Annotated in this window: 109 protein-coding genes, 2 tRNA genes, 1 other RNA gene, 1 pseudogene and 1 riboswitch (1 of these 114 running past the window's edge); of the genes and pseudogenes, 60 read left to right on the forward strand and 53 right to left on the reverse strand. The window is 62.8% G+C overall.

The window, feature by feature from the left end:
* Positions 1 to 126: 126 nt before the first annotated feature.
* The 3 genes and pseudogenes from MU551_RS15205 to MU551_RS15215 all read right to left on the reverse strand — a co-directional run.
* Positions 127 to 1140, reverse strand: a pseudogene (locus MU551_RS15205) (EamA family transporter); the annotation flags it as partial.
* A 102-nt stretch (positions 1141 to 1242) separates the two neighbouring features.
* Positions 1243 to 1770 (reverse strand): SixA phosphatase family protein, encoded by a 528-nt coding sequence (locus MU551_RS15210; RefSeq protein WP_247046036.1) that lies wholly within the window; start codon positions 1768 to 1770, stop codon positions 1243 to 1245.
* A 229-nt stretch (positions 1771 to 1999) separates the two neighbouring features.
* Positions 2000 to 2872 carry a winged helix-turn-helix domain-containing protein gene (locus tag MU551_RS15215; protein WP_247046038.1) on the reverse strand — a complete coding sequence of 291 codons (873 nt, stop codon included), beginning with the start codon at positions 2870 to 2872 and terminating at the stop codon, positions 2000 to 2002.
* Between the two features lie 615 nt (positions 2873 to 3487).
* Between MU551_RS15215 and MU551_RS15220 the strand changes: the two genes are divergently transcribed.
* The 4 genes from MU551_RS15220 (at position 3488) to MU551_RS15235 (ending at position 7226) form a co-directional block, all read left to right on the forward strand.
* Positions 3488 to 4222, forward strand: coding sequence for a response regulator transcription factor (locus tag MU551_RS15220; protein WP_247046040.1), 735 nt, complete (start codon positions 3488 to 3490; stop codon positions 4220 to 4222).
* 83 nt (positions 4223 to 4305) lie between these two features.
* Complete coding sequence (locus tag MU551_RS15225; protein WP_247046043.1) at positions 4306 to 5727, forward strand: sensor histidine kinase; 1422 nt, start codon at positions 4306 to 4308, stop codon at positions 5725 to 5727.
* Positions 5728 to 5814: 87 nt separating this feature from the next.
* Positions 5815 to 5992, forward strand: a riboswitch (cyclic di-AMP (ydaO/yuaA leader).
* On the forward strand, positions 5992 to 6732 hold the full coding sequence (locus MU551_RS15230) for an aggregation-promoting factor C-terminal-like domain-containing protein (RefSeq protein ID WP_247046046.1): 741 nt from the start codon (positions 5992 to 5994) through the stop codon (positions 6730 to 6732). Its footprint overlaps the riboswitch before it by 1 nt.
* A gap of 50 nt (positions 6733 to 6782) precedes the next feature.
* Positions 6783 to 7226: a YdeI/OmpD-associated family protein gene (locus MU551_RS15235; protein ID WP_247046048.1), complete on the forward strand. Its 444-nt coding sequence runs from the start codon at positions 6783 to 6785 to the stop codon at positions 7224 to 7226.
* Here the strand turns inward: MU551_RS15235 and MU551_RS15240 are convergent.
* From MU551_RS15240 to MU551_RS15250, 3 genes are read right to left on the reverse strand one after another with little or no spacing between them, the layout of a single operon-like run.
* Positions 7207 to 7875 (reverse strand): HAD-IA family hydrolase, encoded by a 669-nt coding sequence (locus MU551_RS15240; protein ID WP_247046049.1) that lies wholly within the window; start codon positions 7873 to 7875, stop codon positions 7207 to 7209. The genes MU551_RS15235 and MU551_RS15240 overlap by 20 nt on opposite strands.
* 4 nt (positions 7876 to 7879) lie before the next feature.
* Complete coding sequence (upp, locus tag MU551_RS15245; protein WP_247046051.1) at positions 7880 to 8515, reverse strand: uracil phosphoribosyltransferase; 636 nt, start codon at positions 8513 to 8515, stop codon at positions 7880 to 7882.
* Positions 8516 to 8528: 13 nt separating this feature from the next.
* Positions 8529 to 9359 (reverse strand): phosphatase PAP2 family protein, encoded by an 831-nt coding sequence (locus MU551_RS15250; protein WP_247046053.1) that lies wholly within the window; start codon positions 9357 to 9359, stop codon positions 8529 to 8531.
* A 59-nt stretch (positions 9360 to 9418) separates the two neighbouring features.
* Here MU551_RS15250 and MU551_RS15255 point away from each other — a divergent pair, with 59 nt between their 5' ends.
* Positions 9419 to 9922, forward strand: a complete 504-nt coding sequence (locus MU551_RS15255) for a nucleoside deaminase (protein ID WP_247046055.1) — start codon at positions 9419 to 9421, stop codon at positions 9920 to 9922.
* A gap of 20 nt (positions 9923 to 9942) precedes the next feature.
* Here the strand turns inward: MU551_RS15255 and MU551_RS15260 are convergent, their stop codons facing one another.
* From MU551_RS15260 to MU551_RS15270, 3 genes are read right to left on the reverse strand one after another with little or no spacing between them, the layout of a single operon-like run.
* Positions 9943 to 11070 carry a glycosyltransferase family 4 protein gene (locus tag MU551_RS15260; RefSeq protein WP_247046057.1) on the reverse strand — a complete coding sequence of 376 codons (1128 nt, stop codon included), beginning with the start codon at positions 11068 to 11070 and terminating at the stop codon, positions 9943 to 9945.
* A gap of 5 nt (positions 11071 to 11075) precedes the next feature.
* Positions 11076 to 11474, reverse strand: coding sequence for a 6-pyruvoyl trahydropterin synthase family protein (locus tag MU551_RS15265; protein WP_247046059.1), 399 nt, complete (start codon positions 11472 to 11474; stop codon positions 11076 to 11078).
* Between the two features lie 2 nt (positions 11475 to 11476).
* Complete coding sequence (locus MU551_RS15270; RefSeq protein WP_247046061.1) at positions 11477 to 12505, reverse strand: zinc-dependent alcohol dehydrogenase; 1029 nt, start codon at positions 12503 to 12505, stop codon at positions 11477 to 11479.
* A gap of 107 nt (positions 12506 to 12612) precedes the next feature.
* On the opposite strand from MU551_RS15270, the gene MU551_RS15275 reads away from it, so the two are divergent.
* Positions 12613 to 12702: transfer RNA gene (locus MU551_RS15275), tRNA-Ser, on the forward strand.
* A gap of 256 nt (positions 12703 to 12958) precedes the next feature.
* Here MU551_RS15275 and MU551_RS15280 read toward each other — a convergent pair.
* Positions 12959 to 13432 (reverse strand): hypothetical protein, encoded by a 474-nt coding sequence (locus MU551_RS15280; RefSeq protein WP_247046064.1) that lies wholly within the window; start codon positions 13430 to 13432, stop codon positions 12959 to 12961.
* Positions 13433 to 14020: 588 nt separating this feature from the next.
* Here MU551_RS15280 and MU551_RS15285 point away from each other — a divergent pair.
* Complete coding sequence (locus MU551_RS15285; RefSeq protein ID WP_247046065.1) at positions 14021 to 14914, forward strand: exonuclease/endonuclease/phosphatase family protein; 894 nt, start codon at positions 14021 to 14023, stop codon at positions 14912 to 14914.
* Positions 14915 to 14968: 54 nt separating this feature from the next.
* Here MU551_RS15285 and MU551_RS15290 read toward each other — a convergent pair whose 3' ends face one another.
* The 5 genes from MU551_RS15290 to MU551_RS15310 form a co-directional block, all read right to left on the reverse strand.
* The gene (locus MU551_RS15290) at positions 14969 to 15466 is read right to left on the reverse strand and encodes a GNAT family N-acetyltransferase (protein ID WP_247046067.1); all 498 of its coding nucleotides are present in this window, start codon (positions 15464 to 15466) and stop codon (positions 14969 to 14971) included.
* Positions 15467 to 15470: 4 nt separating this feature from the next.
* A complete protein-coding gene (locus tag MU551_RS15295; protein WP_247046069.1) occupies positions 15471 to 15734 on the reverse strand; it encodes a helicase associated domain-containing protein in 264 nt (87 codons plus the stop codon).
* A gap of 402 nt (positions 15735 to 16136) precedes the next feature.
* Positions 16137 to 16817, reverse strand: coding sequence for a hypothetical protein (locus MU551_RS15300; RefSeq protein WP_247046071.1), 681 nt, complete (start codon positions 16815 to 16817; stop codon positions 16137 to 16139).
* A 90-nt stretch (positions 16818 to 16907) separates the two neighbouring features.
* Complete coding sequence (locus MU551_RS15305; protein WP_372489870.1) at positions 16908 to 17105, reverse strand: TOBE domain-containing protein; 198 nt, start codon at positions 17103 to 17105, stop codon at positions 16908 to 16910.
* Positions 17084 to 19456 carry a fibronectin type III domain-containing protein gene (locus tag MU551_RS15310; RefSeq protein WP_247046073.1) on the reverse strand — a complete coding sequence of 791 codons (2373 nt, stop codon included), beginning with the start codon at positions 19454 to 19456 and terminating at the stop codon, positions 17084 to 17086. Before MU551_RS15310 ends, MU551_RS15305 begins: the two co-directional genes overlap by 22 nt.
* Before the next feature lie 489 nt (positions 19457 to 19945).
* Between MU551_RS15310 and MU551_RS15315 the strand changes: the two genes are divergently transcribed.
* Positions 19946 to 20410, forward strand: a complete 465-nt coding sequence (locus MU551_RS15315) for a hypothetical protein (RefSeq protein ID WP_308198313.1) — start codon at positions 19946 to 19948, stop codon at positions 20408 to 20410.
* A 57-nt stretch (positions 20411 to 20467) separates the two neighbouring features.
* Here the strand turns inward: MU551_RS15315 and MU551_RS15320 are convergent, their stop codons facing one another.
* Together MU551_RS15320 and MU551_RS15325 are read right to left on the reverse strand one after the other, a co-directional pair.
* Positions 20468 to 20878, reverse strand: a complete 411-nt coding sequence (locus tag MU551_RS15320) for a hypothetical protein (protein ID WP_247046075.1) — start codon at positions 20876 to 20878, stop codon at positions 20468 to 20470.
* 102 nt (positions 20879 to 20980) lie between these two features.
* Positions 20981 to 21787: a helix-turn-helix domain-containing protein gene (locus tag MU551_RS15325; RefSeq protein ID WP_247046077.1), complete on the reverse strand. Its 807-nt coding sequence runs from the start codon at positions 21785 to 21787 to the stop codon at positions 20981 to 20983.
* Positions 21788 to 21849: 62 nt separating this feature from the next.
* Here MU551_RS15325 and MU551_RS15330 point away from each other — a divergent pair, with 62 nt between their 5' ends.
* A complete protein-coding gene (locus MU551_RS15330; RefSeq protein WP_247046079.1) occupies positions 21850 to 22392 on the forward strand; it encodes a VOC family protein in 543 nt (180 codons plus the stop codon).
* 33 nt (positions 22393 to 22425) lie between these two features.
* On the opposite strand, the gene MU551_RS15335 is transcribed toward MU551_RS15330, so the two are convergent.
* Together MU551_RS15335 and MU551_RS15340 are read right to left on the reverse strand one after the other, a co-directional pair.
* Entirely contained in the window at positions 22426 to 23502 is a 1077-nt protein-coding gene (locus tag MU551_RS15335; RefSeq protein ID WP_247046081.1) for a hypothetical protein, read from the reverse strand.
* 61 nt (positions 23503 to 23563) lie between these two features.
* Complete coding sequence (locus MU551_RS15340; RefSeq protein ID WP_247046084.1) at positions 23564 to 24049, reverse strand: NUDIX hydrolase; 486 nt, start codon at positions 24047 to 24049, stop codon at positions 23564 to 23566.
* Between the two features lie 266 nt (positions 24050 to 24315).
* Here MU551_RS15340 and MU551_RS23355 point away from each other — a divergent pair, with 266 nt between their 5' ends.
* The gene (locus MU551_RS23355; RefSeq protein ID WP_281507219.1) at positions 24316 to 24447 is read left to right on the forward strand and encodes a hypothetical protein; all 132 of its coding nucleotides are present in this window, start codon (positions 24316 to 24318) and stop codon (positions 24445 to 24447) included.
* A 22-nt stretch (positions 24448 to 24469) separates the two neighbouring features.
* Here the strand turns inward: MU551_RS23355 and MU551_RS15345 are convergent, their stop codons facing one another.
* The gene (locus MU551_RS15345) at positions 24470 to 24610 is read right to left on the reverse strand and encodes a hypothetical protein (protein WP_247046085.1); all 141 of its coding nucleotides are present in this window, start codon (positions 24608 to 24610) and stop codon (positions 24470 to 24472) included.
* A gap of 9 nt (positions 24611 to 24619) precedes the next feature.
* Entirely contained in the window at positions 24620 to 24970 is a 351-nt protein-coding gene (locus MU551_RS15350; RefSeq protein ID WP_247046088.1) for a hypothetical protein, read from the reverse strand.
* A 61-nt stretch (positions 24971 to 25031) separates the two neighbouring features.
* On the opposite strand from MU551_RS15350, the gene MU551_RS15355 reads away from it, so the two are divergent.
* The 4 genes from MU551_RS15355 (at position 25032) to MU551_RS15370 (ending at position 27973) form a co-directional block, all read left to right on the forward strand.
* On the forward strand, positions 25032 to 25598 hold the full coding sequence (locus tag MU551_RS15355) for an SRPBCC family protein (protein WP_247046090.1): 567 nt from the start codon (positions 25032 to 25034) through the stop codon (positions 25596 to 25598).
* Positions 25599 to 25714: 116 nt separating this feature from the next.
* The gene (locus MU551_RS15360; protein ID WP_247046092.1) at positions 25715 to 26368 is read left to right on the forward strand and encodes a hypothetical protein; all 654 of its coding nucleotides are present in this window, start codon (positions 25715 to 25717) and stop codon (positions 26366 to 26368) included.
* Positions 26369 to 26485: 117 nt separating this feature from the next.
* A complete protein-coding gene (locus MU551_RS15365) occupies positions 26486 to 27244 on the forward strand; it encodes a YcnI family protein (RefSeq protein ID WP_247046093.1) in 759 nt (252 codons plus the stop codon).
* Between the two features lie 99 nt (positions 27245 to 27343).
* On the forward strand, positions 27344 to 27973 hold the full coding sequence (locus MU551_RS15370; protein WP_247046095.1) for a DUF4232 domain-containing protein: 630 nt from the start codon (positions 27344 to 27346) through the stop codon (positions 27971 to 27973).
* Positions 27974 to 27984: 11 nt separating this feature from the next.
* Here the strand turns inward: MU551_RS15370 and MU551_RS15375 are convergent, their stop codons facing one another.
* Complete coding sequence (locus MU551_RS15375; protein ID WP_247046097.1) at positions 27985 to 28452, reverse strand: DUF4383 domain-containing protein; 468 nt, start codon at positions 28450 to 28452, stop codon at positions 27985 to 27987.
* Positions 28453 to 28573: 121 nt separating this feature from the next.
* On the opposite strand from MU551_RS15375, the gene MU551_RS15380 reads away from it, so the two are divergent.
* The 3 genes from MU551_RS15380 (at position 28574) to MU551_RS15390 (ending at position 36118) form a co-directional block, all read left to right on the forward strand.
* Complete coding sequence (locus MU551_RS15380) at positions 28574 to 30067, forward strand: FAD-dependent oxidoreductase (protein WP_247046099.1); 1494 nt, start codon at positions 28574 to 28576, stop codon at positions 30065 to 30067.
* Positions 30068 to 30169: 102 nt separating this feature from the next.
* Positions 30170 to 35218 carry an ATP-dependent helicase gene (locus MU551_RS15385; RefSeq protein ID WP_247046196.1) on the forward strand — a complete coding sequence of 1683 codons (5049 nt, stop codon included), beginning with the start codon at positions 30170 to 30172 and terminating at the stop codon, positions 35216 to 35218.
* A 48-nt stretch (positions 35219 to 35266) separates the two neighbouring features.
* Positions 35267 to 36118: an Fpg/Nei family DNA glycosylase gene (locus MU551_RS15390; protein ID WP_247046101.1), complete on the forward strand. Its 852-nt coding sequence runs from the start codon at positions 35267 to 35269 to the stop codon at positions 36116 to 36118.
* A gap of 94 nt (positions 36119 to 36212) precedes the next feature.
* Here the strand turns inward: MU551_RS15390 and yczE are convergent, their stop codons facing one another.
* The gene (gene yczE / locus MU551_RS15395) at positions 36213 to 36851 is read right to left on the reverse strand and encodes a membrane protein YczE (protein WP_247046103.1); all 639 of its coding nucleotides are present in this window, start codon (positions 36849 to 36851) and stop codon (positions 36213 to 36215) included.
* Positions 36852 to 36910: 59 nt separating this feature from the next.
* Here yczE and yczR point away from each other — a divergent pair, with 59 nt between their 5' ends.
* Complete coding sequence (gene yczR, locus MU551_RS15400; protein WP_247046105.1) at positions 36911 to 38389, forward strand: MocR-like transcription factor YczR; 1479 nt, start codon at positions 36911 to 36913, stop codon at positions 38387 to 38389.
* Positions 38390 to 38540: 151 nt separating this feature from the next.
* Here yczR and MU551_RS15405 read toward each other — a convergent pair whose 3' ends face one another.
* Positions 38541 to 39236, reverse strand: a complete 696-nt coding sequence (locus MU551_RS15405) for an SRPBCC family protein (RefSeq protein ID WP_247046107.1) — start codon at positions 39234 to 39236, stop codon at positions 38541 to 38543.
* Positions 39229 to 39858, reverse strand: a complete 630-nt coding sequence (locus MU551_RS15410; RefSeq protein WP_247046109.1) for a winged helix-turn-helix domain-containing protein — start codon at positions 39856 to 39858, stop codon at positions 39229 to 39231. The genes MU551_RS15405 and MU551_RS15410 overlap by 8 nt, the downstream gene beginning before the upstream one ends.
* Positions 39859 to 40042: 184 nt before the next feature.
* Here MU551_RS15410 and MU551_RS15415 point away from each other — a divergent pair, with 184 nt between their 5' ends.
* The gene (locus MU551_RS15415) at positions 40043 to 40996 is read left to right on the forward strand and encodes an RluA family pseudouridine synthase (RefSeq protein WP_247046198.1); all 954 of its coding nucleotides are present in this window, start codon (positions 40043 to 40045) and stop codon (positions 40994 to 40996) included.
* Here MU551_RS15415 and MU551_RS15420 read toward each other — a convergent pair.
* A complete protein-coding gene (locus MU551_RS15420; protein WP_247046110.1) occupies positions 40993 to 41514 on the reverse strand; it encodes an O-acetyl-ADP-ribose deacetylase in 522 nt (173 codons plus the stop codon). The genes MU551_RS15415 and MU551_RS15420 overlap by 4 nt on opposite strands.
* A gap of 130 nt (positions 41515 to 41644) precedes the next feature.
* Between MU551_RS15420 and MU551_RS15425 the strand changes: the two genes are divergently transcribed.
* Positions 41645 to 42301, forward strand: a complete 657-nt coding sequence (locus MU551_RS15425; RefSeq protein ID WP_247046111.1) for a hypothetical protein — start codon at positions 41645 to 41647, stop codon at positions 42299 to 42301.
* A gap of 57 nt (positions 42302 to 42358) precedes the next feature.
* The gene (locus MU551_RS15430) at positions 42359 to 42985 is read left to right on the forward strand and encodes a DedA family protein (protein WP_247046112.1); all 627 of its coding nucleotides are present in this window, start codon (positions 42359 to 42361) and stop codon (positions 42983 to 42985) included.
* A 9-nt stretch (positions 42986 to 42994) separates the two neighbouring features.
* Here MU551_RS15430 and MU551_RS15435 read toward each other — a convergent pair whose 3' ends face one another.
* Positions 42995 to 43300, reverse strand: a complete 306-nt coding sequence (locus MU551_RS15435; protein WP_247046114.1) for a hypothetical protein — start codon at positions 43298 to 43300, stop codon at positions 42995 to 42997.
* Between the two features lie 313 nt (positions 43301 to 43613).
* Positions 43614 to 46442 (reverse strand): phosphoenolpyruvate carboxylase, encoded by a 2829-nt coding sequence (gene ppc, locus MU551_RS15440; RefSeq protein ID WP_247046115.1) that lies wholly within the window; start codon positions 46440 to 46442, stop codon positions 43614 to 43616.
* Positions 46443 to 46750: 308 nt separating this feature from the next.
* Between ppc and MU551_RS15445 the strand changes: the two genes are divergently transcribed.
* Positions 46751 to 47596 (forward strand): DUF1684 domain-containing protein, encoded by an 846-nt coding sequence (locus tag MU551_RS15445; protein WP_247046116.1) that lies wholly within the window; start codon positions 46751 to 46753, stop codon positions 47594 to 47596.
* An 81-nt stretch (positions 47597 to 47677) separates the two neighbouring features.
* On the opposite strand, the gene MU551_RS15450 is transcribed toward MU551_RS15445, so the two are convergent.
* On the reverse strand, positions 47678 to 48904 hold the full coding sequence (locus tag MU551_RS15450) for an acyl-CoA dehydrogenase family protein (RefSeq protein ID WP_247046117.1): 1227 nt from the start codon (positions 48902 to 48904) through the stop codon (positions 47678 to 47680).
* Entirely contained in the window at positions 48901 to 49749 is an 849-nt protein-coding gene (locus MU551_RS15455; protein WP_247046118.1) for an SDR family NAD(P)-dependent oxidoreductase, read from the reverse strand. Before MU551_RS15455 ends, MU551_RS15450 begins: the two co-directional genes overlap by 4 nt.
* Before the next feature lie 118 nt (positions 49750 to 49867).
* Here MU551_RS15455 and MU551_RS15460 point away from each other — a divergent pair, with 118 nt between their 5' ends.
* The 4 genes from MU551_RS15460 (at position 49868) to MU551_RS15475 (ending at position 55086) form a co-directional block, all read left to right on the forward strand.
* Positions 49868 to 51103, forward strand: coding sequence for a glycoside hydrolase family 76 protein (locus MU551_RS15460; RefSeq protein ID WP_247046119.1), 1236 nt, complete (start codon positions 49868 to 49870; stop codon positions 51101 to 51103).
* Between the two features lie 161 nt (positions 51104 to 51264).
* The gene (locus MU551_RS15465) at positions 51265 to 52329 is read left to right on the forward strand and encodes an iron ABC transporter substrate-binding protein (protein ID WP_247046120.1); all 1065 of its coding nucleotides are present in this window, start codon (positions 51265 to 51267) and stop codon (positions 52327 to 52329) included.
* 58 nt (positions 52330 to 52387) lie between these two features.
* Positions 52388 to 53926: an ABC transporter permease gene (locus MU551_RS15470; RefSeq protein WP_247046200.1), complete on the forward strand. Its 1539-nt coding sequence runs from the start codon at positions 52388 to 52390 to the stop codon at positions 53924 to 53926.
* Entirely contained in the window at positions 53923 to 55086 is a 1164-nt protein-coding gene (locus MU551_RS15475) for an ABC transporter ATP-binding protein (protein WP_247046121.1), read from the forward strand. The genes MU551_RS15470 and MU551_RS15475 overlap by 4 nt, the downstream gene beginning before the upstream one ends.
* On the opposite strand, the gene nagB is transcribed toward MU551_RS15475, so the two are convergent.
* From nagB to MU551_RS15490, 3 genes are read right to left on the reverse strand one after another with little or no spacing between them, the layout of a single operon-like run.
* On the reverse strand, positions 55083 to 55862 hold the full coding sequence (nagB, locus tag MU551_RS15480; protein WP_247046202.1) for a glucosamine-6-phosphate deaminase: 780 nt from the start codon (positions 55860 to 55862) through the stop codon (positions 55083 to 55085). The two genes, MU551_RS15475 and nagB, sit on opposite strands and share 4 nt — an antisense overlap.
* A complete protein-coding gene (gene nagA, locus MU551_RS15485) occupies positions 55843 to 57120 on the reverse strand; it encodes an N-acetylglucosamine-6-phosphate deacetylase (RefSeq protein ID WP_247046123.1) in 1278 nt (425 codons plus the stop codon). The genes nagB and nagA overlap by 20 nt, the downstream gene beginning before the upstream one ends.
* A complete protein-coding gene (locus tag MU551_RS15490; protein WP_247046125.1) occupies positions 57110 to 58393 on the reverse strand; it encodes a PTS transporter subunit EIIC in 1284 nt (427 codons plus the stop codon). The genes nagA and MU551_RS15490 overlap by 11 nt, the downstream gene beginning before the upstream one ends.
* 185 nt (positions 58394 to 58578) lie before the next feature.
* Here MU551_RS15490 and MU551_RS15495 point away from each other — a divergent pair, with 185 nt between their 5' ends.
* Genes MU551_RS15495 through MU551_RS15505 form a run of 3 tightly spaced genes read left to right on the forward strand, consistent with a single transcriptional unit; the run spans position 58579 to position 60038 of the window.
* Entirely contained in the window at positions 58579 to 58833 is a 255-nt protein-coding gene (locus tag MU551_RS15495; protein ID WP_281507222.1) for a PTS sugar transporter subunit IIB, read from the forward strand.
* Positions 58830 to 59315 (forward strand): PTS sugar transporter subunit IIA, encoded by a 486-nt coding sequence (locus MU551_RS15500; RefSeq protein ID WP_247046129.1) that lies wholly within the window; start codon positions 58830 to 58832, stop codon positions 59313 to 59315. The genes MU551_RS15495 and MU551_RS15500 overlap by 4 nt, the downstream gene beginning before the upstream one ends.
* Before the next feature lie 36 nt (positions 59316 to 59351).
* Positions 59352 to 60038 carry a GntR family transcriptional regulator gene (locus tag MU551_RS15505; protein ID WP_247046130.1) on the forward strand — a complete coding sequence of 229 codons (687 nt, stop codon included), beginning with the start codon at positions 59352 to 59354 and terminating at the stop codon, positions 60036 to 60038.
* Between the two features lie 3 nt (positions 60039 to 60041).
* On the opposite strand, the gene MU551_RS15510 is transcribed toward MU551_RS15505, so the two are convergent.
* On the reverse strand, positions 60042 to 60680 hold the full coding sequence (locus MU551_RS15510; protein ID WP_247046131.1) for a YdeI/OmpD-associated family protein: 639 nt from the start codon (positions 60678 to 60680) through the stop codon (positions 60042 to 60044).
* Positions 60681 to 60742: 62 nt separating this feature from the next.
* On the opposite strand from MU551_RS15510, the gene MU551_RS15515 reads away from it, so the two are divergent.
* From MU551_RS15515 to MU551_RS15540, 6 genes are all read left to right on the forward strand, one after another.
* Positions 60743 to 61513, forward strand: coding sequence for a VOC family protein (locus tag MU551_RS15515; protein WP_247046132.1), 771 nt, complete (start codon positions 60743 to 60745; stop codon positions 61511 to 61513).
* Between the two features lie 67 nt (positions 61514 to 61580).
* Positions 61581 to 62120, forward strand: a complete 540-nt coding sequence (locus tag MU551_RS15520; RefSeq protein ID WP_247046133.1) for an NUDIX hydrolase family protein — start codon at positions 61581 to 61583, stop codon at positions 62118 to 62120.
* Positions 62121 to 62274: 154 nt separating this feature from the next.
* The gene (locus MU551_RS15525; RefSeq protein WP_247046134.1) at positions 62275 to 63327 is read left to right on the forward strand and encodes a DUF6707 family protein; all 1053 of its coding nucleotides are present in this window, start codon (positions 62275 to 62277) and stop codon (positions 63325 to 63327) included.
* A 65-nt stretch (positions 63328 to 63392) separates the two neighbouring features.
* Positions 63393 to 64118 (forward strand): SRPBCC family protein, encoded by a 726-nt coding sequence (locus tag MU551_RS15530; protein WP_247046135.1) that lies wholly within the window; start codon positions 63393 to 63395, stop codon positions 64116 to 64118.
* 63 nt (positions 64119 to 64181) lie between these two features.
* The gene (gene tgt / locus MU551_RS15535; RefSeq protein WP_372489874.1) at positions 64182 to 65516 is read left to right on the forward strand and encodes a tRNA guanosine(34) transglycosylase Tgt; all 1335 of its coding nucleotides are present in this window, start codon (positions 64182 to 64184) and stop codon (positions 65514 to 65516) included.
* Positions 65517 to 65666: 150 nt separating this feature from the next.
* Positions 65667 to 66605, forward strand: coding sequence for a type IV toxin-antitoxin system AbiEi family antitoxin domain-containing protein (locus tag MU551_RS15540; RefSeq protein WP_247046136.1), 939 nt, complete (start codon positions 65667 to 65669; stop codon positions 66603 to 66605).
* Positions 66606 to 66719: 114 nt separating this feature from the next.
* Here the strand turns inward: MU551_RS15540 and MU551_RS15545 are convergent, their stop codons facing one another.
* Positions 66720 to 67436 carry a queuosine precursor transporter gene (locus tag MU551_RS15545; RefSeq protein ID WP_247046137.1) on the reverse strand — a complete coding sequence of 239 codons (717 nt, stop codon included), beginning with the start codon at positions 67434 to 67436 and terminating at the stop codon, positions 66720 to 66722.
* A gap of 146 nt (positions 67437 to 67582) precedes the next feature.
* Positions 67583 to 68173 (reverse strand): TetR/AcrR family transcriptional regulator, encoded by a 591-nt coding sequence (locus tag MU551_RS15550; protein ID WP_247046138.1) that lies wholly within the window; start codon positions 68171 to 68173, stop codon positions 67583 to 67585.
* A gap of 103 nt (positions 68174 to 68276) precedes the next feature.
* Between MU551_RS15550 and MU551_RS15555 the strand changes: the two genes are divergently transcribed.
* Positions 68277 to 68585, forward strand: a complete 309-nt coding sequence (locus MU551_RS15555; protein WP_247046139.1) for a putative antibiotic biosynthesis monooxygenase — start codon at positions 68277 to 68279, stop codon at positions 68583 to 68585.
* Positions 68586 to 68617: 32 nt separating this feature from the next.
* Here the strand turns inward: MU551_RS15555 and MU551_RS15560 are convergent, their stop codons facing one another.
* On the reverse strand, positions 68618 to 69895 hold the full coding sequence (locus tag MU551_RS15560) for a serpin family protein (RefSeq protein ID WP_247046140.1): 1278 nt from the start codon (positions 69893 to 69895) through the stop codon (positions 68618 to 68620).
* Positions 69896 to 70145: 250 nt separating this feature from the next.
* Entirely contained in the window at positions 70146 to 71660 is a 1515-nt protein-coding gene (locus tag MU551_RS15565; RefSeq protein ID WP_247046141.1) for a helix-turn-helix transcriptional regulator, read from the reverse strand.
* 168 nt (positions 71661 to 71828) lie between these two features.
* Here MU551_RS15565 and aceA point away from each other — a divergent pair, with 168 nt between their 5' ends.
* Together aceA and aceB are read left to right on the forward strand one after the other, a co-directional pair.
* Entirely contained in the window at positions 71829 to 73172 is a 1344-nt protein-coding gene (gene aceA / locus MU551_RS15570; protein WP_247046142.1) for an isocitrate lyase, read from the forward strand.
* 93 nt (positions 73173 to 73265) lie between these two features.
* Complete coding sequence (gene aceB, locus MU551_RS15575) at positions 73266 to 74927, forward strand: malate synthase A (RefSeq protein WP_247046143.1); 1662 nt, start codon at positions 73266 to 73268, stop codon at positions 74925 to 74927.
* Between the two features lie 79 nt (positions 74928 to 75006).
* Here the strand turns inward: aceB and MU551_RS15580 are convergent, their stop codons facing one another.
* Positions 75007 to 76173: an MFS transporter gene (locus tag MU551_RS15580; RefSeq protein ID WP_247046144.1), complete on the reverse strand. Its 1167-nt coding sequence runs from the start codon at positions 76171 to 76173 to the stop codon at positions 75007 to 75009.
* 174 nt (positions 76174 to 76347) lie between these two features.
* A complete protein-coding gene (locus tag MU551_RS15585) occupies positions 76348 to 77559 on the reverse strand; it encodes an ROK family transcriptional regulator (RefSeq protein WP_247046146.1) in 1212 nt (403 codons plus the stop codon).
* Positions 77560 to 77698: 139 nt separating this feature from the next.
* Between MU551_RS15585 and MU551_RS15590 the strand changes: the two genes are divergently transcribed.
* The 6 genes from MU551_RS15590 (at position 77699) to MU551_RS15615 (ending at position 83238) form a co-directional block, all read left to right on the forward strand.
* On the forward strand, positions 77699 to 78448 hold the full coding sequence (locus tag MU551_RS15590) for a sugar phosphate isomerase/epimerase family protein (RefSeq protein WP_247046148.1): 750 nt from the start codon (positions 77699 to 77701) through the stop codon (positions 78446 to 78448).
* Entirely contained in the window at positions 78445 to 79617 is a 1173-nt protein-coding gene (locus MU551_RS15595) for a Gfo/Idh/MocA family protein (protein WP_247046149.1), read from the forward strand. The genes MU551_RS15590 and MU551_RS15595 overlap by 4 nt, the downstream gene beginning before the upstream one ends.
* Positions 79614 to 80840 carry a Gfo/Idh/MocA family protein gene (locus tag MU551_RS15600; protein ID WP_372489872.1) on the forward strand — a complete coding sequence of 409 codons (1227 nt, stop codon included), beginning with the start codon at positions 79614 to 79616 and terminating at the stop codon, positions 80838 to 80840. Before MU551_RS15595 ends, MU551_RS15600 begins: the two co-directional genes overlap by 4 nt.
* Before the next feature lies 1 nt (position 80841).
* Positions 80842 to 81843: a sugar phosphate isomerase/epimerase family protein gene (locus tag MU551_RS15605; RefSeq protein WP_247046150.1), complete on the forward strand. Its 1002-nt coding sequence runs from the start codon at positions 80842 to 80844 to the stop codon at positions 81841 to 81843.
* Positions 81844 to 81890: 47 nt separating this feature from the next.
* Positions 81891 to 82427, forward strand: a complete 537-nt coding sequence (locus MU551_RS15610; protein WP_247046151.1) for a GNAT family N-acetyltransferase — start codon at positions 81891 to 81893, stop codon at positions 82425 to 82427.
* Between the two features lie 79 nt (positions 82428 to 82506).
* Positions 82507 to 83238, forward strand: a complete 732-nt coding sequence (locus MU551_RS15615) for a DsbA family oxidoreductase (RefSeq protein ID WP_247046152.1) — start codon at positions 82507 to 82509, stop codon at positions 83236 to 83238.
* 115 nt (positions 83239 to 83353) lie between these two features.
* Here the strand turns inward: MU551_RS15615 and MU551_RS15620 are convergent, their stop codons facing one another.
* Positions 83354 to 83554: a hypothetical protein gene (locus tag MU551_RS15620; RefSeq protein WP_247046205.1), complete on the reverse strand. Its 201-nt coding sequence runs from the start codon at positions 83552 to 83554 to the stop codon at positions 83354 to 83356.
* A gap of 135 nt (positions 83555 to 83689) precedes the next feature.
* Here MU551_RS15620 and MU551_RS15625 point away from each other — a divergent pair, with 135 nt between their 5' ends.
* On the forward strand, positions 83690 to 84325 hold the full coding sequence (locus MU551_RS15625) for a TetR/AcrR family transcriptional regulator (RefSeq protein WP_247046153.1): 636 nt from the start codon (positions 83690 to 83692) through the stop codon (positions 84323 to 84325).
* A 97-nt stretch (positions 84326 to 84422) separates the two neighbouring features.
* On the opposite strand, the gene MU551_RS15630 is transcribed toward MU551_RS15625, so the two are convergent.
* Together MU551_RS15630 and MU551_RS15635 are read right to left on the reverse strand one after the other, a co-directional pair.
* Complete coding sequence (locus MU551_RS15630) at positions 84423 to 85088, reverse strand: LytR C-terminal domain-containing protein (RefSeq protein ID WP_247046154.1); 666 nt, start codon at positions 85086 to 85088, stop codon at positions 84423 to 84425.
* Positions 85081 to 85380, reverse strand: coding sequence for a type II toxin-antitoxin system VapB family antitoxin (locus tag MU551_RS15635; protein ID WP_247046156.1), 300 nt, complete (start codon positions 85378 to 85380; stop codon positions 85081 to 85083). The genes MU551_RS15630 and MU551_RS15635 overlap by 8 nt, the downstream gene beginning before the upstream one ends.
* A 147-nt stretch (positions 85381 to 85527) precedes the next feature.
* Here MU551_RS15635 and MU551_RS15640 point away from each other — a divergent pair, with 147 nt between their 5' ends.
* Together MU551_RS15640 and MU551_RS15645 are read left to right on the forward strand one after the other, a co-directional pair.
* Entirely contained in the window at positions 85528 to 86445 is a 918-nt protein-coding gene (locus MU551_RS15640; protein WP_247046158.1) for a Cof-type HAD-IIB family hydrolase, read from the forward strand.
* 278 nt (positions 86446 to 86723) lie between these two features.
* Entirely contained in the window at positions 86724 to 88139 is a 1416-nt protein-coding gene (locus tag MU551_RS15645) for a stealth family protein (RefSeq protein WP_247046159.1), read from the forward strand.
* A 114-nt stretch (positions 88140 to 88253) separates the two neighbouring features.
* Here MU551_RS15645 and MU551_RS15650 read toward each other — a convergent pair whose 3' ends face one another.
* Positions 88254 to 89183: a phosphodiesterase gene (locus MU551_RS15650; RefSeq protein WP_247046160.1), complete on the reverse strand. Its 930-nt coding sequence runs from the start codon at positions 89181 to 89183 to the stop codon at positions 88254 to 88256.
* Positions 89184 to 89340: 157 nt separating this feature from the next.
* Positions 89341 to 90714 carry a M23 family metallopeptidase gene (locus MU551_RS15655; RefSeq protein WP_247046161.1) on the reverse strand — a complete coding sequence of 458 codons (1374 nt, stop codon included), beginning with the start codon at positions 90712 to 90714 and terminating at the stop codon, positions 89341 to 89343.
* A 188-nt stretch (positions 90715 to 90902) separates the two neighbouring features.
* Between MU551_RS15655 and MU551_RS15660 the strand changes: the two genes are divergently transcribed.
* Positions 90903 to 91814 (forward strand): oxygenase MpaB family protein, encoded by a 912-nt coding sequence (locus MU551_RS15660; RefSeq protein WP_247046162.1) that lies wholly within the window; start codon positions 90903 to 90905, stop codon positions 91812 to 91814.
* 99 nt (positions 91815 to 91913) lie between these two features.
* Here MU551_RS15660 and MU551_RS15665 read toward each other — a convergent pair.
* A tRNA-Ser gene (locus MU551_RS15665) sits at positions 91914 to 91998 on the reverse strand.
* A gap of 356 nt (positions 91999 to 92354) precedes the next feature.
* On the opposite strand from MU551_RS15665, the gene MU551_RS15670 reads away from it, so the two are divergent.
* From MU551_RS15670 to recR, 4 genes are all read left to right on the forward strand, one after another.
* A complete protein-coding gene (locus MU551_RS15670; RefSeq protein WP_247046163.1) occupies positions 92355 to 92681 on the forward strand; it encodes a YqfO family protein in 327 nt (108 codons plus the stop codon).
* Positions 92682 to 92790: 109 nt separating this feature from the next.
* An RNA gene (gene ffs / locus MU551_RS15675) (signal recognition particle sRNA small type) lies at positions 92791 to 92887 on the forward strand.
* Positions 92886 to 96008, forward strand: coding sequence for a DNA polymerase III subunit gamma and tau (locus tag MU551_RS15680; RefSeq protein ID WP_247046164.1), 3123 nt, complete (start codon positions 92886 to 92888; stop codon positions 96006 to 96008). The genes ffs and MU551_RS15680 overlap by 2 nt, the downstream gene beginning before the upstream one ends.
* Before the next feature lie 121 nt (positions 96009 to 96129).
* Complete coding sequence (recR, locus tag MU551_RS15685; protein WP_247046165.1) at positions 96130 to 96729, forward strand: recombination mediator RecR; 600 nt, start codon at positions 96130 to 96132, stop codon at positions 96727 to 96729.
* Positions 96730 to 96824: 95 nt separating this feature from the next.
* Here recR and MU551_RS15690 read toward each other — a convergent pair whose 3' ends face one another.
* The 3 genes from MU551_RS15690 to MU551_RS15700 form a co-directional block, all read right to left on the reverse strand.
* Positions 96825 to 97925, reverse strand: coding sequence for a hypothetical protein (locus MU551_RS15690; RefSeq protein WP_247046166.1), 1101 nt, complete (start codon positions 97923 to 97925; stop codon positions 96825 to 96827).
* A 66-nt stretch (positions 97926 to 97991) separates the two neighbouring features.
* Positions 97992 to 99134: an ABC transporter permease gene (locus MU551_RS15695; protein ID WP_247046167.1), complete on the reverse strand. Its 1143-nt coding sequence runs from the start codon at positions 99132 to 99134 to the stop codon at positions 97992 to 97994.
* Positions 99131 to 100198, reverse strand: a complete 1068-nt coding sequence (locus MU551_RS15700; RefSeq protein ID WP_308198315.1) for an ABC transporter ATP-binding protein — start codon at positions 100196 to 100198, stop codon at positions 99131 to 99133. Before MU551_RS15700 ends, MU551_RS15695 begins: the two co-directional genes overlap by 4 nt.
* A 191-nt stretch (positions 100199 to 100389) precedes the next feature.
* Between MU551_RS15700 and MU551_RS15705 the strand changes: the two genes are divergently transcribed.
* Positions 100390 to 101748, forward strand: a complete 1359-nt coding sequence (locus tag MU551_RS15705; protein ID WP_247046168.1) for an aspartate kinase — start codon at positions 100390 to 100392, stop codon at positions 101746 to 101748.
* A gap of 102 nt (positions 101749 to 101850) precedes the next feature.
* On the opposite strand, the gene MU551_RS15710 is transcribed toward MU551_RS15705, so the two are convergent.
* Both MU551_RS15710 and MU551_RS15715 read right to left on the reverse strand, forming a co-directional pair.
* A complete protein-coding gene (locus MU551_RS15710; RefSeq protein ID WP_247046169.1) occupies positions 101851 to 102054 on the reverse strand; it encodes a hypothetical protein in 204 nt (67 codons plus the stop codon).
* A 131-nt stretch (positions 102055 to 102185) separates the two neighbouring features.
* Positions 102186 to 102413: a hypothetical protein gene (locus MU551_RS15715; protein WP_247046170.1), complete on the reverse strand. Its 228-nt coding sequence runs from the start codon at positions 102411 to 102413 to the stop codon at positions 102186 to 102188.
* 192 nt (positions 102414 to 102605) lie between these two features.
* Between MU551_RS15715 and MU551_RS15720 the strand changes: the two genes are divergently transcribed.
* The 4 genes from MU551_RS15720 (at position 102606) to MU551_RS15735 (ending at position 105078) form a co-directional block, all read left to right on the forward strand.
* On the forward strand, positions 102606 to 103070 hold the full coding sequence (locus MU551_RS15720) for a MarR family winged helix-turn-helix transcriptional regulator (RefSeq protein ID WP_247046207.1): 465 nt from the start codon (positions 102606 to 102608) through the stop codon (positions 103068 to 103070).
* Positions 103071 to 103138: 68 nt separating this feature from the next.
* Positions 103139 to 103720: an SSI family serine proteinase inhibitor gene (locus tag MU551_RS15725; protein ID WP_247046171.1), complete on the forward strand. Its 582-nt coding sequence runs from the start codon at positions 103139 to 103141 to the stop codon at positions 103718 to 103720.
* A gap of 4 nt (positions 103721 to 103724) precedes the next feature.
* Positions 103725 to 104723 (forward strand): 3-methyladenine DNA glycosylase, encoded by a 999-nt coding sequence (locus MU551_RS15730; RefSeq protein WP_372489873.1) that lies wholly within the window; start codon positions 103725 to 103727, stop codon positions 104721 to 104723.
* Positions 104707 to 105078, forward strand: coding sequence for a serine protease inhibitor (locus MU551_RS15735; RefSeq protein ID WP_247046172.1), 372 nt, complete (start codon positions 104707 to 104709; stop codon positions 105076 to 105078). Before MU551_RS15730 ends, MU551_RS15735 begins: the two co-directional genes overlap by 17 nt.
* 115 nt (positions 105079 to 105193) lie before the next feature.
* On the opposite strand, the gene MU551_RS15740 is transcribed toward MU551_RS15735, so the two are convergent.
* Positions 105194 to 108301 (reverse strand): S8 family serine peptidase, encoded by a 3108-nt coding sequence (locus MU551_RS15740; RefSeq protein WP_281507236.1) that lies wholly within the window; start codon positions 108299 to 108301, stop codon positions 105194 to 105196.
* A 513-nt stretch (positions 108302 to 108814) separates the two neighbouring features.
* On the reverse strand, positions 108815 to 109000 hold the full coding sequence (locus MU551_RS15745; RefSeq protein ID WP_247046175.1) for a hypothetical protein: 186 nt from the start codon (positions 108998 to 109000) through the stop codon (positions 108815 to 108817).
* Positions 109001 to 109320: 320 nt separating this feature from the next.
* On the opposite strand from MU551_RS15745, the gene purS reads away from it, so the two are divergent.
* The 3 genes in view from purS to purL are tightly spaced (at most 1 nt apart) and all read left to right on the forward strand, a layout consistent with a single transcriptional unit that may run on beyond the window.
* The gene (gene purS / locus MU551_RS15750) at positions 109321 to 109572 is read left to right on the forward strand and encodes a phosphoribosylformylglycinamidine synthase subunit PurS (RefSeq protein ID WP_247046177.1); all 252 of its coding nucleotides are present in this window, start codon (positions 109321 to 109323) and stop codon (positions 109570 to 109572) included.
* A 1-nt stretch (position 109573) separates the two neighbouring features.
* Positions 109574 to 110362 carry a phosphoribosylformylglycinamidine synthase subunit PurQ gene (purQ, locus tag MU551_RS15755; RefSeq protein ID WP_247046178.1) on the forward strand — a complete coding sequence of 263 codons (789 nt, stop codon included), beginning with the start codon at positions 109574 to 109576 and terminating at the stop codon, positions 110360 to 110362.
* Positions 110359 to 112180: the 5' portion of a phosphoribosylformylglycinamidine synthase subunit PurL gene (purL, locus tag MU551_RS15760; protein WP_247046179.1), read on the forward strand. It continues 497 nt past the right edge of the window; the window shows 1822 of its 2319 coding nt (coding positions 1-1822); the start codon lies at positions 110359 to 110361; its stop codon lies off the right edge, out of view. Before purQ ends, purL begins: the two co-directional genes overlap by 4 nt.

Consider the following 112180-nt stretch of genomic DNA (forward strand, 5'->3'; position numbering starts at 1 on the left):
AGCCGCGCGATCGCGTAGCTCCTCGGCTGCACCCAGGGCATCGGCAGTGCGCAAACCACCACCGCCCAAATCGTCCGCGCCGTCCAAAGCATCCGCAGCAACCCGATCGTCCGCAGCAACCCGATCGTCCGCGGCGGCCAAAGCGTCGGCGGCATCCAAGCGTGCACCAGCCGCGCCCAAACCCAAGCCTCCCGCCAAAGGCGTAGCACCTGCGAAGGCGACGTCCCGCCGCTGAGCATGCCATCGGCGCTGCCCAGGGGTGATCAAGGGTCCCACCGGTCCCAGCACCGCGGTAGCCACGCCTCCCAGCAGGAGCATTCCTCCAGCCACTTCCGGCAGCGACGGAACTTCGTTCAAGACCAGCCACGCAGTGCTCATGCCCACTACCGGGACAAGGAGCGTGAAGGGGACCACGGCCGAGGACGGGTACATACTGAGCAGCCGGTTCCAGATACCGAAGCCCACGAGGGAAGCAAACACTGCCGTGTAGATGGCGCTCAGCACCGTGGCGGGCTGGAGATTCATGAGTGTCCCCGTCACAGCGTCGGACCCGTCCACCAAAAGGGACAACCCCGCAAGGGGCAGCGGCGCCAGGGCTCCAGACCACACCACAAGTCCCAGCCCGGAGGTCGCCTTCGCCTTCCGCACAATGACATTACCAACAGCCCAGGACAGGGCAGCCGCGAGCACGACGATGAATGGCAGAACAGGCGCCACCATGCTGCGGCCCGCTGCCACGACGGCCAGCCCTGCCACTCCAAGGACGACGCCGGTCAGTTGCCGGCCGGTGGGCCGCTCCCCCAGGACTCCGGCGGCGATCAGCACTGTCAGCAGCACCTGGGCCTGCAGCACCAGCGATGCCAACCCTGCCGGCATGCCCAGCGCCATGCCCACATACAGGAGGGCGAATTGCCCCGTACTCATGAACAGCCCGACGCCGATGATTACCTTCCAGCTGACGTCGGGTTTGCGGATGAAGAAGATGCACGGGAGAACGACAAGAACAAAACGCATCGCCACGAACAGCAGCGGGGGCACGTCGTCGGTGCCCCCAGGGTGCAGGCCAAGGTCGATCGCAACGAAATTCACGCCCCACAGGACGGCAACGAAGACGGCCATTGCGCTATGACGTATGTTCACGCTCCCACTGTGCCAGTTGGAAGCGGATTTTCACGGCAGGTGAATCCGGACCCTCGGGCGATCCCTCACCAGGACAGGATCCAGGGGCAAACCCTTCTCCTTCTAGTGTGCCCGCGGCACCTTGAAGTGGGTGAGCCGGGCGTCCTGCCCATCCAGTTCGGCCCAGGACTTTTCGGTCTCCAGGACGGTCAGCCCGCTGGTGGGAAACCTGGTTGCGGCATCCATGTAGGCATCATGGTCAGAGTCACGGGACGCCAGATGCATCGCAAGGTCCTGCACGCCGGGCATGTGCGAAATGACCATGAGTGTGGTGACCGTGTCCGGCACATGGTTGATCACGGTGAGCATCCGCTGGGCCGACGCTGCGTACAGTCCGCCCTCAAGCTTGGGCGTGGGCGCTTTGTCACCGAGCTCACTGCACACCCACGTACAGGTCTGCCTGGTACGGAGGGCGCTGGAGCACAGAATGAAATCGGGAACCACATCATGTTTGAGCAGCCACTTACCGGCCAGCGGCGCCTCCCGGTGGCCCCGCTCTTCGAGGGGACGGTCGTGATCGGCAACCCCGCCAGGCCAATCGGCCTTGGCATGGCGCATGATCACCAGCCGCTTGATATGGTGCTCACTCATGCCCCCAAGCCTAGCGGGGACAACCCACCCCGCCGCCCAGACCCTTCAGCCGCGGAGGCACCTACTCACTAGTCACGCACGAAAGCGGCATTCTGCGTAGTGCCGCATCGCCGTGGGCCCACGCCGTCAGGGTTCCCTGGCCGAGCTTGCGAGGCTAGGGAGACGGTGGGGAGGTACGAGCGCAGGCGCAGAGGGATCGTGCCGCCTTCTGGCGGTGGTGAAGTGAGAGCTAGATCGAGTATTCCGGAGCGGCCCAGACAATGACCTCGGGGTGCTCGTAGAAGCGGTACCCCTGGCCACGGACGGTGCGCACAGTGTTGGCCAGGCGGCCCAGCTTTGAACGAAGGCGGCGGATGTGCACGTCGATGGTGCGCTCGTTCGGCACCTCTTCGGCATTCCGCCACAGGCCTTCAAGGAGTTCGTCGCGCCCGACGGTGCGGGTGCCGTTCTCCACCAGATAGTTCAGCAGTTCGAATTCCTTGAACGTCAGGTTCAGCGATTCGCCGTCGAGGTGGACTTCCCGGCGGGCCAGGTCGATCAACACGCCGGAGGGGCGGGGATCCTGGGCCTGGGGTGTGCGGGCTGTTTCGGGACGCTGCCGGGAGTTCACGGTGGGGTCACCGAAAGTGGAACGGACGACGTCGAGCGCGGAGCCGGGGGCGTTAGCCGGCGCTACCGCAACGGCGGCGTAGCTTTCGGCACCGGAAACGAGGGACTGGGCGTAGGCGCGGATTTCCTGGGCGAGCTTGGCGATGGAAGTCCCGGAGGCGGCGGCAGTTTCCTCGTCAATTCCCATGTACAGCACAAATCCGCGGGCAACGTTCTCATTCGGAACAGGGCGGACCGCGGAGCCGATGGCCGGAGCGATAACAGGGGTTGGGGCCGTGGCAGGCGCCGACTCAACCGGGGAAACGGCGCGGAGCTGGCCGTATGAGTTGGGGTTGTAACCCTGCGGGACGAAGCCGGGCGCGGCGTAACTGCTGCCGGGAGCCGCGGGAGCCAATGCAGGGCGGCCACCAAAACCTGGGCGGACACCGGCGGGCGGAGCGCTCTTGTTGGCGTTACGGACGGAGATGTGGACGTATCCAGATGCAACTGACATGAATGCTTACCTCAATGTGAATGGCCGTCATCGCGGCTCGAATGCTCGATTTCCCCCGCAATGAGAACTGGGGAGGGGCGCCCGACGCTGGGCTGGGGGCGAATGCCTAAACAACTGTTCGGGGTAGGAAAGTCAGGCGTGCATTCGACAACAGCGCATGTCAGAGCCAGCGGATGTGCTGGTCTGAAAAACTGCGGCTGCAGGTGCTGTTGAGTTCTTGTTCACAATGAGAGTGTGCAACGTAACAATGACAACTTGCAAGTAACAATGGACCGATTCGTCCGCATCGTGAGACAAAACGGCCATTTGTGATGTTAATCACCATTCTGCGACGAGGATAAAATAACACTTGTTTTTCTGTCTGAACGTTCGGGAAAGCAGCTTTTCCGAAGAAAATTCACTGTTTAGACCAAATTTTGCAGTTTTATTCAGTTGGTTTTGGAATACCGAAACACACTGCCTCTTACGGCTGTCAATGTCCAGCCCCTTTACATGGCCTCCTGAAGAGTTCGTTCGATTTGTATCTGCTAGGCAATGCGGGAAGCCGAACACGCTCACAGGCTGCCCACAGGAATCCACAGCACAGGCAATTCTCCAAGGCAAAAACTTGTAGGTATGCCAGCTCCTCACACCACAAATCTGCCGCAGCTCGCCCATCCCGATGGCTCGCCTATACGAGCCCTCGTGGTCGACGACGAACCAAGCCTTTCTGAACTGATGAGCATGGGTTTGAGAATGTCGGGCTGGTCTGTGGCGATAGCAGCGGACGGGCCGGCAGCGGTGAAACGCGCCAAGGACTTCCGTCCTGATGTCCTCATTCTGGATGTGATGCTCCCAGGCTTCGATGGTGTTGAGCTGTTGAAGCGCATACGCACCTTTGCGCCCGGAGTTCCGGCACTGTTCCTGACGGCCAAGGACGATGTGCAGGACCGTATTACGGGCTTGGCGGCAGGCGGGGACGACTACGTGACCAAGCCGTTCAGCATGGAGGAGGTCCTTTTGCGCCTTCACCGGCTGGTTCAGCGTTCAGGCGTTGCAGCCATGGACACTGCCGAGTTGGCCGTGGGTGATCTCCTGCTCAACCTGGACACCCGCGAAGTTACCCGGAGAGGCGAAGACCTGCAGTTGACCGCTACCGAATTCGAGGTGCTGCGCTACCTGATGGAAAACGCCAAACGTGTTGTCAGCAAGTCACAGATCCTGGACAACGTCTGGAACTACGATTTCGGCGGCCAAGCCAACATTGTGGAACTCTATATTTCCTACCTGCGGAAGAAAGTTGACGCCACACTGCCCCCAATGATCCACACAATGCGCGGTGCGGGTTACGTCATCAAGCCTGCGGTCTGACCAAGTTGCCGCCGGCCACCTTCCCCCGAAACTGGCGCCAGCCGTCAACGTGGCATCTGCGCACCCGGCTCGTCCTGCTTTCGATGGCTCTCCTCGTTGCTATTTGCGGGGCGACCGGACTTGTCAGCTACACCTCCATGAACTCGTTCCTCATTGGGCAGTTGGACGACAATCTCAAGCTCGCCTCGAAAAACGCTGTCAAAGTCGGCAGGGCGCCATTCGGTACCCCCAATGGGCCCGACCCCCTGGACCTCCCCGGACAAGGGGTGGGCACCGTCTTCGCGCGGATCCAGAATGGCCAGGTCAGCAGTGCCGGATTCCTTGCGTCGGACACCAGCAGGGCCGCGCTCTCTCCTGACGACAACCATGTTCTGCTCGACGTGCCAGCCGATGGCACTCCCGTTACCAGGACTTTGGCAGACGGGGACTATCGGCTGCTCGCGGTCCAGACGCGGTCCGGAGATGTCGCGATAACCGGCCTTCCCATAGCTGGAAAGGAGAGCACGCTAAATTCCCTGGTGTGGACCATGGGGGTGGGGTCGCTCGCCGGAATAGTGTTGATCGGCCTGGCAGGAACAGCCATGATCCGCCGTAACCTGAAGCCCCTTGAGCAGTTGTCCGATGTGGCCACCCAGGTCTCCCGGTTACCCCTCGACGCCGGCGAAGTGGCGCTCGCCGTGCGGGTCCCGCCGTCGAGCGCTCATCCCGGAACTGAAGTGGGCAGGGTTGGCCACGCTTTGAACCTCATGCTGGACAACGTCTCCCGGGCGCTTGAGTCCCGGCAACGGAGCGAGACCAAGGTCAGGCAGTTTGTGGCAGACGCGTCCCACGAACTGCGGACCCCTCTCACTGCAATCCGCGGCTACACCGAGCTGATGCGAATGACGGAAAACCTGACTCCCGACGGGACGAAATCTCTCTCAAGGGTGCAGAGTCAGTCCGAGCGGATGACTGCCCTGGTGGAGGACCTGCTCATGCTTGCCCGCATTGATGAAGGGCAGCAGCTGCGACTCGCGGACGTGGATCTTACCCAGCTGGTGGTCGAAACGGTCAGCGACGAGCGGGTGATGGCGCCCGACCGAAAGTGGAAGCTGGAACTGCCAGGAGATGCCGTCATGGTCCGCGGCGACGCCTCGGGATTGCGCCAGGTCCTGACGAACCTGCTTTCCAACGCCAGGAAGCACACACCGCCGGGAACCACTGTGGTGGCTGGTGTGGCGGAGCCCCAGGAAGGGATCGTCATTATTTCCGTTACCGACGATGGTCCCGGCATCGATCCGGGATTCATTGACAAGGTGTTCACCCGTTTTACCCGTGCGGATGCCTCGAGAGCCATTACCCACCCTGGAAGCAACCCTGAAAATGAGGGATCCAGCGGCCTCGGATTATCCATAGTCCAATCGATCATGGAGGTTCACGGAGGCAGCGTTGAGGTCACTTCCCGCCCGGGCTTCACCCGGTTCTTGCTCAGATTTCCAGCGCAACTCACCGCGCCGTCGTCGTGATCTCTGTTACCAAAATGTGACTTAATCCCTCAACTCCTGTAGCGTCGTTGGGGTGCGGCTACCGTTCTGGCCGCATTTCCGGTTGGACGCCAAACTCTGCCGCTTCCCGGATACCGCATGACCAGGCAGAGACGGGGGACCCAGAGTCTCCGGGCATTTGTTCAGCATTCCGCCCTTGGGGTGAAGCCGACACGTGATTTTCCGTGCGGCCGGATGACCTCATCCGAACCCGACAGCTAACTCCGTAGGCGTTGAGAGGCAATCATGACTGAACCCTTGGTACAAACGCGCCCTGATCACAATCCGGAGCCCAAGAATGCACCGGATCAGCCCTCGCAACACGGGATTTCAAGGCACCGCGCGGAAAGCTCGAAAACCCCCTTCTCCCTCTCCCGGGTCAGCTCAGCACTGGGTGGCAACGGCTATCGTCTGGCTGTCGTCGCTTCAGCCTGTGCCGTATTGATTGGCGTGGGCGCCGCCGGGCAGGCCTCCGAGCCGGCCATACCGGAAGCAGCTCCCACGGCCCAAGCTCCCACCACAGCCAACGCCGAGTCACGAATCGACTTCGAGAAGTCCCTGGTTAAGGCGCAGGCTGCTCCTTCGCAGGCACCGGTGGAACCACAGGCAGCTCCTGCCCCGCCACCTGCTCCGGCTCCTGCTCCGGCTCCCGAGCCCGCTCCGGCACCTGTTGCCGTTGACGATCCTGCGGCCGCCCAGGCTTATGCTGCGGGTCAGCTTGCCAGCTATGGTTGGGCCCCGGACCAGATGCAGTGCCTCATGACACTGTGGACCAAGGAATCGGAGTGGAAGACCACTGCCACCAACCCCAGCAGCGGCGCCTACGGAATCGTGCAGTCCCTTCCCGCTGAGAAGATGGCGACGGCGGGTGCTGACTACGTGACCAACTTCCGCACCCAGATCAACTGGGGCCTCAACTACATCAAGGAACGCTACGGCTCCCCCTGCGGCGCCTTGAACTTCCACTACGCGAACAACTGGTACTAAACCGACTTCGCCCTGGTGCGCCCGGGTGTTCCCCACGGCATACTGTGACCATGAAGTTCACCACCACCATCATGGGCAGCGGCAACACAGCCGGAATTGTGGTACCTGCCGAAATCGTGGAGGCGCTCGGGGCGGGCAAGCGTCCGCCAGTTCTGGTAACAGTCAACGGTAAGAGCTACCGCAGCAGCATCGCCGTCATGGGTGGGCAATTCATGGTCGGTCTGAGCGCCGCTAACCGCGAGTTGACCGGGGCTGCAGCCGGGGACACGGTGGAAGTCGGGCTGGAGCTCGATACCCAACCACGCGTCGTCGAGCTCCCCGATGATCTGGCTGCGGCGCTCGCCGCTGAACCTGAAGCGCAGGCTTTTTATGCGGCCCTGAACTACAGCGCGCAGCGTCGTTATGTGGAACCTGTCGCGAGCGCCAAGCCCGGGGACACACGCTCGCGCCGGGTTGCGAAAGCTGTGGAGAACCTTAAAGCCGGAAAGAAATAATGTTCTTTCCGCTGGGATCCTGAAGGACTCCGGCGGAAACCGCTGAGTAGTCCGTAATGTGCAGGACGCCGTCGGGAAGCTCTCCGGTGTTAGGACCTACAGCAACAGTGCGGATGCCCGCCGCTACACCGGCCGCAATCCCGGCGGGGGCATCTTCAAACACCAGGGCGTCGCTCGGGTGGACCCCGAGGAGCGATGCCGCCAGGAGATAACCCTCCGGGTCCGGCTTGCCCCGGGTTACGTCAGCGGCGAAGACGGCAGAGACGGGGATGGCGAGCCCTGCTGCAGCCATCCTCACCTCGGCGAGCCTGCGGAAAGCCGATGTCACCAGAGCCACGGATTCGGCGGGAAGACTCGCCAGCAGCTCCACCGCCCCCGGCACCGGGACGATCCCGCGCGTCTCCACCAGTTCCATCCGCCCGAGCTCCGCGGTGAGCGCTTCGATGTCGGATCCGGCCGGTGCGTAACGCCGTACGGTATCGATGGCCTGGACGCCGTGCGAGGTCCGCAGGATTTCGGCAAAGTCGAGGCCGTAGCGCCCGGCGAATTCGCCCCACACCCGTTCCACGATGCTGGTGGAATCAACGAGGGTGCCGTCCATGTCAAACAGGACACCCCGGGCGGTCAGAGTGTTGTTGGGCAGGCTCATCCGGTTATCCGGCGATCCCGTACAACCTGTCGCCAGCATCGCCCAGACCCGGCACGATGTAGGACTTGTCGTTGAGTTTTTCGTCGATGGAAGCCAGGACGATAGTGACATTGGCGTCCGAGAGTTCTTCCTCGAGCCGGGCCAGGCCTTCGGGGGCGGCAAGGAGGCAGATGCAGGTGACATCCGAAGCGCCGCGCTTGAAGAGGAACTTAATGGCCTCACGGAGTGTTCCACCGGTGGCCAGCATGGGGTCCAGCACGAAGATCTGCCGGTTCGTCAGGTTCTCCGGGAGCCGTTCCGCATAGGTGATGATGTCAAGGGTTTCCTCGTCCCGGGCCATTCCCAGGAAGCCGACCTCCGCCGTCGGAACCAGCTTGGTCATCCCTTCCAGCATGCCAAGACCGGCGCGGAGGATGGGGACCACCAGCGGCGTGGGCTTAGTGAAGGCGGTGCCCACCGCAGTGCTGACGGGTGTCTCGATGGTCACGGGCTGGGTGCGGACATCCCGCGTGGCTTCGTAAGCCAGAAGAGTTACCAGCTCCTCTGTGAGCTGCCGGAAAACCGGCGAAGGGGTCTTTTTGTCCCGCAGAACGGTGAGCTTGTGGGCGACCAGCGGGTGGTCCACGACGAGTGTGCGCATGGGGTCAAAACTATCACCCGGATGTCTTGTCCCCGCCCTGGCTGCGAACCACTCCATCAGACTCAGCAGGAGCGGAATCCGAGAGGTGAGCGGGATGGTCAAAAGTGGGTGCCGGACCCGCATGTTCGCGACGGCGCGTGAGATGGAAAAGCCTATGGGCCAAAACCACAAAGCCCAGCCAGGCCAGCCCCAGGAGCCAGGCGGCAATCACGTCTGTCAGCCAGTGATGGCCCAGGAACACCCGGCTCAGTCCCATCGCGCCAGCGAAGAGGATGCCTGCCACCACCACGGAAATCCGGATCCAGGCATGGGCCACCTCCAGGCACATCAAGTACACCAGGACACCGATCACCACTGTCGTATTCAGGGTGTGGCCGCTGGGGAAGGAAGGGGACGACTCGTAGGGGGCGACGGCGTCGACATGGTCCGGACGCGTCCGGCCAAACAGTCGCTTGCCCACGTTCGTGGCTGTAATGGAGACCGCTGCGGCGCCGGCGACGAGGATAATCGGACGCCAGGTCCTGGTGGTAAAAGTCAGCCAGGCCGTCAGGAAGCTGGCCAGAATCGGCATGCCGATACTTCCACCGATATTGGTGAAGGCTGTCATCGCCTCATTCATTGCGGGACTGCGGATCTGTTTAGCAAAGGCGAGCGCAGGCTGATCCAGGCCCGCCACACCGCTTTCATCCACGACGTCCTCGTACACTTCTGCCCCCAGGAGGGCCAGCGTTACGATCATGGCGCCGCCGATCAGGAGGGTGAGCCACAGAGCCGCATACGGAGCCACCCAGAGCCCATATCGATCGACCACTGTTTTCAGGACTCGGTCAGTCAAGGGTTTCATGATGCCTCCCCGTTTTTTCTGCTTACAAGGCTGCTTACCATCGAAACTATCATTGAGCCATGACTTCCCCGGAGCCGCGCCATGCTGAGTGGATGGGCCTTGCCCTGACTGAGGCCCGGCTGGCGCTGGCCACTGAGGACGTGCCGATCGGCGCCGTCGTCATCGGTCCTGACGGGACGGTTCTGGGTTCCGGCCGCAACGAGCGTGAGGCGCTCGGCGACCCCACTGCGCATGCCGAGATGGTGGCCATCAGGGAAGCAGCGGCGCGACTTCGCACGCTGCGGGCGCTGGATGGCGGGGTCGACGACGGCTGGCGGTTGGAGGATTGCACTCTGGTGGTGACGCTTGAGCCGTGTGCCATGTGCGCCGGAGCAATTGTGCTGTCCCGCATCCCCCGGGTGGTGTTCGGGGCCTGGGATGAAAAAGCGGGAGCCGCCGGTTCCGTGTTCGATGTCCTCCGCGAGCGCCGGCTCAACCATTGGGTGGAGGTCTACGCCGGCGTCCGGGAGCACGAATGTGCCGCACTGCTCCGTGGATTTTTCGCACAGCACCGGGGTGTCTGACTTTTTGGCGGCTGGGACGTTCATAGATCTGCGTTTCCGTACAGCGTCACCAGCACCGTCCGCGCGGTGTCCTCCCAACCGGGAAGCCGTTCCCTTACCGTCATCGCCGCCGTCCGCCATTGTGTGCGGAGGCCAGGATCCGTCAACCAGTTCCGGAGAACATCGGCCAGGGGCGCGGGATCGGTGTCGAGCTCGACGGCGGTGCCCGGGAGGGTTCCGTACTCTCCTTGGCCCCCGGATTCCTCGTAGCTCCGCTGCCCTGATCCGGCGTGCAGCGCCTCCACCGCGCCCGTCCCGGCCCGGACTATGACCGGGAGCCCGTGGGCGAGGGATTCAGGGACCACCAGTCCGTAAGCTTCCGCACGGGAGACCAGGAGGCTCAGGTCTGCGGCCTTCCATTCGGCGTCGAACTCCTCACCGCCCAACTCCCCCGCCAGCCGCACGCGTGAACCAAGGCCAAGGCGTTCGACGGCGGCACTCACCTCGCGCGCGTACGCTTCGTCCGCCGAATCCGAGCCGATCAGCGAGGCGGTCCACGGCAGGTCCATCACCCCGGCAAGGGCGCCCAGCAGTATCAACTGGTCCTTGTTGGGCAGCAAGGCGGCAACGGCAATGAAATGGGGCGGGGTGGAACCCACAGCCAGCGGGGCCGGATCCGTACCGGGCAGGGCTGGAGTCACGCCGTCGATCCCATGCCGTTCCTTCACCAGGGCGGCGACAGAAGAACTTGTGGACATCACTCCCGAAGCGGCCGCAAGGGCACGGCGTTCCAATGCGGGCCCCTCCCCTATGGGCGTCTCCAGCGGCATGTGCAGCAGTACCCATGCGGGCCGGCCCTCGGCTGCGGCCTGCTCCATTTCCTCCGGCGCTCCGGAGGCAACCAGGCCATCGACGATGGTTACCGCCGTCGGGTCCGTGCTGGCCAGTTCAGACAGCAGCGAGCCGAACCGCCGTCGGTCCTCCTCGCTGCCGATTGGCCACTCGCCGTCGGCCCGGTAGGTATTCACCTGTGCCCCCAGGGCGATCAGCTTTGTGGTGAGCGCTGCGTTGTAGACGTTGCCACCCGAGTTATGGAGCACGTTCCCGGGCACCACCAGCTGGATCCGTCTCGTGGACTTGGCAGAGACCGCGGGCTGGGGAGTGGACACAGGAGCTATTCCGCCTCGAAGTCCAGGGAGTACGTTGCCCACGCATCAGGCGTTTCTCGCAGGGTCACATCGATGCCGGCAAGTTCCCGGCCGTCCACACCGTCACGGACCCGGGCGGCCACGGCGTCGGCTATGTATTGGGCCAGTGCCTCGGTGGTGCTCAGTTCGCCGGCAAAGTCCGGGTGCTCGTCGAGGTTCCGGTAGTTCAGCCCGTCCAGTACCCCACCGACGACGTCGCCCGCCTCACCAATGTCCAGGACAATCGCATTTTCATTGAGCTTCCGACGGCGGAACGTCACCTCTGCGACGAAGGTGGCTCCGTGGAGCCCCTGCGCGGGCCCGAACACCTCTCCCGGGAGGCTGTGGGCGATCATGAAATGATTGCGGACGGTCAGGCTGAACACAGTTACCTCTTGCTTTCGGTGGTCTTGTTTTCGGTTGGCGCGTGCGAGTAGTCGATGACGTGACACAGGGCGTCCAGGGTTCCTTCTGAAAGCCTGTTCACCACCCCGGGAAGGTCTTCAAAGCCGGACGTTCCTGTCAGGAAATGATCAAAAACGGGGTCACTGAGCAGTGAGACGGCGAGCTCCAGACGGTCGGAGGTACTGCGACGGTGACGGCGGGAGCGGGCCACGACGCCTACCTGGCTGGCGCGGATGGACAAGCGTCGGGCGTGGAAGTCTTCGCCCAAGGGAACTGAAACTTTTCGGTCCGCGTACCAGGACATCTCGATGATTTCGCCCTCGTCGCCTGCCAACTTCAGGCAGTGCTCAAGTCCGTCCTGCGAGGCGGAACAGTGGAACACGATGTCGCAGTCTCCGAGGGCGTCGTCCGGAAGGCTGAAATCCACCTCGAGGGCGGCGGCGAACCCACGCTTGGAGGGGTCGACGTCGATGATCTGCAGCCGCTGGAGCGGAAAGTTCCGCAGGAGTATGGCCACCATGCCGCCCACGAGCCCGGCACCGACGACGGCGATCCGGTCCCCCAGCCTCGGCCCTGCCTCCCACAAAGCGTTGACCGCCGTTTCCACGGTGCCTGTCAGCACGGCCCTCTGCGGAGGGACGTTGTCCGGAACGACGGTGAGCTCGTGGGCGGGGACTACGTAGCGGTCCTGATGCGGATAGAGGCAAAAAACGGTCTGGCCTTCCAGCTCCGTCGGGCCCCTTTCCACCACGCCAACGGACAGGTAGCCGAATTTCACGGGTGAAGGAAAATGTCCTACCTGATGGGGTGCGGCCATCCGGTCTTCGATGCATTCCGGTACTCTCGCGGAGTGCACCACCATTTCCGTGCCCTTGCTGATGCCGGAATAAAGGGTCCGCACCAGAGCCTCTCCCTCTGCCAGGTTCGGAAGGTCCTCCGCCCGGAGTTCCCCCTTGCGCGGGCCGACGGTCCAATATGCGGTGGCTTTTTGCGGCTGCTCTGAATTGATCATCTTGCTTACGAATGTAGTCTCGCTGGCTCACCCGGGGAAGCACCTTGGCTCTTGCGCGTGCCGCCGTTTTGGGGATGGGCGCCCTGCTCCGGTAACCTGTATGGGTTGGTGACGTGTCCGAGCGGCCGAAGGTGCAACACTCGAAATGTTGTTTGGTGTCAAAGCCAACGTGGGTTCAAATCCCACCGTCACCGCCAACTGAAAAGGCCCCGGTTCCCTTGTAAACAAAGGGAACCGGGGCCTTTTCTTTTGTCTAGAAACGCCCAGCGGTAACGCAGCGGTAAGCGTACACATTCGAGGGAAGCACCAAGAGTCTGGACTTCACCGTCACCAAGACGGAGTGCGCAACTGTTTGATCAAGTACGTAGACAAGGGCCCGGCCGACGTGCTCTCGGCTTTGAGGCCCTGGTCATTGAGACGGTGTGAGTAGACCGTCCCTGTCGACAGCCGGCCTCACTGCCGTCCCGGCGTGTTTCCGAACCGCTCCCGCGCAGTTCGAGCGGACATGCCGAGGGCCGCACCGATAGCCTCCCAGGAGTCTCCGTTCGCACGGGCGGCGCTGACGGCGGCGTCGAGTTCGGCCTGGGCCTTCGCGGCAGCCGTCCGGGCAGCAGTGATCCGGCGGAAGTCCGCGGCGTCCCTATCAACGTGAGGCGCCGGGCTCAGGCGAAGGAGCGTACCATCCACCCGCAGCGGCGCGGCTAGGTGCTCGACGTGCAGGACGTAACCTTCATCGGGCTCGCGCTGGACGTAGACGGTGAGGACGGCCTTTCCCTCGCTGTCATCAAAGTCCACTTTCCCGTAGCTCTCACTCGGGCCAACAGGCCATGGCCGCGGCTTCAACCGCCCTCCAGTTTCGTACGGCGTCGGCTCGGGGACGGGCTTCCCGACCCGGAAGCCGGGGGCTTGCGCTTCGCGAGGGGTCATACTGACCGTTCTCCTTCAAGTTGTCTTCCCACTTCACCCCGATGCATAGGGCCACAGCAAGCGCTCTGAGATGGGTGATACTGCTTCATATTCGATTCCCCCATCCACTTGATCACTTGATGTTCGCAGCGGCACGCGGGCAGCGCTCTAGTACAAATACCAGTACAAGTCACTGCGGGTTGAAGCGCACGAGTACCCGGTACTCGATTCTCCCCGCCAAGAAGTAACCGACCATGAAACCGAACGAGCGTAAGAGATAGCGGACGTGCTGTGGCCAGAGGCCACGATGCGTACCCAGGACGCTTGGACGACGCTGAAGTTCCGCTTCTTCCAGCTGTTCTCGCGGCGCTAGAGCAGACTTACGTGGATCTGTCCCCCGAAGAACTGCGTGCGGCGTGCATGGCACTCGAAGGAAAACATCCCTTCTTCCCGTGGGCTCAATCGACGCGCCGAAATTGAATCAACCGACAGTACTGCCGGAGGCGTGATAATTCCATTCGTTGGATGTATCTTCAGTGGGGGCGTCTATCGCCTCTCATGGGGGAATTTCGTCGTCCCCGAAACATTCAACGAAAGGGATCGACAACGATGAGTTATCAATCTAAGGCCCTGCGTGCTCTCTTGGCGGCCGGCCTGACAGCGGTGCTCTGTGCCGGAGCGACCGTCACGGCGCTGCCGGCGCTCGCCGCAGAAACGGAACTGCAGGTCGTTCAGCACAACACGGATCAGGTTGACCAGCGCTGGACCGATGTCCTGAAGCGTGCGGGCGACAACGATGCAGTGCTCGCGGAAGAGGTCTGCGAGGCCTCGTACGAAAAAGCCAAGAAGGACAACCCCAACTGGACCTTCTCTTTCCACCGGCAGACATTGACTCCTGGCGCTACTGGTGCGGCTACATGCCCGGAGTCGGAGAAGGGCACGAAGTCAGCGGACGGCACAGAGCACAAGACCTGGAAGGGCCTTGTCGCCGTTCACCCCGGCAAAGGCGACACCAAGGACATTGATTTCTACGGCGCCGCAGTCAACGAGGAAAAGGTCAAGATCTTCGGGATGGCTTGTGTGGACTTTCGGAAGGCCGGCAAAAAGGTAATCGCCTGCGCGACGCACCTGCAGGTTGATTCGGATACAGCACGCACCGAGCAGACGCAAAAAATCAAGAAGATCACCAAAAAGTGGATCAATAACGACTTTTCCGTCGTCGTCGGGGGTGACTTCAACACGGGCCCGACCACACCCGCGATGACGAATATGTACAAGTTCCCTGACGGGGAGGGAAGGTTCGTGGAAGCGCATCAGCTCAAGACCGGAAAGGCTGCTCGCGCGGGTGCGGACACGGCGGTTGGGCCTGAGGGTGACGGTCGGAAGATCGACTATGTGTTCTTCGACGCTAAGCACACCCCGTTGAAGTCAGGGGGGACCTTTGAGGTGACTCCGGTAGCCGGCGGACACGCGATCCTTGAAGCGAAGGCCACCATCAAATAACCCGAAGAGCGGACGGTCAGTTCAGAGGCTGGAGCGCTGGACTGACCGTTCTGCTCACAGAGGCAGTGTCTCGCCGGTTATGGATCCAACTCGCGTCACCCTCGGGCTAACAAACAACGCTGGCTTTTCCCCGCCCTGGATGTGTTCGTACCGTTGCCATCCCAGGGACGTCCAGAAGCCTTCATCACCACCCGGGATGGCAACAATCGTTCGTCCCGGGAACCGGTTCTTCAATAGTTCAACTGCCCGGGACCCGTAGCCCTGGCGGCGATAGCCGGCGGCCACCTCCATAAAATCTATGAGGACCACATCTTCCGGGTCAGCTGCCACATCATAGCCGTCCAGAGAACCAGCAGGATCTTCGATCAGCATCCGGACGACTTCGTGCCCTTCCAGTAGGAAACTGAAGAAACAGTCGGCCGGTGACGCTGCGATGACTTCGCTGGCCTGCCAGCATTCCTGGGTGAAGTCTTCGGAGGCCTCAAACGGTGAAAGTACCGCGCCTCCATCCGACGTCGGCCAGACCCGCTCTATTTGAAGGTCCTGCTTCACAGGATCAATCTAGCCCCGGCCGACCCGGATCAGCCACGGGAATGCCCTGGGGCTTTCTGCCCCGGGTCCGCCCTGACGTCCAGCCTGGCAGCCGCTCATCCAGAGCAGCCGCTTTTGCCGGATCCAGTTCTCCGCGGCGGGTTTTGTAACGCTGGGTGTGCAGCCACACACCGAGCTCATGCTCCACTCCCCGATGTTGGCCTTGTGCCGTGGCCAGTCCTGCCCGGATCCCCGGTACTCGATCAGGGCTGTAAAGCGTTCCTGCCATCTCGCTTCATCGCTTGCGACCCGAGACAAACCCTGCCAATCAGGCAGGACACTGAGCCTGTCCTGAAAGGCCGGCTGCAACGTCCGCTCGCGGGCATGCCTACGGCGCCTTATCAGCCATTCCGCAAGGTTTCGTTCTTGTTTGTCCTCTGCATCCGGAGAGGGATAACTGGTGTTCTTCCGGACCCAGGCGAGCCGAAGCCGGGTATGACTTCCGCCTCGTCCTAGGCGAAGGCGGCCACAGCCCCAACCACGGCGGAGTCCTGCTTCCCGACGCGCTCAGATGGCGCTACCGCTGATCTGACCTGATCAGCCGTCGGTGGAGCCCTCAACGTACGTGAACACATCCCGACCCTTGTCATCCCGGTCGAGGTAAGCGGAAACACCGCAGGTGGACAGAAATTCATGGCTGGGTGGGCAAAGGGGTCTGCTCGATGTAATTGATCACCAGGAAATCGCCTGCCGGCACCAGCTCCACATACCAGCGGGTGGGGGTTTCCCAGCCCTCCCAGGAACCTCCGTCTGCGGTCCCGGTGGCCGGACGAGGCCTATAGACGGCGTCGAACTTCAGGAACGTTCCATTGTCCGTGGCACTGGAGTCAATCTCCTGGAGCAGCTCGAAGGTTCCGCGGCCGCCCTGGCCGGGTTCGGCCTTCGCAACGCTCCGCAGGTTCCGGGCATTCATGGCCTCCACCGCCCCGAAATACTGCTGCCACGCAACGTCAGAGTGCGAGGTGAAAACCGTGGCGGCATACGCCTCGGCATTCCGGGCCGCAAGCTGCTCCACGCATTTTTCCGGTACGGATCCGCCGGATGCCCACGAAGTCAGGGTCTCAGAGCCGGCGTTCAACCAGGCGCTGTATGTGTTGAGGACACCGCCGATGGCTTCCTTGGGAGTTCCCCGGGGAATCCGCACCGGTACGATGTCCTCCTTGTCCAGGAAGGGGCAGTTTGCGTCCACCAGCGATGTGGGGCTGGGCGGCAACGGCGGCGGTGGAGAAGGAAAAAGGCTGCATCCCGACACTCCCGCCGCCAGCGCAAGCAAGGCAGCCGCCGTCGTGATTTTCCTGCCAAGCATTTTCATTAGCGCTCCCCCAATTCGGCCGGCCCCGTTCAGCCAACGCTGACTAGCCTAGCCAGACCAGCGGCGTCCGGACTCGTCCTGCGGGATGATTCAGCCGGGATAGATGGACACCGCGCCGGCCTTAATGACAAAGAACGCCTTCATTCCGGGGGCCAGGCCGAGCTCAGCGGTCGCTTCGGGCGTGACGTCGGCACTGAGCTGGCCCCGTTCCCCCGCCCGGACCCGCCGACAGCCTCTAGACCATCGCCGCCTCATGGGTCTCCGGACTACGGGTCGGGCACCAGGCATAGGCTGGCCGCGCCCGAAGTGACCCGGAACCCGAAGCTGGGCCCGCCCGCGTCGACCCACGGCTTCACCGGCAACACGATGAACTGGTCCGTGTCATCCACGGAGCACTGGTCGTAGAACTGCGCCAGGTCAGTGCCTTGGTATGATCCCTCGGCCTTGGGTACTGGCTCCACGGAGGCGACAATGCCCGAGAGATCCACCGCCTGATTCGTGGACCAGAACGGGAACTCATCGCAGACTGTCACGGCCTTGATCCTGCCGGTGCAGGCGTTCGGCTGCCACTGAGGGTGTTTTCTTGGTCGGTCGTACCACTTGCGGTCGTAGCCTTTGTTTGTCGCGGCCTGGCCTTTCTTGCTGTACTCCGGGGCGAACCACTGCGCCCGCTGTGTGGGCTGCGGCCAGCCCGAGTTGTTGCCGCCCATGGCGGTCACGATGTGGTTTCCGGTCTGTGGCATGGGGTTGAATTTGTAGTTTGCGGCGCCGGGGACGTACACGGCGAAGTCGGCGCTGCATCCGGCGACAGCGGGGAGCGTGCCCTGCTGGGCGGAGCAGGCTCCGTCGATGGCCCGCTTGAGTGGCGCGTCATCGGTCGCGGCCCATGCAAAGGGTATGTTGTGCTTGCCGGCTATCTGGTCGGTGGTCTTGACCACCTCGGCGTACATCTTCAGGCTGTTGTACCACTCGCCCTCGTCCGCGCCCCAGTTGTCGAAGGCGTCGAAGTCCGTGTCGATGTTGATCGGGTATTCGAGGAGGCCATAAATGCCCAAATCCCCGGGCCAGAGAAGTACGAGAAGTGCACCCAGCGCGATCCCTATGCCGATTCCCGCGGGGCTGACGACGAGGAAAGCGGTCCGGGCGGTAGTCTTGCCCGCAACCTCCAGGACCTTAGCCGTTGCCGGTGAAGGCGCAAACAGCACCACGCAGGAGTCATCCTGACACCACGTGATCGGTTCGATCTGGATCTTCTGCCCGGGTGCCGGCGCACCGGCGACAACGTCATTGAATGACGAGATCACCGGTCCCCGGCCGGGAGGCGCCACGGCCAAGAGCAAGTCGGTGAGGTTGTCCACACAGTCGAGGATCTGTTCCCCGGACGGAGGCAGGAACGCGTCAATGCAGCTGCTGTTAGCGACGGTGTAGCAGCCCTCGAACACCTGCGTACTCCCCGCGGGTACCGGCACACCGGCGCGTGCGTCCGCCGCGACGTAGAAGTCCCCGCCCATTCCGGCGCATCGCGAGCTCTCGCTGGCCGTCAGCTGCGTGGTCGCGGGTGACACCACGTCTTCGCCTTTCGTGGTGGTGAACGAGCCGGACAGGCTCCGCGCCACCGTGCCGTCGGCGTGCAACGCGTCGACGCGGAACTCGTACTGGGTGCTCCCCTCCAGGGGCTCGATCAGATAGTTGATGGCGTCCTGCGGGGTGCACGGTTTCGCCGGCTTCCCGGTGTCGTCCAGGCAGTTCTCCGCCAGCGGGAACTCGTCGTACTCCTCATCGTCGAGGAAGACACGGTATGTGACGTCCGCGGGAAGATCGGGATGCCATGTGACGGTGGCGGCACCCTGCTCCGCGTCGAAGGCCAAGGCCAGGTCGCCTTCTGGTGGCGGCGGTGCCGCGTCCGTCGTGAAGGACGCCGTGGCGGGTGTCTTCGAGGTGTTGCCTGCAAGGTCGATTGCCACCACGGACACTGTGTGGGACGTAGACGGCGCAAGCCCGGTGATCTTGTAGGAGCGGGTGCCGACGGTGGTCCGCTGCGCGGCACCACCGTCGACCGTGACCTCGTACCCTGCAAGGCCATAATTGTCCGTGGCCTCGCCCCACGTCACAGTCGCAGTAGTCGCACCGATGCTGCCGATGGCCAAGCCGGGAACGTCGCTTGGTGGGATCAGATCGACCACCGTGAAAGAGCGCAGAATCCTCGCGGATCGCTTGGGTTCGCGCTCGGCACGGGCGCACACCTCGTTCGCCCCGAGGTGGGGAGGGCGCAGACTCGTAGACCACGATGCCGCCCACGCTGCCACGTCCTCCGGCGGTGGACCGAGCGTGAAGTCGGACGACGTCACCTTCTCGTCCGAGACGTCAACCATGGCTGCTTGCTTGTGCAGGATGCCGCCGATCGCGATCTTCCCGTGCTCGTCGACCGGGACCTGCGCCTCGCTCGCTGGCTCGTCGACCCGCAGGCGAATGGAAGCGTGGTTCTCCTCCGGCACGGTCATGTCGGCGCATCCAGCAGGCGAAGGCTGCACCTCCTCGGCCGCGTTGGCGGGCTGCGAGCCCACCAGGGCGCCGGGGACAAGGAGTGAGACCACGACGACGGTTGCCAGCAAGGTCCTGCCAAGGTATTGACTGCGCATCTGAAGCCCCCCATGGAATCAGTGATCGCCTGTCATGACATTAGATTTCAACATGCTTACCGTGTCTGTCATTTAAAGTCAACAAAGCTGTCACGTATGTGGGAGGTGCCAGAACGTCCGCCGTCAGGACGGCGCCCTTCTTCCATGTGGAAAGGATTGAAGTTCCCGAAAGACCTGGCTGCGAGTTATGCCGGGGCGTTTCGCAAGATGGCCCACTGAGTACTGTTCGCTCATACTCAGTCGGTCTTGTGTGCGTCTAGCCGCCTGCGCAGCATTACTGCAATCAGCTGCAGGTTCAGCGGGAACTGATAGTCCTCAATGAATAAGGCCTGGCTCTATATGTTCGTGCCGCGCACCGCTAGGATGCGTGCTAAATCCCACCGCCACCGCAGCCAGACATCTACGTAAGTCGGCTAATCTTGGGCTCTGAAGATCACCTGCGGGAATTTCCGTCACAGCGCCTACCCCTTCCCGGGTCAGCCGCGACACGTGCACCAGAACGGACAGATTATGGTCTACGACCGTGAGCGCGAGCGGCACAACGATGCCGTGTACGCGGAACACAAGAGGGCGGTGGCAGCAGGCGAGAAGCGTGTTCTCCGCACGACCAGCACCGGTGAGCTGCACAGCTACCCCGGAGATGAGATCGGCTTCAGCCCCGGCCGAGGCCAGGCCCAGGTCAGCACATGGTGGGGTATGGGGATCCTGATGGTCGTCTCAGGAGCCACTTTCATTGCCATGTGTTGGATGTTCCTGCTCCCCTTGTGGCAGGGACAAGGACCTGAATGGGGCGTGTTGTGGCCCATTGGCATCTCAGGGTTCTTCACTCCTTATGCCTATTTCCTTGCGCGGGATGAGTACCGGGCGACTCAGCTCCGCAAGCGGCGGGGCTCCCCGAAGCCTGGCACCGGCAACGTCGACATCAATCTCCTTGAGCTGGGGCAGAAGGACTGACGACCGGCGTCTTGCCCCATCGGTCAGGCAGCACCGCTCCGTAGCCCCGCCGAAACGTTATCTCAGCCCAGCTGCACTTTGTTTGTCACTCTGCCGTTTCCGCTGCCACTGCACGGCGTGCCAGAAAAGCAGGCCGATGATCCCCTGTAGACCGGCCAATACGGCGAAGGGGGTGAAGTTCCTCAGTACCTGTATCAGCGTTTCGTTCTCAGATCCAGAGACGCCAACAGGTCCCATTACGCCCCCTCCAGGCGACATCATGTCCATATGAACCCAAACACCGCCACTTATCATGATGCCTACAAGCACCCAGAGGATGATGACAAAGGGATTGGTGGAAAACCGTGTGGATTCCCTCCCTTCCCGTCCGGCCGAATCCATGGCCGAGGTGGCTGTTTCCGCGTCCAGGGGATTCCCGTTCTGGTCCAGTTCATGGAACGAAATCCGGTTAGCCTTTTCCTGCTCCACGTTGACCCCTGCCGATTCACGCTGTTTAAGCCTGCCGCTACGTAGACCCTAGTCTTTCCAGCGGTGCTTGTGGGGACAGGCAGGGAATTTTCGCGGCCAGGACTATTGAGTTGAGCGGCGCTGCTCCTCACCCCGCTCGCGGGTTTCACGTGGCGTTTCCCCGATCACTTTCTTGTAGCTCCGCGAGAAGTGCGGGTAGTCCGTGTAGCCAAGAGAGAATGCCAAATCAGCAAGTTGTGTGCTCGATTCCGCGAAAAGGAGTGTGGCTGCATGCTGGAGACGGCGGCAGTCGATCAGCCACTTGGGCGTTACCCCGATGTGGGCGTAGACCAATCTCTCCAGTGAACGGAGCGGGACGTTGACCCGTTCCGCGAGATCCGAGGACCGCAGGATGCTGTCATCGTCTTCGGCCAATTGGCACACGACGTTCACCATTGCGGCCCTCTCGTCGAGCTCCGACACGAACGGGAAGAGCCACGACCGCAGAATCCCCACCAGTGCAAGGCGCGCCGCGGGCACTGAAAGAGTTCCGTTCATAACGTCTGCGAGCGCCTGATGGGGAGCACTGCCAAGGTGCTCGCCGGTCGCGGGCAGATTCGCAGGTTCCGCAGCAGCCAGCAGCCGGCCGGCGGCGGGACGGAACAGCACTCCGACTGCCCAGGACGTACCCCTGAGTTCCTGTACCTGGACACGGGACTCCGGGCCGAACAGCCTGGCACTTCGGGTATCGATCACCGCGTTAAGTGCCGGATAGGTCAGGACGCGCTGGGACCGGACCTCGCCGTCGGGAATCTCCCAGCGGACCACCCAAACATGCCGCACCAGCTCAGCCAGACCCGGCCCCAGCTCAAACCGGTCAAAGGTGACGTCCGTGGCCCCGGGATTCAGGTGACCCTTGGAAACTGGCACGAGTGCTCCTTTTGTCGCAAAACTACAAGACGGCGTGACCGCCCGGCATTCAGCATTGGGGTATGGAAAAAACACAATCAGAGCAGGTCCTGCAAGCTACCGAACAGACTGAGGCAGTTAGCGGGAGGCACACAACGAACGGTATCCCCCACGGAAGCACATCGATCACTCCCCACCTGGCGGTGGAGCCGGCTGCCAAGGCGATGGAATTCTATCGTGACGTATTTGGCGCCAGGATTCTCGACGTGACCCGTTTTCCCGGCAGCGATTTGATTGCCCATGCCGTCCTGGATTTCGGATCAGGACTCCTGACCCTGAGTGATCCACTTGAGGAGTACGGGCTGGTAGCCCCCGTTGGCGACGCCGGGCACTCGTTTTCACTGGCAGTGTATGTGCCCAACACAGACAGGACGCTTGCCGCAGCGGAGGCCGCTCATGCCACCGTGCGCGAGCCGGCCATGACTTTCGTCAGTGGTGACAGGTTCGCCTCCATCGTGGACCCTTTTGGCGTCCGCTGGTCGGTCATGACCCGGGTGGTTGACCTCTCGCCAGAGGAAAGCAAACAACGCGTCCAGGAGTGGGCGGCCGGGCAGAGCTCCAGCTAAACGGCATCGCATGGCCCATGGCCTCACAGCTGATTAGGCCACCTGGATCCAAGGCTCGCCCTGGGAGGAGCGGTGCCATGCCTGGCGGCCACCCTCTGATTCGCGCGCGACGTCGGTGAGCCAGAGGGTGCTGTCGGGATCCCATCCGGCCATAACGGTTGCATTTTCGTCGTCGACTTGAAGCAGGCGCATTGCGCCGTTGAGGTAACCCAGGACTGTGAGGTGGACAGCGTCCCACTCTCCCGCAACCTGTTCCCAATCCGGGATAACCCATCGCCCATCGCGACCCGTCACGCGATACCAGTCATGTCGCCGGGATGCCGTGACCTCAAGCGGGAATTTCCGGCACAGCAACATCCAGTCAGCCGCGTCGCGGATTTCAAGAGTGCGGCCCGTTCCCCTGACGGGAATCACCGTTGCCTCTTCCCATCCCAGGGAGTCCTCCACAAGACTCAGCGCGGCCGGGACTTGTCCGACCGTTTGAACCAGACCGTGCGGAATGGACCACCATGATCCGGACCAGTTCGCCCGAGGGTCCCGGGGACGTTCCAGGGAAGCCTGTTCGTCCTCCGCACGTACATTGCGCACCCAATTTTGGAGGGTCAGTTGGGGATCATGCGGTAAGGGCGTTGGATCGTTTGGCGACCGCCAATCAATGGCCCACTGCTCCTCCCGACGCGCTTGCCACCACCACTCGCTGCCGGGTGCTGTCAGGAGCTGTTCGGCGACGGGGACGAGAGCAGCGGTGATGGCCGGGAGCAGCCCGAGCACATCCTCGCCGTCGGGTTCCTGCCAATACCTTGCACTATCGACGGACCGCTCAAGGGCAGCCTGTATCCGGTCACCGCTTAGATCAGAGAAGGCCAGGGAGCCTAGCCTTGCCGCCAACTGCTCTGGTGATGGAACGGCATGTTGGGCCTCGTTTTGAGCTGAGGCCTCACCAGAGGAGACGGCGGTCAGCATGACTCTTGAGGTCCCTGTTCCAGCATCGAGGTGGTACGCCAGCCCCAACGCCTGCTCCCTTACCCCTGGGTCCAGCAGCATCGCCAGTTCGAGACACAGACGACGCCCACGTGGTCCGCTCAGCAGTACATCAGTTTTTGACCCCATCAGGTCATCCTCGCACCGACAGGTGCTGGAAGAGCATCGCGAACCTCGACGGGAGTACCGGTTAACCGGCGACGCGAACCGCGATGGCAGCATCCAGGGCACTCATGTTCTCACCCGGGTTCCGCTCCCCGGCGGCGTCCGGCGACCACCAGAGGAAGGCTGAAGCCTCCTCGTTTATCCTGAGCTCGGGGAGGGCATCGAGTTGCGCGGAGTAAACTGCCGCGTACTCCAGCCGGTCGGGGTTTTTGAGTGAGAAGAGTGCCCGGGCTTCGAAGGAGAGGCTTTCAACAGTCACACCTGTCTCTTCAAGCAATTCCCGGAAGGCTGCCTGTCGGGGCGTCTCGCCGGCCTCAATCATTCCGCCGGGCAACTCCCATTCCTGCCGCCACCTGTTGAAGATCATCAGGACCTTTCCCTGGTACGTCACGACGACCAGCGACAGGGGAAGCACCGGCTCTGAGTGGACTATGTCCACCGCGCTCTCGTCGATAAAATCCAGGGCCAACAGTTGGTTGCCGTTGCGGTCAGTGACGGGAGAAGCGCGCATCAAAGATCCTTTCAAGGGAGTGGCTCACGGACGTCTCAGCGCGTACGCCACACGGCCGGGACGGGCAGCGCGTAGTTGGTGTATAGAGAAGCAAGTACCGGGGTCCCGACCTGCGCTGAGGGGACGTCAAAGTCGAGTACGTGTTACTCGTGTGGCACCTACCGCTCCGCAGTTCACTGGTAGTGGAAGCCAGCACCGCTGGCTTCCACCAGGATTAGTGAGAGAGCCACTTTCGCACCTGGTGCTACTCCGGGGGGAGTGCGGAAATGAGCAAAGCCGAGAAAGAAAAGCTACGTTACTGCGATTACTACTGGTGCATGTCGCTCAAGGACTTCACCGAGTGGGTAGAGGCTGAGGACGGCCCCGAACCCGGATTGTCGTATTCAGACAACGGTTGATACGAGCACGCGACCGGAAAGCTCAGTTTTCGGTCTTGATCAGGAGCAGTTCGTAGCCCTCAGGCACTTTGGCCTCGAGCTCTTCCCGACCTTCGTGAATGGAGTCAGCCTCCACCTCGACGGTGCTGGTTTCTTTGGAACGGATCACGCCAATTAGTTTCACCGCAACACTTTATACGTTCGGAGGCTCCGAGTCGGGCCTCTGGTCTCCTTTATGGCCGCGCAGGTTTTCCTGGACCTTGCCGAACAGGTCCTTGATGGTGGATTCAGTATTCGTCAGCATGTCCGGCTGCAGGTACACATTTTGCGAGGGCGGCAGGCTGTAGTGGGAGGGCAGTCCCCCGACGCCGTCGACCCCCTCCAAAGCAATGGTCACCCCGCCTTCCTTGCGGGCGATCGCTCCGATCCGGCCGAAAACCACTGTGAACTCGTCCGGCTGGAAGCTGACTGTCTGGCCAATATGAGTGCGGTTCAACTCCGCGGCCGGAAGGGCCTTTTCATTGCCGGTCCCGAGATAGTCCATGATTTTCTCCTAGAGCTAGGTAGCGGCTTATGCGTGCAGTCTAATGAAAGGAATGACTGCAATGGGTAGCAATGACTACGATTTTTTCACCGTGTGGCGTGTCCCCGGAACGGTGGACGAAGTCACGGCGATCCTGACTGATGCAGCCTCCTTGCCTGTTTGGTGGCCCTCCGTCTACCTCAGCGTCGTACCCGTGCCTTCAGATCGAGGCGATCCTGCGGAAGGAGACCCCGGGAAAGGAAACTCGGGGAGTTATCACCTGCATACCAAGGGCTGGCTCCCCTATACCCTCCGCTGGACGATGACTCCCCAAGGACCTGTAACCCGGGAAGGTTTTGCCCTCAGCGCCTCCGGTGACCTGACAGGAACCGGACAATGGTCCTTCACCCAGGACGGCCCGGAAACTGTGGTCACCTATCGCTGGCAGGTCAGCGCGGGAAAGCCGCTGCTTCGCCGGCTCGGCGGGCTGCTGAAACCAGTGTTCAGCGCTAACCATCGCTGGGCTATGGCGCGGGGCGAGGAAAGCCTGACCTTGGAATTGCGACGCCGCCGCCACGCCCTGGCCGGGACACTGGATGACGTTGCTCCTCCCCCGGCAGCAACTTTCCGCTTCAAGCGCTTACGGTGAAGCGGATGACGATTTAACGAACGACGGCGGGCTCGTCGCGAAATACCGGACCACTAACCATCCCGCTAGAATCGGAATCACGTGTCCAGCCAGTGATGAGCCGTGAGGAGGTCTCCGTGGCACCCGTGTCCGCCCGGATTCCCTTCCACTTGCTTCGCTCCACCGCCGTCGCTGCCACCGTGGTTTTGCTCGCCGCCCTTGCCCACATCCTGGGCGGCGGTTCGCTTCCCGGAGCCGGAATCATGGCGGCTATCCTGGCCATGACGAGTCTGTTTTCAACGCTCGCCACCAGAAGGCAACTCAGGCTTCCAGCAATGACTGCGGTCTTGGGTGCCGGGCAATTGGCCCTCCATGAGGTCTTCACCGCACTCAGCATTCCCGTACCAGAGACAGCTGCGGTCGCTGGGGCAGGTCACCACCTGGCTGGTCAGGCGGACGTCGTTGCCGACCGAGGGCTGCCATTTGCGCAGGTCGCCGAGGCGGCTGCCGGGCATGCACACCAGGTTGATTCCCCGCTGGCGGCCCTCATGCTAACGGGCCATGTTGTGGCCACCCTCCTCTGTGCCGGATTGCTCGCCAGGGGCGAGGCGGCACTTTGGTTCCTGGCAGCGTGGCTCCGCCCTCTCATTCAGCTACCGTCTCCGGTGAGGCTCGACGGCGCAACGGTACCCGCCGCTGTCAGGCCCCGTAAGGATTTCACTCCCCTTCCCTGGCGAAACCTCAGGCAAGACTGCCGACGGGGACCACCCGCCGTCGTCGTACTTTCCTGACTCAGCCCCGCACTGCCGACGCCCGCGTCCTTTCGATCGCCGCGGTCATGTGACGGGTCTCCACCCTCACTTCAGTGCGCCCCCCGGAGGGGAGAGCGCACCCCGAAAGGCATTTCCATGAACAAGTCCATCTTTCGCCGCGCCATTTCAGCGAGCGGCGCCATTGCCGGAACAGCTGCCCTGATGATGGCGGGAGCCGCGGGGGCCTCTGCCCACGTGAGCATCAGCCCGGATAAGACCACTGCCAACTCCTACGCCCTCCTCACATTTGGCGTTCCTCACGGCTGCGACACCTCAGGAACCACCAAGGTGACCATCACCCTGCCGGAGGAACTTAATGACGCGCAGCCCACCGTGAATCCAAGCTGGACCGTTGAAAGGGTTGAGGAGCAGCTGGCGTCACCGAAGAAGCTGGCCGACGGGGCCACCATCACCAAACGCACCAGCAAGATCGTTTACACCGCCAAGGCCCCGCTGGACCCGAAACTCCGGGACGCCTTGGTGCTGTCGGTGAAACTGCCTGACACCCCCGGCGCCACCCTCTACTTTCCGACACTTCAAAACTGCCAGGTGGGCCAGACCGATTGGGCCGAAATCCCCAAGGACGGCCAGGATGCCCATTCACTTGAGGCGCCCGCTCCCTCAGTAACGATCTCGGAAGGCTCCCCGCAAGCAAGTGGAGCCCATGGCGGCGAGCAGAATGCCAGTGCCGCCACCGTCGCAACCGAAACCGGTGCCGCGGATCAGGGTGCGGAAGCCAGAAGCTGGGCCGGTCTCGCAGCCGGCGCGGGAGGACTCGTGCTGGGCGGCATAGCATTTACGCGCAGCAGGGTGACCAAGAAGGATTCGCTCCAGTCTGCAGATCCTTCACGCTAGAGCATCAATCCGATGCCCGGAATTACAATCCGGGCGTCAATCCCCCGCCGTCGCCGTGGCATCGTTGACTCACACGGCCTCCACCGTAAAGGTGTAGCCATGAGGTCTCAGAGAATCAGCATTGTGTCCGCAATCGTGACGGCGGCGGGGGCCGCTCTCCTTCTGACGGCGTGCGGTCCCGGCCAACCGCAATCGCAGCAAACCACCCCGGCAGCTTCCCCCTCCAGCAGTTCCTCGTCGGCTGCTCCCAACGAAACGTCCGCTCCCAGCAGCAGCCCCCCGGCGCCGTCGACGCCCACGGCGGGGGGAACGCCGCTGTGCCAGGCCTCGAACCTCACGGCCAGCACTGACTCATCAGGCGGAGGGGCAGCCGGCAGCATCAATATGCAACTGGTGCTCACCAATTCAGGCTCAACCCCTTGCATGCTTCGGGGATTTCCCGGGGTCTCGCTGACGGCTGACGCGAATGGCGAGCCCATCGGGGCGCCGGCCACAAGGGACGAGTCCACGCCCGCAGCCGACGTCGTGCTGGCGCCGGGCGCGGCGGGAACGGCGCCTTTGCGCTATACCCAGGCAGGAAACTTCCAGGACTGCACACTGACGCCGGCGGCCGGCTACCGGATTTATCCTCCCGAAGACAAGGCCTCCCTTTTTATCCCGCAGCCCACAGATGCGTGCGGCAATGCCGCCGTCACGTTGCTGAGTGTGGGGGCCTTGCGGGCCCAGTAAGGCCCGTTCATTTACGGTGCCGTTTTCGGCGGGCTCACGGCGTCCCGGGCGAACGCAACACCCAAGGCGATCATGCCGAGGCCGAATGCAACGTGCAGCCAATTATCTGCGGTGTTAAGCGGGACCACGTTAAGCGGGGAGTCATGGGGAATGCACAGCCCGAAAATCCACAAAGCCAAATAAGCCACGCCCGCGCCGATGAGGAAGGTACGGGCCTGCATCGCCAGCCGCGCCATGAACAGACCCGCCAGTCCTGTGGCCAGGTGCAGCAGATTGTGCAGCACGGAAACGTGAAAGACGCTGAAGAGCATTGCGCCGGACTGATGCCCCCACAACGCCATTCCATCTGTGCCGCTGGTGATTCCCGGAACGAATCCGAACACTCCCACAAGGACAAATGCGAAGCCAGCCGCCAGAGCGGATTTCTGAAGAGCAGTCCGCTTGCCTGTGCTCCGACCGGAAACGTGGACTGCGTTCATGGTTGCGCTCCTGCTCCTTGGCGGCTGTTCCTTCACAGGTACATGGTAAGTATACTTATGAAATCTTCCGACGCCCCGCTGAAGGAAATCGGGGCACGAGCCGAAAGGCAGGCGTGACCCGATGACTTCACTGTGGCTGGACCGGCCGGACACTTTCACAAGCGACGAGTTCATGCCGGGAACCTCCTACGACACGGCGATTGCAGGCGCGGGGCTGACGGGCCTCGTCACTGCGCTCCTTTTGGCCCGGTCGGGGAAAAACGTTGTCGTCCTGGAGGCACGCACCCCGGGTGCAGTCACCACCGGGAACACGACGGCGAAAGTAACCCTCCTGCAAAGCACTGTGCTCTCCAAGCTTCGGGGCCAATACTCGCAAAAGCTGGTCAATGCCTACGTCGAAGCCAACCGCGAAGGCCAGGCCTGGCTCCTGCGCTATCTGGACTCCAACAACGTCGCCTATCAGACCAGGGACGCATACACGTACGCGGCAACCCTTGACGGGGTGGAGAAGCTGCGCGAGGAGTTCACGGTTGCTCTTGCTGCCGGTCTGGAAGTGGATTACACCAAGGATCCCGGCCTTCCCTATCCCGTCAGGGGCGCGGTTGCGTTGGCGAACCAGGCGCAGATTCACCCCATGGAAGTGTTGGACACTCTGATCGCCGACGTCCGGAGCCACGGGGGGAAAATTGTTTCCGGCGTCCGACTGACGGGCGCCCAGGGCACGGGGCCACTCGACATTGAAACCACCCGCGGGAAGATCCGGGCCGAGGAACTGGTCCTGGCAACGGGTACGCCCGTGCTGGACAGGGGGCTCTACTTCGCCAAGCTCAAGCCAGGGCGCTCGTATGCAGCGGCGCTCCGGCTGCCCGGTTCCATGACACCGCCAAATGGCATGTACATATCGGTCGAGCAGCCAACGCGTTCCCTGCGCGATTTCCCGCTCGACGGGGAGCGGCTCCTCCTCGTCGGCGGAAACGGCCATCCGGGAGGCCGCATGCAGTCCGCCAAGGCGCATCTGGACGGACTCGTTGAGTGGGCGCAGGGACACTACCCGGGAGCGGAAACAACTCATACGTGGTCCGCCCAGGACTATCAGCCGGTGAGCCTCATGCCCTTCTTCGGCAAGATGCCCCGTGGCGGCGGAAGAATTTTCCTTGGCACCGGCTACAACAAATGGGGAATGACGAATGCTGTTGCGGCGGCCTTGGGAATATCGGCGGATATCCTTGGCGGCCAGATCCCTTGGGCAGACACAATCCACCACAGGGTCGCTTCTCCCCCCGGTGCAGCATCAGCCGCCTCCCTTAACGCCGACGTCGCTGCGACCGTTTTCAAGGACTGGAGCAAAGTCGGGCTGAGGCGGCTCGACGAAACCGGCCCGGCACCTGCCGAAGGAATGGGCGTGGTCTCCCGCCAAGGCCGCAAGCCGGTCGCCACCTCCATGGTGAACGGCAATACCTGCAAGCTTTCCGCGGTGTGCACCCACCTCGGCGGAATCGTGCGCTGGAACGACGCCGAAAAATCCTGGGACTGCCCCTTGCACGGCTCCCGCTTTACCAATGACGGCGAGGTGCTGGAAGGGCCCGCCACCCATCCTCTGGCCAAGCTTGATTGACCGGGCATTTCTGTCAGTGCCTTAAGGCATGATGGAGAAATGGAGGGTCAGGAAGAGGGGCAGGAGATCCGGGAGATCCATGGGAACAGGCGGGGCGGAACCATGGAACAGTTCAGCCAGTCCACCCGCGAGTGGTTCCTGGGTGCATTTTCCACGCCCACCCCTGCCCAGGAGGGGGCCTGGAACGCCATTTCTTCAGGTTCCCACGCCCTGGTGGTGGCTCCCACTGGCTCCGGGAAGACTCTCGCCGCATTTCTTTGGGCCCTGGACCGGCTGCTGGCTGCTGACCGGCTCCTTGCTGCTACCTCCCCGGACGAGTCTGATGCGGCTGCCCCTGTTGCCGTCGGGCCTGGAGGAAAGGGCTCCGGGGGCAAAGGGCGAAGGAACAGGGCCCCCAAGCGGAAAACACGGGTGCTGTACATTTCCCCGCTCAAGGCGCTTGGCGTCGACGTCGAACGCAATCTCCGCGCTCCGCTGATCGGCATCACCCAGACAGCAAAAAGGCTGGGACTGCCTGCCCCGCTGATCACCGTGGGCGTCCGCTCGGGGGATACGACGACGGCGGACCGGCGCGCGCTGCTGAGCCATCCGCCGGACATCCTGATCACCACGCCGGAATCGCTCTTCCTCATGCTCACGTCCCGGGCGCGGGAAACCCTTGCGGAAGTGGACACCATCATCGTGGACGAAGTCCACGCGGTGGCCGGAACCAAACGCGGCGCCCACCTTGCTGTCTCCCTGGAGCGCCTTGATGCTCTTCTGCCCAAGCCCGCCCAGCGGATCGGTCTGTCCGCAACGGTGGAGCCCAGGGAGCTCGTGGCGCAGTTTCTTGCAGGCTCTGCGCCGTGCGAGATCGTGGCACCTCCGTCAAAAAAGAACTGGGACCTGACCGTTTCCGTTCCTGTGGAGGACATGTCAGATCTGCCCGGGGCCGCAGGAGCCTTTGACTCCGGCCCTGCTTCCGGCCTCCAGCCGCAGGCCTCCATCTGGCCGCACGTTGAAGAAAAAATCGTGGACCTTGTGCTGGCCAACCAGTCCACCATCGTCTTCGCCAACTCCCGGCGGCTGGCCGAACGGCTCACCGCCCGGTTGAACGAGATCCATGCTGAGCGCCAACTCGTAGCGGCGGGCGGAGGATGGGAGGGCGCACCCACAGTCTTCGACGCCCCGGCCTCGTCAGCGGGCCAGACGGCCGCGCCCACGGGCCAGGCGGGGGCGGCCGGACCTTCTTCAACGCCTACTTCCACAGCCACTCCCGCACATATGATGGCCCAGGCGGGCAGTACGTCCGGCGCCCACCCTGTCCTGGCCAGGGCCCACCACGGTTCCGTTTCCAAGGACCAGCGCGCCCTCATCGAAGACGACCTCAAATCCGGCCGCCTCCGGTGCGTGGTGGCCACGTCATCCCTGGAACTGGGCATTGACATGGGCGCCGTTGACCTGGTGGTTCAGGTGGAATCTCCGCCATCCGTCGCAAGCGGTCTGCAGCGTGTGGGCCGCGCCGGGCACCAGGTGGGTGAAATTTCGCAGGGCGTCCTGTTCCCCAAACATCGCGCCGATCTTGTCCACACGGCCATCACCGTGGAGCGGATGCTTGGGGGAAAGATTGAACGCCTCAGTGTGCCGGCCAACCCCTTGGATATCCTGGCCCAACAGACTGTTGCCGCCACTGCCTTGGGCAGCATCGACGTCGAGGAATGGTTTTCGACCGTCCGTCGCTCCGCTCCCTTCTCCAGCCTGCCCCGCTCAGCTTTTGAGGCCACCCTTGATCTGCTGGCTGGCCGGTATCCCTCCGATGAGTTCGCTGAACTTCGTCCTCGCATCATCTGGGACCGGAACGCCGGCACCATCGAGGGGCGGCCCGGGGCCCAACGTTTGGCCGTAACCTCAGGCGGGACCATTCCGGACCGGGGGCTGTTTGGCGTCTACATCATCGGCACTGAAGTGGAGGGGACTGGCTCGTCCGGTTCTTCTGCCTCTTCCGGCCCAGGGAGCCCGGCGCCAGCGGGCTCGGCCGCGAAGGGCGGCCGCCGCGTGGGTGAACTCGACGAGGAAATGGTCTACGAGTCCCGCGTCGGCGATATCTTCGCGCTCGGTGCCACCAGCTGGAAAATCGAGGACATCACCCACGACCGTGTCCTGGTTTCGCCTGCCTTCGGCCAGCCCGGCAAGCTTCCCTTCTGGAAAGGCGACTCCCTTGGCCGGCCGGTTGACCTGGGCCGCGCATTGGGCGCCTTTGTCCGCGAACTCTCCGCGTCCGACGTCGGGCCTGCCACCGAGCGGTGCAAAGCCAGCGGGCTGGACGACTTCGCTGCCAACAATCTCCTGCAGTACCTCGCGGAGCAGCGGCAGGCCACAGAAGTGGTACCCAGCGACACCACCCTGGTGGTGGAGCGGTTCCACGACGAACTGGGCGACTGGCGCGTCATCTTGCACAGCCCTTTCGGCATGCCCGTCCACGCACCCTGGGCGCTGGCCGTCGGGCAGCGGCTCCAGCAGCGCTACGGGCTGGATGGCTCCGCCATGGCGGCCGACGACGGGATCGTGCTCCGGGTTCCCATGATGGAAGACGAACCCCCCGGGGCCGAACTCTTCCTGTTTGATCCTGAGGAACTGGAACAGATCGTGACGGCCGAAGTAGGCGGCAGCGCCCTCTTTGCCTCCCGGTTCAGGGAATGCTCAGCCCGCGCGCTGCTGCTTCCCCGGCAGAATCCCGGCAAAAGGCAGCCGCTCTGGCAGCAACGGCAGAGATCGGCCCAGCTTCTGGACGTCGCCAGGAAATATCCGTCGTTCCCGATCGTGCTGGAGACCGTGCGCGAGTGCCTCCAGGACGTCTACGACCTCCCGGCGCTCAAGGACATCGCAGCGTCGGTCGAGCGCCGTGAACTCAGGATCGTCGAGACCACCACGCAGCAGCCGTCACCGTTCGCCAAGTCCCTGCTTTTTGGCTACGTCGCCCAGTTTCTGTATGAGGGTGATTCGCCCCTCGCCGAACGTCGCGCTGCCGCGCTCGCCCTGGACTCCACTCTGCTCAATGAGCTCCTGGGCAGGGTGGAACTTCGGGAACTCCTTGACGCCAAGGTTATCGAGGCAACCGAGCGGGAACTCCAGCGCCTTGCCCCAGATCGGCGGGTCCGGGGCATGGAGGGTGTGGCCGACCTGCTTCGGCTGCTCGGCCCGCTGACACCTGAAGAAGTATCCGTCCGCCTCGAGGCAGCCGGGACTGCAGAAGGAGCGCACGCCACTCCGGCCGACGCCTCCGTGCACCTGGCTGCCCTGCAACGGGCCAACCGGGCACTTAAGGTCAACATCGGAGGAGTGGAACGCTTTTCCGCCGTGGAGGACGCGGCCCGGTTGCGGGATGCTCTCGGCGTACCGCTCCCCATGGGCGTCCCTCTTGCGTTCATCGAACCCGTCGCCGATCCCCTGGGCGATCTGGTGTCCCGCTACGCCAGAACCCATGGGCCGTTCACCTCTGCCGAAGCGGCCAATCGGCTGGGACTTGGCGTCGCCGTCGTCAGTTCTGCACTGAAGCGTCTGGCGGCAGATGGAAGGGTGGTCGAAGGGGAGTTCCGTCCCCATGTTGCACCTGAGGAGACGCCGGCGGTTCCTCCAGAGGAAGCTTTCTCAGAAGAGCCCTCGCCTTTGTCGGCTTCCTCGGCTCCATCTACCTCGCCTCCTTCTATGCCCGCTGCGCTGGCCGGCACGAGTGAGTGGTGCGACGCCGAGGTCCTCCGCAAGCTCCGCCGCAGGTCTTTGGCTGCCCTCCGCGCGGAAGTGGAGCCCGTTGACGGGACAGCCTATGGCAGGTTCCTTCCTGCCTGGCAGAATGTGCTGACGCCGGGCGGCCGCCGCGGCCAGTCTGTGCTGCGCGGCCTTGACGGCATCATCACCGCCGTTGATCAGCTGTCCGGTGTGCCCGTTCCCGCCTCGGCCTGGGAGCCACTGGTTCTTGCCGGCCGAGTGGCCGATTACCAGCCGGCCATGCTTGACGAGCTCATGGCTGCAGGCGAGGTCCTCTGGTCCGGAGCCGGGGCGCTGCCCGGCAACGACGGCTGGGTGAGCCTGCATCTCGCAGATTCGGCGGAACTGACACTGAATCCGAACCCTGACTACCAGCCCGGCGACGCCCAGCTCCGTCTGCTCGAGCATCTCCAGAACAATGGTGGAGGCTATTTCTTCCGCCAGTTGACGGACATTGCAGGCGGGATGGATGCCGTTCTGAGCGATTCCGATGTAGTCACAGCACTGTGGGATCTGGCGTGGGCGGGCCGCGTCACCGGCGATACGTTCGCTCCGGTGCGCGCCTTGATTGCCGGTGGACACACCGCCCACAGGCAGGTAGCCCGCGCGCCCCGTGCTCGTGCTCCTAGGATGAGCCGTCTGGGCCGCTCCCACGGATCCGGGTTGCTTGGATCTCCGGGGCTGGCGGGCGGCCGGTACGGGTCGCTCGGCGGCACAGCACCCACTCCCCCGTTGGCCGCCGGGCGTTGGTCGGCGCTGCCGGCACCGGAACTGGACCCCACCATTCATGCTCGGGCCACCGCAGAGCTCCTGCTGGACAGGTACGGGGTAGTCACCCGCGGGTCGGTGATGGCCGAGAACATCCTGGGCGGCTTCGGACTGATGTACAAAGTCCTGGCGAGGCTTGAGGAGGCGGGACGTTGCCGTCGCGGCTACTTCATCGAGCACCTTGGGGCTGCGCAGTTCGCCGTGCCGGCCACAGTTGACCGGCTCCGTTCCTTCAGCGAGGACAGCCAGCTGGCCAAAGGGGAGCCCGTTGCCTTGGCCCTTGCGGCCACCGATCCTGCAAATCCGTATGGCGCTGCTCTGCCGTGGCCGGTACTTAGCGTTGACGCCGGCAGCGGCCACCGTCCCGGGAGGAAGGCTGGAGCCCTGGTGGTGATGGTCGACGGCGCCCTGGTGTTTTACGTGGAACGCGGTGGCAAGACCCTGCTCGCCTTCAGCGAGGACACCACGATCCTGGCCTCTGCCGCAGCAGCGTTGGTAGGAGTGGTACGACGCGGAGCGGTGGACAAGCTCGTGATGGAGAAGGTCAACGGCCACGACATTCCTGAGACCGCGGCCGCCGTTGCACTGACCCAGGCCGGCGCCTACACCACGCCTAAGGGACTGAGAATCCGTGCCTAAGGTGTGGAGCGTGCCTGAGGGGTGGACCCGTGCCTGATTGGTGGACCCGTGCCTGAGGGCGATTCAGTCTGGCGGGCGGCAGCTCAACTCCACTCCGCATTGGCGGGGCAGCAACTGCTGTCCTCGGACTTCCGGGTGCCGCGCTTCGCTACGCTCAAGCTCGACGGGTGGACGGTCACAGAAGTGGTGCCGCGTGGCAAACACTTGCTCATGAGGCTTCAGGGGCCCTCGCAGGAACAACTCACCATCCACTCCCATCTCAAAATGGAGGGCGCCTGGCAGGTCTACCCGCCGGGTGGCCGGTGGCGGAAACCGGGTTTCACGGCCAGGTGCGTCCTCAGGACCGCTGCGGCAGACGCCGTCGGGTTCTCCCTGGGCATACTGGAAGTGGTCAAAACCGCGGACGAGGACTCCATAGTGGGGCACTTGGGACCCGACCTCCTGGGGCCCGACTGGGACGCCGACGAGGCCCAGCGGCGCGTACTCACCCACCCCGAGGTACCTATCGGCGTGGCACTCCTTGACCAGCGGAACCTCGCCGGAATCGGCAACGTTTACCGCTGTGAGGTCTGCTTCCTATCGCGCATCCACCCGGCTGCGCCGGTCTCCGCCGCGGCCGACCTTCCCGCCCTGCTTGCGGACGCCAAGCAATTGCTGGAAGCCAACATCGGGTCTGCCCGCCGCACTACCGTCATGAGCCCTCTGGGAAAACCCGCAGGCCGCAGTGGAGGGCGTCCCGGATACTGGGTATACGGCCGGGAACACCAACCGTGCCTGCGTTGTGGGACGCCCATCCGCCGAGGTGTCCTCGGAAACGGTTTCCAAGTAAGGAACGGCGCCACCGAGGAACGGGACATCTACTTCTGCCCCAGCTGCCAGACGGATCCAGCAGCCTCCTGACCCCGCAGCCTCCTGACGATGGCGCTGCCGTTGCTTGGGGCGGCTGCTGTTGCCGGCGCAAGGGTGGTTGCCGATGCCGGCGCAGGGGCTGCTCTCAGGCAGCCTGGGCGGGCACCTGCTCCTCGTTGTCCACAGCGTCCAGGGCCATCGATGGAAGTTCAGGAACCATAAACTTCGGCAGGAGAAGCTGCACCAGGGGCCCGATCGCGAGCGCGTACACCACCGTACCCACGCCGATTGACCCACCCAGCAGCCACCCCACCGCCAGCACCACAACTTCGATCCCCGTCCTCGAAAGCCGAACCGACCAGCCTGTCCTGCGGGCCAAACCAGTCATCAGCCCATCCCTCGGACCGGGGCCCAGGCGCGCACCGATGTAGCAGGCAGTGGCGATACCGTTCAGCAGCACCGCGCCAACCAACAGCGCGATCTGCCCTCCGAGGTGGGAGAACTCCGGAATCAGGAACAGACCGACGTCGGCAAATACCCCGACAAGTACCGCATTGCTGAGCGTGCCGATTCCGGGCCGCTGGCGGAGGGGGATCCACAGGAGCAGCACCAGGAAGCTCACCACCACAACCACCGTGCCGATACTCCAGCCCACCTTGCCGGCAAGGCCCTGGTGGAAAACATCCCAAGGATCCAGGCCGAGCGCTGCCCGGATAAACATGGCCAGGGAGAATCCGTATAAGGCCAGACCAATAAAGAGCTGTGTCAATCGTCGTGTCATCACTGAACAATGCTCGCCACAACTGGCCTTGTAATCCATAGCCAGTTTGAGATACTGGCTCTATGGCCGGATCCTTGAACCCCACTGCATTTTCGCGTCTCCTGGGCGAGTGGAACGTTGGTGCCGCGCCCGCCTACCGCGAACTGGCCGACGTCGTCCGCCTCCTGATCCTTGACGGGAGGGTGCCACTCGACGTCGCCCTTCCGAGTGAACGCACCCTGGCGTCCACCCTGGACGTCAGCAGGACCACGGTCACCGCCGCCTACGGCAGCCTTCGGGAGCAGGGATTCCTCAGCAGCAGGCAAGGCAGCCGTGGCCGCACCTGCATCCCGCAGCGCACACTACGGGGGGAGAATCCGCCAGGGGGTCACCGGATCCTGACAGCCAGCCCGGGCCTTGCAGTACCTGAGGGTCTTCTTGACCTCGCCTACGCCTCTCTGCCCGCCAGCGGCGAGGTGGTCCACAGAGCGTTCGCCGCGGCCATCACTGAATTGCCTGCCCTGCTGCCGGGATTCGGATACGACGCCCTCGGGGTATCGGCTCTCCGCCAAGCGATAGCAGCCCACTACAGCAATGCCGGCGTTCCGACTGACGAAGAGCAGATTCTGGTCACATCCGGTGCCCAGCATGCCCTGAACATTGTGTTGCGCACGTTGGCAGGCCGGCAGGACCGTGTGCTCGTGGAGCAGCCCACATATCCCAACGCCCTTGATGCTATTCGTGCTGCCGGCTGCCGCCCCGTGCCTGTCCCGTTGCCTGTCAGCGGTTTGGGCTGGGACCTCGATTCCCTGAATTCCACCTTGATGCAGTTGCGCCCCAAGATGGCTTACGTCGTCCCTGATTTTCATAACCCCACAGGCAGGCTCATGCCGGATTCACAACGGCGCCAACTGGTGAAGGCAGCAGCCGCGTCCGGCACCATTCTGGTGGTGGACGAGACGTTGCGAGAATTGAATCTCGACGGCGTCGCCACCACCCCAGTGGCAGCGTTCAGCTCCGCCGTCGTTTCCATCGGATCGCTCAGCAAGTCCCACTGGGCCGGGCTGCGTTCGGGGTGGATCCGCGCAGACAGGGCCTTGATCCAGCGATTTGCCGCGGCAAGGAGCACCCTGGACCTGGGCGGCCCGGTGGTGGAACAACTGGCTTCCGCCCATCTGGTCCGTGCGCTCACTGAACCAATGCCCGCCCGACTCTCTGCTTTGCGAAACAACCGGTCTGTGCTGCTGGAACTTCTCCAGGAGCACCTCCCGCAGTGGCAGGTGGAGCGGCCGATGGGCGGACTCTCCGTCTGGTGCCGGCTGCCCACCCCGGTCAGCACCGCCCTGACAGTGATCGCACCGGACTTCGGCATCAGGCTGGCTGCCGGGCCACGGTTCGGCATCGGCGGAGCCTTCGAGCACTACCTGCGGGTTCCCTTTACGCTCCCTCCTGAACAGCTCGAGACTGCCGTCCATGCGCTGCGTTCAGCCCAGGACCGGCTCAATGCTCTTCCGCAACTCCGACGAACCATGAAGGAATCCAGGCAAGCAGCCATCGCCTAGCCCAAGCTCAGGACGCGCAAATGCCCATGGGACGCACACACGGCCTGAGGACACCCACACCGGCCTAAGGACACCCAGGGGATCCGGGTGTCCTTGGTCCATATGCGCGTCCCCGGACCAGATCTGTGTCCTTGAGGGGGTTCAGCCCCGGCTAGGCGTAGACCCTTTCGAGGAAGCCGCCCCAATCCGCTGCGATCTCTTCAGAGCTCGCCTTGCCGCTGAAATCGTGCACGGTCATTCCCACGGGGGCGCCGAACGAGTTGCGGCCGAAGAACCGGTACATGGCCTCGGATGTGCGAAGCCCAAGGAAGTGCTCATTCGAGAAGTCCACCTCCCCGGAAAGCCTGCCGACGCCGTCGAGCTCCAACTCCACAGACTGCCCCTGCGCCGAGTCCCCGACCCCAAGGGCCTCCTTGAGCCGCACAAATCCCTGCGGATTCTGCGAGGAGGCAGGGGCCTGGACGTCCGCAAACGCGACAGGTTTCCCATTGAAATACTTCAGGTACTGCCCGAGGGTATGGAGGTAGAACTCGGTGTGCTTGCTCGCGCCGTCGTACTGCTGGTCCCAGTCGTCGGTGAAGATGCCGCTGTGCACATAGTGAAGCTTGGCCCGTCCGCCCTCGACTGGTTCCAGAACGTGCTCCAACTGGTTGAACCAGCCGTCCGGACCGTCCATCCGGGTGACCAGGTGGCGGGGATAGTCGTCCACTGTCCTGACGGCCGGCCACTGGTCCGTGGGGAACATCCAGGCGGGCGTGTCCTTGGTGACCGCTTCCCAGACCTGCTCCGGCGTTCCGGGCAGCTCGGTATCGACGACGATCTCGAATTCACGGTTGTTGTCAGTCATTGTTCTGCTCCTTGGCTGAATTCTGGGTTTTCGATGGTTTGAGCGCGGGGTGAAGGGCGACGACGAGCCTATGCTTGCGTCCGGACCGTTCGGTGCCGGACCCGCCGTCGTGATATTTATCTACGAGTTGTGTCACAGCAACGCCGAGCTCCTCAGCGAAGGCAGCGCGGTCCGCAGCGGTCCGGAAGGTGATTTCGCCGTCGATCGCGAAAGTGGCGAGTTTCTGCCTGGCCACGGCCGCTCCGGCAATCAACTTCCCCATCTCCTCGACTGTGCGGCCGGCGAGCGCCAGCAGCCAGAAGGCGGAGAACCGGTCCGAGAACCGATGGGGATCGGGAGCAACCGAGGCAAGCGCCACCGGCGAAATCAGGTACGACGCCGCCGTCGCCTGAAGCACCCGCTCCGTGACGTTGCCTTTGCGCCGCTCCTCCACAAGTTCCACCAGCCCATGGCGCTCAAGTGCCTTGAGGTGGTAGTTGACCTTCTGTCGAGGGAGGCCGACTTTGGCTGCCAGCTGTGTGGCTGAGCCCGGGTCCACCAGCTCCTGCAGGATGCGGGTACGGATGGGGTCCAGCGAAGCTTCGGCTGCCGCCGGGTCCTCGATCACTTCGATGTCCAACATGGTTCAAGTATGGCCACCGACAACTTTATTTGTCAAGAACTATTTTTCTGTCCGTTCTCCATTTCGATGGTTCCCCGCCGGATCGATGGTTCGGAACGTCGAATGTGCAGGGAACCGTCGAAACGGCGGAGGGTTGGGCGGCGGAAAGAGTGACCGGAAACGGGGAACGTAGAATGGACCCGTGATGCAATCCCCCCTCCCCGTACGCGACGGCGTGAACGCGACCCGCCTGCGCCTGCCGGTGGAAGGCCCCTGGGCCACGGCGATGGATTACATGATGCACCGCTGGGGCCACATCGATCCGCAGGGAATCGAGGACCGGTTCGACGCCGGGGAGATCGTCGGAGAAGGCGGAATCCCCCTTAGCCGGGCCACAAAACTCGAGGACCACACCTTTATCTGGTACTACCGGACGTTGCCGCCGGAAACCCGTATTCCCGTGGAGCTGAACATCCTGCACCAGGACGAGCACCTCCTCGTGGTGGACAAGCCGCACTTCCTGCCTACAACTCCCGGCGGTACCTATATCCAGGAATCGGCCCTGGTGCGGCTCCGGAACCAGCTCAACCTTCCCCACCTGATTCCTATGCACCGGCTCGACCGGATGACGGCAGGCCTTCTGCTTCTCTCCACCAATCCGGAGACCCGTGGAAAGTACCAGGTGCTGTTCGAGAAGCGCCAGCTCCAAAAAGAGTACGAGTGTGTGTCGGCCGCTGAACCCGGAGCCGGGTACCCCGCCGTCGAGTACCCCGTCGTGGTGCGAAACCGGATGACCAAGTCCCGCAGCTACCTGTTGGCGGAAGTCATCGACGGAGAACCCAATGCGGAAACCCGCATTGAAAGACTCACAACGTACGACGACGGCGGCCGGCAGCGAGCGCTCTACCGCCTGGAACCGCACTCAGGCAAGACCCACCAGCTCCGGGTGCACATGGCATCGCTGGGGCTCGGCATTCTTAACGACGCCTTCTACCCTGACCTGTTGGACAAAGCCCCGGACGATTACACCAAGCCGTTGCAGCTGTTGGCACGCGGCGTACGGTTCGTGGACCCCATCACCAAGGAACCCGTGGAGTACCGCAGCCGGCTGCAGCTGAGCCATGCCCCAGCTCAGCCTCGGCACACACCGACGAGCTAGCCAAAAACGCTCCGGAACGCGTCCGCCGTCGCGGTGCTGAACAGGACAAACTCCACGAGCTCAAGCGGGCTGGACGGCGTTTCCGCGGCAAAATTATCCATGGCCTCCAACGCCGCCTTCGCAACCTCTCCCGCCTCCCAGCCGTAGACACCTGCGCTGATGGCGGGGAAGGCGATGGACTGAGCTCCCAGGGAATCTGCGGCGCGAAGGCTCTCCCGGAAACACGATCTCAGCAGCGCCGGATCCGTTTCTCCGGCATGCCGGTTTGGGCCAACGGTGTGGATTACCCAGCGCGACGGGAGCTTGAAGCCCGGGGTGACCACCGCGCCGCCCACGGGAAGCCCTCCTGGCAGCAGCGTTACCCTGATCTCACGGCATGCCTCCAATAAATCGGGGCCGGCCGCACGGTGAATTGCGCCGTCGACTCCTCCCCCTCCAAGCAGGGATGAGTTGGCGGCATTGACTATTGCCTCCACGGGACGGGTGGTGATATCGCCTTCAAGGATCTCGATGCGCATGGCTTAAGTCTGGCACTGACCTGCACAGGAAGGCGGCCAGGCCCTGCCGGAGAGACGCGAGCCGGAATAGAATTACCTTCGAGTGGCGGTCATACGCCGCCTGGGTCTCATAAGGTGAAAGGACCCGTTCATGGACCTGCCGAGGGAATTTCCTGGTGATCGGACAGCGGCCAAATATGCCTACGCTGCTGCAGGACTCGGCGTCGTCGGCGTTGCGACACTCGGGCTGATGTTCGCGATAGAAGTGCCCAAGAACGGCCCCTTCGTTTTTGGCACGATGAATGATTTTACCGGCGGCCTCTTCAACTTGGTGGTCATTCCCGTCATCCTCCAGGTTCACCGCCGCCTGGACCCCTCGCTTTGGACACAAGTCGGCAAGTGGACCGTTGTGACGGCCTGCGTAGCCGGCTCCGCAAGCTCCTTCCTGCTGGTTTTCGACCAACTGGACTTCGCCACCTCAACAAGTATCTCGGTGACGGCCATTGTCATTCAGGGCGCGTGGTTCTTCCTTGCGCATCGCAGGTTGCTCAGGATGAACGGTTATCCAAAGAGCCTGGCCAAGCTCGGCGTTTTCATCGGCGGAGCAATGCTCGCAGCTCTTCCTTTGTCGGCTGTCGCCTTCACGGAAGCGGCGCCCGAGTGGCTGCGGTGGACTGTTGGCGGTGCGGGGATTGCCCTGGGGGCCGCCGCTTGGGTCGCCTGGCCCTACTGGTATTTCCGGGCGGGCAAGCTTCTGAGCCACAACGGTGCAAAATCGCAGCTTCCCACCGCCATCCAGGAAGCCTGACGCCCGGACTCCGGACGGCACGGAGCCAACCAGCGGCAAGTACGGTATTTTGTGGCCATGGACATCGGCAATGCTGACAGTTGGGGAGCCGCGATCTACTTTTGGCTCATCCCCATGGTCCTGGCCGATGCGGTATTTCCCCTCGTCCCTTCCGAGATGGTGGTGATCACGGGCGGAGCCCTCTCGGCCGACGGGCGCGCCAACGTCTTCCTCGTGGGACTGGTGGCCGCCTTCTCTTCCTGGATCGGCGATGTGGTGGTGTTCCAGCTCTTCAAACGCCGGCTCAGCCATGTGTTGGACAGATGGTCGTGGGGGCGGAAGTTGCACCAGGGCATGCATCACGCCATAGAGAAAGCCGGACGTTCCTCTACCTACGGCGCCATCATCGGCGTCAGGTTCATTCCCGGGGGCCGGCTGGCGACGTCGGCCGCCGCCGGGATTGCCGACGTCACCACGCGCTCGTTCTACCTTTGCGCCGGAATCGGTGCGCTTCTTTGGGCCGTCTGGCTCGTCGGCCTCGGCTATTTCACGGGCACTGCCACCGGTTTACCCTTTTGGGCCAGTTCACTGATCGGCGTCGCGGTCGGACTGGTCATCGGGGCGGTTGTGGGCATGATCGCCACTCGCCGCCGGGGCAACCGCTCCCCCGTCGAGGAACCCGAATCAGACCCAAGCCCGTCCTGACGGCGCCGCCTAAATCGGCGCCCAGCGCCCTCGGTTCCGGCGAAGCACCTGCAGCGAGCCGGTGACTGCCACCCGTTCGACGGCGTCGCGCATCATAGACGCCGACGATCTCGCCTGGCTGTTCTCACCGTTGTACTCGGTGGCCTCCACCAGAAAGCGGAGGTTCAGCTGCGGCACGCCGCCGGCGATATCAAGCTGGTTGGATTCGACGTGATGGCGCGTCTCCAAGGCCTCGACGGCTGCGGTCATCACCGCTTCCGGTGGGTTACCAGGCCGCAGCCCCGTGATCTTGAGTCTGGTCTGGAACGACGGCATGAATCCAACCCTAACCCTCCCTCACCTTTCGCCCCCAAAACGCAAACGCTCCCTCACATTTCGCGAGCTCGGCAGAAAATGCGTGCGAAATGTGAGGGAGCGTCACCCAAAAACGTGCGAAACGTGAGGGAGCGTCACCCAAAAACGTGCGAAACGTGAGGGAGCGTCACCCCAAAACGTGCGAAACGTGAGGGAGCGTCACCCCAAAACGTGCGAAACGTGAGGGAGCGTCACCCCAAAACGTGCGAAACGTGAGGGAGCGTCACCCCAAAACGTGCGAAACGTGAGGGAGCGTCAGTAGGAGGGAGTGGGTCTATCCCGTGTTGCGGAGGCCTGCCGCGACGCCGTTGACCGTAATGAGCATGGCCCGCTGGAGGCGCTCATCGATCTCGGCACCGGAAATGCCCTCGCTGGCCTCGGCCCGGATACGACGCAGCAGTTCCACCTGGAGGTAGCTGATGGGGTCAAGGTACTGGTCACGGATTTCCAGGGACCGCTTCAACGTGGGCTGGGCGTCGAGCAGGACATTTTCGCCGGTGAGGTTCTGGATCTCGGTGACGGTGAGCTCGTACTCGGCCCGGATGGTGTGGAACAGGTGGTGCAGTTCTCCAGGGACCAGCGAGGAAACGTAATAGCCGGCGATGTCCAGATCGGTCTTGGCCAGTGTCATTTCCACGTTGGAAAGGACCGAGCGGAAGAAATGCCAGCGGTCCATCATCTCAACCAGCTCACCGGCATGGCCGGCTTCCCTGGCGGCTTTCAGCCCGGAGCCGACGCCGAACCAGCCCGGCACGATCTGCCGTGACTGGGTCCAGCCGAACACCCATGGAATGGCACGCAGTCCACCCAGTCCGGCACCGGAATCGGGGCGCTTGGAGGGCCGGGAGCCGATGTTCAGCGAGCCCAGCTGCTCCACCGGTGTGGATGCCAGGAAGTAGGCCGGGAGGTCAGGATCATCTATGAGAGTCCGGTACTGGTCGAAAGCGGCGTCCGAAATGATCTCCATAACGTGGCCGTAGCGAACACGCTCGTCCTCGGACGTCCGCGGGCTGCGGTGCAGGGCTGAGCCTTGCATCACCGCGGCAAGGGAAAGTTCGAGGTTCTCCCTGGCCAGTTCGGGCAGGGAGTACTTGTCCGAGATGACCTCACCCTGCTCGGTGAACTTGATTTCGCCTTCCAGCACGCCGTTCGGCTGGGCCATGATGGCATCGTAGGTGGGCCCCCCACCGCGGCCAACGGAACCGCCACGGCCGTGGAACAGACGCACGCGGACACCGTGCTTAGCGGCGACGTCACGCAGCTTCCGCTGGGTTTTGTGGATCTCCCACTGACTTGTCATCACGCCGGATTCCTTGTTGGAGTCCGAGTACCCCAGCATGATTTCCTGGATATCGCCGCGCAGCCTGACCAATTCACGGTAGGACGCATTGGAGAGGAGCTGGTCCACGATTTCGGCCGAGGCCCGCAGCTCTTCAACTGTTTCCAGCAGTGGCGCAAAGCCGATCCTGGCGTACGGCGCCTCACCGAAGAGGCTGACCAGCCCGGCTTCCCTCGCGAGGACTGCCGCAGCCAGCACGTCATCAGCCCCACGGGTCATGGAGATGATGTACGTCTCGATGACGTCCGGTCCGTAGGTGCGCAAGGCGCGGCGGATCTCACGGAAGACGTCGTACGTGCCGTCGGCGGCGCCGTCGAGCTTAATGGGGTGACCTGACAGCGGACGGCGGGAGGCAAGTTCAGCGCCCAGCACGTCGAATCGCTCGGGGCGGCTCAGCTCGGCGTACCGGATGCCCGGTCCGCCAAGGCGGTCCATCAACTGGCCGACGGCGTCATGGTGGTGGTCGGCATGTTCGCGGATATCCAGGGTGGCGAGGTGCAGCCCGAAGGACGAGATGGCCCGGCGCACGCGCGCGAGCGCACCATCGGCGGCAAGCGACGCAGAGTGGTGCCGCAGCGAGTTCTCCAGCAGCTCGAAATCTTCGATGAGCTCGGCTGTGGAGATGTAGTCCCTGCCGTGCTCGTGCACTGAGCCCGCTCCCACGCGCTTGACCGTGTTCAGGAGCTTGGCTTTGATGCACGTCAGTTTGAGCCGGTACGGTTCCTGCGCGTTGAGTTCCAGGACTCGCCGGTCCAGCCCGGGCAGCTTCGCGAGGTCCGCCTCGATGGAGTCGAGCAGTTCCTGGTCGGCGCCGGCGAGGGCTGTGGAGTTGGACAGAATGGAAATCAGCTCGTCGATCATGGTGATGCTGATCCGGACGGCGTGCTGATTCTGGAGCTGGAGGATCTCACGCGTTACGGAGGCCGTGACGTTCGGGTTGCCGTCGCGGTCCCCGCCGATCCAGGAGCCGAACCGGATGGGCGCGTTATGAGCCGGCAGAGTCACACCCTGTTCGGCCAGGAGCTCGGACAGATCGGTCAGCATTTCCGGCATCGCGTCCGTGAGGATGCTGTTGAGGTAATAGATGGCGTTCCGGGCTTCGTCCACAGGAGTGGGACGGACCTGGCGGAGCTCGTCCGTCTGCCACATCTGGTCGATAACCTCGGACAGCTGCCTGTCCTGGCGGCGGCGGGCAGACGTTCCTTCTTCGGTGGATTCGGCAAGGATGTCCGACAACCGCCGGATCTTATCCAGTACCGAACGCCGGGACGCCTCAGTGGGGTGGGCGGTGAAGATGGGGCGGACGTCGAGCTCGTTCACCACGGTCTGCAGGACGGCGGGACCTGCCTGCGTGGCGATGTCGGCCACAGCCTTGGCCAGCCAGCCGTCCTTCTCCTGGCGGGTGCGGAGACCGCGAACCCTGTGGACCTGCTCAGCCGCGTTGGCGAGGTGGAAGTAGAAAGCGAAGGCGCGCACCAGATCGGTTGCCTGCTCAAGGGGCAGGGAGCCGAGCAGCTCGCGGACCTGGGCGACGACGTCGTGCGCGCTCCACGGGCCTGTCGCCTGGGCGCCGCCGCGGGCCGCTTCCTTCGATTCCTTCGTCAGGAGCCGGACCTGCTCAACGAGGTCCAGCAGCTCGGGGCCGTGCTGGCGGACCAGGGATTCACCTAGGAGCGTGGACACGCGCCGGACGTCTGCGCGCAGTTCGGAGGCCAGATCTGTGCTGGCGAGATCGGTGCTGGAATTCAATGCAGTGTCAGCCATGGAAGCTATCTTTCGGGGGTTCGGAAAGGGTTCGGACTTGGCTCGTACACTGCGCTGGATACTGTGAGCCGGGTTACTTGTTCCTAGGGGATGTTACCCGCAGCACCCTTAGTAAAGGCAATATGTCTCAGATAATGTCACTGCAGCAGCCAGCCGGGCGGGCCTGATCAACGCCTTCGTCGCCATATCCTGAGCCTACGCCTGGAATCGGGGAATGGACCATGATGGACTGCTGTTGATGCCAACGCAGGAGCCACGCACCAGCCAACGTACTCGTCAACGCACTTACATCCAGCACGGGAGGAACCATGAGCACCACGCCTGATGCCCAACTGGAGCGTTGGCAGCGCTTCCGGAAGAGCCGCAACACTGCCCTCGCCAGCGAACACGGCTGGCTGACGCTGACCTCCTTCCAATGGCTGGAGAACCGGCCCTCCCCCGTGGACCTGGTGCCCGGGCTCTGGTCAACAGACGGCACAGGCTCAGCCAAAGGCGCGACGGCGTTCCTCACCGCTGCGGCGAAAGACGGACTCACGCTGGTGGAGACCGCGGAGCCCGTCGACGGCACCATCTCAGCCTCATTGGCGAACGAGGAATCGCTGATGTGGGTACAGTTCGGCGGCGAAGACGGCAAGCAGGTGGTGGTGGAACTCGCCAGGCGGGCCCACAAATATGCCATCCGCACCCGTGATTCACGCTCTCCGGTGTTCACCGGGTTCGACGGCGTGCCCACCTTTGACTACGATCCCGGGTGGGTGGTCCAGGGAAGGTTCGAACCCTACCCGGAGCCCGTGGACGTGCCGATCGCCACGGCAAATCCGCTGGTGGACGGCATGCACCGCTCAGTGGGGGAAGTGGTGTTCCGGGTTCCTGGGATTCCGCATGAAATCCGCCTGCATGCCGAGGAAGAGAAACTCGGCGCCCTCAACGTCACGTTCCACGACGAAACGAACGGCATCTCCACAGATGAGTGGCGAAAGGTCTTCATCCCACGCCCACGCCCCGACGGCTCGGTGGTGATCGACTTCAACCGGGCAATCAACTACCCCAGCGCCTTCACTCCATACGGCGCCTGCCCCATGCCGGTTAAGGGAAATTCGATCGACGTCGAGGTGACTGCGGGTGAGAAGCTTCCTGCGGGCAGCCTCGGCTAACACCCAACTGGGTAGCAGTAGATGCGATTTTGAGCGCTCAGAACAGCAACTACTGCTACCTAGTTGGGGGACGGAGGACGGCTAGGCGATCGCAGATACCCCGGTAACCGCCCGGCCAACAATGAGCGAGTTGATCTCGAACGAGCCCTCGTAGGTGTAGATTGCCTCCGCGTCGGCGAAGATCTTGGCCATCCGGTAGTCCGTGACAATCCCATTGCCGCCGAGAATGGAACGCCCCAGGGCAACGGTTTCCCGCATCCTCGCGCTCGTATAGGACTTGGCCAAAGCCACCTGCGCCATGTCCGCGTTGCCCTGCTCCTGGAGTTGGGCGATCCGCACCATCATGCCCAGGCTCGCGACGGCGTTGCCCAGCATTGTCACCAACTGCTGCTGGATGAGCTGGAACTTCGCCAGCGGCCTGCCGAACTGTTCGCGCTCCAGCGCGTACTGACGGGCGACGTCGAACGCCGCCAACTGCTGGCCCACAGCCTGCCATGCAACCATAATGCGGGAACCCCGCAGAAGTTCCTTCGTGTCTTCGAAACTGCTGATGCCTGAGAAACGGTCAGCCTCGGCAACCCTGACGTTCTGGAAGACAATGTCCGCGTTCTGAACCGTGCGGAGGGCGATCTTGTTCTCGATGCGGCTCCTGGTGACCCCGGGCAGCCTTGCATCCACAATGAAGCCCCTGACGGCATCGTCGGATTCGTCCCGGGCCCAGACCAGCAGGTAGTCACAGAACGTCCCGTTGCCGATCCACCGCTTTGCGCCGTTAAGCACCCAGCTGTCACCGCCGTCGTCGGCCTTCCCTGTCGTGGAGGAGATGCGCCGGGCGCGGGTCTCCATTCCTCCGGCAACGTCGGAGCCGTGCTCCGGCTCGGTCAGGGCGAAGGCGCCCGTGGTGCGAAGGTTAGCGGCGTCGTGGAGCAGCCGCGCCCGTTGCTCTTCAGAGCCGAACCCGTACAGTGACTCCACAAAAAGGTCGTGGTGCACGAGGAAGAACGTGGCGATCGAGGTGTCAACGCGGGTCATTTCCGAAATGACGAGGCCCGCGAAAAGGTGGCTGTACCCTCGTTGCGCAGGGGTGCTCAGCTGGAGTTCCGCCAGTTTGGGCAGGATGTGTGCCGGGAATTCGGCGTCGTTCCACCACTGGGTGGCGTACGGTGCGATTTCCTCAGCCAGGAACTCCCGCAACTCGTTCAGCTTGGCCTTTTCGGCGGGGCTCAACAGGGACTCGAACTGGAAGAAGTCCGCCGTCGGCAGTGATTCCAGCGATCGAGAGTCAGCGGACAACCGTTCGGCCGTCATTTGGGACCCATGCGGATGGCGCCGTCGAGGCGGATGGTTTCGCCGTTAATCATCGAGTTCTCGACGATGTGGGCCGCCAGGTTTGCATACTCCTCCGGACGTCCCAGACGCGCGGGATGCGGCACCTGTTGGCCCAGGGATTCCTGCGCTTCCCGGGCCAACCCTGCCATCATCGGCGTTTCGAAAATTCCGGGAGCGATGGTGTTCACCCGGATCAGCGAGCGGGCCAGTTCGCGGGCCAGCGGCAGGGTCATGGCTGCGACAGCACCCTTGGACGCAGCATATGCGGGCTGGCCGATCTGCCCTTCGAAGGCGGCGACCGAGGCCGTGTTGATAATGACTCCGCGTTCGGGCCCACCGAGCTCCGTGGTGACCGGCTCGGTGGAGGCCATGGCGGCCGCAGCGAGCCTGACCACGTTGAACGTGCCCACGAGATTGATCTGGATCACGCGGTTGAAGGCCTCCAAAGGGAGCACGCCTTCGCGGCCCAGCACCTTACCCGCGGTGGCAATGCCCGCACAGTTCACTACTATCCGCAGCGGACCCAGGGCGGTGGCGGCGTCGACGGCGGCCTGAACGTCACGTTCGTCAGTGACGTCCGCTGGGGCAAAGACGGCAGAGTTCGACGGCGGGTTCCCGGCGTTCGCTCTGTCCGTTTCATTGAGCTTGGCGGCCTGGTTGGGGTTACCGGCTTCGTTGAGCTCAGCCGCGTAGGCGGAGCCGGAGGAGGAAGCCAGATCCAGGAGAACCACCGACGCTCCCGCCCGATAGAGGCGCCTTGCCGTCGCTGCACCCAGCCCGGAGGCTCCCCCTGTGATTAGCGCGACTGAACCTCTGATATCCATGCATCCTCCTTGATGTGGAACGCGGCCAACCCTCGACCGTTAGTTAATGCATGTTAACTGGAATTCGATGGGAAAGCACCTCCGAGCGTCCCTGCCGGCAGTGCCCTAGGCTGGCAGCATGAGTGACCCGAACGCTCCATCGCCTGGGCACGTCCCGAATTCTGTCAGGGATTCCAGCGGGACTTCCCGTGCGGACGAGGCTGCGCGGTCGATCACCAGGATGTTCGGGCATCGCTTATGCTTCCTGCCCGGCACGCATCTTGCCGCCGTGCAACGCCCCTCCGGCCGTGTACCGAATCCCGCCCACCCCTGGCATTACTGGTGGCAGGCCCATTACTTGGATTGTCTGGTGGACACTGCCCGCCGGGAGTTGCGGCAGAACCGCCCGTTCGACGGCGATGGACGGCTGAGTGCCGGGAGGCTCGCTTCCCGCCTGGTGACTGGCATCAGGCTGCGAAACTTCCTGACGTTCGTCAACAGTTACTACGACGACATGGCCTGGCTGGCCTTGGCCACCCAGCGCCTCCAGATGCTGGCTGAAGAAACCGGAACGCCGGGTGGCCGCAGGAATGTACGGATGCTTACGGCTCTCAAGCTGCAATTCGATTCCGCCTCCACGCTCCATTTGGGCGGGGGAACTTTCTGGAACACCACCCGCGACTTCAAGAACACGCCTGCCACAGCTCCCGTGGCCCTCTTCTACGCCCGGAACGGGAACACCACCAAGGCACAGGAGCTGCTGGACTGGCTTGAGGCAAGACTGTTCGACCCCGCGAAAGGCCTGTACCTCGACGGAATAAGGATGCGCCGGGATGGCGGCGAGGAGCTGGTGGACGCCGTTTACACCTACAACCAGGGGCCCGTACTCGGTGCCTTGCTGGAACTGGGCGGCGTCCAGAACCTCAAACGCGCGGCCGGTCTGATCGATGCCGTCGACCGCGCGCTCACCCTACTGGCGCAGGTCGGCAACGGCAAGGACCTCGGGACGGGTAAGGACCGGGTACTCCGCGGTGAGGGCACCGGCGACGGCGGCCTGTTCACGGGAATCCTGGCACGGTACCTCGCACTGGCCGCCGCCGATCCACGGCTTCCGGCAGCCATCCGCGCCACTGCGTCCCGGCTGGTCACGGAAACGGCGGAGGCACTGTGGAAAGGCCGCCGCCTGATCACGGCCGGGGAAGCGCTGGCACGGCACGGAGGAGTGATGGTTTTTTCTATAAACCCCGACATTCCGGCCTCCGCCACTTACCCGCCGGGCGCCGTCGTCGAGCTTTCCACACAGTTGCAGGCGTGGATGATCCTGGAGGCCGCCGCGACCCTCGCGGATGCCGAAATCAGTACGCAAATCAATTAGGGCACGCCACATTGCGCTAATTCTTGTGATGCTGGTCACTTAAGCGGATTACGTCTTGGAAGTAAGGATTGGCTAACCTACAGTTTTCCCCGTGAGCACCCCTGATTTTGCTTGGCTCACAGGACTCCGGTCCGCTGACGTTTCCCCAGAAAGAAGCCCCCATGAAGATCCGCAACAATGCGCTGGCTGGAATTGCACTCCTCGCCACCGCCACTCTCGGCCTGGCAGCCTGTGGCTCCGGTTCGGCCACTCCCGCCGCAACGGCCGGCGCCACATCGTCGGCAGCCGCCGCAGTTTCCGGTGAGATCACGGTCTACAACGCGCAGCACGAATCCATGACCAAAGCCTGGGCAGAGGAATTCACCAAGGAGACCGGCGTCAAGGTTACCCTTCGCCAGGGCAAAGACTCCGAGATGTCCAACCAGATCATCCAGGAGGGCGACAAGTCCCCTGCGGATGTCTTCATCACCGAAAACTCCCCGGCAATGACGCAGGTGGAGAACGCCGGGCTGTTCGCTGACCTGACCGACGAGGTCAAAAAGCAGGTTCCCGAGGAGTACCGCCCTTCAACCAACAAGTGGACCGGCGTGGCCGCACGCTCCACTGTGTTCGTTTACAACAAGGAAAAGCTGACTGAAGACAAGCTGCCCAAGTCCCTCGCGGACCTGGCTAATCCTGATTGGAAGGGCCGCTGGGGCGCCTCCCCGTCAGGCGCTGACTTCCAGGCCATCGTCTCCGCCTACCTTGAACTCAAGGGCGAAGCCGAGACTGTGAAGTGGCTGACGGCCATGAAGGAAAACTTCAAGGGCTATCAAGGCAACGGTGCCGTCATGAAGGCCGTCAACGCCGGCGAGATCGAGGGTGGCGTGATCTACCACTACTACTACTTCGGCGACCAGGCCAAGACCGGCGAAAACTCCAAGAACATCGCCAGCCACTACTTCAAGAACCAGGATCCGGGCGCATTCGTCTCCATCTCCGGCGGCGGCGTACTCAACTCATCGAAGAACAAGGCAGCTGCTGAAGCCTTCCTCGCATTCATCACCGGCAAGAAGGGCCAGGAGCTCCTCCAGACCGGCAAGGACTTCGAGTACACGGTAGGTTCTGACGTTCCTTCGAACGAGAAACTGACTCCGCTGGCAGACCTGGAAGCTCCCACAGTGGATGCGTCCAAGCTCAACTCCAAGAAGGTCACCGAGCTGATGACCAAGGCCGGACTTCTCTAAAAATCAGTTCCCCGCAGTGAACTCATCGCCATCCGTCGCCACCAAGGCGACCAAACCAATGGCGGGCAAGGGCAACAGCCCTCGCCCGCCATTGGTCGTTGCATTGCTGGCTACGGTTCTGGCCCTTTTTGCCCTGATTCCCCTCGGCTACGTGGTCTACATGACGGCAGTCACGGGCTGGGAAACAAGCATCGAGCTGGTTTTCCGGCCCAAGGTGGGTGAGCTGCTCACTAATACCCTGTTGCTGATAGTGATCGTTGTTCCGGCCACCCTGGTGATGGGCGTGGGCAGTGCCTGGCTCGTGGAACGCACCACGCTGCGTGGCCACAAGGTCTGGGCTGTGCTGTTAGCGGCACCGCTGGCTATTCCGGCCTTCGTCAACAGCTACTCCTGGGTATCCGCAATCCCTTCGCTGGAGGGTGTCTGGTCCGGCTCACTGATCGCAGTACTCTCGTATTTCCCCCTGGTCTACATCCCCGCAGCAGCCACGCTCACGCGCCTTGACCCTGCGATTGAACAATCCGCCGGGGCCCTTGGACTCGGGCCGTGGCGGGTTTTTTTCCGGGTGGTCCTTCCCCAGCTGCGGCTTGCCATCACGGGCGGAGGATTGCTCGTGGGGCTCCACCTGCTGGCCGAATACGGCGCCTTTGCCATGATCCGCTTTGAGACTTTTACGACGGCGATCATGCAGCAGTATGCTTCCACCTTCAATGGCACCGCAGGGAACATGCTTGCCAGTGTGCTGGTGTTCTTCTGCCTGATATTGCTGGTGCTTGAAGCCCGGAGCCGCGGTACCGCGCGCTACGCCAGGATCGGCTCGGGGGCACAGGCCAAGCCGTACAGGCTCGCCCTTGGCCGGTACCAGGTACCCGGTCAGATGGCCGTGACGGCACTGGTGGCGGTGTCGCTGGCCCTGCCATTGTGGTTCGTGCTGCGCTGGATCATCGCTGGCGGGGCTGAGATCTGGGATCTTGATGAGCTGCTCCCCGCACTCCTGCAGACCCTGGGACTGGGGCTGGCCGGTGCGCTGGCTGCCACCGTCGTCGCGTTTCCCATGGCCTACCTTGCGGTGCGCCACCCCGGCTGGTTCACCAAGTCCCTCGAACTGTCCAACTACGTCACCAGCTCAATGCCCGGAATCGTTGTAGGCCTGGCGTTCGTGACGGTTGCCATCAATGTCATGCCCGACCTTTACCAAACCACCGGGCTGTTGGTGGCGGCCTATGTGCTGCTGTTTATTCCGCGCGCCCTGGTCAATCTCCGGGCCGGGTTGGCTCAGGCCCCGAAGGAGCTGGACGAGGCAGCCCAGGCCCTGGGGAAGTCGCCGTTCATGGCCTTCGTCCGGGTCACGCTCCGCTTGAGCGCCCCGGCGGCCGCCGGTGGAGCGGCACTGGTATTCCTGGCCGTCGTCACGGAACTGACAGCGACCTTGCTCCTCTCCCCCAACGGCACCACCACCCTGGCAACATCATTTTGGAACAAGAGCAGCGAGATCGACTATGCCGGTGCGGCGCCTTATGCGCTGCTCATGATCCTGCTGTCCGCGCCCATGACCTACCTTCTCTTCCAGCAGTCCAAGAAAGCAGCGGGACAGTGACAGAACAAGCGCCCACACGGCTCCCCGAACCCCGCATTTCCGCATCGGTGGAGCCCACCACCAACAGTCACCTGGTTATCGATTCAGTCACGAAAAACTTTGGATCGCAGGCAGTTCTCCAGGGTGTTAATCTCTCGGTAGCCCAAGGTGGAACCACCGCTATTGTGGGGCCTTCAGGCTCCGGTAAGACCACCCTCCTCCGTCTCATCGCGGGCTTCGAGCACCCCGGGACGGGGACCATCGAGCTGAATCGGAAGACTGTAGCGGGCGACGGCGTCTGGATCCCGGCGCACAAGCGCCAGGTCGGATATGTGGCCCAGGATGGCGCACTGTTCCCGCACCTGACCGTGGGACAGAACATAGCGTTCGGGCTTGACCACGGGAAGCTGGCGGGAGGCCGGAAGGGTGTCGCAGCACGGGTCGGGGAGCTGCTGGACATGGTCTCCTTGGATGCCTCCATGGCCAAGCGCCGGCCGCATCAGCTCTCCGGCGGACAACAGCAGCGGGTGGCTCTAGCCCGCGCCTTGGCGCGCGAGCCGGAACTCATGCTCCTTGATGAGCCCTTTTCCGCACTTGACGCCGGCCTCCGCGTCGCCACGCGCCGCGCCGTGGCCAAAGTGCTCAACGAAGCCGGGGTCACCACCATCCTGGTCACCCACGACCAAGCCGAGGCACTTTCCTTCGCGGATCAGGTGGCCGTGATGCGGGACGGCAAGCTGGCCCAGATCGGCAACCCGTTCGTGGTGTACACGCGTCCCACCGACAGGGCCACCGCGGAGTTCCTGGGTGACGCCGTCATCCTGGACGCGTGGATGGAAGGGTCATTGGCCACGTGTTCTCTGGGAGGAATTCCCGTCCGGAGGCCACCCGCCCAGGGCCTGGTCCAGCTCATGCTCCGGCCGGAACAGATCCGCATTGCCGAGGACGGGCCCATCCGCGGCGTGGTTGTGGACACGGATTACTTTGGGCCTGAGACCACGGTGCGGCTGCAGCTCGCCATCCCACCGGAACTTGCGGCGGGGGCGAAAGCGGATCACCGGTACCCGGGTGGAGGCGAAATCATCACCATCCGCCACTGGAATGCGTCCATTGCCCGGCCCGGGATGGAACTGTGCCTGCGGGTTGTGGGCGAGGCCGTGGCTTTCCCTGTCGGCGGCTAGCGGTACGAAAGCAGTTGCTCGTTGAGCTCCTGCGCCTCCCGGTAGTAATCCAGCAAGGTCAGGTCTGCCGCCGCGGCCGGGTCCAGGATGACGACGGCCTGAGGATGCAGTTGCAGCACTGAAGCAGGGCAATGGGCGCTGACCGGTCCCTCGACCATCGCGCGGACGGCGTTGGCCTTGTTAGAGCCCATTGCCACGAGTACGGCCCAACGAGCTTCCCGGATGGTTCCCAGTCCCTGGGTCAGGCAAAGTCGCGGGACGTTCCCCTCCGGAAAGAAGCGGGCGTTATCCTCCCGCGTCGCTCCCGCCAGGGTTTTCACCCTGGTGCGGGATTCCAGGGACGACGTTGGTTCGTTAAAGCCAATGTGGCCGTTGGCGCCGATACCCAGGATCTGGACGTCCACCCCTCCGGCGGACACAATGGCGGCATCGTAGCGCTGTGCCTCTCCCCTCAGGTTGGGGGCGTCTCCGCGAGGGGTGAAAAGGTGCTCCAGCGGGAGGTCCACGTGATCCACGAGTTCCCGCCGGATGGTGGACCAATAGGACTGTTCATGTTCGGCCGGCAGTCCGGCATATTCGTCCAGCGTGAAGGCCCTGACCTGGCTGAAACTGAGTTGCTCCTCACGATGGCGCCGGATGAGTTCCAAGTACGTCGTCCTTGGGCTGCTGCCGGTAGCCAGTCCAAGGACTGCCGGTCCGCGCCGGATGCGGGCTTCAATAATATCGGCAGCCCGCGCACCCACCTGTTCGGCTGATTCACACAGCAGTATCTGCACGGTCATTTCCTTCCTGTTTGATTTGCGCGCCTTTAATTTGTGAGCCAGCTCGATAGACCTGCAGCACTTCGAGTTCGTCGTTGGTAACAAGCAGGTCTGCCCTGTAACCCCTAAGGAGGGCGCCAATTTGATTCAGGCCTATGAGGCGGGCTGGTGTGTAGGACGCCGCGGTGACAGCGTCAGTAAGCGGTATTCCCCATTCGACGCACCGGCGCACGTTTCCCAGAAGCCTGCTGGTCCCCCCTGCGATGGCCCCAGGCACCCCGTCTCCGCCGCTGGGGTCTAACCGGGCAATTCCCTCACGAACCGTCACTTCCAGGCTGCCAAGGGTGTACGGACCATCAGCCATCCCTGCTGCTGCCATCGAATCTGTAATCAGCGCGATCGATCGCGGACCGACGAGGGCGAAGACCATACGGACGATCTCAGGGTCAAGATGAACACCGTCGGCGATGAGCTCCAGGACCATCTGTTCGGAGTTTTGCTGGGCCGCCTGAAGCAGGACAGCAACCGGCCCTGGCAGGCGGTGCTCGAGCGGGGGCATCCGGTTGAACAGGTGGGTGGCCGACCAAGGCCGACTGCCGTCCGGAGGTGTCTCCTGCAAGGCTTCCCGCGTCCGGGCTGCGGTGGCATCCGTGTGGCCAAGCGATGGGACCACCCCATATTCCCGGCATAACGCCACGAGCTCGGTAAATTGTGCTGTCTCCGGGGCGAGGGTAAGCGAACGGACCGTGCCCCGGCCGGCGTCGAGCCACTGCTTAAGCAGCGCAGGGTCACCGTCAATAATGGCCGAGGGGTCCTGGGCCCCGCACATGCTTTTGGTGATGAATGGCCCTTCGAGGTGCAATCCCGCCAGGATCCCCTCCTCCACCAGTTCCCGCAGCACCAGGATCTGTTCAAGCAATACAGCCGAAGGTGCCGAAACGAGAGAGGCAAGCAGCGACGTCGTCCCATTCGCAGCGTGTTGACCGGCTGCCTGGCGGGCGGCCTGGTGATCTGCGGAGAAGGTGTGCCCGAAACCCCCGTGGCAATGGACATCGACGAGCCCGGGCAGGATCAAAGGCACTCGTGTTATTTCTACGTCGACGCCGGTGGGCAGTTCGGCGGTCGGGCCGCACCACCTGATGCGGTCACCTGCGATCACCACCGTGGCGTCGTCGATCACTTCGCCGCCCGGCAGGCCGGTGATGAGGCGCCCCCGCAGTCCCAGCCCGCCGTCGTCGTTCTCTTCCAAAATCAACGAACTGTCAGCTGGCATCGGCTTTGGCCATCGAGCCGTTCTCGTCGGTTTCGTCTTCGCGTCCCATGGTTCGCAGGTTCCAGCGCCTGATGACGAACCGGAAAACCACATAATAGACGGCGGCGTAGCCGAACCCGATGGGGATCAGCCACAACGGATTCTGGGCGATGCCGAAGTTGAGGACGTAGTCAATGGCTCCGGCGGAGAACCCAAAACCATGATGGATGCCGAGGAAATTTACCAGCATCATTGATGTCCCGGTGAGTACGGCGTGAACGAGATACAGGGGCCAGGCCACGAACATGAAAGAGAATTCCAAAGGTTCCGTAATGCCGGTGAGGAAGGCGGTGAGACCTGTGGACAGCATCACGCCGCCGACAATCTTCTTCTGGCCTGGCTTTGCTTCCTGCCAGATTGCCAGCGCTGCCGCCGGCAGGGCGAACATCATGATGGGGAAGAATCCGGTCATGAAGACACCCGCAGTTGGGTCGCCAGCGAAGAACCGGTTCAAATCGCCGTGGGCACCGTCGTAGTCACCGATGATGAACCAGACAATCGAGTTCAGGATGTGGTGCAATCCCAGCGGTATGAGCAGCCGATTGAGTGTTCCGTAAACTCCGCTTCCCACAACCGTGTTATCGGCCACGGTATTGCCGACAGCCGTCAATCCCGTATTGAACAACGGGTAGAGGAGGGCCATCACCACGCCGATCACGATGGCCGCAAAGGACGTGAGGATGGGTACAAGACGACGGCCTGCAAAGAATCCCAGCCAGTCGGGCAGGGTGGTGCGGTGGAACCGCTGCCACAGCCAGGCCGTCGTAAGGCCCATCACGATGCCGGCCAGCACGCCGTAGTTGATGACCGGATCTTTACCGCCCTCGGGCGCAGCGCCGAGCACAAGGGGCGCCATAACTTTGAAAACGTTGGTCAGAACCAGGAAGCCGACGACAGCGGCCAGCGCCGTGGACCCGTCACCCTTCTTGGCGAAGCCAAAGGAAATGCCGACGGCGAAGAGCAGCGGAAGGTTCTCGAACAGGGCGCCACCTGCTGCACCAATGACCTGGGCAACTGTGGTGAGGGATTCGAACCGTCCGAGGAGATCGTCCTGGCCCAGGCGCAAAAGAAGGGCCGCGGCCGGAAGGGCTGCAATGGGGAGCATAAGGCTGCGCCCGAACCGCTGCAGGTTCTGTAAGGCCTTGCCGCTGCCCTTGGCGGCTTTTCCAGTGGCGGGCGCCGGTTCGGCCAGCGTGCTGCGCCCACTGGGAGGGGCGGTGTTCTCTGAGCTCATGGAGATCCTCATTTCAATGCGGTTCAAGGAAGCTTGTGCGGAAGTGCGGGATTCAGTAGAGTCATTCCAGCTGGTTATAACCAGTGGCATTCATCACTTTGAGGTGTGCAGGGCTAAGTTGTCAACCACGATCCCGGAATGGGCATCACGACTCGCCAGCCAAATCATTGTGGAGACGACAAAACTTGAAGTGGACCAAAGGAGTGGACATGTCGAAAGCAGAAATCATCCTCGCCGCCCTGGGCGGAGCGGACAACGTCGAAGAAATCGAAGGGTGCATCACGCGGCTTCGGACCGAAGTCGTTGACGCTGCCCGTGTTGACCAGGCGGCGCTCAAGGCCGCCGGTGCGCACGGGGTCATGATGGCGGGAACTGTGGTGCAAGTGGTCGTCGGACCCGAAGCCGAGAGTCTGGCCGAAGACATCCAGGACCTGATGTGAGCACCACTGCACACACGGACGCGCTCACCGTAGCGGCGCCCCTGCCCGGCCTTCTCATTCCCCTCAGCGAGGTGCCGGACCCTGTCTTCGCCAAGGGTCTTGTCGGCGGTGGGGCCGCCATCATTCCTCACGAGGACGCCGGCACGCTGACAGCCGTCGCCCCTCTCGACGGCGTAGTTTTCAAGGTCATGCCACACGCCTACATCGTGCAACACCCCTCCGGGCCAGCAGTGCTCGTCCACGTGGGAATCGACACCGTCAAACTGCAGGGTGAAGGATTCACCGTGCATGCGCAGAAGGGCGACCATGTGCGCACGGGCGACCCCATGATCAGCGTGGACGCAGCCTTCGTGCGATCGAAGAACCTCAGCATGTGCAGCCCCGTCGTGGTGTTGGACACCGCACCGGACGCCGCGGATGTCCTCACGGCCGGTTCCCATGTCGAAGCAGGCGGATACCTCTTCGCTCTGCCCGGAAAGTAAGTGATGAATACCGCCGGCGAGCTGAAGCATGTATGGGTGCGCAAACAACTACAGGAACTGGTTGCCACCGAGCTGAAGCCCGGGGATGCACTTCTTGGCGAGCGCCAGTTGGAAGAGCAGTTTGGAGTCTCCCGAATTACGGTGCGCCGGGCAATCTCCGATCTCGTCCAGGATGGCGCCTTGGTGCGCATCAAGGGCAAGGGAACGTTCGTCTCACACGGGCTGGTGCGATCCACTCTGCACCTGGCCTCGTTCAACGAAGACATGCGGGCCGCCGGTTTTGAACCCAGCACACTCGTCATCACTGCCGCCACGGCCGTACCACCGGAACCGGCAGCCGAGCATCTGGGGTTGGCGTCAGGGCAAGAGGCGTATCAGGTCAGCCGGGTCCGATTGGCCAACGGGGCGCCCGTTAGCGTGGATGAGTCCTGGCTGCCACCCCGGCTGCTGCCCGGTTTGCTTGAAGAGGACCTCACTGGATCCCTCTACCGGATCCTGTCAGCCTCGGGCTTTCCCGTACAGCATGCGGAACAGACCGTTGAAGCAGCGGCGGTATCGACGGCGACGGCCGCTCTGCTGGACATCGAGCCAGGCGCACCGGTCCTGCTGTTCCGGCGCCGTTCATTCACCGGACCCGCGGATCCGGGCACGCCGGTTGAATACTCCACCTCCACGTACCGCTCCGACCGGTACCAGATCTCCATGCGCCTGGAGCTCGGGTAGGCCTCAGCCCAACCCTGCCCCGGACACCGGCGAAGATTCGTCGCCGGTACCGGCTGGCCTCTTTTTCTGCGGAAAAGGGCTTTCATGGCGGGCGAGCATCGCTACGAAATCATCAATCCTCTTCGCGCGGGCTTCAGGCTGCTTCGCAGAGGTGGTGCGGTAGTACAGCGCATAACGGTTGACTGAGGTCAGAACATCGAACATGGCCTGGGCATCGGGCACCGCGGCGATAGCTTCCGCGAGGTCCTCGGGAATAACAGCTGAAGCCTGCCCTGGATAGGCCTCCTCCCAGCGCCCATCGGCTTTGGCGGCATCGACGGCGGCCCGTCCCGCAGGAGTCATCCTGCCATCCGCCTCCAACCGCTCAACATGGCCAACGTTCCGGAGTGACCAGCGGCTCTTCCTCCCCCTTGGCGTCATCCGCTGGATATAGCTCGCATCATCACGCCGCTTAACCTGGCCATCGATCCAGCCGAAGCACAGCGCCTCGTCCAGGGCGGCGTCGTAATCCAGTTCGGTGACCGAGCCGCCCTTCTTATGCAAAACCAGCCAGACCCCGGGGCTGGAGGTGTGATGGTTTTCCAGCCAGCGGCGCCATTCCGTGGCGTCCTTCACCAGAAGTTCCTCGAGTTCAACGGCCATGGCTCCATTGTGCATGCCATGATGGCCCTATCCGACATCCGGTGCCAGCCCGAGGAGGCATTATGTTGCGCGTGCGCCCTATCCACTTCACCTCGAATTTAGAACAGTGGACGCGATTGCTCACACTTTTAGGAATGGTCAGAACCGCGGACGACGGCGAGTGGCAGGAGTTTGACGCCGGTTCCGGCCGGCTGGCCCTCCGGTGGGCCGATCCGGGCTCAGCTCAGGACGGAACCACTGTTTTCGGCGTCGAAGTGGGCGACCTGGACGAGTTTGCCCGCCGAACTAACGAAGCAGCGGTGGAAGCCGAAGGAGCCGCGGGATCCCAAGGTGCCGGCTCTCCAGCGGATGAAGCCATGGCCGCCCTGGTCGATGCGGACCACGGCCGCTCATGCCGGATACGGGCCAGAGACGGCTTCAGTTTCTTCGCCGACCCCGCGGCCCACGGCGCAAACTGCGCCGACGCGGATCCGGCGCTTACCGTCGTCGCGGTCTGGTTTACGGAGGACACGGAAGGGGCGGCGTCCACGTTACGAAGCATCGGCGCGCGGCCACGCCCTGTTCCGGACAACGATGAAACAGCTGATTTCACGGCAAAAAACGGCGGTGTGCTGATGGTCCGGCCAGGGACTGCTCCAGGAAGGGCAGGACTGGGCTTCGAATACGGCGGTGACCTGGACGGGCTGCGGGCGCAGATCGAGTCGGCCGGATGGGACGTTGCCGCCACCGAGGAAGCATTCGGCCGGACCCTTCAAGTGCCAAGCCCGGATGCGGAAGGCTCAGCCGCACATCATCCGCCCCTCTGGATTTCGGGCCCGAGGCGAGGCGTCTGAAGCTCCCGTTCTCACACATCCCATGAGTCGGCAAGGAGATAAGGCAGGGATACGGTAGAACTTAACCATGAACGTTCGCACCCCTGACCCGAATCCCGGCTGGCTGTCCCCCGAGGACCTCTTCGAGGCCCGTGGCCGGCTCCCCATGGTTTATGTGGAAGCTGTTCCCGTGCGGCTGGACCCGCTGGGATTCGTGAATGAGGTCGGCACCCTCCTGCAGGCTGACGAGGACGGAACCATGATCCGGTCGCTGGTCTCGGGCCGCGTTCTGTACCGCGAAACTATTCGGGCAGCGCTGTTGCGCCACATGGAGAAGGACCTGGGCCCACTGGCCTTTCCGCAGCTTCCCATCAGCCCAGTGCCGTTCACCGTGGCCGAATACTTCCCAGCTCCGTCCCAGACCGGCTTCACGGATGACCGCCAGCACGCCGTCGCCTTGGCTTACATCATCCCGGTGACCGGGGAATGCGAACCCCGCCAGGATGCTCTGGAACTCACGTGGATGACCCCCGAGGAAGTGCTCAGCCCCGGAGTCCAGCTCGAATTCAGCGGCGGCCGCGGAGCATTGATCAGGCAGGCGTTGGCCTTCGCCGGCGTGGGCAACTAGGTCCGGCGGAATTATCGGAACCGGACTCTGGATAGGACTGCCAACCGTGTCCTGGTCCGTGCCCGGGACTCTCGCGGTTCCGGCGCATCCCGGACATGGGACCGGGTCCTTTGTAGACTGTAGGGCGGACCGCAAGAGAACTTAAGGACTCCCGATGACCCAGCCCCCAGCCGCCCAGCACTATAGCGAACGCCAGGCTGGAGCCCTGCAGTCCGGGGACCACCTGATCCTGCCGGGCGGTGACACCTCGGCTGAGCTGCAGGCAGTGGACCTTGAAAAAGACGACTTTGGTTCCCCCGCCCTGATCATCGCAACCCTGGCGGACGGCATGACCCTCCGGATAGCGGTGGGCTCCTCGGTCCTGGTCGCTGAGCCGCCCGTCATCTCGCAGGACAGACCAGCGGGAGACGGCCAAACACCGCACACCGCAGCCTCCCTCCAGCTCGTCAAGCACCCCGACGAGGAGGACGACGGCGTCACTGTGGCTCCCGCCGTCGTCGTACCTCCCCTGCCCCCCACCCTCCCTGCCCCCGCTCTCCGAGCCAACGTCCCGGTGTCCCCTGCGGCTGATACCAGTCCCGCAACAGAAGAGGAACTGGCACTCATCCCTGAACCGGAGGGCACGCCGGAAACTGTCGTGCAGACGGCGGCTGAGGCCCACCCGGATGCTGAGGGCGTCCTGTTGCTCAGTGAGCGCCTGGTCAAAGGCATCAACACCAAGTCCGGGAGCTGCCTGAAGGACCTCAGCGACCTTGCCCACGAGCTTTTTATCCTGCTCAAGGACCCGGAGAACGCCCTTTCGGTGGCAGATTTGCTCACCGTCCTGCCGTACGACGGCAATCCGGGTCGCTGGAGTTCGGTGGAAGCAGCGCTGGCCCTGTCCAGCTATATCTGCCGTCAGACCGGGCAGGAAGAGCGCGCCGACGTCTACGAGAAGCTCCTGCGGGCACCGGATTCACAGGAATCGGATCCGTTCAAGGCACGGGTCAACGCCCGGGTGCGGCAGCGTTCCCTCAACGAACCGAATCTGTACGACAAGGAAATTTTCCGCTCCATTGATAACTCCAACCGGGAGGCAGAGCGGGAGTGGCGGTTCCTCAGGCTCCAGGCACTGCTTTTCCTCCGCGCCCACGGCGGCTCGGAAACTATCGGCGGCCCCGAACTGAACCGCAGGATCAGCAACGAGCTGGACGCAGTGCGGGCCTGAAACCGGCTCCAAAACGGTAGCGAATTACCCCTGTACCGGCACTGGCAGGCGTTGTACATTCAGGCATGACCAACAATCTGAGCGTTGTCATTAATGCCGATGCACCACAGGTGTGGACCATGCTGCGGGAGCCTGCCAAAATCTCCCAATGGCATGGCTGGGAGGCTGACGACCAAGCCGAGGAAATCAACGAAATCTACTTCAAGGACACTGTGGTCGAAAGTGCTGACCACACTGAACTGACCGTTGATGGCGGCGACGTCTTTACGCTCAAGCCGGTACGCAACGGAACCCTGGTCAGCGTGACCCGGTCAGCGCTGGACCACAATTCCGAGTGGGCTGCCTGGGACGAGGACATCACCCAGGGCTGGCTCACGTTCCTACAGCAACTGCGTTTCGCTTTGGAACGCCACCCCCACGACAAGCGGCGGACATCGTTTTTCTCCGTTCCGGGTACGGCCGGGTCGGCCATTGAGAAACTCGGCGTCAAGGACGTTCCCGCGCCTGGGGAGGAGTACTCATTGACCTTGTCCACCGGCGAGGAAATCTCCGGGCGGGTGTGGTTCAAGAGCAACCATCAGGTGGGGCTCACGGTGCACAGCTACGCGGAACACAACGACGGCCTGCTGATTGTCGCCGACCAGCCGGTCATCGAGGATGTCAGGCCCGACGGCGGATCACTGGTGATCATTTCCACGTACGGGCTCGGGGCGCACAAGCTTGAGTCCATTCGGGCACTGTGGGACGAATGGCGCAGCGAGAACTACCCGTCGTCGGAGCCGCTGCACTGAATCCATAAGGGTTTTCCGGGTACAAGCTGGCACACTTGAACCGTGCCAGCCAACCGCTCCAAAATGCCTCTCGAGTCCCCAGCATCCTCCCTCGCTCCGACTGCTCCTACGGCGCCTGGTCAAGGTGCGCCGGCGGGAGTGGGTGGCTTTGCGTTCATGGTGGGCAAGCGGCTGAGCGATACCGGCCGGCCAAGTACGGAACAGGTGGCCGCCAACGGCGGGGAGTTCCTCGGCCGCACCGGAACCATCACCACACCGCACGGTGACATCCAGACGCCGGCATTCATCGCCGTCGGCACGAAAGCAACAGTCAAATCCGTTCTCCCGGAAGCGATGGCGGACCTCGGAGCGCAGGCCCTGCTGGCCAATGCGTACCACCTCTACCTTCAGCCCGGCGCGGAAATCCTGGATGAGGCCGGCGGGCTGGGAGCTTTCATGAACTGGCCCGGCCCCACATTCACCGATTCCGGTGGCTTTCAGGTGATGAGCCTCGGCTCAGGCTTCAAAAAGGTTATCGACATGAAGACGACGCCTCTGCCGGATCAGGCTTTGTCCGATGATGCCGTCGCCGTCGGCAAAGAACGGCTCGCCCATGTCGATGAGGACGGCGTCTGGTTCAAGAGCCACCTCAACGGAGACCGGCACAGGTTTTCGCCTGAGATCTCCATGCAGGTACAGCACCGCATCGGCGCGGACATCATGTTTGCCTTCGACGAACTGACCACGCTGCAGAATTCCCGCGGGTACCAGGAGGAGTCATTGGAGCGGACCCGTCGCTGGGCGCTGCGGTGCATCGACGAGCATTTCCGGCTCACCGAGGAGCGCGTGGGGAAGCCGTATCAGGCGCTTTTCGGCGTGATCCAGGGCGCACAGTACGAGGACCTGCGCCGCAAGGCCTGCCGGGACCTTGGTGCAATGCCGTTTGATGGATTCGGGATAGGGGGCGCCCTGGAGAAGGAGAATCTGGGCACGATTGTGCGTTGGTGCAATGAGGAACTGCCGGAAAACAAACCGCGCCACCTCCTGGGCATCTCGGAGCCCGACGACATCTTCACGGCCATTGAAAACGGCGCCGACACTTTCGACTGTGTCTCCCCCACCCGGGTGGCCCGTAACTCCGCGTTTTACACGCCCACCGGCCGCTACAACCTGTCCGGCGCCAAGTACAAGCGGGACTTCGGACCACTGCAGGAGGGTTGCGACTGCTACGCCTGTGCCAATTACTCGCGGGCGTACATCCACCACTTGTACAAGGCCAAGGAGATGCTTTCGGCCACGCTTATCTCCATCCACAATGAACGCTTCGTGGTCAAGATGGTGGACGACGCCCGCCTCGCAATCGAGTCCGGCGACTTCTTCGCGTTCAAAGAGCAAACCCTGGGGCAGTACTACTGCTGAGGTGCGCCTCCCCTCATCCGCCATTTCGACGGTTCCCTGCGCGCTCGACGTCCCGAAGCATCGAGGTAGCAGGGAACCATCGAAATGGCGCTTTCCACATAGGCGTGACTGGCTCTGGAACCCAGATGCTGGGGTGGCAACAGTGGATGCATGAATCCACGTTTCCGTGCATCGCCGTCGACGGAGCACTTCTGGCGCACAGAGCAGCTGCTGGAGAAAGGCCTGAACTCAAGGGGCATCGCCAGCCTGGTTCGGGAGGGAAGCCTCATCCGCGTGCGTCGCGGGTGCTACGCACCCGGAGGTTGGTGGTCGGGCCTAAATGCCGCCACGCGTCGTCGCCAGCTCATCTATGCGCACGCACACGGAACACGTACGACGTCGACTGGAGGCTTTGCTTATAGCCACACCTCGGGCGCCAGCCTGCAACGCCTCCACCTGTGGGGCGTTGACGACGTCGTCCACCTTACGCAAGCGACCTGCCCGTCAGGGATCTCGCATGGTCGCGGGGTTGTGGCCCACACGAGACGGTTAGGCAGCCATGAACTGACTTTCGTGGACAACATGCCGTGCACTTCTTTGGAGCGCACAGTGGTGGACTGCTGCCTGACGTTCAATCTGCGGCAGTCCCTCATCCTGGTAGACCACGCGGCCCGGCTCGGCGCCAACCTGCCCCTGATCCGTGACCATTGCTCCTCTTTGGCCGGCCGCAACGGAGTAGTGGCTCTTCGCCGGGCACTCGAGTTGGCCGATCCGCGCTCCGAGTCGGCCGGGGAGAGCCTCACGCGTGAACTGCTGCACAGGCTCCGGATCACGCCGCCCGAGCTGCAGTACGTGGTGCGGACTCCTCTGGGCGAGCATCGGCTGGATTTCGCCTGGCCCAAAAGGAAAGTGGCCCTGGAGTTCGACGGCAGGACCAAGTACTTCGACTACCGGCCAACAGGCGAGGTTGTGTTCGAGGAGCGTCGCCGCGAGAAGGTGCTCATGGAACAGGGCTGGACCTTCCTCCGGGTCGAGTGGAGGGACTTGTTCAACGAGGCGCAATTCAAAGCACGCATACTTCGGGCGCTGGACCAAGGTTCCGACGGCTGACGCCCACCTCCACTTCGCGTCCCTCCACTCCGCGGCGCCCCATTTCGACGGTTCCCTGCGCACTAGGTGTCACGGAACATCGAGTAGGCACGGAACCGTCTAAATGGCGGGGCCTTACGCAGCGTAACTTGGCTCACGCTTCTTGATGTAGCCGATCACCAAGGAGGTCACGGGGACAAAGAGGAACTCAACGAGGGTCTTATAGAGGAAGCCCACCACCACGTAGTTCACGAACCCGGCAAAGTCGTTGATGCCAATGACGGATGCGGCAATGCTGCAGAAGATCAGGGTGTCCACAAACTCACCGGCTACCGAGGAACTCATGATGCGGGCCCACAGCGATTTCTCGCCGGTCCGGGCCTTCATCTTCACAAGGATCCAGGAATTGATGGTCTGGCCGGCGAGGAAAGCCAGCAGCGAGGCCAGCACGATTAGAGGAACCGGCCCCAGAGCGCCTTCGAGGGCGGATTGCTTGGCGGTGCCGAACTCATCGTCGAAACCGGGTAGCGCAATGATGATCCAGTAGCACAGCGAGGCGAAGACGGACAGGGCGAAGGTGGTGATGATGGCTTTGCGCGCCACCTTGAATCCGTAGACCTCACTGATGACGTCGCCAAGGATGTAGGCCAGCGGAAACAGGAAGAAGCCGCCGTCCGTGATGACCGGGCCAATGGCGACGCCTTTGGACGCTCCGATGTTGGACAGGATCAGCACCACCGCCATGAACGCGAGCAGTATCCCGAAATACGGCGAACCAATGGAGGCGAACTTCGGAAGGGTTCTGGCGGAGCCGGTCAGGGGCAGGGCGTCGGGGCCCGGGGTGGAAGGCATGGGGGTTCCGTTCGTAGTGGTTCGCTCGGCGGCATGTTCTTGTCCGCCGGCTGTATTAGCACTGTCACGCAATTCTGCCACTCACCCGGCCACCCGCCGTCGTGCATCAGGCAGGAGTTGAAACAGGGGCCATCAAGCAGGAGGCATCAGGCGGCTTCAGCCGTCAGCGACTCGGCCATCAAAGTCACTGTACGAACCACAAAGGCACGACGGCGGGCAAGTCGCCCCGGAGCGGAACCCGCTATGAGCGCATCGAGTTGGGGTAGGACGCTCCATCCATCGCACAACGTGACCACGCTCAGCAACAAATCAGCGGCATCTGCCCGGTCGATTCCTGGCAGGACCTGGAGGATTGTGTCGATCTTAGCGGCACAGTGGCTTGCCCGCGCTTCCCGGTTCACCACATAATCGCCCCGCTCCAGCCCTTCCCAGAATTGAAGGCGGGGCAAGATTCCGTTCAGACTGTGACGATCGAATAGCCTGCCGGCGTAATCCCCCAACGCCGCAGGCCCCTTTCCCTCAAGCGGAACTTCCGTTACCACCTTGACCAATTCGGCGGCCAGGACCGCATCGAAGAGTTCATCCTTTTTGCCGAAGTACTGGTAGATGCGCTCCTTGTTGACCCCGGCCGCAGCGGCAATCCTGTCGATACGGGCACCAGCGAACCCTCTTTCGCTGAATTCAGCTGTGGCTGCCTCCAGCAACAGCGTCTTCGTCCGCTCGGTATCCCATGCCATTGCTTGAGTCTACCTGTTTCCAACTAGATGGTTGCAGTTGGGCATAGAACGGTCTAGTGTCGGTGTCATCGAAAAAAGCAACTAATTAGTTGGGGATTGAATCATGAAGACAAACGCCGCTACTGCACCAACCAACACCGTGACGACGCCGGAGCCTTACTCTGTAGCGCCCGTTCCGCCAGCATCGCCCCACATGCCCTCAGTTCATGCGAGGGCACTGATTACTTGGCTTGCGATTTTTCCGCTGGTAGCGGGTGGGATGGCGCTCATCGCACCCTTCTCCGAGGGTTGGCATCCTGTTCTCCGGGCCTTCGCGCTCACACTCGTTGTGGTCCCGCTCGCCGTGTACTTCGTAGTGCCACGGTTGTTTCAGGGCTATGGATTGTTGCGCCGCCGTCGTATGTCAAAGTAGTCCCCGCAACGGGAATGGCTTAATCACGACTCTCAGCGGGGGTCGGCAACCTTGCCGATAAAGAGTGGCAGTCCCGTCTCGGCGTGGATGATTTGGTAATGGAACGGCCGGTCAAACTGGATCACACGCTCCGGCATGGGCGGCGCGCTCGTGGCCATACCATTGATCTGGGTGACCGCGGCAGCGACCGTGCCTTTTTCGGCCACGGTGATGTTCGCGGCCTGAGCTGCCTGGGTGATGATCATTCCGGGCTGGATGTTGTCGAAGTCCTTGCTGGTACTGAGAGTCTCCTGCAAGCCGAGCGATTCGAAGACTTTGCGCAAATCGAAACTGCTCTTGTGATCCCATTTGGGCAATGAAATCTGGACCATTTCAGGCACGTCACCATCCAGGGAGTCGGCAATCTCCGAGAGTTCCGCGGTTCCAACATGGGAGGAATCCCCCGACGTCCCCGTCGCAGGCAAAACAAGCCGCATCACGAACCCTTCGGCGTAGGGAAGATCGACAGCCTGCCAGCCAGGGCCTTCGGCATAGGCCATTTCTGCGAGATTGTTCATAGTGGGCACCATGACCTCTTCGCCGCCGGCCTTGGTAAACGGTGAGTCAGCGGTTCCATTGGCATCAAACGGCGTATCCCAGGCCGAGGCAAAATAGAGCGCATTCAGCAGGCTGAACGTATTCTCCGGATCATATGCGGCGGGCGCCTTTTTGATCCGGCCCCCCGTGTTCTTGTTCACCCAGGCATCCAAGGCGGGAGCCGTGACTGCCTCATCGCGGAAATCCACCGGGTAGACGCCCGTGCCGTAATGCAACCCCAGCGTCTTGAGGTACTCGGGACCTGTGGGAACGTTCTTGTCAATGAAGAGCCCGTTGGCAACGTGCATGACGGGAGTCCGGGGCGGGTTTGCCTCATCTACAGACCCGGGATCGCCGTCGAACTTCTCCAACGACTCAAGCAGGGCATTCATGCCTTCGTCCCGCCCCTCAGCCGGAAGCCCCAGGACCCGGTCAAGTTCAGCCGCTGTATCCCCGGACGCGCCTGCACGCAGCATGGCAAGGGCGATAAGCAGGCTACCGGGCGAAGAGATCACATTGCCGTTACCACCCTCCCCGCCGTCGTCCAAGAGTGCCGTTCCGAGCCTCAGGCCTGATTCGCGGTACTGCCGTAGCTGGGTTTCATAGTCGGCGCGCTCCACGGAGACCCGCGTGACGCCGTCGGCTTTTAACAGCTCCGGAGCCGACGACGACGAACATGCGGTGAGTGCCACCGCTGCACTCGCGGCTAAGATCTTCGCTAGAAAATTCTTCACTGCTGCCCCCTCAGACACCTTGGTTTTCAGTCAATCAGTTCGGGCTTCGGAGAACGATGCCGACAGTGTCACGGTTTGCTGTCGTTTTGGTGTCGACGCTCCCTCACCTTTCGCAACCAAAACGCCAACGCTCCCTCACCTTTCGCAACCAAAACGCCAACGCTCCCTCACCTTTCGCAACGTAAACGACCCCTTGAAGCCGAGAACCCGCGAAACGTGAGGGAGCGTCCGGAGGGGCGGGCGTGGAGAACTAGCTCCCCGAGTGTGCCTGCAGGAAGCTGTAGACCTCAGTTTCGTCCACGCCAGGGAAGGCGCCAGGAGGCATCGCAGCCAAAAGGTGCGAGTGCGCCCGCGCCGAGGGCCAGGCGTTGCCCGCCCACTCTGAAGCAAGCGACGCCGGCGGGCGTTTGCAGCAGCTTTCGTCCGGGCATGCCGACTTGGAGCGCTCAGTGGTGTCCCGTCCCCGGAACCATTTCACGTGGGCATATGGCACACCCACGGAGAGCGAAAACTCGCCACTGGCGGAACGCTCGGTCCGGGCGGTGCACCAGTAGGTTCCGGCGGGAGTGTCGGTGTATTGGTTGTACGCGCGGAACTTGTCCGGAACGTCGAACACCACCCGCGACGTCCAGTATTTGCACGACGGCTGGCCCTCGATGGCGCCGGTGTGATCCTGGGGGAAGGTCACGCCGTCGTTCTCGTAGGCCTTGTAAATGATGCCGCTCTGGTGCGTTTTCTGGAAATGCGTCCGGATGCCCAGGTGCTCGGTGGCGAGGTTGGTGAAACGGTGTGCGGCTGTTTCATAGGAAACGGCGAAGGCATCCCTGATGTCCTCGACTGCGATTTCCTTGGCCTGCTTGGCCTTCTGCAGGAACTCAACGGTGGCCTGCTCGGGGAGCATCAGCGCCGCAGCAAAGTAGTTGGTGGCAACCCGCTGCATCAGAAAGTCCCCGTAATTGGACGGAGTCTGATGGCCCAGCACGTAGTGTCCAAGCGCCTGAAGCAGCACTGAGCGGGGGTCGTGATCCGTCCGCTGGTTCTGGGTGAGATAAATTCGGCGGTTCTTAAGATCTGTCACGGAGCGCGTGGAATGGGGCAAATCGCCCACGTGGTGCAGGCTGAATCCAAGGTGTGCGGCGATGTCGGCAATGACGTGTTGGGACAGCGGACCGCTCGTGTGCCCCACGTTCGCCAGCACCTTCTGGGCCTCGGCCTCGTACTCCGGAAAATAGTTGTTCCGCTCACGCATCATGGCACGCAGTTCAACGTTGGCGCGGCGGGCTTCTTCCGGCGTCGCTATCTGCTCATTGAGCTTGCGTTCCAGCTCCTGCTGCAGGCCGACCATGGACTCCAGCACATCCATTGGAAGCCGCGAACTGATACGGATTTTGGGCAGATTGAGGGACTCATAAATGGGGCTGCGCTGGTAGCGTTCCAGCTCGATCTCCAGGGCTGCCCGCCGGTTGGGCGGCTCTGCTCCCAGCAGCTGCTCGATACCCACATTGAACGCCGCCGCGAGCTGCTGCAGCAGCCCGAGTTTGGGTTCACGTTTGCCGTTCTCGATAAGGCTCAGCTGGCTCGGGGCGGTGCCGACGGCGGCACTGACGTCGTCGAGCGTCATACCTGCCGCTTTACGGAGGTGGCGCACGCGGCGCCCAAGGCTGATGACGTCCAGTTCTCCGGCCGCAACGGACGACGACGGCGGTGCGGCTTTCCGGTTCCAGCTTGAAGTAGGCATTTCTGAAGAATACGGCAAGAACTGCATTTCTTTCCAGCAAGTACCCCTAGTAAGCGTCTTGTAAGTGCAGAAAAGTAGAGATCACGGAAAGAAACACCGCACCGGAAAGGCCGGCCCGGACTGCAACGGAGCAGAACGGGCCGGCTGAGGAACCAATTCCGGCGCCTATATCGCCGCACAACCAAGGAGACAAAGATGACTGCAGCATTTGAGCCCACCCAGCCGTCCGCCCAGGACATGGCAAGCGAGCAGGCTGCCGCACTGGAGCTCGAGTGGGCCGCCAACCCGCGCTGGGAAGGTGTGGCCCGGGACTACAAGGCCTCCGACGTCGTCCGCCTCCGCGGCCGTGTCTCCGAAGAGCACACCCTGGCCCGCCGCGGTTCGGAAAAACTCTGGAAGCAGCTCACCGAGGAGCACAAGACCGGCCAATACACCAATGCCCTGGGCGCCCTGACCGGAAACCAGGCAGTGCAGCAGGTCAAAGCGGGACTTCGGGCTATCTACCTCTCCGGCTGGCAGGTCGCCGCTGATGCCAACAACTCGGGCCACACCTACCCGGACCAGTCGCTGTACCCGGCCAACTCTGTCCCGACAGTGGTCCGCCGCATCAACAACGCCTTGCTCCGGGCCGACCAGATCGAATTCTCCGAAGGCATCCAGACCGTTGAGGACTGGATGGTCCCCATCGTCGCCGACGCCGAAGCCGGCTTCGGTGGCCCCCTTAATGCCTACGAGCTCATGAAATCCATGATCCAGGCCGGCGCGTCGGGTGTGCACTGGGAAGACCAGCTCGCCTCGGAGAAGAAGTGCGGCCACCTCGGCGGCAAGGTACTCATCCCGACCCAGCAGCACGTCCGCACCCTGAACGCTGCCCGCCTTGCGGCCGACGTCGCCGGAACCCCGAGCGTCGTCATCGCCCGAACCGACGCCGAGGCAGCCACCCTGATCACCTCCGACGTCGACGAGCGCGACCAGGAATTCATCCTCCGCGAAGGCGGCCAGCCGGTCCGCACCCCGGAAGGCTTTTACAAGGTCCGAAACGGTATCGAACCCTGCATCGCCCGGGCCAAGGCCTACGCCCCGTACTCCGACCTCATCTGGATGGAGACAGGCACCCCTGACCTTGAGCTCGCCCGCAAGTTCGCCGAGGCCGTCAAGGCAGAGTTCCCGGACCAGATGCTCTCGTACAACTGCTCGCCGTCATTCAACTGGCGCAAGCACCTGGACGACGCCACCATCGCCAAGTTCCAGCGTGAACTCGGCGCCATGGGCTTCACGTTCCAGTTCATCACCCTGGCCGGCTTCCACGCCCTGAACTACTCGATGTTCGACCTCGCCCACGGCTACGCCCGCGAAGGTATGAGCGCCTACGTCGAACTCCAGGAAAAGGAATTCGCCTCCGAATCCCGCGGCTACACCGCAACCAAGCACCAGCGCGAAGTCGGCACCGGCTACTTCGATGACATCGCCACTGCGCTCAACCCGAACGCATCCACCCTCGCCTTGGTCGGATCGACCGAAGAGGGCCAGTTCCACTAACCACTTCCCCAAGTAAGTAGCACTAGGTGTCGTTTTGGAGGCTCAAAACGACATCTACTGCTACCCAGTTGGGTCCTGGACCAGGAGAATGAAATGAACACCTTCACTGACAGTTTCAGCATTAATGGCATTTCTCTGACCGCGCAGCCTATTTGCCGGCAGAACGAGGTTCTTACACCGGACGCGCTGGCCTTCATTGCAAAACTGCATCGTGCCACGGCTGAGCGGCGGCAGGAGTTGCTGCAGGCGCGCCGTGACCGGCGGGGACAGATCGCCAAGGGGCAGGACCCGCGGTTCCTGAAGGAGACCGAAGAGATCCGCAATGATCCCAACTGGCGGGTTGCTCCCCCGGCGCCTGGCCTTGAGGACCGGCGGGTGGAAATCACCGGGCCCGTGGACAAGAAGATGACCATCAACGCCCTGAACTCCGGCGCCAAGGTGTGGCTTGCGGACATGGAGGACTCTTCCACCCCGACGTGGCGCAACGTCATCCAGGGCCAGCTGAACCTCACGGATGCGATGGAACGCCGTATCGACTTCACGAGTACCTCCGACGGACGCAGTAAGGAGTACAAGCTCCGTCCTGCCGAGGAATTGCCCACCATCGTGGTCCGCCCCAGGGGGTGGCACCTGCCCGAAAAGCACCTGCTGATCGACGGCGTCCCCATCGCGGGCGGCATCGTGGACTTTGGGCTGTACTTCTTCCACAACGCCCGCCGACTGATCGCCCAGGGTAAAGGTCCTTACTTCTACCTGCCCAAGATCGAAAACCGGCTCGAAGCCAGGCTGTGGAATGACATCTTCATTCTGGCGCAGGATTTCCTGGACATCCCGCAGGGAACCATCCGCGCTACCGTGCTCATCGAGACGATCACTGCGGCCTTCGAAATGGAGGAAATCCTCTACGAACTACGTGATCACGCTGCAGGACTGAACGCGGGCCGGTGGGACTACATCTTCTCGCTCATCAAGAACTTCCGTACCCGCGGGCCCCGCTTCGTCCTCCCGGACCGGGCCCAGGTGACCATGACGCAACCCTTCATGCGCGCCTACACGGAGCAACTCGTCCGTGCCTGCCACAAGCGCGGGGCCATGGCGATCGGCGGAATGGCAGCAGCCGTTCCCAACCGCAAGGATGAGGTTGCCAACGCCAACGCCTTCGAAAAGGTCCGCGCCGACAAAACCCGCGAAGCCAACGACGGCTTCGACGGTTCCTGGGTAGCCCACCCGGACCTCGTACCCGTCTGTCGCGAAGTGTTCGACGGCGTACTCGGCGAGCGCAGCAACCAGCTGGACCGTCTCCGTGAGGACGTGATCCCGGACGACCGCGCGCTTATCAACGTGGCAGCCACTGAAGGCACCATCACTGAAACCGGCATCAGGAACAACATCGAAGTGGGCATCCGCTACATCGAGTCCTGGCTCCGCGGTAACGGCGCGGTGGCCATCCACAACCTCATGGAGGACGCGGCCACGGCAGAAATTTCCCGTTCCCAGCTCTGGCAGTGGATCTATGCCCACGCGATCACGGACCACGGCGAAATCATCACCCGCCAATGGGTGGAGGATCTGCTCGATGAGGAGTTCGCCAAGCTTGAACGCTTCGATGGCGACCGCTTCACGGATGCCCGTGACATCTTCGAAGAAGTCACGCTCAGCGACCAGTTCCCCACGTTCCTGACCCTGCCTGCCTACGCCCGCTTCCTGACCGAAGCCCGCGAAGAAGCGAGCGAAGAGGAACTCTCCGCCGCCTGATTTTCCGTCTGCTGGGCTGCCACGCCCTTCGCAACAGGCATCCCGATGGCCGGGAGGCAGCCCAGCAACGGAAGCACCACTATTTCGGCGCCTTTCGGACCGAAAGGGTGGTGCCAAGGAAGAACGCCAATACCGAGCCGAGGATCATCAGGAGCGGCACAGTCCACGAGCCGCTAAGTCCGTGCACGTAGCCCAGCAGGGTGGGGGCCACGGCAGCGAAACAGTAGCCGGTGCCCTGGACCACGGCCGACATCCTTCCCGCCGATACCTGATCCCGTGCCAGCCTGATGATTGCGATAAAGATGATGGTGATTCCTCCGCCCTGGGCCACCCCTCCGAGGGAGCACCAGAGCCACCACAGTTCCGGCGCGAGCAGCAACCCCAGGGGCACGGCCAGCCAGAGCAATCCCAAGGTGACGGCCACCGCCGTCGTACTGGCAATCCTGGCTGCGAGCGGGACCCCGAGTCCCCCCACAATGGCGAGGATCTGGAACAGCGAGGAGCCGGCACCGGCAGCCGCCGGCGCCATCCCAAGCTCGTCAGCCAGCAGCGTCGGCAGCCAGGCTGTCACGCCGTAGTACGAGAAGGCCTGGCCCGCGAAGCCAAGAGTCAGCCCCACAGTGATCCAACGCGACGCAGGGCGTCCCGTTGCCGCCGGTCTGATACCGGTGTCAGCCATACGCGGGCGGAACGCGTCACCCATTCCCACCGCCAAGATCCAGAACACGACCGCCGCCACGGCGAACAGCCCCGTCGCTGCCAGCGCGAGCCTCCAGCCCACTGCTTCGGCGATGGGAGCCGTAACCACGGACGTGAGGAATGATCCAATGTTGAGGGCCGCCGTGTAGATGCCCATCGCAGAACTTTGACGACGGGGGGAAAAGTCGCGGCGGATGATCAGGGGCACGGCGATGTTGCCAATGGTGATGGCGATGCCGATGATTGCCGTGCCAGCCATCACCAGAACGCCGCTTCCTGCCGAGCGGAGCACGACGCCTGCCAGGACTCCCAGCAGGGTCAAGGTGATGGCGAACTCCGCCCCGAACCTGCGCGCGGCAAAGGATGCGAGGGGCGAAGCCAGCGAAAAGCACAGCACGGGGATGCCCGTCAGCAGGCCCAGTTCCACGGCGGAGAACCCCAACTCCCGCTGCATCGCACCAACCACTGGCGCGACGGCGACAAACGGGCCACGCATGTTGAGGGCAATCAGGCCAATGCAGGCCAGCAGTATCAAGCCCTGCGGCATCCTGGAAAGAACAGGTACTTTCGACAGGGGGGACGCCCTCATTGGGTCGGAGCCAGGGAACGGGTCATCGCTTTCATCACTCCCATTGCTATCACGCCGGGCAGCAAGCGGCGGCTTCGTCGCAGCTTTCCGCCGCTCCGCAGGAGCCCGCCAGCTTACCCGGCGGCTGCGAGCTTAGCCGATGGCCTGGAGGGTTGCCTCGACGACGGATGGAGACAGCACGTGCTGCGTCACCATCTGGCTGGCACCGAGCACCGCCGCCTGGTCCCCCGCCTTGGAGGAGGCGATCCGTAAGCGGCTGGTGGCCAGCGGCAGCGAACGCCGGTAGACCACTTCGCGCACACCCGCCATGAGGTGGTCTCCTGTCTGCCCCAGGCTCCCCCCAATGACTATCAGCGAAGGGTTGAGCAGGTTAACCACGGTTGCCAGCACATCACCGACATCCCGGCCGGCCTGGCGCAAGGCCTGGATGGCCTGGGGGTTTCCCTGATTCACGAGCTCAAGCACATCGCTGCCTTTTTGGGCAGCCAGTCCGTGGGCGCTGAGCTCTGCCGCAACGGCGGGCCCGGAAGCGAGGGCTTCGAGGCAGCCGTAGTTTCCGCAGCGGCACAGCACGGTATCGCCCCGTGGAACACGGACGTGGCCGAGGTCGCCGGCCGTTCCGTCAGCGCCACGCTGGAGAGTTCCGCTGCTGATGATCCCTGCACCGATGCCGGTGGCCACTTTGATGAAGAGAAAGTTCTCCTCCTCCGGCCAGTAAGCGTTCCGCTCCCCCAATGCCATGATGTTGACGTCGTTGTCCACCAGAACCGGTACTGCCAACGAGCGCTGAACGTAACGGACGACGTCGTACCCGTCCCATCCCGGCATGATAGGCGGCTTGACCGGCTTTCCGGTGGCGTGTTCCACAGGCCCCGGCAGGCCTATTCCGATGCCGGCCAGCGCCGCCGTCCCCACACCGGCTTTGGCCAACAGAAGCTTGCCTTCCTCCACAACCCGGCCAAGAACGAGTTCCGGGCCCTCGGAAACCTCCAGGGACAGCCGGCGTTCGGCAAGGATCGTCCCGGCGAGGTCAGTCAGTGCAACGATCACGTGAGTGGCGCCGATATCGGCCGCCAGAATGGAGCGCGCGGACGGGTTGAACGCAAAGCGCGACGGCGGCCTGCCGCCGCTGGAACTGGCCTCGCCTGCCGGCCCAACCAGTCCGGAAAGCATCAAAGCATCAATACGGGACGCAATGGTGGAGCGCGCCAACCCAGTGATCAGGGCCAGCTCCGCCCGGGTCCGCGGCTTGCCGTCGCGCAGGAGCTGGAAAAGGTCGCCGGCCCGCCCAAAGCTGCCGCCAATTTCAGGAGCGGTCGCATCGTTTCCACGCGTGGGCATCATAGATAAGTGATAGCACAGGGGGCTTCTAACTGTCATTCTGATTAAAGCCCGCCAATGTACTTCCAACTTTTGCTTGACGTTCGACGAAAGTCCCCCTAGCTTGGATTTGAGATAACGCACACTCCCGCAAAGGAATCCAATGTCGTATTCGATCCAGCTCTACACCCTGCGAAATGCCATACAGGAGGACCTCCCCGGCACCATCGCGAAGGTGGCTCAAATCGGGTTCGCCCAAGTGGAGCCCTATAACTTCGTGGCGACCGCGAAGGAGCTGGGTGCGGCTCTGGAGGAAAACCGCCTCACCGCACCGTCAGGTCACGCACCCCTCCTCAGCCAGGACCAGGATCAGATCTTTGCAGCCGCAAGGGCGCTCGGCATGGAAACCGTAATCGAACCCTGCGTCCTTGCGGAAAAGTGGCAGTCAGCCGAGGACATCAAGGACACGGCCGCGCAGCTGAACGCCGCAGCCAGGAAAGCGGCAGAGTACGGCCTGCGCGTCGGCTACCACAACCATGCCTGGGAACTGGAGTCCATGATCGAGGGCCAAACGGCCCTTGAATACTTCGCCGGCCTTCTGGACCCCCAAGTGGTCCTGGAAGTAGACACCTACTGGGTTGCGGTGGGCGGCCAGGATCCCGTTGAACTCCTGGGCAGACTGGGTGACCGCGTGCGGCTCATCCACATCAAGGACGGCCCGCTTACCGCTGACACAAAAGCGCAGCTGCCGGCAGGCCAGGGACAGGTTCCCGTCCTGGACATCATTGCTGCGGCAAAGTCCCTTGAGGTGGGCGTCGTTGAGTTTGACGACTATGCCGGTGACATTTTCGACGGCATTGCCCAGAGCCTGGCGTACCTCCAGAAGGCTGCAACCGGCCAGGTGCGAGGATGAGCGCGGTGCAGACTCCGGTAACCGGGAACGGACCAGTCGGAAGAGGCCCTGTGGGAAGGGGTCCTGTGGGCGTAGCGGTCATTGGCGCGGGAAACATCAGCAAGGCCTACCTGGACAATCTGACGGTCTTCCCGGATCTGAAGGTTCACGTCATCGCAGACCTGTTCGAAGAAGCCGCGCAAGAGCGGGCGAAGGAATACAGCGTCCCGGAGTGGGGCGGGGTTGAGGCGGCACTGAACCATCCCGACGTCGAAATCATCGTGAATCTGACCATTCCGGCCGCGCACGTGGAAGTGGCAACCGCAGCGGTCCGGGCGGGAAAGCACGTCTGGACCGAAAAGCCCTTTTCACTGGACCGTGAATCCGGGCTCGGGCTGCTCAAAGCGGCCGACGCCGCTGGGATCCGGCTAGGCTGCGCCCCGGACACGTTCCTGGGGGCTGGACTGCAGACGGCGCTCCGGCTTATAGAACGGGGCGATATCGGCACGCCACTCACTGCCATGACCACGTTCCAGACATCCGGCCCGGAATCCTGGCACCCCAACCCCGCGTTCCTCTTCCAGCACGGCGCCGGCCCGCTGTTCGATATGGGCCCCTACTACCTCACCACTCTGATCCAGGCGTTCGGGTCCATCCGGAAAGTGGCCGCCGTCGGCTCCAAAGCCAAGGACGTCCGGGTCATCGGCTCGGGGCCCAAGGCCGGCGCGGAGTTCACCGTGGAGGTGCCAACCCACGTCTCGGCCATGGCACAATTTGCGAACGGCGCATCCTCCCACAGTGTCTTCAGTTTTGAATCCCCGCGGGTGCGCACGGGTTTTGTAGAGATCACCGGCACCGAGGCCACTATCTCACTGCCTGACCCGAACCATTTCGACGGCGATGTCCGTATCTGGAAGCCAGGGAACGAGGATTGGACAACTGTTCCGGCCACCGGACCTGCCAGTGGCCGCGGTATGGGTGTCCTGGACATGGCCCGGTCACTCCGGGCCGGCGTCCAGCACCGGGCAACCGGCGCACTGGCGTACCACGTCCTTGACACCATGGTCTCGATCACCGAATCCATGGAAACAGGTGCCTTCGTCGACGTCGAAAGCTCCGCTCAGGCATCCGAGGCCCTCCCCGAGGATTGGGCACCGGAAGCCCCCACTCTCTCGGAAGGCACACCATGACTTCACAAGAACGCCATACCGACAATTCGCACAGCGGCACGCGCCCGGAATCCAAAACTCTGGGTGTGGCAATGATCGGCTATGCGTTTATGGGCAAGGCGCATTCGAACGCCTGGCGGAATGTCGCCAGCTACTTCGACGTCCCCGCCTTCGAGCGCAAGGTGCTGGTGGGCCGGGACGCAGAGGGTGTGGCTGCGGCCGCTGCCACATACGGCTGGGCGGGATCGGAAACCGACTGGCGTGCCGTTCTGGACCGGGACGACATCGACATCGTGGACATCTGTGCCCCGGGCTTTATGCATGCGGAGATCGCGATCGCGGCGCTCAACGCCGGCAAACACGTTCTCGTCGAAAAGCCGCTCGCCAACACTCTCGGTGAGGCCCAGGCCATGACGGAAGCCGCCCAGGCAGCCCGCGCTCAGGGCGTGCAGTCGATGATCGGCTTCAACTACCGCCGTATCCCTGCCCTGGCCCTGGCCCGGGAGTTGATCGCCGAGGGCAGGCTGGGAAACATCCGGCACGTCCGTGCGGCCTATCTTCAGGACTGGCTCGCGGATCCGGAGGCACCCATGACGTGGCGGCTCCGGAAGGACAAGGCGGGATCGGGTGCTTTAGGCGATATCGCCTCCCACGCTATCGACCAGGTGCTGTTTCTCCTCGCTGACCAGGTCATCGAGGTCTCCGGCCGCACCCACACCTTCACGACTCACCGGCCGGGGACCGGTTTGGACGGCGGCTTGGAAGAAGTGACGGTCGACGACGCCGTCTGGGCCACGCTGAACCTCGCCTCGGGAGCAATCGCTTCCGTGGAAGTCTCCCGGGTGGCTACTGGCCAGAAGAACTCTCTAAAACTTGAGATCTACGGAGAGAAGGGTGCGCTGCTGTTCGACCTTGAGTCCCTCAACGAACTCAGCTTCCTGGATTCCACGGTGCCCGTCCGGGAGCAGGGCTTCCGGAGAATCCTGGTCAATGAACCGGAGCATCCTTACCTTGGAGCCTGGTGGCCGCAGGGTCACGTGCTCGGGTGGGAGCATTCCTTTACCCACCAGATCCGTGATTTTCTTCTTGCGATCGGCAGCGGAACTGAACCGTCGCCGTCGTTCGAGGAAGGCCTCGCCGTTCAACGCGTCCTCAGTGCCGTGGAGGAAAGCTCCGCCGCCAAAAGTTCAATCATCCAGCTGACCGGACCACCGGCCGGCTCCACCACCCTTGAAGGAGCCTGACATGCCGCGCCCTTACACGCTGTTTACCGGCCAGTGGGCTGACCTTCCGTTTGAAGAGGTCGCGAAGCTGGCCTCCGGCTGGGGCTATGACGGCCTGGAAATCGCCGTTTCGGGAGACCACCTGGATGCTTGGCGCTGGGATGAGCCCGGCTACGTCGAGTCCAAACTCGCGGTCCTGGAGAAGTACAACCTGAAGGTCTGGGCCATCTCCAACCACCTCAAGGGCCAGGCCGTGTGCGATGACCCCATCGACTTCCGCCACGAGGCCATCGTCGGGTCGAGGGTCTGGGGAGACGGGGAACCCGAGGGCGTCCGCCAACGCGCCGCCGAGGAAATGAAACACACCGCACGGCTCGCCCAGGCCCTCGGTGTCAACACCGTCGTCGGGTTTACCGGGTCCTCCATCTGGCAGTACGTGGCAATGTTCCCACCGGTCCCGGAAAAGGTGATCGAGGCCGGGTACCAGGACTTTGCCGACCGGTGGAACCCCATCCTTGACGTCTTTGACGAGTGCGGCGTCCGGTTCGCCCACGAAGTCCACCCCTCCGAAATCGCCTACGATTACTGGACCACCGTCAGGACCCTCGAGGCCATCGGGCACCGCGAAGCCTTTGGCCTGAACTGGGACCCGTCCCACTTCATGTGGCAGGGCATCGATCCCGTCTCCTTCATCTGGGACTTCAAGGACCGGATCTACCACGTGGACTGCAAGGACACCAAGCTCCGGTTCACCGGCCGGAACACCGTCATGGGCTCCCACTTGCCCTGGGGCGACCCGCGCCGCGGCTGGGACTTCGTCTCTGCAGGCCGGGGCGACGTCCCCTGGGAATCCTCCTTCCGCGCCCTCACCGCGATCGGCTACAACGGGCCCATCTCCGTCGAATGGGAGGACGCCGGCATGGACCGCCTCCACGGCGCCCCCGAGGCCCTCGCCGCCCTCAAGAAGTTCGACTTCCCGGCATCGAGCACCTCGTTTGATGCCGCCTTCAGCAGCAAGGACTGACCTCTACGGGAACTGAGACCGCGGCCTTCCGGGCTAGAGTTTTTGGTATGGCGCACATCATTCGAAAAGCAACAGAGGACGACGCCGGCCGGCTGGCAGAGCTGGCCGGCGTTACCTTTCCGCTGGCCTGCCCGCCGGGTGCTTCACCCACGGACATCGCCGCGCACCTGGCGAACACGCTCAGCGAGAAGCACTTTCGTGCCTATGCGGCTGACCCGGATATCACCATCCTGGTGGTCGAAGCGGGCGGCGAATTGCGGGGCTACAGCATGCTCGTCGCCCGGCCGGCACAGGATCCGGAGGTTGCCGCGGCGCTGAACCTGCTGCCGTCCACAGAGCTCAGCAAGTGCTACCTGCATCCGGACCACCACGGGCTAGGGGCTGCTGCCGAGTTGATGCACGCAACAGTGGAATCCGCCGCGGCAGCAGGCGCCAAGGGACTCTGGCTGGGCGTCAACAGCGAGAACGCCAAGGCCATCCGCTTCTATGAAAAATCCGGCTTCAGCAAAGTTGGGACCAAAACGTTCAAGCTTGGCACTACCGTGGAGCACGACTTCGTGATGGAGCGTTCGCTTCCAGCCTGAGCGCTGTGTAACCCGCCCTGTGACCAAATCCATAGACCGTTATGGGAATGAGTGCCGGGACGCGGGGGTTGTGGCAAGCATGAAGATTGAGATCTGGTCCGATGTGGCCTGCCCCTGGTGCTACATCGGCAAACGCCGCTTTGAAGCTGCCCTCGCCGAGTTCCCCCACCGTGACTCTATCGAGGTGAAGTGGCGCAGCTACCAGCTGGATCCTTCCCTGCCGGAGCATTACGACGGCACCGAACTGGACTATTTGAGCACCCGCAAGGGCATGGCTGCGGCCCAGGTTTCGCAGATGTTTGACCACGTTGCAGCGCAGGCCAAGGGCGAGGGATTGGATTTCCGCTTCGACACGATTGTGGTGGCCAACAGCTTCACAGCACACCGCCTCATCCATCTTGCCGCTGCCCATGGGCTGCAGGACGCGGCAAAGGAGCGGTTGCTCAGCGGGCACTTCGAGCAAGGCAAGGACATCGGCAGCACCGAATACCTGACGTCAGTTGCACTGGAGTTAGGGCTCAACGCCGACGAGGTGGCCGCGCTGTTCGCTACAGACAAGTTCGCCGACGACGTCCGTCAGGACTTCGCCGAAGCCCGCGCCCTCGGCATCAGCGGCGTCCCCTTCTTCGTCATCGACCGCAAGTTCGGCCTCTCCGGAGCCCAGCCGGTGGAGACTTTCCGGCAAGCTCTGGAGCAGGGCTGGCAGGAATCCCACCCGCTCGTTATGGTCGCTGCCGGCAACGAAGGTGCCGCGGACAACGCAACGGACAGTGACGGCGTCGTCTGCGGTCCCGACGGTTGCGCCATTTAGTCCAGGCCACCATCTGAGCAGGCGCTGAAAAGGCAGGGACTGCAAAGGCACCAATTGAAAAGGAAGGTCCCGCAAACGCGGGGCCTTCCTTTTTCACTTCGACCTCCCGGGGCCATCACACCTTCTCGCGTGTGCGGTCAACTACCGGCTCGGGATCAGAAAACTCCCGATGGCGGCGGGGGAAGGCCCAGAACTTGAAGTCCTTCACCTCAACGCGAGGTTCCGGCCTTTCTTCAGGTTGCAGGCGCTCTTCAGGTTTCCGTGAGGCATCCTTCCTGGTGTCACGCCCGAAATCCTTGTTGTATCCGTAGCACATCACTGACCTCCTTATGATGGATGCCCTTTAATCGTCCTCCCAATTGCCGGAGAGCAAAAGGGGCTGTCACCGTACCGGCGCCGTCCGCCGTCGGCCGTCGGGAAGTTTGCTGACAGATAACGGTAATGTGTCTGTATGCCTAGGATTTCGGCGCCCACAAACGCCGCCCAACGTGCCGAAACCCAACGACGTATCCTGACCGCCTTCGGTGAGCTCCTGTTTTCGCATGGGCTTCCCGGCCTCACCATGACCGACGTCGCCCGCCACGCAGGCATCGGCCGAACCGCGGTCTACAACTACTACGCGGACATCGAAGAACTGCTGATCTCCTACGCGCTGGATGAAACAGAACGCTTCCTCATCGGGCTCCGCGAATCACTTCAGTCCTTGGACAACCCTGTGGAGCAGCTGGCACTGTACGTGAGGGCACAGGTGGAGGACCTCAGCCGCCGCCATCTCCCGCCTGGCCCCGCAATGGGCGCTGTGCTTTCCCCGGCCTCGTTCGCGAGGCTGGCGGATCATGTCGGAGAGCTGAGCGTGCTTCTGCAGGACATCCTGCGGGAAGCTATGGCACAGGGGTACCTGCCCGCCGCCGACGTCATCCAGCTGGCGCAACTGATTCATGGCACGCTGTCCTCCAGCGCCGCCCGCGGGGATGGAACAGTGGACGCCATCGATCGGACCGTACGGTTCATTCAGTTGGGTGCCGGGGCAAGGTTCGACAGCGACGGCGGCAGGCGGCCCATCCGGGTCACCCAACCCGCGGCCTAGGTTGCGGCCATTTCGACGGTTCCCTGCCCACTCGATGTTTCGGAACGTCTAGCCTGCAGGGAACCGTCGAAATGGAGCTGGGGGCCAGCCCGCAGGGTCAGCCGGCCGGCGGGACAACAGGCCACTTGGAATCGTCCACGATGCGCCGGGTTTCCCGCGGGCAGCTGAGCTTTCCTGGTGTCTGGTCAACAAGTTCCGGTGGCGTGAGTGCCTTGTAGTCGTTGGTCAGGATGACATCCACGCTTGCGTCCGTCCGGTTGTCCTGGAAGTAGTCGGAGCCCGGCAGGTTGCGCTGGACAGTAAAGGCGGCTGATTGGCCGGCCGATCCCGACACGACCGCGGCAACGCCACGGAACCCTGTTTCCTGGTTCCCCACGTTTCCGACGACGAATTTCCGGGCCAGGAACTCGTCCGCAACGGTCCTGGCAAGTCCGGCGCGGCTGGTGCCGTTGAAGACATTCAGATTCACTTTTTCATTCGGCGTGTAGTCGTGGATGGCCGTCGGGCACAGCGTCACCGGTTCCTTGCTGGGCTCCGCCGTCGCGATGGTGACCTGCCCTCTCATGATGGCCACGGCCACCACCACTCCGCTGGCGATAAGCGCCATGAGCAGTACCAAGACCACGCCGTGAATGATCCTCCGGCGCACCCTGATGGGCTTCGATTGGCGCTCGTCATGTTCAATTAGCGTGGCCCGCAGTTCGGGGCCTGTCACCACGTGGTGCCCGTGGAGTAGAGACGGATCGTGCGGTTTCTTAGCCATCTATCACCAGCACGCGGGCGTGAATGGCGTTCCGCTGATGAAGTGCGGTTCGGACTGCCCGGTGCAGCCCGTCCTCCAGGTACAGCACGCCCCGGTACTCCACCACGTGGGGAAAAAGGTCACCGAAAAACGTTGAATCCTCGGCCAGCAGGGCTTCAAGATCCAGGGTCCGCTTGGTGGTCACGAGCTCGTCGAGGCGGACGGGGCGCGGAGGAAGAGCAGCCCATGCTTTGGGCGTGTTGTAACCATGGTCGGGGTAAGGGCGTCCCTCGCCCACAGCTTTGAATATCACTCTGCAAGCCTATGGAAGAAGCAGCTCCAACGGAATGAGTGACCCTCGCCGCGGACAGGTTGTAGCCAAACAGTGACCATTCCTCATGGGTGCAACGTTCGTCGCGCAGAACGCATCTCGTACGGGTCGGCTGACACAATGGGTGGCATGACTGTACCCGAGACTCCCGTGGCCGCTGCCCCGCCGTCGACTCCCCCACTGGCCCTGCTGCTCGACGTCGACGGTCCTGTGGCAAGTCCTGTCACCCGCAACGTCAAGGCGGAAATTATTGAGGACCTCGTCGCCCTGGCCACCGCCGGAATTCCGGTCGTTTTCAACACGGGCCGCTCGGATGCCTTCATTCGGGAACAGGTCATGGTTCCCATGATCGCCGCCGGGATCCCTGCCGGAACCATCATCCATGCCATCTGCGAGAAGGGGGCCGTCTGGTTCAGCTACACCGCCGACGGCCCTGGCCCCATCCATGTGGACCGGGAGCTGGCCGTTCCCCAGGCCTACGGTGACGACGTCCGTCGTATGGTGGCGGAGGACTACGCCAGGCATATGTTCTTCGACGAGACCAAGCGGGCAATGGTTTCGGTGGAACAGCACATAGACGTGCCCAGTGCCGATTATCTTGATGAACAGAAACTCTTCGACGCGGATGCCATGGAGCTCATGGTCAGGCACGGCCTGGGTGTCGTTCGGCTGGACCACCATGAACCGGATTCGGACGACCAGGTGGACTACCGCGTGGATCCCACCATCATCTCCACGGATATCGAGTCCATCCGCCTGGGCAAGGATCTGGGGGCAAGCCGGGCTGTTGAGCTGTTGGCGGCCCAGGGCATCACGCCTCAGGCGTGGCGGACTGTCGGAGATTCCCGGACCGACTACGCCATGGCCGACTGGCTCCACCACAATGACCACCCTGTGAAGCACGTGGACGTCCGTCCGGCGGACGGCGTTCCTGAGAAGCCGTACGAGATCCTCACCGCTGAGAACCTGGGGCTTGACAGCACAGTCATTCACGACGACGCCGGGGGTGCTTTCCTGCGCGGCTGGCGGGAGGCACTGACCACCTGAACCCGTACTTGCCGCCCAATCGATGTTTGACTCGCGTTTTTTGTTCTCCGTTATTATGCAGGTAGAACCCCTCGTATTAAACAGCTCGGAGAATCGCCATTACAGACGCACTGGTCCAGGATGAGATCTACTACGGCAGCCAGCCATCCGACGATGTCCGGAGCCATCCGGAAATAACGTCGCCGGCTGCTGTCGCCCGCCTCAAGAACCGCCCCGATGTCATCAGGCACAGGGGCCGTTATGCCCTCATCAACTCCAACCGGACGCCGTATCAGGCGATGGTGGAGGATCTACTGTTCCTGCGCAATGTGCTGGCGTCCGCCGGTCTGGACTATCTGCTGGTCCGCGGCAACAATGACCGTCCGGTCATCGCCCTGGATTGGAAGGACCGCAAGACGCTCCGTTCCGCACTCGTCGAAGCCTGCCTGGATGAGCCTTTCTATTCCATGACAGTGGACGCCAAGAAAAAGTCCTCAGTGCTGGTCGCGGATGGAGAGTTGTCCACCAACCGCCAGGCGAGGATCTTCCGCATGTACCGTCCGCGCGTTGAGCCTGAGGGCGGCTTCGAATTCGGCGCCTCTGCAGGCGTACAGCTGGAACTGTGGAGCTTCGAAGGCAACCAGCTGATCCTGCCGATCGAGAACTCGCTCACCAGGCGCACACTGCTAACACAGGACGCAGTCCGCGGCACCGTGGAGCGGTATGGCCACACCTGGCCCACTATCGAAAACATGTTCGCGGACCATGCAAGCGATATCAGCTTTGACATCGACATGGTGTTCTCCTGGGTGGACGGCAACTCCCCGGAGTACATCGCCGCCCGGCGTGCCCGGATGGCGGGAGCCGTGCTGGGCGAGGGTGATGACCACGAGGCCCGGTTCAGGCAGATCGACGAGCTGAAGTACGCTCTCCGCTCCGTCTACATGTTCGCGCCCTGGGTGCGGCGGATCTTTATTGCCACTGACTCGCCGGCACCTGCCTGGTTGGCAGACCACCCGACGGTCACGATCGTGCGCAGCGAGGAATTCTTTGCTGACTCGTCCGTGCTTCCCACGCACAACTCCCAGGCAGTCGAGTGCCAGCTGCACCACATCGAGGGCCTGTCCGAGCACTTCCTGTATTCCAACGACGACATGTTCTTCGGCCGGTCAGTGGCACCGGACATGTTCTTCACGCCGGGGGGAATCACCAAGTTCATCGAAGCAGAGACCCGTATCGGCCTGGGTGATAACGACGCCGAGCGCAGCGGCTTCGAAAACGCCGCTCGGGTCAACCGGAAGCTTCTCTGGAACCGCTTCGGCCGGATCACCACCAGGCATCTGGAACATACCGCAGCCCCTCTGCGGCGTAGCGTGGTGGCCCGGATGGAGAAGGAATTCCCTGACGAATTCACCAAGACGGCGGCCAGCGTTTTCCGGGCGGCCGACAATATCTCGGTGACCAACTCCTTCTACCACTACTACGCGCTGTTGACCGGCAAGGCCACCACACAGACAGCCGCCAAGGTCCGCTACATCGACACCACTGTCCGGGCAGGGCTGAACTATCTCCCCAAGCTCTTGGCCAAGCGGAACATGGATTTCTTCTGCCTCAACGACGGCAGCTTCCCTGAGGTCCCCGCGGATGAGCGCGCCGACATTGTTACTGACTTTCTGGAAAACTACTTCCCCATCAAAGCACCCTGGGAGAAGTAAGCCGCCCAGCAATCCTCGGGAACGAGTTGGCAGGCAATGCCCTCAAATGTGAATTTGAGGGCATTGCCTGCCAGTTCGCGCGGGTCGAGCGGGATGGAAGCCCACTGGGCTATGTCAGGGGCTGGTGACGACCTTGGGCTTCGTAACTCCCTGGGTTTTTGCCTTTTCGGGGATTACGATGCCGGCTGCTGCGAGCCGCTTCCGGGTATCCTCCGCGCTGACGAATTCACCAACAGTGGGTGTCTGCCCCAGCGGAACCACGGAGTGAACGATGGTGTGTTCATAGACATGGACCAGATTGAATGCCTGTCCGCCGTCCCTGCCGCGGGAACCACCGACGGGAACGTTCAGGTCCTGGGTGTAGCACGTCGCTGAGGCGACGGACACAGGAATCCCGGCGAAGCTGGCCGTAGTGGAATAGTGCAGGTGGCCGGCCAAAATGGTGCGTACATCCGAGCCACGCAGAACTGCGGCCAAGGAAGCCTGATTGCGCAGTTCCACGAGCACAGCAAGGTCCAGCACGGACGGGACCGGCGGGTGGTGCAAAGCCAATATGGTGCCATCCGGGGCCGGCGTTTCCAGCTGGTCGGTAAGCCACTCGAGCTGGGCCGGACTTAGTTCGCCGTGATGGAAGCCCGGCACGGAGGTGTCCAGGGTGATGACGCGGAGCCCGTTGATGTAGTAGCTGCGGTCTATCGGGGAGTCATCTGCAGGCTGATCCAGCAGGCCGGTGCGAAAATGGGCCCGGTTGTCGTGATTTCCCATGGCCCAGATGACCTGTGCGCCCATGGCCTCGCAGGCCGGGTCAACGATGGCCCGGAGCTTGGCATAGGCCTCCGGCTCCCCCTTATCGGCGAGGTCTCCGGTAAAAATGACCGCTTCAGGACGCACGCCCGAAGCCTGTACTTCCTCGAAGAGCTGGGCCAGAAGGGATTCACTGTCGATCGCGCCGTAAAGGGGTTCGGGACCTCCCATCAGGTGGGGGTCGCTCAGGTGGAGTAGAAAATGACGTGGCCGGGGGTGTTCGGCCTCGATATGCTCCATTACTGCCTTCGTGGTTGGTTGGAAGCGGCGCTCCCAGTGTCCCTCTCAGTAATCTTTATCCAACCAGACTTAAGGCAAACAATGTGCAAACTCCGGTTGGCATGTTGAATAATCCTGATTTATTGGCCTCCGCAGGGATCAGACATTCGTTCGCTCGCTAAGGGGTAGGGGTGGCTACTGGCTCCAGGGTCAGCGTCGGTTGGACGGACGCCAAGGCAGTCGCCTCCAACGTCGGCGAAGGCACCGGCCCCGTCGGAGTGCTCGGCCCTGCCGCCGCGCTGACCGTGGGCGTCGGAGTGGGCTCAACAGTCGCCGCCGGCGGCGTGGACTCCGTCGGCGTCGGCTCGGTCAGTGTCAATGTTGGTGTCGGCTCTGTCGGTGTCAGTGTCGGCGTCGGCTCTGTCGGTGTCAGCGTCGGCTCTGTCGGCGTCGTGGGTGTGGGAGTCGGCGTCGTGGGTGTAGGCGTGGGCGTGGGAGCTGGAGTTGTCGGAGTGGGTGTAGGCGTCGGTGTGGGAGCCGGTGTCGTCGGTGTGGGAGTCGGCGTCGGTGTCGGTGTTGGCTCCGCGGGCGAAGGACTCGGTGAAGGCGAGCTGGGATCCTGGCCTGCTGTACCGTCGCCAGAACCGGGATCAGAATGGTCGTGTCCGCCGTCAACTTCGTGCGCGCCATCCGCCGCTATGGGAATCGCCCACTGGGGAGTTTCGGCGCCATCGGGATGCTTCTGGCCTGGTGCGTAGCTGGCCATCTCAAGGAAGCCGAGGTCGTCCATCTGCTTGGTGGGCAAAAGCTTCCAGTCGGCCGGATTGGCATGCTTTCCGTTGAGGATGGTCTCAAAGTGGAGGTGGCAGCCTGTGGAGGAACCTGTAGTTCCCACGCGTGCAATGACTTCACCGACCTGGACGGATTCCCCTTTTTTGACCGCGATTGCCTCAAGGTGGTTGTAGGTGGTGATCAGGCCATTGCCGTGATCGATCTCCACCCTGTTGCCGCCACCCCAAAGATGCCAGCCTACGGCCCGGACCACGCCGGCGTCGGCAGAATAGACGCGGGTGCCGCAGGGAGCCGCAAAATCCTGCCCCCAATGGAATTCGCCGGGCATACCGGTCAGGGGGCTCGTGCGGAGACCGAATGGTGAGCTGGGAACCAAAACCTCCAAGGGAGCCATGAGGGAACCGGCCGGAGGGCGGCGCATGTCCTGGATGGCGACATTCAGTTCATGCTTGCCGTCTTTGGACGTTGTCCTGACAATGGAGCGGCTAAAGGAAACAAGGGCGGCAGGATCGGCGGTAAAGCCGACGGGAGCATGAATGACTTCTCCCTCGGCGGAACCCCCCGCGCTGGCAGCGACGCCGGACCCCTCTGCTGCCAGTGCCGCCGTCGGGACCGCTGGTCCTTGACTTCCGGGACCCTGGACCCCAAAGGCCAAGCCTGCCAGGCCAACGGTAACTGTTGCTCCCAAAATACGGACAGCAAGGGCGCAAGGGCCATTGGACCGGCTGCCCGGCCCGGTTGCTGAAGCGTGATTTCCCACTCAAGGACTCCCAAAAGACTCGGTCCGCGAACCCCAAACCTGCGGACTTACTAACCAATGGGACCACAGGGCATAGAGCCTGTGAACCCTGACGGGCCAAAATCCGCTCAAGCTTAGAGAACTTTGCGGAACTCCTGAGGTTATCTTGCGAATCCTACTGAGAATAATTGATTGAGTGAGAATAGAGCATGCGTAACATCCTCAAGGAGTGGCAGGCTGAAATCAGACGCACTCTGAACGGCAATCCGGTATCACTTCCCGAGTGGGTGCCGCGGCTGGCGGAGGGAAATGACCCCGGCTACTTCACTCCGGACTCCGCTGTCTGGACCGTGCACGGATCCATGAGCACTATCGTCGCCGGCATCCGCGCGCTGCTGATGCAAACGCTCCATCCCGGCGTGTTAGCCGGCGTCCGCGAACACTCCCACTACCGGGAGGACCCGCTGGGGAGGCTTGCCCACACCATCCGATGGATCATGACTGTCACCTACGGTTCAACCGCAGCAGCCAGGGAAGCGTCAGATTGGGTACTCAGACTGCATGAGCAGGTTCGCGGCGAATATGTTGACGGACACGGCCAAGTCCGCACCTACTACGCGAATGATCCTGAACTCCTCCGCTGGGTTCATATCGCCTTCACTGATGCCTTCCTGGAAACCCACAAAATCTGGGGCGGTCCCATCCCGGGAGGCCCGGACGCTTATGTCCGCGAGTGGGCCCAGGCTGGTCGACTGATGGGAGCGGAGGCGCCTCCGGTCAGTGAAGCCGAGATGAAAAAGCAGTTGGACAGCTGGTTCGACGCCGGGGACTTACGTTTTGATGACGCAGTCAAGGAGACTGTTGACTTTATCCGGAATCCGCCGCTTCATCCGATGCTCAAACCCGGATACCGTGTGCTCTTCGCCGCTGCCGTTTCCAGCCTTGAACCAAAGTACCGGGAGCTCTTAAGGCTGCAGCCCGCACGTCTGGGTCCCCTCCCTCTGCCGGTGCAGCTGGCGACGCATGTAACTCTCGGCGTCGTGCATCTCGCACTGGGACGTCAGGCGCCCAGCGAGCAGGCAGCCCGGCGGCGGCTTCGGAGATTGGGATATGAAGGATGAAGCGGCTGAGGTTTCCCGGCTCTGGCGCTTGATACAGGAAGCAGGGAGCGAAACGCACGGGAACGCAAAAGGCCCCGGTCCGGGACCGGGGCCAAAACGCGGAGAATGGGGGATTTGAACCCCCGAGGGCGTTAACCCAACACGCGTTCCAGGCGTGCGCCATAGGCCGCTAGGCGAATTCTCCAGTAGCTTCTGAATCAAAAGCAGATACTAGACTACCTGAACTTTTCGGCATCACCCAATTGGCGAAATTGGATGGATTTCGCCCCTTCTTTGGACTGCAGCTGCGGATGGCTGGAGGGGTGGCCTCGGGATCGTGACCGACTTTAACGTCAAAATGGACGCCCCCAATGCGTCCACTCCACGGCATCACCGTTGAGCTACTGGGTCCGACCCCCACGCCAGGCCCAGTGACTCACAACCTCGAGATTGCCCCAATCGGTTTACATACGCAATGGTGCGCCGTCCGCCAAGGATAAGCAAGACATTTCTGAGCGGGTCTGCTGGCACGGGAAAGATCGTCGCTGGGATGATGGGTCCATGCCGCGATTACACGCCCTGGTCACCTATGTACCGGAGAGCCATGCCGATGCCGTTCTGACCGCAATCGGAGACGCGGGCGCGGGCAGGATCGGGAACTATTCCCATTGTTCATTCACCGTCCGGGGCATGGGGAGGTTCACTCCCCTCGACGGCGCTGAGCCTTTCGTTGGCGCTGTTGGCCAACCCGAGCACGTTGAAGAAGTCCGGGTGGAATGCGTTGTGGAAAGCGAAAAGCTCGACGGCGTTGTGCTGGCACTGCGCGCTGCCCACCCTTATGAGGAACCCGCCATGATGAGTTGGCCGGTGGACGGCCACACCGGCTGAGGCGTCGTGAGCTCCGTGGACTTTGCTACGAGCGCCACCATGCTTCTGTTCGTCTACCTCGGGGTGGGACCTTCGATTTGGCGACGTCAAAACTTCAGGTAAAGTTGCTGACGGCCCCTCATGTGGCGTCATCCTGTTGAACTCCCCCAGGACCGGAAGGTAGCAAGGGTAAATGGGCTCTGGCGGGTGCATGGGGGGTCTTTTATGTCTGTCCCGATTGGTAGGGTTTTCTCTGTGACTGTTACTACTACTGCCCTCTACCGTAGATACCGCCCTGACTCGTTCGCGGACGTTATCGGGCAGGAACACGTCACCGAGCCGCTGATGACGGCTTTGCGGAAGAACCGCGTCAATCATGCATACCTTTTTTCGGGTCCGCGTGGCTGTGGAAAAACTACCTCCGCCCGCATTCTCGCCCGCTGCCTTAACTGCGCCCAAGGCCCCACCGATACACCGTGCGGAAAGTGCCCCAGCTGCATCGAGCTAGCCCGGGGCGGAGCAGGTTCCCTTGATGTGATCGAAATCGATGCTGCCAGCCATGGTGGTGTAGACGACGCCCGGGATCTCCGCGAACGTGCCACCTACGCTCCTGTGCGGGACCGCTACAAGATCTTCATCATCGATGAGGCCCACATGGTCACTTCGGCCGGCTTCAACGCATTGCTCAAAATCGTGGAAGAGCCACCCGAGCACATCAAGTTCATCTTTGCCACCACCGAGCCGGATAAGGTCATCGGCACCATCCGCTCCCGCACGCACCACTACCCCTTCCGGCTGGTTCCGCCAGAGCCGCTCATGGCCTACCTCGAGTTGCTTTGCAAGCAGGAGAATGTTCCGGTAGCTCCCGGGGTGCTCTCATTGGTCATTCGCGCCGGGGGCGGATCAGTACGTGACTCACTGTCAGTCCTGGATCAGCTCATGGCAGGCGCCGGCCCGAACGGTTTGGACTATGAGCTGGCGGTGGCGCTCCTCGGTTACACGCACGCATCCCTTCTTGACGACGTAGTCGATGCCATAGCAGCTTCGGACGCCGCCACGGTCTTCCGTGCCGTGGACCGCGTCATCCAGACAGGTCACGATCCCCGCAGGTTTGTGGAGGACCTTCTGGAAAGGTTCCGCGACCTCATCATCGTGAAGGCCATGCCTGAAAGTGCGCAGTCCATCCTCAGGGGCATGCCTGCGGACCAGATCGCCCGCCTCCAGAATCAGGCCCACAATTTGGGCTCCGCCGAGCTCTCCCGGGCAGCGGACGTAACGAACACGGCACTCACCGAAATGACAGGTGCCACGTCGCCGCGCCTGCATCTGGAGCTGCTCTGCGCCCGGATCCTTCTTCCCAGTGCCGAACAGACCGAACGTGGCATCGCTGCACGCATAGATCGCGTTGAGCGCAGGCTGAGCTTCGCCGGAAACGATCCCGCAGCCGCTGCCGTTTCCGCCCCTGCTGCGATTCCCTCAACGCCCTCAGCCGTTTCCCCTTCACGCGCAGCCACAGCTCCTGACAATCCTCCTGCTGTTGATGCCGCTGCGGCCTCTGGCGCCCGGCAACGCCCGGCAACAACCCCTTCCGAGCCAGCGGCAGTTCACTCTGCCGCTGCTCAGGTTGCAGCTCCTCAGGCTGCCGCTGCTCAGGTTGCCGCAGCCCCCCCGCCTGAGGCAGCGCCTGCGGTTCCAGCGGTGCCTCCCGTTGAGGCGTCAGCAGGATCCGCCGACGCCGGGGCCGCGTCTCCGGCTATACCGTCCAGGGGAACGACTGGCCCGGCTGCCCGTGCAGAGGCCCCGTCTGCGGCGGCCGGCACCCGGCCGGGTGGCAATTCTTCGGACGTCGAGGTTCTGCGCCGGGCGTGGCCGGAGATCCTGCAGACGCTGACCAAAATCAAGCGCAGCACCTGGGCTTTGGTTGAACCCAACGCCCAGGTTGCCCGGTTTGATGGCCAGGTACTCACCATCGCCTTCACCACCTCGGGGTTGGCGGGCGCCTTTGGCCGGGCTGACCACTCCGACAACCTGCGTCAAGCCATCCACAAGACCATCGGCATCGACTGCCAAATCGAAGCTGTCGCTGGCGGTACCAAGAGTGCAGCGAGCGCTGAGCCAAACCCAAAAGCGCCTACTAACCGGGACCTTCCGGTAGCGTCCACTGATGCTGACTGGGGCCTCGATCCTGCTCCGGACCCAGCTCCGGCTGCGGCGCCCGTTCCTGTACCCTCTGCTGCGACTGTCGCTGCGGCGCCCGCTCCTGCCGTGGCGAATACAGCCCTCCAGAACGAACCCTCGTCACGAGCGTTCGATCGCGAGAGTTCAGTCAACCCTGAAACGAAGCCAACGGTTGCCGGAACGGTTCCTGAAAATATCCCTCCGGCAGAGGCAAACGCGCCAGCATCGCCGGGGTACTCATCCACAAGCGGTTCACGTGGCCCCGCTGCCGCAAATAACGGTGCCGCGATCACCAGCGCGCCTGATTCGGCAGGCTCCTACTCCTATCCTGATGACGACTGGGGTCCGCCCCTCGACGAAGACGCTCCGCCACTGGACGATGAGCCCCCAATGGATTGGGAACCTCCCGCGGAACCCGGACACCACATAGCTGCCCGGCAGCAGGCCCCTGACGCTGTTACCAAGCCGGCGCCTGGCCGACCTGCATCCTCAAAGGCTGCAACTACTGGCCGCGAGGCAGCTTCTGAAGCAGCGCGGCCGGCCACAAGCGACCCCTGGGCACATGCACACGAGCAGGCTCCGGGTGTTTGGGTCATCGCGGCAGAGTCCAATGTGGGTTCCGGTTCCCAGAGTGGATCACCAAATTCACCAGCGTCTGCGGCTGCGTCCCTGTCAGCACCCGTCACTGCTGCAAACACCGAAGCCAAGCCGGCCGCTGCCACCCCGCGGTACGAGCCGGCCGCGGCACAGGTCCCCCAGCCCGCGCAGGTCCCCCAGCCGGTGGGAGCCATGGCTGGACCGGCAGGTGCTACGGCAACTTCGCCTGCCCCTGCGAAGAAGCCCGCAATGACCACCAGCTCGCAAACTGGAACCAAAAGCGCACCTTCGGCCTACACAGTCTCGGCAGCAACGTCGCCGGGTGAAACAGCCGTCCGGCAAAGCTTGTATCAACGGCTGTCCAGCAGCCCGGAGGCCGAGGCCGGCCGGGCGAAAGCTCCTGCACGCACGGCTGACACCGGCGCGGCCTTCGTCCAGGACGTCCCCAGCGCTGACGATGAAACCATCGAAGAATCCGGAGTCTTTGGCCGGGCCGCCGTCGAGCGTATTCTGGGCGGAAAGCTCGTGGAAGAGCGCTCCCTGGATGGCAGTCCCCTCCCGCCGCGCTTCTAGTTCCCGGATCTCCGCGTTTCCAAGAGCCAGTACCTGATAAGCGCCGGGTGACGCATCACCAGCATTATCCATCCGAACGAAATCCATCCAAGCGAAACCGATCCGAACAAACGAGGACTTAGTGTACGAGGGTGCAGTTCAAGAGCTCATCGATGAGCTGGGGCGGCTGCCTGGCGTCGGTCCGAAGTCTGCCCAGCGGCTGGCATTCCACATCCTCGAGGCGGATCCCCAGGATATGAAGCGACTGGTGGAGGCGATCACCACGGTCAAGGAACGCGTGAAGTTCTGCACGGTGTGCGGAAACGTCACCGAGCAGGAGCTTTGCAACATCTGCCGCGATCCTCGACGGGACCCCTCGGTGATCTGCGTCGTCGAAGAATCAAAGGATGTACTCGCCGTCGAACGAACGCGGTCCTTCCGCGGCCGGTATCACGTGCTCGGAGGAGCCATCAATCCCATTGCCGGGATCGGCCCCGAGCAGCTGCGGATCCGCGAACTGCTCACCCGGCTTAACGACGGTGCCATCCAGGAAATCATCATCGCCACTGATCCCAATCTTGAAGGTGAAGCGACGGCCACGTATCTGGCGCGCATGCTCAAGACCATCGGCATCACTGTCACCAGGCTGGCATCGGGACTCCCGGTGGGTGGCGACCTCGAGTACGCCGACGAGGTCACGCTGGGCCGTGCCTTCGAGGGGCGCCGAAACGCCCTCAGCTAACGGGCCGGCCCTCAGCTAACGGGCCGGCTCTCCGATTTCGGGGACGCCTTCAGCTGGCTGGGGTGCCCGGCCTGCAGATGACCCGTTGTCACTGGTCAGGAAGATAAGAGCCATTCCCGGCGCCGTGAAGCCGCTTGGCCGGCAAGCAGCAGAGTGCTTGCCATAGCTATTTGAGTGCCGAGCCCAGTGAGGGCGAGAGGAACCTGAGCTCCAGTTTCCCCGTGCTCATTCGCCCCGGCAGTTGCAGACCCCACGCATGGAATCTGTGTCCCCGCCGCTGCAGCCTCAAGCTCAGCTGGCAGCCAGCCCAGCGAAGCGGTGTCAGGGGATGTCTCCCCGGCAAACAGGGCGAAAATGAGCAGGGGGTGCGAAACCCCCAACCAGATGATGCGTTCCGTGTGGAAGACCTCAACGATGCCTGAGAACTCCGGTGAGCACTCGAAAGAGGCGACCCTGCCAAGATCGTCGCGATGGACATTGATAACAACCCGGACTGGTTCGTACTGCCGCACAGCCGGAAGTAAAGCGATCACGGCGGCGACGTTCCCGAGCAGGAGAAAGCCCGTCACCGACCAGGCAAGCACCTGTCCTCCCCTCCCTGGCAGCCACCATGCTGCACCGGCAGCTATGCCGCCGAACACGAAAGACTCAAACACCATTACCACCGCCGAGACTCCTGCAAGCCCGGCAGGTGCGTTCGAGGCCGTGGCGAGAATGAGCAGTCCCGCTGTACTGACAATGGTGAAGACCAGGCCCCGTGCCGCAGCGAAAAACCATGCGTAGAGGAAGCCACTAGTACCACCCCCATCTGCCGTTCCAGGGCCAGATAAGCCCCAGAGGAAGGCAAGCAACGAGGCTCCCAGCACCAGCAGCGCGGCAGTGAGGATATACGCCCAGAAGTGGGCGTCAGCGGTGTAAGTCCCGCCGGTCACAAGCCCAATGACCAGGAGGACGGCACTGGCCCACGAGAGCAGGAAGACAGCGAGCACCTGCAACCAGAATCTGAGACTTCGAACTGACGCCCAGCAGTCAACGAGCGCCTGGCGTAAAGCAACAGCAGCTGCGCCTGGAGCACCGGCCGCAACATTCCGGCCATCCCCCGGGCCGAGTCCCTGGCCCCATTGGGAACCCTGGGCTTCCTCCCCGATCAGTTCATAGACCGGCTCGGGTTCGTCCTTCTCCTTGTCCTGGGTCACGTTCCAATCGTGGGCCTGTCGCCGCGGACTGTCCAGCAATCGAACCCACCAGCTGGGCAAGAAGGCTCAGGCGATGCGGGTTCCCCGAGCCAGCTTCCGGGCCGGGGTAAGGAGAGAACGCCAACCCAGCCAAATGAGCAGCCCGGCAACTATCAGCTGGAGCCCCAGCCCAAGGGGCCACATCGGTGTCGTCTGGCTAAGGTAAGGGTCCTGCGGTTCACCGTTGGCACAAGTGTAAGAACCCTCCGGACCGGCCACAGCATGACGTGCAAGTTGGCTGATGCCCTCGAGGGTGCCCGTACCCGAGAAAACATCACCGCCAGTGCGGACTGGATAGGGAATTGCATCCGCCACCACTACATAGGGATTCATGGCGAGCAGCCAGGCCACACGCTCCGTGCGCGGCACTCGCTGCTCCTGCAAGGGGCCACTGCAGGTGTAGGCCGGAGGGGCGGAGGGGCCTTCGGGGACGAGCGGGCTGGAGTTGGGGTAGTTCGGCTGGTTGGCCATAACTGTTCCCTGCGTGAGACCCGTGCCGAGGCCAAAGGAGATGACGGTGCCGAAAACCAGCGCGGCCACGGCGAGGTAGGTAGTGACAATGGAAAACAGCGGACGTGCTGTCAGCGCTGAAATTCCCACGCCCACGGCGCACACAATGCCCACTTCGACGGTGAGCATCAGCAGGGAAACGATCACATGCCCCGGTGTCAGACCACCCTGCACAACGCCGAAAATCAGGAACGGGGTGCTGGTGACGAGGAAGGCAAGGGCAGCCAGCCAGGCGGCGAAGAACTTTCCCCAGAGGATCTGCCCGGGTGTGAGGAGGGTGACCTGAAGGATGGCGAGGGTTCCGCCGCTGCGGTCCCCGTTGATGGCATTCGCCGAGAGGGCAGGTGCCACCAGCAAGGCAAAGAGCAACACGAAGGCCAGCACGACCTCAAAAATCATGGAACCCGGGCCTGTTGGCCCGGCAACGTAACCAAAATCGGGGCCCTGGGTGCGATAGGCCTGGCTGGCGTTCCAGCTTGCCCACGTCAGCCACGTCACCAGGGCTGTCAGCAGGAACCAGATTCCCAGCATGATGTACCAGCCGCGGGACCTCAGCCGCTGTTTGAGTTCGAGGACTATGACGTCACGGATACCGGCGGCATACGCCGCGGCATTCATGCCCGTTGATGTGTTCTGCGATCCGCTTATTGTCTGGCTCATCGCTGTTCCACCTCAAGGGTCATGTAGGTTTCTTCGAGTGCTCCGGACGCCGGTGCGAACGAAAGGACGGGGACTTCGGCCAGGACGACTTCCCTCAGGAGCCGCGCGGCGTCGCCGTCGTTCATCAACATGAGGCTGACCGCCGGCCTCCGGCCGTTTTCAATGCGGAAGGCAAGTCCAAGCTCGGTGAGCTTCCCGGAAAGTGATTCGGTGTCGACGGCGGAAATCGCGTAGCGCCGTCCGCGTGCCGTGGCTTCCTCCACAGTTTGCTTGTTGACCGTGCGGCCCTGGTTGACGAAAACTGCCCCGTCAGCGATTTCATCCAGCTCGCTGAGGACATGCGAAGAGACAACAATCGCTTTGCCTGCTTCGGCGAGCTCCCGCAGCATGATGCGCAGTTCCACCCTTGAACCAGGATCAAGGCCTGACGCGGGTTCGTCCAGCAGAAGCACTGAAGGGTCATGGATCAGAGCCCGGGCCAGGCTCAACCGTTGTTGTTGTCCGCGCGACAGAACCCGTGCGGGCTGGTCAGCGAGGTCAACCAACCGAACGAGGCCAAGCAAGTCAGCCACCCGGTCGGGTATCCCGTGCTTGGGCAGGCGGTAGAAACGGCCCATCTGGGTCAGGATTTCACGGGCCGTCAGTGACTCCCACACCCCTAGGGTGTCCGGCATCCAGCCCACTCTTCGCCTGACCTCAGCACGCTGGGTAGCCGGGTTCAGTCCGTCCACCGTAATGGTTCCGGAATCCGGGGCCAGCAGCGAGGCCAGCATCAGCAACAGGGTGGTCTTGCCTGCACCATTGGGCCCGATCAAGGCTGTCACTTTGCCCGCTGGCGCGTGAAAATCCATATGCTCGACGGCGTGAACTGAGCCGAAGCTCCGACTCACCCCTTCGGCGATAATTCCGCTTACTGGATCCGCATCGAGTGGCCCATCGATGGATGGGACCTCTCTGATGCGGCCAGCTGCTGCCTGACTGCCGTCGTTATCCCTGCCCTGCTGCACTTGTCCCCCAACAATTTTTGTGACCCCTGGACTGTCTGAAAGCTGCAGTGCTTCCAAGACACAGGTGATCCATGGTCATTCGATGCTACGCGGGAAGTCACCCGTGATCTCGTCCGCCGCGGCCACCATTCGGTCACAATTCAGCGCCGGACCTCCCCCGGCGATAAACTGACCCAATAAGGTACGCCGTCGTGCCACTATGGCCGTCTGGCCTTCAGAAACCCGATTAATCCAGTGAGGGTGCGCGCATGAGTATGCCCACTACCGAAGTGAATACCGAGTCACAGTCACAAGGACTGCCCCACAACACTGCCGTCACCAAGCAGTTGATCGTGCAAAAGTTCGGCGGCTCCTCGGTTTCCGATGCGGACGGCATCAAGCGGGTGGCCAAGCGTGTGGTGGATGCGCAGGAGGCAGGCAACGAGGTGGTGGTTGTGGTCTCCGCGATGGGCGACACAACCGACGAATTGCTGGACCTTGCTTCCCAGGTGACCGATTCGGCGCCCGCCCGTGAAATGGACATGCTCCTCTCGGCCGGCGAGCGGATTTCCATGGCTCTGCTGGCAATGGCGATCAACAAACTCGGAGCCTCCGCGCAGTCATTCACCGGCTCACAGGCCGGCATGATCACCGACGGTATTCACGGTAAAGCCCGCATTATCGACGTCGATCCCCACCGGATCCGGACCGCCCTCGACAAGGAACACATTGCCATCGTGGCAGGTTTCCAGGGCATGAGCCGCAGCACGAACGAAATCACCACCCTTGGCCGCGGCGGTTCCGACACCACCGCTGTTGCCCTGGCCGCAGCGCTGGACGCAGACGTCTGTGAGATCTACACCGACGTCGACGGCATCTACACAGCGGATCCGCGGGTAGTCCCCGCCGCCCAAAAGATTGACCGTATCTCCAGTGAGGAGATGCTGGAGCTGGCAGCCTCGGGCGCAAAGATCCTTCACCTGCGTTGCGTGGAGTATGCCCGACGCTTCGGCGTTCCGCTGCATGTCCGTTCATCTTTCAGCCAAAACGAAGGCACCTGGGTCATGCCCGGTGCTGATGACAAGATCACGACTCAAGAGGGAGTTGCCTTGGAGCAGCCAATCATCTCCGGCGTTGCACACGACCGTTCAGAAGCAAAAGTCACTGTGGTCGGTGTTCCGGACATTCCCGGCAAGGCCGCGGCGATCTTCCAGGTCATCGCAGACGCGCACTCCAACATCGACATGATCGTGCAGAACGTCTCCACGCACGGCACCGGCCGCACCGACATCTCCTTCACACTTCCCATTGTTGAAGGCGCGGATGCTCTGAAGGCACTGCATGCCGCCCAGGCCGAGATCGGGTTCGAGAGCATCGAATACAACGAGAACGTCGGCAAACTGTCGCTGATCGGGGCGGGCATGCGCTCACACCCCGGTGTCTCGGCCACCTTCTTCAAGGCGCTATCCGACGCCGGCATCAACATCAACATGATTTCCACTTCAGAGATCCGCATCTCGGTGGTGACCCACGCTGACCTTCTGGATGACGCGGTGCGCGCAATCCACAAGGCGTTTGATCTGGACAGCGAAGACGTGGCAACCGTGTACGGCGGCACCGGGCGCTAACCCGGATTCGCCTCCCGTCCAGCTTCACCCTCTGTATATCGAGCTCAAGAATCACAAGAGAAAGCACCGGCTGCCTGGCAGCCGGTGCTTCTTTTTCAGGTTTCACGTACCGTCTTTGCGAACGGCGTAGTGATGGCCATGGGAATCTGTTTCGACCTCAAAGTGGGCCAATTCCTCCTCCGAAGCCCTCTCGAATTCGTCATGCTTGTGAACAACGGGCGAATCAAAATCTCCGCGAGTGGCAGGGCCGAAGAAGAACCTAAGCCTCTCCGTCACGTTGATAAAGCCGTTCATTACGCGAGCCACAATTACCACCCCCTTCCCCGCATTCCCGGTCCGGCAGTACTCCTGCTGTCTGGCGGTTCCAGTGAGCCAATTTTACGCCCGGAGAACCTAAAAAGCCCCCGGAGTCACGATCTTGCCGGCCGGGCGGAGGGCTACCGGAGGGATTTGTCGCCGGGGTTTTTGGGGACGACGTAGGTGCTTCCGTCCGGGCGCTTTACCGTTTCCCACTGTTGGCTCTCGGCTTCGCGGCTGGCCAGCAGTTTCTTGTTCTCTTCGGTCATTTCATGGGAAAGGGAACTGCGATTGGCGGGGCCGAAAATCGCCCGCAGCTTTCCGGTGGCACGCATAAACCTCTGTGCCGGGTTTTCTTTTGCCGCCATCTGAAATCCTCCAGGTTTTGTCTTCGTGCCGCATGCAGTGCTTACCATAAGTGTACACTAATCATTAGCACCCTAACTATTAGGAGGATCATGAAGCAGGAGCTTGCAGCCGGCCCTGGCCAGGTGACCCATGGCCAGATCAGCGATACGCGGGCCAGCGATGGGCCCGCAGCCGACGTGCCGGCAGCCGGGATGCAGGCCGTCGATGACGACCTCCTCCTTTTGGAGCATCAGTTGTGCTTCGCGCTCACTGTGGCAGCACGCAATGTGGTGGCCGCGTACAAGCCGGTGCTCGAGAAGCTGGGGTTGACCCATCCGCAGTATCTGGTGATGTTGTGCCTTTGGGAATCCAGCCCGCGGACTGTTCGGGGCATCAGCGACGCCCTGAGCCAGGAACCGGCCACCATCTCCCCATTGCTGAAACGCCTGGAAGCCGGCGGCCTGATCACGCGTGGCCGGGCCGTCGGAAACGAGCGTGCCCTTGCAGTCCAACTGACAGCCAAGGGAGCCGCGCTGCGCCAAGAGGCGACGGCCGTGCCCGGCGCCATGATGGCCCGGCTCGGCCTGACCAAGCAGGAGGTTGCTCAGCTCCACGGGTCAATGATGGACCTGATCAAAGCATCAGAGGAGCCAGCGGCAGATGCAGTAGCGGACTGAGCTGTCGCGTCAACCGCGTCTGCCGAGATACGCAGCGATAGAATAAGGAAAACAGAGGAGAACGGGTAATGCGCAAGGGGCTGATCCACGGGGTACTCGCGGTGTTGGCTGCCGGCGCTCTGGCAGCCTGTTCCCCAGGCGGGGGAACGGCAGGTCCCACGCCGACGGGGACGGCCTCGAGTGGCACTCCTTCTGCTTCGGCTCCGCCTTCGACTCCCGCCACGCCCACAGTCCCACCCGACGTTGAAACTACCCAACCGGCACCGTCTCCACCCTTGGAATCCCCGTTAGGTACCGTGCCCGGGCAAGGCAATGCGGAACTTGCCATCGTGGTGACCCCTTCGGATACTGAATCGGCCATCAATTACACGCTGGTGTGCCAGGACGGAGTGCCTGCCTCGGAAAGTAAACATCCCACTGCCGAGGCCGCCTGCACAGCGCTCAAGAATCAACCTTCGATTCTGAATCCGCCGGGCCGCAGTACCGATCGTGCATGCACCCAGCAATACGGCGGCCCGCAGCGCGCCATGGTCACCGGGATCGTCGACGGAACCCCCGTAGAAGCAAACTTCGCCCGCACGGACGGGTGCGAAATTGCGGCCTGGAACGCTGCCGGGGATGTTTTGGGCCCCACCGGCGGAGCCCTCTAGCGCCATGCAATTCCCTCAGGCCAACTGGCCGCAGCAGGAGCATGTGCTGTCGCCCGGCAACTGGATGGCCCGCGAGGCAGCCCATCAGTTGCGGGTTCGTCAGTACTCCGAGCCGTACCTTTCCCGCCGTTCCGCCGGGCGAAAGCACCCGGTGGAGGACTTCCTTTTCACTTACTACACCCAAAAACCGGGCCAGCTGATGCGCTGGCACCCGGGGGACGCCGTCGTACTTTCCGGGCCGGAGGCGCAGGCGCGCGGCGGCTGGAAATACTACCGGCAGCTCGACGACGGCGAACTCGCCGCAGCAGGGCTGCCGGCAGGGAGTGTCGCTCTGGCTTTCGACCGGGAGTCATTCCTGCAGGACAGGTTCGAGGCGGTGCAGTTTGCCGGCATTATCCTCCAGGGGACTGCGCTCCGGCCGGGTCAGTTCGGCTGTTTCGGACTCCATGAATGGGCCATGGTGTACCGGCAGGACAAGTTCCAGCTCCGCCACGAATACCTCCAACTGCGGCTCGGAAGTGCAGGAACTGACCGTGTGGTGGAGGAAAACCGGATCCGCTGCTCGCACTTTGACGCCTTCCGCTTCTACACTCCCGACGCCGTTCCACTGAACGAGCTTGCTCCAAGCCGGGAAAACCAGCGGTCCATGGAGCAGCCAGGTTGCCTGCACGCCAACATGGATCTCTATAAATGGGCATATAAACTCTCCCCTGCGCTGCCCAGCGAACTGGTGATGGACTGTTTCGAACTGTCCTGGCGCGTCCGGGCCATGGATATGCAGGCCTCGCCCTACGATCTCGAGCAGTGGGGCTACCCTGCAATCCGGATCGAAACCGCCGAGGGCAAAGCCCAATACGTCGAGCACCAAAGGGCTTTTTCGGCTGAAGCCCAAGCGTTGCGCGGACGGCTCGCGGAGGCACTGAAACCGTTGCTTGAAGCTGCCGGTGAGATGTCCCCGCCCGCAGCTCAGCCATCCGGGACAAAACGTGACCGCTCTGCCTGAAGCAACCGAAGTGGATCTGACGGCAAAGGTGAGCCGTCTGCCAGACGGCGGGGAGAACACCTTCCGGCTTCTCGTCCGCAATGGATCCATTTCTTCCGAGTCCACGGTGCCGGACCCCGGCGCCGCGCTGACCGCCGTCGAACGGTTCGGTGAGAAGATCTTCTTCGCCGTGCGCCGGACAGACATGATCTGCACGCAGCAATACGGCGGTCCCCAGGTTGCGCTGGTGACCGGCGTCCTCCATGGACGGCAGGTCCACAGCAGGTTCAGCCTCACTGACGGCTGTGAAATCGCCCGCTGGCGTGCCATGGAGCCGCTGCTGGGCGGAGCGGCCTCCCGTCGCGGCCTCGTCTAGCTCCTTCCATGTACCCCTACAAGAAACCGCTTAGAAATAGCTCACCAAACAGAACGTCCCGGGCAGCATGCGCTGCCCGGGACGTTCCCTTGCTCTAACCTGTTCGAGTTACCTTCTAGACGCCCGGCACCGCATCAACGGACGACGTCGTCAGGCCACCGGCCGGAGCTGCCGCGGAGGCAGCACCGACCTTGACGCTGACCCACGTTGTGATGCCGTTGGGGCCCAGGTTCAGGCGGGCCAGGTACGAACCTTCGGCCAAGCCGGACCAGTTCACCGTGGCGGTGGTCGGGGTGCCGTTGGGTGCGACGATCGGGTTCGGGCTTACCGTCAAGTTCCCCGCGTCACCGGCAAGGGAGACAGCCTGAACAGTGGCCGTCGCAGCACCGTTCTCCGGAGTGGAGTATAGGTTGGCGACGATGTAGTAGGTGCCAGCGCGGGGGGCGTCCAGGTCCAGGAACTCGCTGGCGGACGCCGTCGCCACCTGTGTGGGCTCGAGACCTCCATTGCCGTCGGGCGCGTAGACCACCATGTCCCAGTCGACGTCCTCGCTCTCGGCCTGGATACCCAATCGGGTGAATTCCGTGCCTTCCGGAACAGTCACCGCAATCACCGCGTTGTGCTCGTCATTCCTGGGGGCGAAAGCGCCGGGTGTCTTGGTGATAATGGTTTCCGCCAAGGGTGCCAGTCCTTCCACGCCTACGGCAATGGGCGAGTCCGAACCGGAAACCAGGTCAAGAGTTCCGCTCCCTTCTCCTGTGCTGGAGCTGAAGGAGAACGACGGCGCGATCTGAGCGTCTACCGGACGGATCGCGATGGGCGAGCTGACGGTCCTCGGTCCCTTCCAGGTGAGCGTGCCAGTGCTGAACTTACCCATGGGAGCACTGATGTTCCGGATGGTGATGGTGACTTCGCGGGTTTTGCCGGCCTTGGCGAAGTTCAGGACCTGCGGCTCAACGTGAACATCGAATCCAGGCATGTTCACTTCAGGGGTGTACTGGCCCGGGACCAAAGCAGTCAGCTGGCGCTTGACGGTAACTTCTCCGACCAGGCTGCCCAAGGCGATGGACGGCAGGTTCAGGTCGCGTGCTCCAATACTGCCGGCTTCAGGCGATCCAGTCTCCATCCCTTGGCCGTTGAGGAACGCGAGCCAATCCTTGACGCCCGAGTTGTAAACCAACCCTGGATCGAGGACCCGGGTTGAGTCAATGTGACCGGCACCGCCTGCAAACGGATCCTTATTCGGTGAGCCATCAGCATTCACCAGCGGGTAAGCCGTTGTCATCATTGCTGACTTGACCATCGACGGGGTCCACTTCGGCTGCTTGCTGAGCACCAAAGCACCGAAGCCAGCGATGTGGGGGGCAGCCATGGACGTACCGGACATAAAGCCGAACTGGGCTCCTGCATTGCCGATCGTGGATACGCCGGCCAGGACGTTGACTCCGGGAGCCGAGACATCCGGCTTAAGCAGGTCTCCACCGGAGGCCAGGCTTGGCCCGCGGGAGGAGAACCCGGCAATCTGGGGAACGGCCGGCAGCGGCTCACCGGTGAGGTCACCCTGGACGAGGCTGACGGTCAGTGCCGGGTTGGCGGCCAGCTTGGACTTGAGCTCAAGGCTCTTGGGTGCGTTCACGTGGACGGTGGGCAACACATGGTTGTCAGCGTCCTCAGAACTGGCGGTCAGGTTGACCAGGATCATGCCCACACCGCCTGCCCTTTGAACTTCCAGGCTCTTGAATGTGCGGTCGATGACGCCACGGTCACAAACCACAACCTTCCCCGTCACCTTCGCTGCATCCAGTGTGTCCGGACCGCAAAGGTTGGCCGTAGTGGCTCCGGCAGCCGCAGCGTCGGCCGCCACAACTACGGGAGCATCCTTGACCTCGGTCTTCATGATGGAGGCACCGCGGTACAGCGAGCCGTCGGAAACCTTGACCGTTCCCAGCAGTTCGCTCGGGAAGGTGGAGGCTGCAACAGTTGTGAGCCAAGGGGCTGCATGGTTGACCGTCGAGGCCGTGGGGCCCGAGTTCCCTGCCGAGGCTGAGACGAAGACTCCGGCCGCTGCAGCGTTCAGGAATGCGAGGGAAACCGGGTCAGTGGTGCTGTTGGTGTTTCCTGAAATAGAGTAGTTCAGCACGTCAACGCCGTCCTTGATGGCGGCGTCGATGGCGTCAATGGAGGCGGAGGAGTAGCAACCGCCGGTGTCAGGATCATCGTCTTCCCAGCAGATCTTGTAGACAGAAACCTTGGCAGCAGGAGCAACGCCGGAACTCTTTCCGAAGCTCTTGCCGTCGATCGTTTGTTCGACATTGGCGTTACCGGCGGCAGTGGTGGCAGTGTGCGTGCCGTGGCTGCCGACGTCGACCGGTGAAATCAGTTCCTCGGGGGCGCGGTGCTCCGGCTCCACGCCTTCCAGGAACGCATCCGCGAAGTAGCGGGCACCGACGACTTTGGAATTGCAGAGGCTGCCGTCAAAGGCAGCTCCGGATTCGATGCCCCTCTGGCATTCGCCCTGGAACGTGGTGCCGTCGGACTTCAGCATGGCGATCCGGCCATCCGCAGTCCGGTAGGGAACACCTACTTCTGCCTTCCCCTTAAGGGGCTGCACTGCTTCGCCGGCAAGGAACGGGTTGTCAGGGGCATAACCCGAATCGATAACACCCACCACGACGCCCTTACCGGCGTTGGCTTCGCCGCCAAACTGCTTGGCCCACACACCATCAGGTCCGGTGAGCTTCAGGAAATCGGTGGTGGTGTAATCCGGAGCGTTCTGAATATCGGGGGCAACCTTAAGCACTTTGCTGTCTTTTGCCAGGTCGGCAGCCTGCTCGGCGGTGAGCTCGGCAACAAAGGCGTTCAGGGCGGCCGTGAACTGTTTCTGAGGCGTAACTCCCTCCTGCGCCGCGACCTCCCGCTGTGACTTCCGCAGGTGGGCGTCGTAGGCCTTGTAATTCTGGCCCTCCGCATCGAGTTTGCGGCCCTGCTGTGGTTTTGTGGCGGGCAAGCCCGCTGTTCCGCCTTCATAGGCGGCCGCTGCCTTTTCGGCAAGCACCACAATGTACCGGCCATCCTGGTAAACGGTAGGGGCGTCGTTCTGGGTGGCTGCGCCGGGAGCTGCTGGCACCGCTGTAGCGGGGCTGACAGCGACGGTTCCAAGGAGCAGCGGAAGGCCAAGGGCTAACGCCGTTGCCTTCCGAATTCCTCTACCCCTGTTACCCATCGGGGTGCTGTGTCGTGGTGATTTCACGGGTGGGTGAGACCTTTCATGAGGAATGGTCCGGCGTCGCCGGTCTCAACAGGGCTGGGACCAGCAACTCGATGACAGTTCCTGTAATCAGAGTGAGACCAGCCCTGTCAAACAGTACAGACTGATAGCTGAATATGACATAGCGCACACGGATTTCGTAGCCGTTTTGTCATCTGCAATAGGGCGCCACGAAAGGATGAAAAAGTGGACCGGGGAATAACAAGCGGGTGGCTCCCCCCAGTGAGAACCACCCGCGCCTGTTGGTTGCCTGCATCGCTGGTTCGTGCCCTTTGGCAGCGTCGCCATGAATGGAGGGAGAAACAGCACGCTATAAATCAGACAACCGGCTTTTTAGGCCCGCGCATTCACGCTGCAACATCAACGCTTGCCGGGCCACGTGCCGATACGAAGAAAAATACCATTGACGCAGGGAATTTACCCGCGGAATAGAACATTTAAAAGTTTTGGAGACCATTTTTCAGGAAACTATTCCCGCGGTGTCCTCACTACATCACTGATCCATGCCCGCGTTTTCTCGTCCATGTCACCGGCGACATTCGTTTGCCGGGCAGCGCGGTCAGCCTTCAGTTTCTGAAAAACCATGCGTCCAAGTCCCGCGAAAACTGCGGCAGCCATGATGGGCAATAACAGGGATTTCGGCCTATCAACCATGGCGCAATCCTAGTGACCGGCCAGGGGCAAGGCCAGAGCCGCCGGCGGCTCACGTTTAAGGCTTGGAGCCCGTGAGCAGTTCCGTGATCACCCCGCTATCCGCCCACGGACACGTTCTGGCCTGTTCACACTCAACCGCCCGAATACGGCACGAGCCTCTATGCCCGGTAGACTGGGCTAGCAAGCTCGCGGAGCGCCCTTTTCACGCTTTTTTGGTCTGTCCAGTCAGGCAGTCTGTCCAGTCAGGCAACAGCGGAACGGCGTGAGACGGCACCCCTCCGCTGCGCCCTTACCCAATGCTCACGCACAGGAGTTACCGGATGCCCCGGATCGTTGTTGACGTCATGCCCAAACCCGAGATTCTGGACCCGCAGGGGAAGGCAATTGTGGGTGCACTCCCCCGGCTGGGTTTCACCAGCTTCAGCTCTGTCCGCCAGGGCAAGCGCTTTGAACTGACCGTGGACGGTGAGGTGACGGATGCCGTCCTCGCACAGGCCCGTGAAGCTGCCGAGACGCTTCTGTCCAACCCGGTGATCGAGGACGTCGTCAACGTCGAGGTCGTCGAGGCCTGAGATGACTGAACTTCCCCTGATCGGCGAAGCAGCCGCGGCTCCGTCCGCCGGCTCTCCTGATGCCAGCAGGCTCGCCGGCGCCAAGATCGGCGTGATTACCTTCCCCGGCACCCTTGACGACCGCGACGCCGCACGCGCCGTCCGTCTCGCGGGCGCCACACCCGTGGCGCTCTGGCACGCTGACACCAGCCTCGGCGACGTCGACGCCGTCGTCATTCCCGGTGGATTTTCCTACGGTGACTATCTTCGGGCCGGTGCGATCGCCCGCTTCGCTCCACTGATGTCCAGGATCATTGATGCTGCGAACTCTGACGCGAGGCTCCCGGTCCTCGGCATCTGCAATGGCTTCCAGATCCTCACCGAATCGCACCTCCTGCCCGGGTCGATGATCAAGAACGACCACCTGAAGTTCATGTGCCGCGACCAGGTGTTGCGCGTCGAGAACAACAACACGCACTGGACCAGCGACTACGCAGCAGGCCAGGAAATCACTGTGCCGCTGAAGAACCAGGACGGCCAGTACATCGCGGACGAAAAGACGCTCGACGCCCTTGAGGCTGAAGGACGTGTGGTCTTCCGCTACGTCGGCTTCAACCCGAACGGCTCACGGCGTGACATCGCAGGCATCTCCAACGCTGCCGGCAACGTGGTGGGCCTTATGCCGCACCCGGAGCACGCAGTGGAGGTGGGCTACGGACCGGAGTCCCTCGATGGCATCGGCGGCACTGACACCGACGGTCTCGGGTTCTTCACCTCCGTCCTTAACAAGATCGTGGGAGACGCCAAGTGAGCACCTCAGCTGAAACCGTCAGCAAAAAGTTCAACATCGACACCGTCGAGAACGCAGCCAAGACTCCGGACACGGAACTCCCCTGGGCCGAACTGGGCCTGAAGCAGAATGAGTTCGACGAGGTCGTGAAGGTGCTCGGCCGCCGTCCCACAGGCGCCGAGCTCGCCATGTACTCCGTGATGTGGAGCGAACACTGCTCCTATAAGTCGTCCAAGAACCACCTGCGCCAGTTTGGCGAAAAGGTGACCGACGAGATGAAGAAAGACATGCTTGTGGGTATCGGCGAAAACGCCGGTGTCACCAATCTTGGCGACGGCTGGGCCGTGACGTTCAAGATCGAGTCCCACAATTCGCCGTCGTTCGTGGAGCCCTACCAGGGTGCCGCAACCGGCATTGGCGGCATTGTCCGCGACATCATCTCCATGGGCGCCCGCCCCGTTGCCGTGATGGACCCGCTGCGGTTTGGCGCCATTGACCATCCGGACACAGCACGCGTTATGCACGGGGCCGTGGCAGGCATTGGCGGCTACGGTAACTCCCTGGGCCTGCCCAACATCGGCGGCGAGATGGTCTTCGACTCCGTTTACCAGGGCAACCCGCTGGTCAACGCGCTGGCCGTCGGCGTCATGCGCCACGAGGACATCCGCCTGGCCAACGCCTCCGGTAAGGGCAACAAGGTGGTGCTGTTCGGTGCCCGCACCGGCGGCGACGGAATCGGCGGCGCATCGGTGCTGGCCTCTGAGTCCTTCGATGACACCAAGCCGTCCAAGCGCCCCGCGGTGCAGGTGGGCGACCCGTTCGCCGAGAAGGTCCTGATCGAGTGCTGCCTGGAACTGTTCAAGGGTTCACTGGTGGAGGGCATCCAGGACCTGGGTGCCGCAGGTATTTCCTGTGCCACGTCCGAACTCGCCTCCAACGGCGACGGCGGCATGGAAGTTGAGCTGACCTCCGTCCTCCTGCGCGACCCCACTCTGACCCCAGGCGAAATCCTGATGTCCGAGTCGCAGGAACGCATGATGGCCGTTGTCACGCCTGAAAACATTGCTGCTTTTGAGGCAGTCATGGACAAGTGGGCCGTTGAGTACTCCTGGCTGGGTGAGGTGACCGATACCGGCCGCCTGATCATCACCTGGGAAGGTGAGGTCATTGTTGATGTGGACCCGCGCACCGTGGCCCACGACGGCCCGGTCTACGATCGTCCATTTGCCCGCCCGGAATGGCAGGACGCCGTTCAGGCCGACTCATTCACGGGTTCAGTTCAGGATGCGGCCCGCCCGTCCGCCCCCGCTGAACTGGCTGCAGCTGTCACCGAGCTCATCTCCTCGCCGAACATGTGCGACAAGTCCTGGATCACCAACCAGTACGACCGCTACGTTGGCGGCAACACGGCCATGGCCATGCCGGACGATGCCGGTGTGGTCCGTGTGGACGAGGAAACCGGTTTGGGGGTTGCCCTGGCCACCGACGCCAACGGCCGCTACACCTACCTCGACCCGTACCACGGCGCGCAGCTCGCGCTGGCCGAGGCATACCGCAACGTGGCCACCGCCGGCGCCGTCCCCATGGCCGTCAGCGACTGCCTGAACTTCGGCTCTCCCGAGGATCCCGATGTCATGTGGCAATTGGCTGAAGCCATCCGCGGTCTGTCCGACGCCTGCATGGTGCTGGGCATCCCGGTCACGGGCGGCAACGTATCCCTGTACAACCAGACGGGCAGCACCCCGATTCACCCCTCCCCTGTGGTGGCCGTTCTGGGAAAGCTCGACGACGTCGCCCGCCGCACGCCGTCGGGTTGGCGCGAGGATGGCCAAGCCATTT

It is taken from the genome of Arthrobacter rhizosphaerae (assembly GCF_023062595.1).
Classification (GTDB): domain Bacteria; phylum Actinomycetota; class Actinomycetes; order Actinomycetales; family Micrococcaceae; genus Arthrobacter; species Arthrobacter rhizosphaerae.

What these genes read in the sequence shown, in the direction of transcription:
- MU551_RS15210 (WP_247046036.1), bottom strand. Translation starts at nt 1,770, where the DNA reads ATGAGTGAGCACCATATCAAGCGGCTGGTGATCATGCGCCATGCCAAG.
- MU551_RS15215 (WP_247046038.1), bottom strand. Translation starts at nt 2,872, where the DNA reads ATGTCAGTTGCATCTGGATACGTCCACATCTCCGTCCGTAACGCCAAC.
- MU551_RS15220 (WP_247046040.1), top strand. Translation starts at nt 3,488, where the DNA reads ATGCCAGCTCCTCACACCACAAATCTGCCGCAGCTCGCCCATCCCGAT.
- MU551_RS15225 (WP_247046043.1), top strand. Translation starts at nt 4,306, where the DNA reads ATGGCTCTCCTCGTTGCTATTTGCGGGGCGACCGGACTTGTCAGCTAC.
- MU551_RS15230 (WP_247046046.1), top strand. Translation starts at nt 5,992, where the DNA reads ATGACTGAACCCTTGGTACAAACGCGCCCTGATCACAATCCGGAGCCC.
- MU551_RS15235 (WP_247046048.1), top strand. Translation starts at nt 6,783, where the DNA reads ATGAAGTTCACCACCACCATCATGGGCAGCGGCAACACAGCCGGAATT.
- MU551_RS15240 (WP_247046049.1), bottom strand. Translation starts at nt 7,875, where the DNA reads ATGAGCCTGCCCAACAACACTCTGACCGCCCGGGGTGTCCTGTTTGAC.
- upp (WP_247046051.1), bottom strand. Translation starts at nt 8,515, where the DNA reads ATGCGCACACTCGTCGTGGACCACCCGCTGGTCGCCCACAAGCTCACC.
- MU551_RS15250 (WP_247046053.1), bottom strand. Translation starts at nt 9,359, where the DNA reads ATGAAACCCTTGACTGACCGAGTCCTGAAAACAGTGGTCGATCGATAT.
- MU551_RS15255 (WP_247046055.1), top strand. Translation starts at nt 9,419, where the DNA reads ATGACTTCCCCGGAGCCGCGCCATGCTGAGTGGATGGGCCTTGCCCTG.
- MU551_RS15270 (WP_247046061.1), bottom strand. Translation starts at nt 12,505, where the DNA reads ATGATCAATTCAGAGCAGCCGCAAAAAGCCACCGCATATTGGACCGTC.
- MU551_RS15280 (WP_247046064.1), bottom strand. Translation starts at nt 13,432, where the DNA reads ATGACCCCTCGCGAAGCGCAAGCCCCCGGCTTCCGGGTCGGGAAGCCC.
- MU551_RS15285 (WP_247046065.1), top strand. Translation starts at nt 14,021, where the DNA reads ATGAGTTATCAATCTAAGGCCCTGCGTGCTCTCTTGGCGGCCGGCCTG.
- MU551_RS15295 (WP_247046069.1), bottom strand. Translation starts at nt 15,734, where the DNA reads ATGGCAGGAACGCTTTACAGCCCTGATCGAGTACCGGGGATCCGGGCA.
- MU551_RS15300 (WP_247046071.1), bottom strand. Translation starts at nt 16,817, where the DNA reads ATGAAAATGCTTGGCAGGAAAATCACGACGGCGGCTGCCTTGCTTGCG.
- MU551_RS15305 (WP_372489870.1), bottom strand. Translation starts at nt 17,105, where the DNA reads ATGCCTGGTGCCCGACCCGTAGTCCGGAGACCCATGAGGCGGCGATGG.
- MU551_RS15310 (WP_247046073.1), bottom strand. Translation starts at nt 19,456, where the DNA reads ATGCGCAGTCAATACCTTGGCAGGACCTTGCTGGCAACCGTCGTCGTG.
- MU551_RS15330 (WP_247046079.1), top strand. Translation starts at nt 21,850, where the DNA reads ATGGAAAAAACACAATCAGAGCAGGTCCTGCAAGCTACCGAACAGACT.
- MU551_RS15335 (WP_247046081.1), bottom strand. Translation starts at nt 23,502, where the DNA reads ATGGGGTCAAAAACTGATGTACTGCTGAGCGGACCACGTGGGCGTCGT.
- MU551_RS15340 (WP_247046084.1), bottom strand. Translation starts at nt 24,049, where the DNA reads ATGCGCGCTTCTCCCGTCACTGACCGCAACGGCAACCAACTGTTGGCC.
- MU551_RS23355 (WP_281507219.1), top strand. Translation starts at nt 24,316, where the DNA reads ATGAGCAAAGCCGAGAAAGAAAAGCTACGTTACTGCGATTACTACTGG.
- MU551_RS15350 (WP_247046088.1), bottom strand. Translation starts at nt 24,970, where the DNA reads ATGGACTATCTCGGGACCGGCAATGAAAAGGCCCTTCCGGCCGCGGAG.
- MU551_RS15355 (WP_247046090.1), top strand. Translation starts at nt 25,032, where the DNA reads ATGGGTAGCAATGACTACGATTTTTTCACCGTGTGGCGTGTCCCCGGA.
- MU551_RS15365 (WP_247046093.1), top strand. Translation starts at nt 26,486, where the DNA reads ATGAACAAGTCCATCTTTCGCCGCGCCATTTCAGCGAGCGGCGCCATT.
- MU551_RS15370 (WP_247046095.1), top strand. Translation starts at nt 27,344, where the DNA reads ATGAGGTCTCAGAGAATCAGCATTGTGTCCGCAATCGTGACGGCGGCG.
- MU551_RS15375 (WP_247046097.1), bottom strand. Translation starts at nt 28,452, where the DNA reads ATGAACGCAGTCCACGTTTCCGGTCGGAGCACAGGCAAGCGGACTGCT.
- MU551_RS15380 (WP_247046099.1), top strand. Translation starts at nt 28,574, where the DNA reads ATGACTTCACTGTGGCTGGACCGGCCGGACACTTTCACAAGCGACGAG.
- MU551_RS15385 (WP_247046196.1), top strand. Translation starts at nt 30,170, where the DNA reads ATGGAACAGTTCAGCCAGTCCACCCGCGAGTGGTTCCTGGGTGCATTT.
- yczR (WP_247046105.1), top strand. Translation starts at nt 36,911, where the DNA reads ATGGCCGGATCCTTGAACCCCACTGCATTTTCGCGTCTCCTGGGCGAG.
- MU551_RS15405 (WP_247046107.1), bottom strand. Translation starts at nt 39,236, where the DNA reads ATGACTGACAACAACCGTGAATTCGAGATCGTCGTCGATACCGAGCTG.
- MU551_RS15410 (WP_247046109.1), bottom strand. Translation starts at nt 39,858, where the DNA reads ATGTTGGACATCGAAGTGATCGAGGACCCGGCGGCAGCCGAAGCTTCG.
- MU551_RS15415 (WP_247046198.1), top strand. Translation starts at nt 40,043, where the DNA reads ATGCAATCCCCCCTCCCCGTACGCGACGGCGTGAACGCGACCCGCCTG.
- MU551_RS15420 (WP_247046110.1), bottom strand. Translation starts at nt 41,514, where the DNA reads ATGCGCATCGAGATCCTTGAAGGCGATATCACCACCCGTCCCGTGGAG.
- MU551_RS15425 (WP_247046111.1), top strand. Translation starts at nt 41,645, where the DNA reads ATGGACCTGCCGAGGGAATTTCCTGGTGATCGGACAGCGGCCAAATAT.
- MU551_RS15430 (WP_247046112.1), top strand. Translation starts at nt 42,359, where the DNA reads ATGGACATCGGCAATGCTGACAGTTGGGGAGCCGCGATCTACTTTTGG.
- MU551_RS15435 (WP_247046114.1), bottom strand. Translation starts at nt 43,300, where the DNA reads ATGCCGTCGTTCCAGACCAGACTCAAGATCACGGGGCTGCGGCCTGGT.
- ppc (WP_247046115.1), bottom strand. Translation starts at nt 46,442, where the DNA reads ATGGCTGACACTGCATTGAATTCCAGCACCGATCTCGCCAGCACAGAT.
- MU551_RS15445 (WP_247046116.1), top strand. Translation starts at nt 46,751, where the DNA reads ATGAGCACCACGCCTGATGCCCAACTGGAGCGTTGGCAGCGCTTCCGG.
- MU551_RS15450 (WP_247046117.1), bottom strand. Translation starts at nt 48,904, where the DNA reads ATGACGGCCGAACGGTTGTCCGCTGACTCTCGATCGCTGGAATCACTG.
- MU551_RS15455 (WP_247046118.1), bottom strand. Translation starts at nt 49,749, where the DNA reads ATGGATATCAGAGGTTCAGTCGCGCTAATCACAGGGGGAGCCTCCGGG.
- MU551_RS15460 (WP_247046119.1), top strand. Translation starts at nt 49,868, where the DNA reads ATGAGTGACCCGAACGCTCCATCGCCTGGGCACGTCCCGAATTCTGTC.
- MU551_RS15465 (WP_247046120.1), top strand. Translation starts at nt 51,265, where the DNA reads ATGAAGATCCGCAACAATGCGCTGGCTGGAATTGCACTCCTCGCCACC.
- MU551_RS15470 (WP_247046200.1), top strand. Translation starts at nt 52,388, where the DNA reads ATGGCGGGCAAGGGCAACAGCCCTCGCCCGCCATTGGTCGTTGCATTG.
- nagA (WP_247046123.1), bottom strand. Translation starts at nt 57,120, where the DNA reads ATGCCAGCTGACAGTTCGTTGATTTTGGAAGAGAACGACGACGGCGGG.
- MU551_RS15490 (WP_247046125.1), bottom strand. Translation starts at nt 58,393, where the DNA reads ATGAGCTCAGAGAACACCGCCCCTCCCAGTGGGCGCAGCACGCTGGCC.
- MU551_RS15510 (WP_247046131.1), bottom strand. Translation starts at nt 60,680, where the DNA reads ATGGCCGTTGAACTCGAGGAACTTCTGGTGAAGGACGCCACGGAATGG.
- MU551_RS15515 (WP_247046132.1), top strand. Translation starts at nt 60,743, where the DNA reads ATGTTGCGCGTGCGCCCTATCCACTTCACCTCGAATTTAGAACAGTGG.
- MU551_RS15520 (WP_247046133.1), top strand. Translation starts at nt 61,581, where the DNA reads ATGAACGTTCGCACCCCTGACCCGAATCCCGGCTGGCTGTCCCCCGAG.
- MU551_RS15525 (WP_247046134.1), top strand. Translation starts at nt 62,275, where the DNA reads ATGACCCAGCCCCCAGCCGCCCAGCACTATAGCGAACGCCAGGCTGGA.
- MU551_RS15530 (WP_247046135.1), top strand. Translation starts at nt 63,393, where the DNA reads ATGACCAACAATCTGAGCGTTGTCATTAATGCCGATGCACCACAGGTG.
- tgt (WP_372489874.1), top strand. Translation starts at nt 64,182, where the DNA reads ATGCCTCTCGAGTCCCCAGCATCCTCCCTCGCTCCGACTGCTCCTACG.
- MU551_RS15540 (WP_247046136.1), top strand. Translation starts at nt 65,667, where the DNA reads ATGAATCCACGTTTCCGTGCATCGCCGTCGACGGAGCACTTCTGGCGC.
- MU551_RS15545 (WP_247046137.1), bottom strand. Translation starts at nt 67,436, where the DNA reads ATGCCTTCCACCCCGGGCCCCGACGCCCTGCCCCTGACCGGCTCCGCC.
- MU551_RS15550 (WP_247046138.1), bottom strand. Translation starts at nt 68,173, where the DNA reads ATGGCATGGGATACCGAGCGGACGAAGACGCTGTTGCTGGAGGCAGCC.
- MU551_RS15555 (WP_247046139.1), top strand. Translation starts at nt 68,277, where the DNA reads ATGAAGACAAACGCCGCTACTGCACCAACCAACACCGTGACGACGCCG.
- MU551_RS15565 (WP_247046141.1), bottom strand. Translation starts at nt 71,660, where the DNA reads ATGCAGTTCTTGCCGTATTCTTCAGAAATGCCTACTTCAAGCTGGAAC.
- aceA (WP_247046142.1), top strand. Translation starts at nt 71,829, where the DNA reads ATGACTGCAGCATTTGAGCCCACCCAGCCGTCCGCCCAGGACATGGCA.
- aceB (WP_247046143.1), top strand. Translation starts at nt 73,266, where the DNA reads ATGAACACCTTCACTGACAGTTTCAGCATTAATGGCATTTCTCTGACC.
- MU551_RS15580 (WP_247046144.1), bottom strand. Translation starts at nt 76,173, where the DNA reads ATGCCGCAGGGCTTGATACTGCTGGCCTGCATTGGCCTGATTGCCCTC.
- MU551_RS15585 (WP_247046146.1), bottom strand. Translation starts at nt 77,559, where the DNA reads ATGATGCCCACGCGTGGAAACGATGCGACCGCTCCTGAAATTGGCGGC.
- MU551_RS15590 (WP_247046148.1), top strand. Translation starts at nt 77,699, where the DNA reads ATGTCGTATTCGATCCAGCTCTACACCCTGCGAAATGCCATACAGGAG.
- MU551_RS15595 (WP_247046149.1), top strand. Translation starts at nt 78,445, where the DNA reads ATGAGCGCGGTGCAGACTCCGGTAACCGGGAACGGACCAGTCGGAAGA.
- MU551_RS15600 (WP_372489872.1), top strand. Translation starts at nt 79,614, where the DNA reads ATGACTTCACAAGAACGCCATACCGACAATTCGCACAGCGGCACGCGC.
- MU551_RS15605 (WP_247046150.1), top strand. Translation starts at nt 80,842, where the DNA reads ATGCCGCGCCCTTACACGCTGTTTACCGGCCAGTGGGCTGACCTTCCG.
- MU551_RS15610 (WP_247046151.1), top strand. Translation starts at nt 81,891, where the DNA reads ATGGCGCACATCATTCGAAAAGCAACAGAGGACGACGCCGGCCGGCTG.
- MU551_RS15615 (WP_247046152.1), top strand. Translation starts at nt 82,507, where the DNA reads ATGAAGATTGAGATCTGGTCCGATGTGGCCTGCCCCTGGTGCTACATC.
- MU551_RS15620 (WP_247046205.1), bottom strand. Translation starts at nt 83,554, where the DNA reads ATGTGCTACGGATACAACAAGGATTTCGGGCGTGACACCAGGAAGGAT.
- MU551_RS15625 (WP_247046153.1), top strand. Translation starts at nt 83,690, where the DNA reads ATGCCTAGGATTTCGGCGCCCACAAACGCCGCCCAACGTGCCGAAACC.
- MU551_RS15630 (WP_247046154.1), bottom strand. Translation starts at nt 85,088, where the DNA reads ATGGCTAAGAAACCGCACGATCCGTCTCTACTCCACGGGCACCACGTG.
- MU551_RS15640 (WP_247046158.1), top strand. Translation starts at nt 85,528, where the DNA reads ATGACTGTACCCGAGACTCCCGTGGCCGCTGCCCCGCCGTCGACTCCC.
- MU551_RS15645 (WP_247046159.1), top strand. Translation starts at nt 86,724, where the DNA reads ATGGTGGAGGATCTACTGTTCCTGCGCAATGTGCTGGCGTCCGCCGGT.
- MU551_RS15650 (WP_247046160.1), bottom strand. Translation starts at nt 89,183, where the DNA reads ATGGAGCATATCGAGGCCGAACACCCCCGGCCACGTCATTTTCTACTC.
- MU551_RS15660 (WP_247046162.1), top strand. Translation starts at nt 90,903, where the DNA reads ATGCGTAACATCCTCAAGGAGTGGCAGGCTGAAATCAGACGCACTCTG.
- MU551_RS15670 (WP_247046163.1), top strand. Translation starts at nt 92,355, where the DNA reads ATGCCGCGATTACACGCCCTGGTCACCTATGTACCGGAGAGCCATGCC.
- MU551_RS15680 (WP_247046164.1), top strand. Translation starts at nt 92,886, where the DNA reads ATGTCTGTCCCGATTGGTAGGGTTTTCTCTGTGACTGTTACTACTACT.
- MU551_RS15695 (WP_247046167.1), bottom strand. Translation starts at nt 99,134, where the DNA reads ATGAGCCAGACAATAAGCGGATCGCAGAACACATCAACGGGCATGAAT.
- MU551_RS15705 (WP_247046168.1), top strand. Translation starts at nt 100,390, where the DNA reads ATGAGTATGCCCACTACCGAAGTGAATACCGAGTCACAGTCACAAGGA.
- MU551_RS15715 (WP_247046170.1), bottom strand. Translation starts at nt 102,413, where the DNA reads ATGGCGGCAAAAGAAAACCCGGCACAGAGGTTTATGCGTGCCACCGGA.
- MU551_RS15720 (WP_247046207.1), top strand. Translation starts at nt 102,606, where the DNA reads ATGCAGGCCGTCGATGACGACCTCCTCCTTTTGGAGCATCAGTTGTGC.
- MU551_RS15725 (WP_247046171.1), top strand. Translation starts at nt 103,139, where the DNA reads ATGCGCAAGGGGCTGATCCACGGGGTACTCGCGGTGTTGGCTGCCGGC.
- MU551_RS15730 (WP_372489873.1), top strand. Translation starts at nt 103,725, where the DNA reads ATGCAATTCCCTCAGGCCAACTGGCCGCAGCAGGAGCATGTGCTGTCG.
- MU551_RS15740 (WP_281507236.1), bottom strand. Translation starts at nt 108,301, where the DNA reads ATGGGTAACAGGGGTAGAGGAATTCGGAAGGCAACGGCGTTAGCCCTT.
- MU551_RS15745 (WP_247046175.1), bottom strand. Translation starts at nt 109,000, where the DNA reads ATGGTTGATAGGCCGAAATCCCTGTTATTGCCCATCATGGCTGCCGCA.
- purS (WP_247046177.1), top strand. Translation starts at nt 109,321, where the DNA reads ATGCCCCGGATCGTTGTTGACGTCATGCCCAAACCCGAGATTCTGGAC.
- purQ (WP_247046178.1), top strand. Translation starts at nt 109,574, where the DNA reads ATGACTGAACTTCCCCTGATCGGCGAAGCAGCCGCGGCTCCGTCCGCC.